Annotated in this window: 101 protein-coding genes, 1 rRNA gene and 1 pseudogene; 74 read left to right on the top strand and 29 right to left on the bottom strand. The window is 35.7% G+C overall.

The window, feature by feature from the left end; genetic code table 11:
- A 5S ribosomal RNA gene (rrf, locus tag ACFPVY_RS07810) occupies positions 1 to 110 on the top strand.
- A gap of 104 nt (positions 111 to 214) precedes the next feature.
- Positions 215 to 1,444 (top strand): glycosyltransferase, encoded by a 1,230-nt coding sequence (locus ACFPVY_RS07805; protein ID WP_379791408.1) that lies wholly within the window; start codon positions 215 to 217, stop codon positions 1,442 to 1,444.
- 57 nt (positions 1,445 to 1,501) lie between these two features.
- On the opposite strand, the gene ACFPVY_RS07800 is transcribed toward ACFPVY_RS07805, so the two are convergent.
- The 5 genes from ACFPVY_RS07800 to porU form a co-directional block, all read right to left on the bottom strand.
- A complete protein-coding gene (locus tag ACFPVY_RS07800; RefSeq protein WP_379791407.1) occupies positions 1,502 to 3,202 on the bottom strand; it encodes a pyruvate dehydrogenase complex dihydrolipoamide acetyltransferase in 1,701 nt (566 codons plus the stop codon).
- A 3-nt stretch (positions 3,203 to 3,205) separates the two neighbouring features.
- Complete coding sequence (pdhA, locus tag ACFPVY_RS07795; protein WP_379791406.1) at positions 3,206 to 4,204, bottom strand: pyruvate dehydrogenase (acetyl-transferring) E1 component subunit alpha; 999 nt, start codon at positions 4,202 to 4,204, stop codon at positions 3,206 to 3,208.
- 143 nt (positions 4,205 to 4,347) lie between these two features.
- Positions 4,348 to 4,830 carry a cytidine deaminase gene (gene cdd / locus ACFPVY_RS07790; protein WP_379791405.1) on the bottom strand — a complete coding sequence of 161 codons (483 nt, stop codon included), beginning with the start codon at positions 4,828 to 4,830 and terminating at the stop codon, positions 4,348 to 4,350.
- A 72-nt stretch (positions 4,831 to 4,902) separates the two neighbouring features.
- A complete protein-coding gene (gene porV, locus ACFPVY_RS07785) occupies positions 4,903 to 6,081 on the bottom strand; it encodes a type IX secretion system outer membrane channel protein PorV (protein ID WP_379791404.1) in 1,179 nt (392 codons plus the stop codon).
- Positions 6,082 to 6,120: 39 nt separating this feature from the next.
- Positions 6,121 to 9,960, bottom strand: coding sequence for a type IX secretion system sortase PorU (gene porU, locus ACFPVY_RS07780; RefSeq protein ID WP_379791403.1), 3,840 nt, complete (start codon positions 9,958 to 9,960; stop codon positions 6,121 to 6,123).
- 210 nt (positions 9,961 to 10,170) lie between these two features.
- On the opposite strand from porU, the gene gldJ reads away from it, so the two are divergent.
- From gldJ to ACFPVY_RS07725, 11 genes and pseudogenes are all read left to right on the top strand, one after another.
- A complete protein-coding gene (gene gldJ / locus ACFPVY_RS07775; RefSeq protein WP_379791402.1) occupies positions 10,171 to 11,835 on the top strand; it encodes a gliding motility lipoprotein GldJ in 1,665 nt (554 codons plus the stop codon).
- A 70-nt stretch (positions 11,836 to 11,905) separates the two neighbouring features.
- On the top strand, positions 11,906 to 13,189 hold the full coding sequence (locus ACFPVY_RS07770; RefSeq protein ID WP_379791401.1) for a UDP-N-acetylmuramoyl-tripeptide--D-alanyl-D-alanine ligase: 1,284 nt from the start codon (positions 11,906 to 11,908) through the stop codon (positions 13,187 to 13,189).
- A gap of 144 nt (positions 13,190 to 13,333) precedes the next feature.
- On the top strand, positions 13,334 to 14,050 hold the full coding sequence (locus tag ACFPVY_RS07765; RefSeq protein WP_379791409.1) for a MotA/TolQ/ExbB proton channel family protein: 717 nt from the start codon (positions 13,334 to 13,336) through the stop codon (positions 14,048 to 14,050).
- Positions 14,031 to 14,426 (top strand): ExbD/TolR family protein, encoded by a 396-nt coding sequence (locus ACFPVY_RS07760; RefSeq protein WP_379791399.1) that lies wholly within the window; start codon positions 14,031 to 14,033, stop codon positions 14,424 to 14,426. The genes ACFPVY_RS07765 and ACFPVY_RS07760 overlap by 20 nt, the downstream gene beginning before the upstream one ends.
- A gap of 172 nt (positions 14,427 to 14,598) precedes the next feature.
- Positions 14,599 to 15,933: a DUF2130 domain-containing protein gene (locus ACFPVY_RS07755; RefSeq protein ID WP_379791398.1), complete on the top strand. Its 1,335-nt coding sequence runs from the start codon at positions 14,599 to 14,601 to the stop codon at positions 15,931 to 15,933.
- A 535-nt stretch (positions 15,934 to 16,468) separates the two neighbouring features.
- Entirely contained in the window at positions 16,469 to 20,896 is a 4,428-nt protein-coding gene (locus ACFPVY_RS07750) for a hypothetical protein (protein WP_379791397.1), read from the top strand.
- 95 nt (positions 20,897 to 20,991) lie between these two features.
- A complete protein-coding gene (locus ACFPVY_RS07745) occupies positions 20,992 to 23,097 on the top strand; it encodes a DUF6923 family protein (RefSeq protein WP_379791395.1) in 2,106 nt (701 codons plus the stop codon).
- 18 nt (positions 23,098 to 23,115) lie between these two features.
- Positions 23,116 to 23,622: a hypothetical protein gene (locus tag ACFPVY_RS07740; protein ID WP_379791393.1), complete on the top strand. Its 507-nt coding sequence runs from the start codon at positions 23,116 to 23,118 to the stop codon at positions 23,620 to 23,622.
- Between the two features lie 54 nt (positions 23,623 to 23,676).
- On the top strand, positions 23,677 to 24,963 hold the full coding sequence (locus ACFPVY_RS07735; RefSeq protein ID WP_379791391.1) for a gliding motility-associated C-terminal domain-containing protein: 1,287 nt from the start codon (positions 23,677 to 23,679) through the stop codon (positions 24,961 to 24,963).
- A gap of 10 nt (positions 24,964 to 24,973) precedes the next feature.
- Positions 24,974 to 25,894 carry a PorP/SprF family type IX secretion system membrane protein gene (locus tag ACFPVY_RS07730; RefSeq protein WP_379791390.1) on the top strand — a complete coding sequence of 307 codons (921 nt, stop codon included), beginning with the start codon at positions 24,974 to 24,976 and terminating at the stop codon, positions 25,892 to 25,894.
- A gap of 11 nt (positions 25,895 to 25,905) precedes the next feature.
- Positions 25,906 to 27,835 (top strand): annotated as a pseudogene (locus ACFPVY_RS07725) (OmpA family protein).
- A gap of 126 nt (positions 27,836 to 27,961) precedes the next feature.
- Here the strand turns inward: ACFPVY_RS07725 and ACFPVY_RS07715 are convergent.
- The gene (locus ACFPVY_RS07715; protein WP_379791387.1) at positions 27,962 to 28,816 is read right to left on the bottom strand and encodes an EamA family transporter; all 855 of its coding nucleotides are present in this window, start codon (positions 28,814 to 28,816) and stop codon (positions 27,962 to 27,964) included.
- 83 nt (positions 28,817 to 28,899) lie between these two features.
- Positions 28,900 to 29,292 carry a hypothetical protein gene (locus ACFPVY_RS07710; protein ID WP_379791386.1) on the bottom strand — a complete coding sequence of 131 codons (393 nt, stop codon included), beginning with the start codon at positions 29,290 to 29,292 and terminating at the stop codon, positions 28,900 to 28,902.
- 166 nt (positions 29,293 to 29,458) lie between these two features.
- Here ACFPVY_RS07710 and ACFPVY_RS07705 point away from each other — a divergent pair, with 166 nt between their 5' ends.
- On the top strand, positions 29,459 to 29,863 hold the full coding sequence (locus ACFPVY_RS07705; protein WP_379791385.1) for a response regulator: 405 nt from the start codon (positions 29,459 to 29,461) through the stop codon (positions 29,861 to 29,863).
- A gap of 1 nt (position 29,864) precedes the next feature.
- On the opposite strand, the gene ACFPVY_RS07700 is transcribed toward ACFPVY_RS07705, so the two are convergent.
- Positions 29,865 to 30,248, bottom strand: coding sequence for an MFS transporter (locus tag ACFPVY_RS07700; protein ID WP_379791384.1), 384 nt, complete (start codon positions 30,246 to 30,248; stop codon positions 29,865 to 29,867).
- Positions 30,249 to 30,500: 252 nt separating this feature from the next.
- Here ACFPVY_RS07700 and ACFPVY_RS07695 point away from each other — a divergent pair, with 252 nt between their 5' ends.
- The 8 genes from ACFPVY_RS07695 (at position 30,501) to ACFPVY_RS07660 (ending at position 39,040) form a co-directional block, all read left to right on the top strand.
- Positions 30,501 to 31,403 carry an outer membrane beta-barrel protein gene (locus ACFPVY_RS07695; protein WP_379791383.1) on the top strand — a complete coding sequence of 301 codons (903 nt, stop codon included), beginning with the start codon at positions 30,501 to 30,503 and terminating at the stop codon, positions 31,401 to 31,403.
- Positions 31,403 to 31,834, top strand: a complete 432-nt coding sequence (locus ACFPVY_RS07690; RefSeq protein ID WP_379791382.1) for a DUF2147 domain-containing protein — start codon at positions 31,403 to 31,405, stop codon at positions 31,832 to 31,834. The genes ACFPVY_RS07695 and ACFPVY_RS07690 overlap by 1 nt, the downstream gene beginning before the upstream one ends.
- A 296-nt stretch (positions 31,835 to 32,130) precedes the next feature.
- Complete coding sequence (locus ACFPVY_RS07685; RefSeq protein ID WP_379791381.1) at positions 32,131 to 33,342, top strand: hybrid sensor histidine kinase/response regulator; 1,212 nt, start codon at positions 32,131 to 32,133, stop codon at positions 33,340 to 33,342.
- 15 nt (positions 33,343 to 33,357) lie between these two features.
- Positions 33,358 to 36,924 carry a response regulator gene (locus ACFPVY_RS07680; protein ID WP_379791380.1) on the top strand — a complete coding sequence of 1,189 codons (3,567 nt, stop codon included), beginning with the start codon at positions 33,358 to 33,360 and terminating at the stop codon, positions 36,922 to 36,924.
- A 21-nt stretch (positions 36,925 to 36,945) separates the two neighbouring features.
- Positions 36,946 to 37,314, top strand: a complete 369-nt coding sequence (locus tag ACFPVY_RS07675) for a response regulator (protein ID WP_379791379.1) — start codon at positions 36,946 to 36,948, stop codon at positions 37,312 to 37,314.
- 5 nt (positions 37,315 to 37,319) lie between these two features.
- A complete protein-coding gene (locus ACFPVY_RS07670) occupies positions 37,320 to 38,129 on the top strand; it encodes a CheR family methyltransferase (protein ID WP_379791378.1) in 810 nt (269 codons plus the stop codon).
- Positions 38,111 to 38,695 (top strand): chemotaxis protein CheB, encoded by a 585-nt coding sequence (locus ACFPVY_RS07665; RefSeq protein WP_379791377.1) that lies wholly within the window; start codon positions 38,111 to 38,113, stop codon positions 38,693 to 38,695. Before ACFPVY_RS07670 ends, ACFPVY_RS07665 begins: the two co-directional genes overlap by 19 nt.
- Positions 38,696 to 38,788: 93 nt before the next feature.
- Positions 38,789 to 39,040: a hypothetical protein gene (locus ACFPVY_RS07660; protein ID WP_379791376.1), complete on the top strand. Its 252-nt coding sequence runs from the start codon at positions 38,789 to 38,791 to the stop codon at positions 39,038 to 39,040.
- A 31-nt stretch (positions 39,041 to 39,071) separates the two neighbouring features.
- Here the strand turns inward: ACFPVY_RS07660 and ACFPVY_RS07655 are convergent, their stop codons facing one another.
- From ACFPVY_RS07655 to ACFPVY_RS07625, 7 genes are all read right to left on the bottom strand, one after another.
- Positions 39,072 to 40,604, bottom strand: coding sequence for a DEAD/DEAH box helicase (locus ACFPVY_RS07655; protein ID WP_379791375.1), 1,533 nt, complete (start codon positions 40,602 to 40,604; stop codon positions 39,072 to 39,074).
- Positions 40,605 to 40,723: 119 nt separating this feature from the next.
- The gene (locus ACFPVY_RS07650) at positions 40,724 to 41,518 is read right to left on the bottom strand and encodes an SPFH domain-containing protein (protein WP_379791374.1); all 795 of its coding nucleotides are present in this window, start codon (positions 41,516 to 41,518) and stop codon (positions 40,724 to 40,726) included.
- A 24-nt stretch (positions 41,519 to 41,542) separates the two neighbouring features.
- Positions 41,543 to 41,734 carry a hypothetical protein gene (locus tag ACFPVY_RS07645; protein WP_379791373.1) on the bottom strand — a complete coding sequence of 64 codons (192 nt, stop codon included), beginning with the start codon at positions 41,732 to 41,734 and terminating at the stop codon, positions 41,543 to 41,545.
- A 71-nt stretch (positions 41,735 to 41,805) separates the two neighbouring features.
- Positions 41,806 to 43,044, bottom strand: a complete 1,239-nt coding sequence (locus ACFPVY_RS07640) for a cation:dicarboxylate symporter family transporter (RefSeq protein ID WP_379791372.1) — start codon at positions 43,042 to 43,044, stop codon at positions 41,806 to 41,808.
- A gap of 197 nt (positions 43,045 to 43,241) precedes the next feature.
- Positions 43,242 to 43,799: a hypothetical protein gene (locus ACFPVY_RS07635; protein ID WP_379791371.1), complete on the bottom strand. Its 558-nt coding sequence runs from the start codon at positions 43,797 to 43,799 to the stop codon at positions 43,242 to 43,244.
- A 22-nt stretch (positions 43,800 to 43,821) separates the two neighbouring features.
- A complete protein-coding gene (locus ACFPVY_RS07630; RefSeq protein ID WP_379791370.1) occupies positions 43,822 to 45,888 on the bottom strand; it encodes a TonB-dependent receptor in 2,067 nt (688 codons plus the stop codon).
- Positions 45,889 to 46,089: 201 nt separating this feature from the next.
- Positions 46,090 to 47,364, bottom strand: coding sequence for a PQQ-dependent sugar dehydrogenase (locus ACFPVY_RS07625; protein WP_379791369.1), 1,275 nt, complete (start codon positions 47,362 to 47,364; stop codon positions 46,090 to 46,092).
- Between the two features lie 187 nt (positions 47,365 to 47,551).
- Here ACFPVY_RS07625 and hpt point away from each other — a divergent pair, with 187 nt between their 5' ends.
- The 4 genes from hpt to obgE all read left to right on the top strand — a co-directional run bounded on the left by hpt (position 47,552) and on the right by obgE (position 51,341).
- Positions 47,552 to 48,082: a hypoxanthine phosphoribosyltransferase gene (gene hpt / locus ACFPVY_RS07620; protein ID WP_379791368.1), complete on the top strand. Its 531-nt coding sequence runs from the start codon at positions 47,552 to 47,554 to the stop codon at positions 48,080 to 48,082.
- A gap of 30 nt (positions 48,083 to 48,112) precedes the next feature.
- Positions 48,113 to 48,685: an adenylate kinase gene (locus ACFPVY_RS07615; protein ID WP_379791367.1), complete on the top strand. Its 573-nt coding sequence runs from the start codon at positions 48,113 to 48,115 to the stop codon at positions 48,683 to 48,685.
- A gap of 15 nt (positions 48,686 to 48,700) precedes the next feature.
- Entirely contained in the window at positions 48,701 to 49,975 is a 1,275-nt protein-coding gene (locus tag ACFPVY_RS07610; RefSeq protein WP_379791366.1) for a hemolysin family protein, read from the top strand.
- Positions 49,976 to 50,324: 349 nt separating this feature from the next.
- A complete protein-coding gene (gene obgE, locus ACFPVY_RS07605) occupies positions 50,325 to 51,341 on the top strand; it encodes a GTPase ObgE (protein ID WP_379791365.1) in 1,017 nt (338 codons plus the stop codon).
- Between the two features lie 183 nt (positions 51,342 to 51,524).
- On the opposite strand, the gene ACFPVY_RS07600 is transcribed toward obgE, so the two are convergent.
- Complete coding sequence (locus tag ACFPVY_RS07600; protein WP_379791363.1) at positions 51,525 to 51,740, bottom strand: helix-turn-helix domain-containing protein; 216 nt, start codon at positions 51,738 to 51,740, stop codon at positions 51,525 to 51,527.
- Between the two features lie 225 nt (positions 51,741 to 51,965).
- Between ACFPVY_RS07600 and ACFPVY_RS07595 the strand changes: the two genes are divergently transcribed.
- Together ACFPVY_RS07595 and ACFPVY_RS07590 are read left to right on the top strand one after the other, a co-directional pair.
- Positions 51,966 to 52,472 carry a hypothetical protein gene (locus ACFPVY_RS07595; RefSeq protein ID WP_379791362.1) on the top strand — a complete coding sequence of 169 codons (507 nt, stop codon included), beginning with the start codon at positions 51,966 to 51,968 and terminating at the stop codon, positions 52,470 to 52,472.
- A 10-nt stretch (positions 52,473 to 52,482) separates the two neighbouring features.
- Positions 52,483 to 53,091, top strand: coding sequence for a TlpA family protein disulfide reductase (locus ACFPVY_RS07590; RefSeq protein ID WP_379791361.1), 609 nt, complete (start codon positions 52,483 to 52,485; stop codon positions 53,089 to 53,091).
- A gap of 274 nt (positions 53,092 to 53,365) precedes the next feature.
- Here the strand turns inward: ACFPVY_RS07590 and ACFPVY_RS07585 are convergent, their stop codons facing one another.
- Entirely contained in the window at positions 53,366 to 53,947 is a 582-nt protein-coding gene (locus tag ACFPVY_RS07585) for an outer membrane beta-barrel protein (RefSeq protein WP_379791360.1), read from the bottom strand.
- Positions 53,948 to 54,288: 341 nt separating this feature from the next.
- Here ACFPVY_RS07585 and ACFPVY_RS07580 point away from each other — a divergent pair, with 341 nt between their 5' ends.
- Both ACFPVY_RS07580 and ACFPVY_RS07575 read left to right on the top strand, forming a co-directional pair.
- Positions 54,289 to 56,436, top strand: a complete 2,148-nt coding sequence (locus tag ACFPVY_RS07580) for a S46 family peptidase (protein ID WP_379791359.1) — start codon at positions 54,289 to 54,291, stop codon at positions 56,434 to 56,436.
- A 117-nt stretch (positions 56,437 to 56,553) separates the two neighbouring features.
- Positions 56,554 to 57,045, top strand: coding sequence for a hypothetical protein (locus ACFPVY_RS07575; RefSeq protein WP_379791358.1), 492 nt, complete (start codon positions 56,554 to 56,556; stop codon positions 57,043 to 57,045).
- Between the two features lie 8 nt (positions 57,046 to 57,053).
- Here ACFPVY_RS07575 and ACFPVY_RS07570 read toward each other — a convergent pair whose 3' ends face one another.
- A complete protein-coding gene (locus ACFPVY_RS07570) occupies positions 57,054 to 61,028 on the bottom strand; it encodes an alpha-2-macroglobulin family protein (protein WP_379791357.1) in 3,975 nt (1,324 codons plus the stop codon).
- Positions 61,025 to 62,869 (bottom strand): MG2 domain-containing protein, encoded by a 1,845-nt coding sequence (locus tag ACFPVY_RS07565; protein WP_379791356.1) that lies wholly within the window; start codon positions 62,867 to 62,869, stop codon positions 61,025 to 61,027. Before ACFPVY_RS07565 ends, ACFPVY_RS07570 begins: the two co-directional genes overlap by 4 nt.
- 908 nt (positions 62,870 to 63,777) lie before the next feature.
- Here ACFPVY_RS07565 and ACFPVY_RS07560 point away from each other — a divergent pair.
- Entirely contained in the window at positions 63,778 to 64,476 is a 699-nt protein-coding gene (locus ACFPVY_RS07560; RefSeq protein ID WP_379791354.1) for a tetratricopeptide repeat protein, read from the top strand.
- Between the two features lie 63 nt (positions 64,477 to 64,539).
- Complete coding sequence (locus tag ACFPVY_RS07555) at positions 64,540 to 65,901, top strand: UDP-N-acetylmuramate--L-alanine ligase (protein ID WP_379791353.1); 1,362 nt, start codon at positions 64,540 to 64,542, stop codon at positions 65,899 to 65,901.
- A gap of 65 nt (positions 65,902 to 65,966) precedes the next feature.
- On the opposite strand, the gene ACFPVY_RS07550 is transcribed toward ACFPVY_RS07555, so the two are convergent.
- Positions 65,967 to 66,545, bottom strand: coding sequence for a DUF1287 domain-containing protein (locus ACFPVY_RS07550; RefSeq protein ID WP_379791352.1), 579 nt, complete (start codon positions 66,543 to 66,545; stop codon positions 65,967 to 65,969).
- Between the two features lie 72 nt (positions 66,546 to 66,617).
- On the opposite strand from ACFPVY_RS07550, the gene radC reads away from it, so the two are divergent.
- The 6 genes from radC to ACFPVY_RS07520 all read left to right on the top strand — a co-directional run bounded on the left by radC (position 66,618) and on the right by ACFPVY_RS07520 (position 71,270).
- Positions 66,618 to 67,310, top strand: a complete 693-nt coding sequence (gene radC / locus ACFPVY_RS07545; RefSeq protein ID WP_379791351.1) for a RadC family protein — start codon at positions 66,618 to 66,620, stop codon at positions 67,308 to 67,310.
- A gap of 67 nt (positions 67,311 to 67,377) precedes the next feature.
- Complete coding sequence (locus tag ACFPVY_RS07540; protein WP_379791350.1) at positions 67,378 to 68,004, top strand: ABC transporter ATP-binding protein; 627 nt, start codon at positions 67,378 to 67,380, stop codon at positions 68,002 to 68,004.
- Complete coding sequence (locus ACFPVY_RS07535; protein WP_379791349.1) at positions 68,004 to 69,299, top strand: ABC transporter permease; 1,296 nt, start codon at positions 68,004 to 68,006, stop codon at positions 69,297 to 69,299. The genes ACFPVY_RS07540 and ACFPVY_RS07535 overlap by 1 nt, the downstream gene beginning before the upstream one ends.
- Positions 69,292 to 69,831 carry a hypothetical protein gene (locus ACFPVY_RS07530; RefSeq protein ID WP_379791348.1) on the top strand — a complete coding sequence of 180 codons (540 nt, stop codon included), beginning with the start codon at positions 69,292 to 69,294 and terminating at the stop codon, positions 69,829 to 69,831. Before ACFPVY_RS07535 ends, ACFPVY_RS07530 begins: the two co-directional genes overlap by 8 nt.
- Positions 69,831 to 70,520 carry a YjjG family noncanonical pyrimidine nucleotidase gene (locus tag ACFPVY_RS07525; protein WP_379791347.1) on the top strand — a complete coding sequence of 230 codons (690 nt, stop codon included), beginning with the start codon at positions 69,831 to 69,833 and terminating at the stop codon, positions 70,518 to 70,520. Before ACFPVY_RS07530 ends, ACFPVY_RS07525 begins: the two co-directional genes overlap by 1 nt.
- Positions 70,521 to 70,523: 3 nt before the next feature.
- Entirely contained in the window at positions 70,524 to 71,270 is a 747-nt protein-coding gene (locus ACFPVY_RS07520) for a hypothetical protein (protein WP_379791346.1), read from the top strand.
- On the opposite strand, the gene ACFPVY_RS07515 is transcribed toward ACFPVY_RS07520, so the two are convergent.
- The gene (locus ACFPVY_RS07515; RefSeq protein WP_379791345.1) at positions 71,267 to 72,544 is read right to left on the bottom strand and encodes a replication-associated recombination protein A; all 1,278 of its coding nucleotides are present in this window, start codon (positions 72,542 to 72,544) and stop codon (positions 71,267 to 71,269) included. The two genes, ACFPVY_RS07520 and ACFPVY_RS07515, sit on opposite strands and share 4 nt — an antisense overlap.
- Positions 72,545 to 72,668: 124 nt before the next feature.
- Here ACFPVY_RS07515 and ACFPVY_RS07510 point away from each other — a divergent pair, with 124 nt between their 5' ends.
- Together ACFPVY_RS07510 and ACFPVY_RS07505 are read left to right on the top strand one after the other, a co-directional pair.
- Positions 72,669 to 72,869: a dodecin family protein gene (locus tag ACFPVY_RS07510; RefSeq protein ID WP_379791344.1), complete on the top strand. Its 201-nt coding sequence runs from the start codon at positions 72,669 to 72,671 to the stop codon at positions 72,867 to 72,869.
- A gap of 90 nt (positions 72,870 to 72,959) precedes the next feature.
- Positions 72,960 to 73,751: a rhomboid family intramembrane serine protease gene (locus ACFPVY_RS07505; RefSeq protein WP_379791343.1), complete on the top strand. Its 792-nt coding sequence runs from the start codon at positions 72,960 to 72,962 to the stop codon at positions 73,749 to 73,751.
- Between the two features lie 340 nt (positions 73,752 to 74,091).
- On the opposite strand, the gene rlmB is transcribed toward ACFPVY_RS07505, so the two are convergent.
- Together rlmB and ACFPVY_RS07495 are read right to left on the bottom strand one after the other, a co-directional pair.
- Positions 74,092 to 74,826: a 23S rRNA (guanosine(2251)-2'-O)-methyltransferase RlmB gene (gene rlmB, locus ACFPVY_RS07500; protein WP_379791342.1), complete on the bottom strand. Its 735-nt coding sequence runs from the start codon at positions 74,824 to 74,826 to the stop codon at positions 74,092 to 74,094.
- Between the two features lie 60 nt (positions 74,827 to 74,886).
- Positions 74,887 to 76,503 carry a BamA/TamA family outer membrane protein gene (locus ACFPVY_RS07495; protein ID WP_379791341.1) on the bottom strand — a complete coding sequence of 539 codons (1,617 nt, stop codon included), beginning with the start codon at positions 76,501 to 76,503 and terminating at the stop codon, positions 74,887 to 74,889.
- 327 nt (positions 76,504 to 76,830) lie between these two features.
- On the opposite strand from ACFPVY_RS07495, the gene rpsL reads away from it, so the two are divergent.
- The 33 genes from rpsL to carA all read left to right on the top strand — a co-directional run bounded on the left by rpsL (position 76,831) and on the right by carA (position 95,939).
- Positions 76,831 to 77,214, top strand: coding sequence for a 30S ribosomal protein S12 (gene rpsL / locus ACFPVY_RS07490; protein ID WP_007136570.1), 384 nt, complete (start codon positions 76,831 to 76,833; stop codon positions 77,212 to 77,214).
- A gap of 74 nt (positions 77,215 to 77,288) precedes the next feature.
- Complete coding sequence (gene rpsG, locus ACFPVY_RS07485) at positions 77,289 to 77,765, top strand: 30S ribosomal protein S7 (protein ID WP_121376831.1); 477 nt, start codon at positions 77,289 to 77,291, stop codon at positions 77,763 to 77,765.
- Between the two features lie 10 nt (positions 77,766 to 77,775).
- Positions 77,776 to 79,932, top strand: coding sequence for an elongation factor G (gene fusA, locus ACFPVY_RS07480; protein WP_379791340.1), 2,157 nt, complete (start codon positions 77,776 to 77,778; stop codon positions 79,930 to 79,932).
- Positions 79,933 to 79,943: 11 nt separating this feature from the next.
- On the top strand, positions 79,944 to 80,249 hold the full coding sequence (rpsJ, locus tag ACFPVY_RS07475) for a 30S ribosomal protein S10 (RefSeq protein ID WP_011963470.1): 306 nt from the start codon (positions 79,944 to 79,946) through the stop codon (positions 80,247 to 80,249).
- Positions 80,250 to 80,609: 360 nt separating this feature from the next.
- Positions 80,610 to 81,224 (top strand): 50S ribosomal protein L3, encoded by a 615-nt coding sequence (gene rplC, locus ACFPVY_RS07470; RefSeq protein ID WP_379791339.1) that lies wholly within the window; start codon positions 80,610 to 80,612, stop codon positions 81,222 to 81,224.
- Positions 81,224 to 81,853: a 50S ribosomal protein L4 gene (rplD, locus tag ACFPVY_RS07465; protein WP_379791338.1), complete on the top strand. Its 630-nt coding sequence runs from the start codon at positions 81,224 to 81,226 to the stop codon at positions 81,851 to 81,853. Before rplC ends, rplD begins: the two co-directional genes overlap by 1 nt.
- Positions 81,854 to 81,859: 6 nt before the next feature.
- Positions 81,860 to 82,150: a 50S ribosomal protein L23 gene (gene rplW / locus ACFPVY_RS07460; RefSeq protein ID WP_125011411.1), complete on the top strand. Its 291-nt coding sequence runs from the start codon at positions 81,860 to 81,862 to the stop codon at positions 82,148 to 82,150.
- A gap of 14 nt (positions 82,151 to 82,164) precedes the next feature.
- A complete protein-coding gene (rplB, locus tag ACFPVY_RS07455) occupies positions 82,165 to 82,989 on the top strand; it encodes a 50S ribosomal protein L2 (protein ID WP_379791337.1) in 825 nt (274 codons plus the stop codon).
- Between the two features lie 6 nt (positions 82,990 to 82,995).
- Positions 82,996 to 83,274: a 30S ribosomal protein S19 gene (gene rpsS, locus ACFPVY_RS07450; RefSeq protein ID WP_125011409.1), complete on the top strand. Its 279-nt coding sequence runs from the start codon at positions 82,996 to 82,998 to the stop codon at positions 83,272 to 83,274.
- Between the two features lie 6 nt (positions 83,275 to 83,280).
- Positions 83,281 to 83,694: a 50S ribosomal protein L22 gene (gene rplV / locus ACFPVY_RS07445; RefSeq protein WP_026706244.1), complete on the top strand. Its 414-nt coding sequence runs from the start codon at positions 83,281 to 83,283 to the stop codon at positions 83,692 to 83,694.
- 1 nt (position 83,695) lies between these two features.
- Complete coding sequence (gene rpsC, locus ACFPVY_RS07440) at positions 83,696 to 84,457, top strand: 30S ribosomal protein S3 (protein WP_379791336.1); 762 nt, start codon at positions 83,696 to 83,698, stop codon at positions 84,455 to 84,457.
- Between the two features lie 18 nt (positions 84,458 to 84,475).
- Positions 84,476 to 84,901: a 50S ribosomal protein L16 gene (rplP, locus tag ACFPVY_RS07435; protein WP_007803637.1), complete on the top strand. Its 426-nt coding sequence runs from the start codon at positions 84,476 to 84,478 to the stop codon at positions 84,899 to 84,901.
- A 12-nt stretch (positions 84,902 to 84,913) separates the two neighbouring features.
- Positions 84,914 to 85,105 (top strand): 50S ribosomal protein L29, encoded by a 192-nt coding sequence (gene rpmC, locus ACFPVY_RS07430; RefSeq protein ID WP_296151538.1) that lies wholly within the window; start codon positions 84,914 to 84,916, stop codon positions 85,103 to 85,105.
- A 17-nt stretch (positions 85,106 to 85,122) separates the two neighbouring features.
- Positions 85,123 to 85,383 carry a 30S ribosomal protein S17 gene (rpsQ, locus tag ACFPVY_RS07425; protein ID WP_125011405.1) on the top strand — a complete coding sequence of 87 codons (261 nt, stop codon included), beginning with the start codon at positions 85,123 to 85,125 and terminating at the stop codon, positions 85,381 to 85,383.
- A 2-nt stretch (positions 85,384 to 85,385) separates the two neighbouring features.
- Complete coding sequence (rplN, locus tag ACFPVY_RS07420) at positions 85,386 to 85,754, top strand: 50S ribosomal protein L14 (protein ID WP_379791335.1); 369 nt, start codon at positions 85,386 to 85,388, stop codon at positions 85,752 to 85,754.
- Between the two features lie 11 nt (positions 85,755 to 85,765).
- Complete coding sequence (rplX, locus tag ACFPVY_RS07415; protein WP_379791334.1) at positions 85,766 to 86,080, top strand: 50S ribosomal protein L24; 315 nt, start codon at positions 85,766 to 85,768, stop codon at positions 86,078 to 86,080.
- Between the two features lie 2 nt (positions 86,081 to 86,082).
- Positions 86,083 to 86,634 carry a 50S ribosomal protein L5 gene (gene rplE, locus ACFPVY_RS07410; RefSeq protein WP_296151525.1) on the top strand — a complete coding sequence of 184 codons (552 nt, stop codon included), beginning with the start codon at positions 86,083 to 86,085 and terminating at the stop codon, positions 86,632 to 86,634.
- 3 nt (positions 86,635 to 86,637) lie between these two features.
- Positions 86,638 to 86,907, top strand: a complete 270-nt coding sequence (gene rpsN, locus ACFPVY_RS07405) for a 30S ribosomal protein S14 (protein ID WP_026978402.1) — start codon at positions 86,638 to 86,640, stop codon at positions 86,905 to 86,907.
- A 163-nt stretch (positions 86,908 to 87,070) separates the two neighbouring features.
- A complete protein-coding gene (gene rpsH / locus ACFPVY_RS07400; protein ID WP_125011402.1) occupies positions 87,071 to 87,469 on the top strand; it encodes a 30S ribosomal protein S8 in 399 nt (132 codons plus the stop codon).
- 14 nt (positions 87,470 to 87,483) lie between these two features.
- A complete protein-coding gene (gene rplF / locus ACFPVY_RS07395; protein ID WP_379791333.1) occupies positions 87,484 to 88,026 on the top strand; it encodes a 50S ribosomal protein L6 in 543 nt (180 codons plus the stop codon).
- Between the two features lie 13 nt (positions 88,027 to 88,039).
- Complete coding sequence (gene rplR, locus ACFPVY_RS07390; RefSeq protein ID WP_379791332.1) at positions 88,040 to 88,390, top strand: 50S ribosomal protein L18; 351 nt, start codon at positions 88,040 to 88,042, stop codon at positions 88,388 to 88,390.
- A 6-nt stretch (positions 88,391 to 88,396) separates the two neighbouring features.
- Positions 88,397 to 88,924: a 30S ribosomal protein S5 gene (gene rpsE, locus ACFPVY_RS07385; protein WP_379791331.1), complete on the top strand. Its 528-nt coding sequence runs from the start codon at positions 88,397 to 88,399 to the stop codon at positions 88,922 to 88,924.
- Positions 88,925 to 88,936: 12 nt separating this feature from the next.
- Entirely contained in the window at positions 88,937 to 89,119 is a 183-nt protein-coding gene (rpmD, locus tag ACFPVY_RS07380; protein WP_017495010.1) for a 50S ribosomal protein L30, read from the top strand.
- Between the two features lie 12 nt (positions 89,120 to 89,131).
- The gene (gene rplO, locus ACFPVY_RS07375) at positions 89,132 to 89,587 is read left to right on the top strand and encodes a 50S ribosomal protein L15 (RefSeq protein WP_379791330.1); all 456 of its coding nucleotides are present in this window, start codon (positions 89,132 to 89,134) and stop codon (positions 89,585 to 89,587) included.
- Positions 89,588 to 89,601: 14 nt separating this feature from the next.
- Positions 89,602 to 90,954, top strand: a complete 1,353-nt coding sequence (gene secY, locus ACFPVY_RS07370; RefSeq protein WP_379791329.1) for a preprotein translocase subunit SecY — start codon at positions 89,602 to 89,604, stop codon at positions 90,952 to 90,954.
- A 3-nt stretch (positions 90,955 to 90,957) separates the two neighbouring features.
- Complete coding sequence (infA, locus tag ACFPVY_RS07365; protein ID WP_007136545.1) at positions 90,958 to 91,173, top strand: translation initiation factor IF-1; 216 nt, start codon at positions 90,958 to 90,960, stop codon at positions 91,171 to 91,173.
- Between the two features lie 4 nt (positions 91,174 to 91,177).
- Positions 91,178 to 91,294 carry a type B 50S ribosomal protein L36 gene (ykgO, locus tag ACFPVY_RS07360; RefSeq protein WP_002987490.1) on the top strand — a complete coding sequence of 39 codons (117 nt, stop codon included), beginning with the start codon at positions 91,178 to 91,180 and terminating at the stop codon, positions 91,292 to 91,294.
- A gap of 2 nt (positions 91,295 to 91,296) precedes the next feature.
- Positions 91,297 to 91,671, top strand: a complete 375-nt coding sequence (rpsM, locus tag ACFPVY_RS07355; protein ID WP_296150715.1) for a 30S ribosomal protein S13 — start codon at positions 91,297 to 91,299, stop codon at positions 91,669 to 91,671.
- Between the two features lie 8 nt (positions 91,672 to 91,679).
- A complete protein-coding gene (gene rpsK, locus ACFPVY_RS07350) occupies positions 91,680 to 92,063 on the top strand; it encodes a 30S ribosomal protein S11 (RefSeq protein WP_024981527.1) in 384 nt (127 codons plus the stop codon).
- Positions 92,064 to 92,149: 86 nt separating this feature from the next.
- On the top strand, positions 92,150 to 92,755 hold the full coding sequence (gene rpsD / locus ACFPVY_RS07345; RefSeq protein ID WP_379791328.1) for a 30S ribosomal protein S4: 606 nt from the start codon (positions 92,150 to 92,152) through the stop codon (positions 92,753 to 92,755).
- A gap of 18 nt (positions 92,756 to 92,773) precedes the next feature.
- Positions 92,774 to 93,766 (top strand): DNA-directed RNA polymerase subunit alpha, encoded by a 993-nt coding sequence (locus ACFPVY_RS07340; RefSeq protein WP_121376811.1) that lies wholly within the window; start codon positions 92,774 to 92,776, stop codon positions 93,764 to 93,766.
- Between the two features lie 62 nt (positions 93,767 to 93,828).
- A complete protein-coding gene (rplQ, locus tag ACFPVY_RS07335; protein WP_296150723.1) occupies positions 93,829 to 94,338 on the top strand; it encodes a 50S ribosomal protein L17 in 510 nt (169 codons plus the stop codon).
- A 488-nt stretch (positions 94,339 to 94,826) separates the two neighbouring features.
- Positions 94,827 to 95,939 carry a glutamine-hydrolyzing carbamoyl-phosphate synthase small subunit gene (gene carA / locus ACFPVY_RS07330; RefSeq protein ID WP_379791327.1) on the top strand — a complete coding sequence of 371 codons (1,113 nt, stop codon included), beginning with the start codon at positions 94,827 to 94,829 and terminating at the stop codon, positions 95,937 to 95,939.
- Positions 95,940 to 96,205: 266 nt separating this feature from the next.
- Here carA and ACFPVY_RS07325 read toward each other — a convergent pair whose 3' ends face one another.
- Positions 96,206 to 96,952, bottom strand: coding sequence for an SDR family NAD(P)-dependent oxidoreductase (locus ACFPVY_RS07325; RefSeq protein ID WP_379791326.1), 747 nt, complete (start codon positions 96,950 to 96,952; stop codon positions 96,206 to 96,208).
- Positions 96,953 to 97,059: 107 nt separating this feature from the next.
- Here ACFPVY_RS07325 and ACFPVY_RS07320 point away from each other — a divergent pair, with 107 nt between their 5' ends.
- Positions 97,060 to 97,413, top strand: a complete 354-nt coding sequence (locus ACFPVY_RS07320) for a winged helix-turn-helix transcriptional regulator (protein WP_379791325.1) — start codon at positions 97,060 to 97,062, stop codon at positions 97,411 to 97,413.
- A gap of 503 nt (positions 97,414 to 97,916) precedes the next feature.
- Here the strand turns inward: ACFPVY_RS07320 and ACFPVY_RS07315 are convergent.
- The 5 genes from ACFPVY_RS07315 to ACFPVY_RS07295 form a co-directional block, all read right to left on the bottom strand.
- Positions 97,917 to 98,630 carry a hypothetical protein gene (locus ACFPVY_RS07315; RefSeq protein WP_379791324.1) on the bottom strand — a complete coding sequence of 238 codons (714 nt, stop codon included), beginning with the start codon at positions 98,628 to 98,630 and terminating at the stop codon, positions 97,917 to 97,919.
- Positions 98,631 to 98,796: 166 nt separating this feature from the next.
- Entirely contained in the window at positions 98,797 to 99,030 is a 234-nt protein-coding gene (locus ACFPVY_RS07310) for a helix-turn-helix domain-containing protein (RefSeq protein ID WP_379791323.1), read from the bottom strand.
- 145 nt (positions 99,031 to 99,175) lie between these two features.
- The gene (locus ACFPVY_RS07305) at positions 99,176 to 99,589 is read right to left on the bottom strand and encodes a hypothetical protein (RefSeq protein WP_379791322.1); all 414 of its coding nucleotides are present in this window, start codon (positions 99,587 to 99,589) and stop codon (positions 99,176 to 99,178) included.
- A gap of 141 nt (positions 99,590 to 99,730) precedes the next feature.
- Entirely contained in the window at positions 99,731 to 100,075 is a 345-nt protein-coding gene (locus ACFPVY_RS07300) for a hypothetical protein (RefSeq protein ID WP_379791321.1), read from the bottom strand.
- A gap of 158 nt (positions 100,076 to 100,233) precedes the next feature.
- Complete coding sequence (locus tag ACFPVY_RS07295; protein WP_379791320.1) at positions 100,234 to 100,764, bottom strand: toxin-antitoxin system YwqK family antitoxin; 531 nt, start codon at positions 100,762 to 100,764, stop codon at positions 100,234 to 100,236.
- Positions 100,765 to 101,029 lie beyond the last annotated feature (265 nt).

The raw sequence follows: 101,029 nt of genomic DNA, 5'->3' as shown, positions 1-101,029 counted from the left end.
TAAGGTGGTTATTGCGGCGGGGCTCACCTCTTCCCATCCCGAACAGAGAAGTTAAGCCCGCCTGCGCAGATGGTACTGCAATCCTGTGGGAGAGTATGTCGCCGCCTTTCTTTAGAGAATCCTCATCGTTAGATGGGGATTTTTTTTTGTCCCAATGCAAAATAATTTGGATATTTTGCTTCTAATCAACACTTAAATCGCTTTTCTTTGTCTTATGAATAGCAATAAAACCCTTTTAATTATAGGAATCGTCTGGCCAGAGCCTAAATCTTCGGCAGCAGGCGGAAGAATGTTGCAGTTAATTGAGATTTTTAAAGAATTAGATTATAGAATTGTCTTTGCAAGTGCTTCGCAAGAGAGTGAATTTTCCTTTCCTTTAAAAGATATTGAAGTAGGTAAAGAGAATATTTTTTTAAACGATGATAGTTTTGATGACTTTGTAAGTCAATTGAACCCATATATTGTTTTGTTTGACAGGTTTATGATTGAAGAACAATTCGGTTGGAGAGTTTCTAAATCTTGTCCAAATGCTTTGAAAATACTTGATACAGAGGATTTGCATTCTCTTCGTTTGGGTAGGCAAAAGGCTTTCAAAGAAGAAAGAGAATTTGATGCTTCGGACTTGTTTTCAGATGTTGCTAAGAGAGAAATTGCAAGTATCTTAAGATGTGACGTTTCTTTAATGGTTTCGGAATTTGAGATTAATTTACTTAAAGAGCAATTTAAGATAGATGAATCTTTATTGCTTTATCTTCCTATTTTTATTAAAAAAAGTGAGAATCAGAATGATTTTCATAATAGAAAGAATTTTGCTTTCATCGGTAACTTTCTCCACGAACCAAATTGGAATTCGGTTTTGTACTTAAAAGAAACAATTTGGACATTAATTCATAAACAATTGCCAGAAGTAAATTTGAGAATTTACGGAGCCTATCCTTCGCAAAAAGTTTTACAATTACATAGCCCAAAAGCTAATTTTTTTATTGAAGGAAGAGCTGAGAATGCCTCTAAAGTAATTTCTGAAGCAAGGATTATGCTGGCTCCGTTAAGATTTGGAGCAGGAATTAAAGGAAAACTTTTAGAAGGTATGCAATATGGAACTCCAAGTATAACTACTTCCATTGGGGCGGAATCTATGCATGATGAATTGCCTTGGAATGGTTTTATAGAAGACAATCCTCAAGAATTTGCAAACAAAGCGGTGCAATTATATAATGATGAAAAACTTTGGAACAATTGCCAGGAAAATGGATTTGAAATTATAAAATACAAATTTTCTAAAGATTTGTATTTTTCAAAATTTAAAGAAAAGATAAATTACTTGCTAAACAATCTTTCAATACATCGAAATAACCACTTTATTGGTCAAATCCTGCAACATCATACATTAAGAAGTACAGAATATATGTCACGGTGGATTGAAGCTAAAAACAAAATTAGTTAAAGTAAAAAATCCCGTTTTGAATTTCAAAACGGGATTTTTATTTATAAAGAAATCAGCTTACGCTAACATCGTAACTGGATTTTCCAAATATTGTCTTAAAGTCTGTAAGAATTGTGCTCCCGTAGCTCCGTCAACCGTTCTGTGGTCGCACGCCAATGTTACTTTCATTGTGTTTCCAACAACAATTTGTCCGTTTCTTACAACTGGTTTTTCAACAATTGCACCAACAGAAAGAATTGCAGAGTTTGGTTGGTTAATGATAGAAGTAAATTCTGTGATACCAAACATACCTAAATTAGAAACTGTAAACGTACTTCCTTCCATTTCGGCAGGCTGTAATTTTTTGTTTTTAGCTCTTCCAGCAACGTCTCTTACATTACCACCGATTTGAGTCAAGCTCAATTGGTCAGCAAATTTAAGAACCGGAACAACCAAACCATCTTCAACAGCAACAGCAACTCCAATGTGAACGTGGTGGTGAATTACCGTCACATCCTCTTTCCATTGAGAATTTACTTTTGGATGCTTTTTCAATGCCATTGCGCACGCTTTGATAACCATGTCATTGAAAGAAACTTTTGTGTCTGGCAATGAATTGATAGTATTTCTTGAAGCCATCGCACTGTCCATTGCTACTTCAATTGTCAAGTAATAATGCGGCGCTGTGAATTTAGATTCAGAAAGACGTTTGGCGATAACCTTACGCATTTGCGAATTTTTAATTTCTTCAGAAGAAGCTTCTCCTGCGGCAACAAATGGTTTCACAGTAGAAGCACTTTCAGATTTGCCAGCTTCCTTTGGAGCTTGTGCTTCTGCAGGCTTGAAGTTTTCGATATCGCTTTTCACAATACGTCCGTTTTCACCTGTTCCTTTTACTTGTGAAATATTAATTTTTTTCTCTTCAGCGATTTTTTTAGCCAAAGGCGAAATGAAAATTCTTTTTCCGTCAGAAACTGTTTCAATAGTTTCTTCTTTAGCTTCCTCTTTTTTAGAATCGTCTTTTTTAGGCTCTTCCTTAGATTCAGATTTTTCTTCAGATTTAGTTTCTGCTTTTTCTTCTTTTGCAGAAGCGCCACCTTTTTTGAAGTTTTCAGCAATTCCAGAAACGTCAGTTCCTTCTGGTCCGATGATAGCCAAAACGCTGTCAACTGGAGCAGATTCGCCTTCTTGGATTCCGATTTCTAATAAAGTTCCAGAATTGAATGATTCAAATTCCATCGTCGCTTTATCCGTTTCGATTTCAGCAAGAATATCTCCTTCGGCAATTTTATCACCTACTTTTTTTAACCAAGTTGCAACTGTTCCGTCAGTCATCGTGTCGCTCAAACGTGGCATTGTAACAACAATTACACCTTTTGGCAATGCATTACTTTCTGCTTTTGGAGCTTCCTTAGCTTCTTCTTTTTTATCTTCCTTAGGATCTTCCTCTGATTTTTCTTCAGATTTAGTTTCTTCTTTCGGAGTGTCTTCTTTTTTATCAGAGGAGCTTCCGCCACCTAATAAATCAGAAATATCTTCGCCTTCCTTACCGATAATTGCCAAAAGTGAATCAATTGGAGCAGATTCTCCTTCTTGAATTCCGATGTGCAATAATGTTCCGGCGTCAAAAGCTTCAAATTCCATTGTTGCTTTGTCAGTCTCAATTTCTGCAAGGATGTCTCCTTCTTTAACTTCGTCCCCAACTTTTTTCAACCATGTAGCAACAGTTCCTTCTGTCATAGTATCGCTTAAGCGAGGCATTGTGATTTTGATTGCCATAGATTATAGTTTATGAGGGATGAAAGGATAATTTTCTTGTTCGTAAACAACATCATAAAGTTGCTGTACTTCTGGGAATGGAGATTCCTCAGCAAATTGCGCACATTCTTCAACTAAAGCTTTTACTTTTTCGTCAATTGCTTCAATTTCTGCTTCAGTAGCATAATTGTTTTCTTTGATTACGTCTAAAACTTGAGTGATTGGGTCAATTTTTTTGTATTCTTCAACCTCTTCTTTTGATCTGTATAATTGTGCATCAGACATTGAATGTCCTCTGTAACGGTACGTTTTCATTTCAAGGAAAGTTGGTCCATCACCACGACGCGCTCTGTCGATTGCTTCGTGCATAGCTTCTGCTACTTTCACAGGATTCATTCCGTCGACTGGTCCGCAAGGCATTTCATAACCTAAACCAAGTTTCCAGATATCTGTGTGATTTGCAGTTCTTTCAACAGAAGTTCCCATTGCATAACCGTTATTTTCAACGATGAAAACAACTGGAAGCTTCCACAACATCGCCATGTTAAAAGCTTCGTGTAAAGAACCTTGACGTGCAGCTCCATCACCAAAATAAGTCATGGTTACACCGCCAGTTTCGAAATATTTGTCTGCGAAAGCAATACCTGCACCAACTGGAATTTGTGCTCCAACGATACCGTGACCTCCGTAAAATCCTTTTTCTTTTGAAAATATGTGCATAGAACCACCCATTCCTTTTGATGTTCCTGTTACTTTTCCAAGTAACTCAGCCATAACAGCTTTTGGGTCAACACCCATACCAATTGGTTGAACGTGGTTTCTGTAAGCAGTAATCATTTTATCTTTTGATAAATCCATTGCATGCAATGCTCCAGCTAAAACAGCTTCTTGACCATTATATAAGTGAAGAAAACCTCTTACTTTTTGTTGGATATACAAAGCGGCTAATTTGTCTTCAAATTTTCTCCAAAGCAGCATGTCTTCATACCACTTTAAGTAAACTTCTTTTGTAACTTCTTTCATTGTTTGTTTTTTGCTAAACGTTATCGTGCCAGTAAATTGCTAGTTGTAGACGCAAAATAGTTTTCCTCACACAAATTTGCGAAAGGCAAAAATAAGACATTCCAACTTAGAACTAAAACTTAAACGGTAAATTTTAGGTTTTTTTATAAATAGTTTTTATCAAATAGAAACGGAAGCAGATTTTTTAAAGAATCTGATTTGTAAACTTCTCCCGATTCTCCCATGAAATAAATTTCTATCGGAGTTTCTTGCTTGAATTCATATTCTGCAATTGATTGTCTGCAAGCGCCACAAGGTGGAATGGGAGCAAGAACTGGTTTTTCATCTGAAGTTGCAGAAATGGCCATTTTTATAATTTTTGCTTCCGGATAAATGGCTCCGGCTTGAAAAATGGCAACTCTTTCGGCACATAATCCTGATGGATAGGCAGCGTTTTCTTGGTTGGAACCTAAGACAATTTTTCCGTTGTCTAATAAAATGGCGCAACCTACACGAAATTTTGAATAAGGCGCATAAGCTTTTTTTCTGATTTCAATGGCTTGATTCATTAAATCTAAAAGGTCTGCAGAAAGTTCTTCTTTAGAATCAAAAACAGAAAAAGTTGTTGTAATGTTGATTTGTTTCATAAATGTTTTGAGGAAAAAAAATCCAAATTACTAATGAAAGCAATTTGGATTTTTTTGTCTTTAAATTATATACTAATATTCGTCATATTGATCTCCGAAAGCAAAGCTTAGAGAAAAACGAAGTGTGTTTTCTAATGGATTTCTGACTTTTGAAGCAGAGAATAAGTAAGAAACGTCAAGCTTCACGATGTTATATTTGAATCCGGCTCCAAGAGAAAGGAATTTTCTAGCTCCTTTTTCTTCACTTTCATTAAAATAACCGGCTCTGATGGCGAATGAATCTTGGTACCAATATTCTGCCCCTAAAGCCCATGTAAATTCTTTTAATTCTTCTTTCATTCCGTCTGGTGCGTCACCAAAAGATTTGAAAATTCCTTCTGTCCAGCCAATGCTTCTGTAGTCACGGTTGTTTTGAGCTCTTTCCTCATCGGTAATATCTCCATCTCCGTTTAAATCTGGGTTTTGAGGCGTTGGAACTAACAATTTATTTACTTCTAAATTAAGTGATACTTTGTTGTATTCATCAAAAATAAAATCAAATCCACCACCTAATTTCAAATTAGAAGGAAGAAAGTTAGAACCTTGATCTGAATCATCTAAATCGTAATTAATTTTTGGTCCTAAGTTCTGGAAGTTAAATCCTCCGCGCCATCTTCCGTTGAAATCATCATACGCAACTTCTTCGGATTGGTAATAACCAGAAACGTCAACTGCAAAAGAAGAAGCTGCAGAAGCATCATTGCTTAACTGAGCTAATCTAAGATTTGAGCGAATATAACGACCAGCAACAGACATTGAAAATCTTTCATCTAACTTTAACGCATATGAAAAGTCAACCGCAAATTCACTTGGATTCACTTCAACCGCTGGATCGTCTGGATTTTCGGTTCTAAATTCGATAACGCCAAGACTGAAATAACGTAAACTCGCTGCAAAAGCACTTTTTTCACTAATTCTATTGAAATAAGTTATTTGACTTAAGGAAATATCATTTACCAATTCTGGAAGGTAAGGCGTGTAACTTAAAGAAAATCCTTGTTTGTCTAATGAGAACGCATATTTTGCAGGATTCCATTGTTGTGAATAAACGTCTGGAGAAGAAGCGACACCAATGTCACCCATACCAGCAGCTCTGGCATCACCCGCAATCAATAAGAACGGTACTCCGGTAGTAATCACTCGATTGGCTTCCTGAGCATTAGAATTGCTGAATCCTAAGATGCAAAGTATAAATAAGGCGGTTTTTTTCATTCTGGTTGAAATATTTAATTGAACAAATATAATATTTTATTAAAGGATAACAAGTTTCTCGTACTTTTCTGTCTTTTTATTTGTGAGGGTCGATTTGACGGTGAGTTTGTAAACATAAACTCCTTTTCCGATTCGGTCTCCAAAATCATCTCTTCCGTCCCAAGTAATTTCTCTTGAAAGAAAACCTTCGGTGTTGACCACCTGGTTTATTGTTTTTACAATTTTTCCGGTAATCGTTAAAATTTGAACTTGAACATCTAAAGGTTCGTATGGGCGGTTGTGCGTGAACCAAAACTGCGTATAATTTACAAACGGATTTGGGTAATTCAGAACATTTGTCAACGTTACCGTTTCGTCTCCCACAACAATAAATTGAATTTCTGCCGTAACCGGATTATTGTAAACATCCCAAGCCTTAAAAATAACGGTGTGTAATCCAACGGCTAAATCTCTGAACGGAAAACGAACTTTTCCTTTTGTGTAATCATCAAGTTCGGTTTCATAATAATCATTTAATATGTACGGATTATTTTCGTCTCCGTCTAAAATAGCAACAATGTCGTGGCCGATACCGCTGGCCGTATTGATTCCGTTTTCATCTTCCAAGAAAGCTAAAAATATCGGCGATTCATTTGTAATTCCGCCAGAAATAAATGTTTCGTCATTCATATAAAGACGAACTCTTGGGCCAATGTTATCTGCAACAGCGTTTGTGTTGATTCCGCCGACTTTGATAACAGTGTTGTAACCAGTTTGATCTTCGAGCGCCTGCGCTTTTTTGGCATAAAAACTGACTCTGCCTTCGCCAACAGGAATCGTGATGTCTCTTGGAACTACAAAACTAAATTCAAAATTTCCATTGGTGACAGAAGCATTTCCTCTAAAGATGGTTTCTCCTAACAAAGTGAAATCCATTGTGATTAAACCAGTTCCGTTTGTTGTGCCATCGTTTCCTAATGTGGTTTTCTGAATGTTTTTGTCAAAGATATTTACGGACAAATCGCCGTTATAGTTTGAAAGCAATGTATTTCCTTGAATATTTCTTACTTCACCAGTCATTTTCACCGGACTTAATGCGCTAAGTACAAATTGTGAAGTTTGAATTGGTTCGTCATTTACTTTGGTTAAAACAATCGTAGGATTTGGAATTGCTAGCTTTATCGCTGGATCTCCGATATAAGAAACCATTAATGTATTTCCTCCATAACTGTTTTTTGCATTTTTTAAAGCTTCAGCCATCGGAATATAGTTTGTAGTTCCAAAGCCATAAAGTTGACCAGAAAAGGATTCGTTAATGAGTTTGCCGGTTAAAACGTCAATTTGGCGAGTAGTTGTAACCATAGAAATCGCGCCTCCTTTTGGATTCCAATACGTATATTCTCCTGCAGTTGGTCTGTAAGGGTTATCAAATCTCGTAAATTCACAAGTTATGGTTACAAAAAGCGGGTATTTATATTGATTTGTAAGGTTTTGAGCGTCTGTTTTTTCGAAAATTCTTTCAGTTGCCAATCCGTCTTCGCCTCCGTGTCCAAAATAATTGAAAACCAATGCACCTTGATTTATGGCATCCACAAAATCTTTTCTAGCTTTTGGATAACGAAATCCGCCAGAAGAAGCTTCTTGAACATAAGAATCACTATGGATTTTTTTGACATTCACAAAAGGTTTTTGAGCAGTAATGTTATCTCCCAAAGAATCAATTCCGGTTTGAATTGCATTTTCCCATTCTGCATCAACGTCATCAGAAATTAATACAAAGTTATTTCTCCATTTTCCAAAGGACTGGATATCATGGTATTCAATTACTTTTGTGACCATTTCTTCTGCTTGTTTTTGACTTGCAACAAGCATTCTTCCAACGGATATTTCTAAATCGTCTGTGCCTGCGGTTGGATTCATTGTTCCCTCATTTGGGTCAAGCATTACAAAGTAATCGTCACTCATATAAGAACTTGCCAGGTTGAAACTGCCATAAGCGTGATAAATAGGAACTATGTTTGTGTTATTTGGAATTCTGTTTTTGTAATCATAAGAGGCGTCTCCAAAAAGATTCAAATATTTTAGCCTTCTTGCAGTATTGGAACTATTGTTATAAATATACTTTACAAAATTTCTAATGGCTCCGATATCTTGCTTTCCGGACGAAAATTCTTGGTAGATATTTTCAAGATTTACAACTTTTACATTTAATTGAGAATAGTTTCTGTGAAAACCGGCCAATCTTTCTGCTTGCGAATTTAAAGAAGCAGGCGTTACAATTAAATAGTCTAAGTCTTGAAAAGCTCCTTGGCTGTTTTTTAAAATTGTTCCTTTTAAATTTTGGTTTACGACTCTTGATTGTGATTCTTTTAAAGGAGATAAATAGTTTGAATTGTCAACGGCTATGTATTTTCTTAGTTCTCCCATATATGCTTTAAAGGAAAAATTTGCAGCGCCATTTTCAATTTTTGTGACATTATAAATATCGGTGATATCCCAAACTTGACTAATTCCGGAAGCATTTGAAAATTGATATTCAATAATTCCTGTGGTTAACGCGACATTATTGTATTGAAATTTAAATTGTTTTCCATAACCGCGAAGGTTTCTTTTGGCTTGCAGAATGATATAGTCTAAGTATCCGGCTGAATTTGGAATGCCACCATTATTATAGGTAACTTTTACGGTAACATTTTCTGATGCTGTAAAAGTTCCTGTCAGCAGTGCGTCTTTCGCCAAATCTCCAGAAGTTGCGACTGCTGCATAATTAAGTGTCAGCACGTTTTGATCGTTAGCTTCAAATGTCATGGTTGTGGGCGAGTATGCAATTGCTGCGCCAGATCCCGTTAGAGAAATTTGAGAACCGCTGACAATATTAGGAAATTCAAAATTAAAAGATTGTTCGTTTTGTGAACTAAATTGCTCTCCAAACCATCTTCTGCCAAGTCTTGCAATATTAAATCTGTCGATTTCATGAAACTGATAATCATCAAAAACAGTTGTGGTTAAAGTTGCTGTAGCGCTTATTGGAGCTATGTTCGTGATTCTTTTTCCTTGAGAACCTTGTGCCGTAATATAATAATAAGATTTGTCTGAAAAAAGATTTAAATGGGTTAGGCTTTCCTGATTCCAGTTGTCGAGGCCTTCGGCATAAAATAAAATGTAATCTGAATTGTCAAAAGAACCGTCAGCTTCGCCAATGATTTGAATCGCATTTTCGGTCAAATCTTCTGGATAATAAGTTGAATTTAATAATGGAAGCATTCGGCCTCCGTTTCCATAGATTTTAATATTTCTGGCATCAACTCCGTTTAAGTTCATTCCCAAGCTTTGAAGAAAATTCTTAGAAATTTTATAGACTCCAGATTTTTCAACATAAAATCGATACCATTCGCCAGAACTTAGAACAGAATTAGAAACCGCAGCAATGCTGTTTGCAGTAAATTGGTTAGATCGGTTTTGAGTGTTCGAAAAAGTATAAGAAAGTGACTTTACTCGTTGAAACCCCAGCCCCGATTTTATAATTGGTGAAAATTCAATCACCGCTTTTTGAGAAGCAGGATTGTTCATGTTGGTTATTTTTGCATTGATCGAAGAAGGAATTTTTGCTATATTTAATTCTCCAAGCTGTTCTTTAGAAACAGTTTCATAAATAACATCTGCAATTTGCAAACTTGATTCGTCGGCGAAACCATTTACGGCAACTTTTTTAACATATGTAATTGTTCTATTTTCATAATTATAGTTAAAAGAAGAATTATTGAAAACAGGGACTTTAATTTTTATTTGTTCAGAATTTATACCTGAATTATCAATCCATTCAATAGTAATATTTTCTTTCTGTTGAGCGAAAGAAGTGAGGGAAATAAGGAAAAGTAAAAGGATGAATGTCTTTTTCATTAAATTGAATAACGCTTTCTAAGCATAATTATTACGAAATTCAAAAATAATTTATTTAACGTAATATTGCATGCAATAAAGAGATTAAATTTACGTTTTGAGAATATACATTTAACAAAAAATTAGTTTTTTATTATTATTTCAAATTTGTGTTGCGGTTTAAAGGTTAATTATTATATTGCGGCTCGAAATTTATTACCTACTGAAAGTATGAAAGTAAACAAAATTATGGCTTTGAGGCTGATGCTATCTGCAGCATTAGTTGTGGGTGTTACTAGTTGTAGTAAGAACTCCAGCTCAAAAAACTCATCTTCTGCCACGGGTTGGAAAATCAATGACAAGAAGGGCGGGTTTCAATACAATTCAAAATTTAAGAAGCAAGAAACTGCTCCTGGACTTGTTTTGGTTGAAGGTGGAACATTTACGATGGGTAAAGTTCAGGACGATGTAATGCATGATTGGAATAATACACCAAACCAGCAACACGTTCAGTCTTTTTACATGGATGAGACAGAGGTAACCAATGTTATGTACATGGAATATCTTGACTGGGTAAAGCGTGTTTTTGATCCAGAAGATGAAAATTATACAAATATTTACCAAGGAGCTCTTCCGGATACATTAGTTTGGAGAGACAGATTAGGTTATAATGAAACAATGACTGAAAACTACCTTAGACATCCTGCTTATGCAGAATATCCTGTAGTTGGTGTGAATTGGATCCAAGCTGTGGAATTCAGCAAATGGAGAACAGACCGTGTGAACGAAAATGTTCTTGAAAGAGAAGGTTACTTAAAAAGAGATGCAAAAGTTACTGAAGCTAAAGGCGAAAATACTTTTAATACATCTACTTATTTAGCTGCTCCAACAAAAACTTATGGAGGAAACGAAGAAATCGTTCTTAAAGGCAAAAGAGGTAAATCTAAAGATAGTACTAACTTATACGCTCAAAGAACTTCTGGTATCATACTTCCAGAATACAGACTTCCAACAGAAGCTGAGTGGGAATATGCTGCAGCTGCTGATGTAGGTAACAGAGAGTACAACTTATACAGAGGTCAAAAGAAATATCCTTGGAAAGGAAACTATACTCGTTCTGGTAAAAGAAAAGTGAAAGGTGACCAATTGGCCAACTTTAAACAAGGAAAAGGAGATTACGGCGGTATTGCAGGATGGTCTGATGACGGTGCTGATATCACGCAAAAAGTTAAGTATTATCCACCAAATGATTTTGGATTGTATGATATGGCGGGTAACGTTGCAGAATGGGTTGCTGACGTTTACAGACCAATTGTTGATGATGAAGCAAATGACTTCAACTATTACAGAGGTAACGTTTACATGAAAAACAAAATTGGTGAAGACGGAAAAGCTGAAATTGTAACTGGTGAAACTATCGCTTATGACACTTTAGCAAACGGTAGAATCATGGCAAGAAATTTCCCTGGTCAAATCGCGCAAGTGCCAATTGATGAGAAAGAAACGTATTTGAGACAAAATTTCGACAAATCTGATAACAGAAATTACAGAGATGGAGACAAACAATCAACAAGATATTTTGACTTTGGAAGTTCTGAAGAAGGAGAAAAAGTTGATGACTCAAAAAGAATGTATGATTCTCCAAAACACAATGTGACTACAGACAGTTTAGGAAACATGGTGAGAAGATATGACAAGTCTTCAAAAAGAACAACTTTAGTTGATGACAACGTTAGAGTTTACAAAGGTGGTTCTTGGAGAGACAGAGCATATTGGTTAGACCCAGCTCAAAGAAGATACTTCCCACAAGATATGGCAACTGACTACATCGGATTTAGATGTGCAATGTCAAGAGTTGGTCCAAAATCTGACGGAAAGAAAAAAGCAAGAAATTAATTTTCAGTAAAATAAATTCCACAAAAGCCCTTTAATTAGGGCTTTTGTTTTATAAAACAGTTTCTAAAAAATGGAAATTAAAGACATTCACGGTTTATTTTTAAAATGCAATTCGGTTTCAATCGATACCCGAAAAATTGAAAACAATTCGATGTTTTTTGCAATCAAAGGCGAGCGTTTCGATGCCAACACTTTTGCAGAGGAAGCTTTGAAAAAAGGCGCTTCGTATGTCATAATTGATAACCAAGATTACTTCATTGACGAAAGAACAATTCTGGTTGAAGACACTTTGGAAGCGTTACAGAAACTTTCAAAATTCCACAGAGAATATTTAAAACTACCAATTATCGCTTTAACAGGAAGCAACGGAAAAACCACCACAAAAGAGTTAATCAACGTAGTTTTGTCTAAAAAATACATCACAAAAGCAACCGTAGGAAATTTAAACAATCACATCGGAGTTCCATTAACGTTGCTTTCTTTTGATTCTAAGACAGAAATCGGGATTGTGGAAATGGGAGCGAATCATCAAAAAGAAATTGAATTTTTGTGTAAAATCGCCCAGCCAGATTTTGGTTACATCACTAATTTTGGCAAAGCACATCTTGAAGGTTTTGGTGGTGTGGAAGGTGTAATCAAAGGAAAAAGCGAAATGTACCAATTTCTTTCAGAAAACAATAAATTCGTTTTTGTAAACCTGGATGATGCGATTCAAACGGAAAAAACCGAAAATAATCTAAGAATTACGTTTAGTCAAATTGACAAAAATGCTTCTGTTTTTATCAACTCAAGTACGGCAAATCCTTTCGTTGAAATTGATTATCACGGCGTAAAGGTGAAGTCAAATTTGATCGGATTGTACAATGCAAACAATATAAACGCTGCAATCACAATCGGGAAATATTTTAAAGTTTCTGATGAGGAAATCAAGGAAGCGATTGAAAGTTATGTTCCAGAAAATAACCGATCTCAAATGCTTGTTAAAAATTCAAATGAAATTATTTTGGATGCTTACAATGCAAATCCAAGCAGTATGGAAGTCGCGATTAAAAATTTCTTGCAATTAGACAAAGAAAATAAAGTAGCGATTTTAGGCGATATGTTTGAATTGGGAGAAGAAAGTCTTTCCGAACATAAAAATACAATTGCGTTGCTGGAAAAGGAAGCTGATGTGAAAACTTATTTTATTGGAAGCCATTTTTATGCCAATAAAACCGAAAGTGAATTTGTAAATTTCTTTGAAACTTTCGAAGCTTTTTCTGATTTTATAAAAGGAGAAAAACTAAAAAATAAAATGATTTTAATCAAAGGTTCTCGCGGAATGGCTTTAGAAAGAACATTAGAATTGCTTTAAAACAAAGTGATCTGATGATTTTTAAGAATACTATATTTTAAAAACTTCCGTTATACTTTTTATACTAAATAAATAACTTATTTTTGTCTGTGGCAAGAAAATTGCCTTAGATTTGAACAACTAAATTTCTTAACTATATTTATGATATTTTCAACCATTTTATTGCAAGCTGATACAATTGCAAAAGCTTCGACCGACACAATTATCGAAGGCGTAGCAACAACTGAAGAAATGAATCTCTTTAGTTTTTTGATGAAAGGTGGAGCGTTTTTGATTCCGATTATCATTCTTCTTTTTTATACCGTTTATTTGATTTTCGAAAGATATCTTACGATTAAAAAAGCAGTCAAAATGGATTCGCATTTAGTAAAAGATATTGCTGTTCAATTGAATTCTGGTAATATTAACGGAGCAGTTTCTTTGGCAGAAAGATCAAATACGGCTTACGGAAATATTTTGAGAGAAGGAATTTTGACTATCGGAAGACCAATTTCTGAAATTGAATCTAATATGGAAAGAGCGGCCAACATCGAAATTGGTGAAATGGAAAAAAGAATGGGGCATCTCGGTTTAATCGCTGGTATCGCGCCAACACTTGGTTTCGTTGGAACAATTGCCGGAGTTATCAAAATTTTCTACAGCATTTCACAAACCGAAGATATCAGTATCGGAAATATTTCTGGCGGTTTATATGAAAAAATGATCAGTAGTGGATCTGGGCTTGTGGTGGGAATTATCGCGTATGCAGCTTACCATTTATTCAACGGAATGATCGATAATTTCTCATTAAACGTTCAAAAACAGATTTTAGAATTCGTAACTATAATTCAAAGACCAAACGATGGGGCTAAAACGAAATAGAAAATTTCACGCGGAAGTTGCAACTTCTTCCTTAAGTGACATTATGTTCTTTTTGCTGTTGTTTTTCCTAATCATATCAACATTGGCAAACCCGAACGTAATCAAGATGACGTTGCCAAAAACGCAACAAAACGACAAAACGAATAAGCAACATATTACACTATCCGTTTCTGAAGACAAGAACTACTTTATTGACAAACAAAATGTTTCTTTTGAAGAATTAGAAGCGTCTTTATTAGCAAAAATGGGCGATGCTAAAGATCAAACTGTAATTGTAAGAATTCCTTATAATTTGCAAGTTCAAGACTTGGTAGATTTGCTTCAAATTGGTGTCAAGAACAATTTAAAGTTCGTGATTGCAACAGATAAAAAGTAAAAAAACTAATTAATAGTTGTAAAGAACACCTGTGATGAATTTCGCAGGTGTTTTTTTATTTTACGGACTGAGTAATTTTTACTGCAGTTTTATTTAAACGCATTTTTTGTTTAGAAACGATTTCAAAAGATTGACATTTCATATATTTATACCCAACGAAAATTATATCCCAATGGCACAACAATCTTCAATACAATGTCCGAGTTGCGGTACTTCAATTGATGTAAATGATATTTTAAAACATCAGATTGAAGATGCACTGCGCAAAGAATTTCAGCAAAAATTAAACGCACAAACAGCCGAATGGGAATCGAAAAATGATGCGCTTGAAAAAGCCAGAGAAGATTTTGAAGCCAAAAAGAAAAAGGAAAATGAGTTGTTCCAAGATCGATTGGAAAAGGCAAAGGAAGAATATGAAGCTAAAGCCAAAAAAGAAAAACAGCAGTTTCAGGAGCGTTTGGAATTAGAAAAAAAAGAGTCAGAAAAAAATTTCGTTTCCAGTTTGAAATTAAAATTGGAGGAAGAAAACAAAGACCGAATTTCTTTGATGGAAAAAGAACTTTCTGAAAAATCAGAGAAACTTCGAGAATTGAATAAGATGCAAGGCGAGATTTCGAAATTGCAACGCGAAAAGTTGGAAATGAAGGATTTGATCGAAGCTCAGGCGCAACAACAATTAAACGAAACTTTGGTTTTAGAAAAAGAAAAAATTCGCAAGCAAGAAGAAGAAAAAAACGAGCTGAAAATAAAAGAATACCAAAAGCAGGCCGAAGATCAAAGAAAACTAATCGAAGAAATGAAGCGCAAGCAGGAGCAAGGTTCTATGCAATTGCAGGGAGAAGTTTTAGAATTAGCGATGGAAGAGTGGCTTGCCAATAATTTTCCGCTAGATACAATCGATGAAGTTAAAAAAGGCGCAAACGGAGCAGATTGCTTGCAAACAATTAATACTTTTGAATTGCAGAATTGCGGTACAATTTATTATGAAAGTAAGCGTACCAAGACGTTTCAACCACTTTGGATTGAAAAATTCAAGAATGACATTCGCGACAAAAAAGCAAATATTGGAGTTTTGGTTACCGAAGTTTTGCCCAGCGATATGCAACGAATGGGGATGAAAGACGGAATTTGGATCTGTACTTATGAGGAGTTTAAAGGCTTAAGTGCCGTACTACGCCAATCGTTAATTCAAGTTAGTCAAGCAGTTCAATCTCAAGAAAATAAAGGGGATAAGATGACGATGCTTTATGATTTTTTAACAAGTACAGAATTTCGCCTGCAAATCGAAGGAATTGTCGAAGGTTTTTCACAAATGCAAATTGATCTACTCAAAGAAAAAAATGCAATGAAAAAAATCTGGACGCAACGCGAAAAGCAAATTGACAAAGTAATCAATAATACAATCGGAATGTATGGTTCGATTCGTGGAATTGCCGGGAACGCAGTTCAAACTGTAAAGGCATTAGAAATTGATTTCGACAAATCGGAAATTGAAGAGATAGAATGATTTTAATCAACCCCAAAACCGATCGTTGATTTCAAATATCCGAGCATTTTTTTGAACTATTTTTTAATATCGTGAAAAGCGGACTAAAATTGTAATATTTTAGTCCGCTTTTTCTTATAATTAGCTACTCATCTTTATTCCAAGTTATGATGTAATTGTCTTTTTTTATGTTTTTCTTTAAATATTTTAGATTAAACTTGGTTTTAAATTACTGGTTATTAGTATTTTAAATAAGTGAGTAGTTGTGAGTATGATTTTTTTTGGTAAATATTGAAATTCATCTTTAGTTTGTGCAGTATTAACAATATAGTTTTTGAACGTCTTTGATATTTAAAACAACCCCAAGTCATATTGTAATAGTTTAATACCAAAAATCATTAAAATTCATTTATCGGAGCTTAATCAGATTACAGATATTTAAACATTCAAAATACACCTACACACATCTCTAATTTTTTAGAGTTTCTGATTTTTATATTTTTAATTATCCATAAATTTTTACACTTTTTGACTTTAATTTTTAAAGACATCGCATATGAAAAATAAATTACTTCCTTTATTATTCGTTTTAGGGGCTTACGGAGCTTATGGGCAGGTTGGGATTGGAACTCCCACGCCAAATCTTTCTTCTCAGTTAGAGATAGTTGCTTCAAATAGAGGTATTCTTATTCCAAGAGTAGCGCTGACCAGCAGTATTGATGCTACCACAATTACAAATGGAAATATCAACAGTTTGTTGGTTTTTAATACAGCAAATGTTGCTGATATTAGAATCGGTTATCACTACTGGTATCAAGATAAATGGGTCAGAATTGCTTCATCATCAGATATCCCAACCAATATAATGGTTTGGAACCCAGTGACAAATCAATTTACTTATATTGACGTGGCTGGAAACACTCAAGTCATCAATATTGAGCAGATCATTGATGACAATGAGACATTAACGTCTATTAGTCACGACCCGGTCGCTAATACCATCACTTACATCGACGAAAACGGAGCTTCAACTGTGATAAACATCGGTAATTTAATAGGTCCAGCAGGTCCAGCAGGAGCCAATGGAACATCAGTAACTTCAGGAACAGCAATCCCAACCGGCGGAAATAATGGCGATACCTACGTAAATACTACGACGGGCGACGTATACACAAACATTAACGGAACCTGGACGGTAACCGGAAACATCCAGGGTCCAGCAGGAACCAATGGAACTAACGGAACCAATGGAACCAACGGAACTAACGGAACATCAGTAACTTCAGGAACAGCAATCCCAACCGGCGGAAATAATGGCGACACCTACGTAAATACTACGACAGGCGACGTATACACAAACATCAACGGAACCTGGACAGTAACCGGAAACATCCAGGGTCCAGCAGGAACCAATGGAACAAACGGAACCAATGGAACCAACGGAACTAACGGAACATCAGTAACTTCAGGAACAGGAATCCCAACCGGCGGAAATAATGGCGATACCTACGTAAATACAACGACGGGCGACGTATACACAAACATCAACGGAACTTGGACGGTAACAGGAAACATACAGGGTCCAGCGGGGATGGTTGGAGCAACAGGTCCAGCAGGAAATGACGGTGCTGTTGGAGCGACAGGTCCACAAGGCCCGATAGGATTAACAGGAGCGGATGGAGCAACGGGTCCACAAGGCGTTGCGGGTCCAGTAGGTCCACAAGGTCCGATAGGATTGACAGGAGCAGACGGAGCGACAGGTCCACAAGGCGTTGCGGGTCCAGTAGGTCCACAAGGTCCGATAGGATTAACAGGAGCCGATGGGGCAACAGGTCCGATAGGATTGACTGGTCCAGCAGGAGCAGACGGAGCGACAGGTCCACAAGGTGTTGCAGGTCCAGTAGGTCCACAGGGACCGATAGGATTAACAGGAGCAGATGGAGCAACAGGTCCACAAGGTGTTGCGGGTCCGCAAGGTCCAGCAGGAAATGACGGCGCTGTTGGAGCAACGGGTCCACAAGGCGTTGCGGGTCCAGTAGGTCCACAAGGTCCGATAGGATTAACAGGAGCAGACGGAGCAACAGGTCCACAAGGTGTTGCGGGTCCGCAAGGTTCAGCAGGAAATGACGGCGCTGTTGGAGCAACGGGTCCACAAGGCGTTGCGGGTCCAGTAGGTCCACAAGGTCCGATAGGATTGACAGGAGCAGACGGAGTGGCAGGTCCACAAGGGGTTGCGGGTCCAGTAGGTCCACAAGGTCCGATAGGATTAACAGGAGCCGACGGAGCGACAGGTCCACAAGGCGTTGCGGGTCCAGTAGGTCCGCAAGGTCCAGCAGGAAATGACGGCGCTGTTGGAGCAACGGGTCCACAAGGCGTTGCGGGTCCAGTAGGTCCACAAGGTCCGATAGGATTAACAGGAGCAGATGGAGCAACAGGTCCACAAGGTGTTGCGGGTCCGCAAGGTCCGATAGGATTAACAGGAGCCGACGGAGCGACAGGTCCACAAGGCGTTGCGGGTCCAGTAGGTCCACAAGGTCCGATAGGATTAACAGGAGCAGATGGAGCAACGGGTCCACAAGGCGTTGCGGGTCCAGTAGGTCCACAAGGTCCGATAGGATTGACAGGAGCAGACGGAGCGACAGGTCCACAAGGCGTTGCGGGTCCAGTAGGTCCACAAGGTCCGATAGGATTAACAGGAGCCGATGGAGCAACAGGTCCACAGGGCCCGATAGGATTAACAGGAGCAGATGGAGCGACAGGTCCACAAGGCGTTGCAGGTCCAGTAGGCCCTCAAGGTCCGATCGGATTGACTGGTCCAGCAGGTGATCCAGCAACAAATATAAATACTACATTGGAACTTGCGGCGGGTCAGCTAGTATATGACAACGAACAGGGAAATAATCCTAACGTACCATTAATCTCTACAGATGTGACAAATGCAATTGTAGCAGGAACTGATGGAGCATTATTTGTAGATGCAAATGCACTGAAAGTAGAACCTTGGAATGTGCAAACTACTACCAATAAAGCTACCTTAAACAACGAGAACATTTACCAAATGGGTACAGTAGCAATTGGTAAAGATGCAGTGCAAACGGGTGCTGCTCTGGATGTCAGAGGCGCTGCTCATATAGGAGATAATCATACTGGTGTTGTGGGCGCTTATTCTGCCATACTAGGTGGAACTGGTAATGAGGCTAGTGGAAGTAATTCGATATCTGGGGGGAACAATAACAGAAGCACCGGAACATCATCTGTCGCATTAGGTGGCAATAACGTGGCTTCAGGCAACAGTTCATTTGCATTAGGGCTTTCAAACCAAACGGCTGCTACAGGCAGTTTCGCAACTGGATTTGGTAATATTACCTCAGCTCAATATGAAGTAGCAATAGGAAGATGGAATGCAATAACAACCGGTGGAAATAATGGGAGTTTTGTAGCTACAGATCCAGCATTTCAAATAGGGGCATCCACCTTGCCGTCTGCTAAATCAAATGCAATGACAGTACTGAAAAATGGTCATACAGCTATTGGCGTTGTTGGTGCAGAAGCGGCAGCAAAACCAACTGAATTATTAGATTTGGGCGGTGCAGCAACAACTGGAAACGGTGGTCTGAGAATCAGAAACATCAACACGCCAGCTTACGCAGGAGCAGCTACAGATAATATCGTAGTGGCAGATGCAACAGGTATATTAAAAACAGTTGCAGCATCTAGTTTAGCGTCAACAGAACCTTTCAATGTACAAACAACCTCAGATAAAGCAACCGCAAATAGCCAAAATATATATCAAGCTGGAAAGGTCGCAGTTGGTTTTACAAATACTGACGCAGTTACTACTAAACAGTTAGAAGTTAAAGGTGATTTTAAATCGCAAGTTATCGCTGGTAACATTTCTTATGGAACAGAAGTTAATTCTCCCCTTAATCCTGCATCAGGAATGCATTATTGGATGAATACTGCCAACGGAAATTATAGAACGGTTTCTGCGAACGCAGCTGCCGCTAGCATGGAAACGAGAGAGGGTACCACAACGAACAGTGTAGCAACGAACGATGTACAAGCGGCGTTGACTTCAGTAAATGGGACCAACTCATATTCTACTGTAAGAGCGGTTAATAATGGTAATTTCTTTATGGAAACGTATAACGTTTCCAATCAGTATGGGGCAACAGTTTCTCTGCAAAATGATGGGCTTCGTTTGGTTCATTCAACAACGGGTGGAACTCCTGCTACTTTCTTGAGTAACAACAACAGGACAGAAATATTAGTTCAAAAAGAGAATGGAATAGGGTTCGATATGCGTAATGCGACTGGTGTAGTGAAAGCTAACTATTGGTTTCCAGTAACTACAGGCACAGATGGCCAGGTAATGACACAAACTGCCACTGGTAGAATGATTTGGACAAACCCAACAAGCATAGTACAAGAGCCTTGGAATGTACAAGGTGGAACTACGGCAGCAACTGGGAATACACAAAATATTTACCAACAAGGAACCGTTGCAATTGGTACGACGACTATTCCATCATTTACCGTTGGGACAGCGCCAAACCAGCAGACGATAACTCCAAGATTTCATGTTGCGGGTGACATTTCAACAACGGGTAAAATTTGGACAACAAACAGCGTTTATGCAGATTACGTATTTGAGAAATATTTTCAAGGAAACTCTGATATAAATCCAGCTTATGAATTTAAATCGTTGAATTACGTAAAAGATTTTATCAAAACAAATCACCACTTGCCAGGAGTTGAATCAATCAACGAATTAAGCAAGGCAAATGAAGGATATACTTTTGATATGACAAAATTGACCATTCAAAGCTTAGAGAAAATTGAAGAACTTTACCTACATACTATCGAGCAGAAAGAAACGATTGATCAGCAAAAATCAGAAATTAATCAATTGAAAAAAACAGCAGAAGCTACAGCAGAACGTTTGGATCGATTAGAAAAAATGTTGTTAAAAGATCAAAAATAGTAAGAAGTGTACTGTGCACCACTGGTGTACAGTACACAATCTTAATCGATTATTTAAACCTAGACACAATACTGTTGTGCCAAATATACAAGAAGATGATTAATCTATTCCTTGACAATATCATACATGCCTTTTCTAAAAAAGGTGTCTATACACGGCGATTTTGCCTATCATTATTTTGGAGCTTTACTTTCATGTCCTTTGTAACAGTTACAGAAGCTCAAACTAGAACAATTTCTGGTACGATTTATAATGACACTGATGGATCAGTCAATATAAATGGTGTTGCGAGTACCATTAGCACTGGCACTAATCCATTATATGTAAACCTCATTAACCCATCTGGTAATATTGTTTATACGGCAACTGTTAATGCTTCAGGAATTTTTAACATTCCGACAGGATTTGCCGCGCAAGGTATCACTTATCAATTGCAATTGAGTAAATTAAGTGGTGTTGCTGGAGCAATTGTACCTCAGAGGGTATTGCCACCAGGTTGGGGTTATGTTGGAGAAAGTAAAACGGGTGTTACCCCATACGCTAGTGATGGCTTGGTAGATGGTTACATTGAATATACAATCGGCGCTTCCAATATTACGGATTTGCGCTTTGGTATAGGCTTGGCGCCAGCGCTGTCGAATACAACAAATTATAATCGGGTAAGTGGGATTTATCAGGTTCCATGTGGCTCAGCCGTCGCAAACTTAAATACCTTAACTGCTAGCAATACTCCATCAGGTAGTGCAATTACGTGGCATACGGGTTTAGTGGCAACTGCAGCAAATAGAGTAACACCTGTAACGAATATTGCAGGTACGCGAAATTTATATGCTTCGTTTAATAATGGGACTAATTATTCGCCAACAACATTAGTAAGTATTTTTGCATCGGTGTGCGTAGCAGATGATGATTATTCTGGCACATTGGTAATTCAAGGTATAGGTGCTACACTACCTTCAATCTATACTAATGATAACTACAATGCTGCAAGTGTTGAACTTACACCTTCTTCTGTCGATTTTTTATATGAATTATGGAGCACAAATATTGCTACGGTTGCAGATGATGGTAAATTAATTGTTTCAGCAACAGCTCCTGCTGGAACTTATACTTTCTACTATAAATTAGTAGATAATGATCCAGACGCTTATGGAAGCAATGTTAGTGACCTTGCAACTGTAACGATCGTAATATCCAAACCATTTTCATGTGATTCAAAACTTTACGTCTCAGTTAACGGTTCATCAGCAGGCACTACCCAGTTATCAGAATTGACTACTGCATCAGCCATTACTTTTGCGCCTAATGTTGGAGCAGCCTCCACACCAGCATACAATGCTACAGCTTTTAATCCCGTAGATAATTTTATGTATGCCATTAGTTTAGCTACAAATCAATTGCTTAGAATAGATGCCGATGGCAATGTTACCAATATTGGTGCTGTAACTAGTTTGCCTGTTGGTAGTTACCTGGCTGGCGAAATAGATGTTAATGGTAATTATTATGTAAAGCAAAGCGCTAATGGCTCTATCTTATACAAAATTAATATTATAACGAAAACAGCCACTATCATCAACCTTGTGAATGCAAGTAATGTAGCCTTTAGTTTTATTTCTTTTGATCTAGCTTATTATATTACAAATAATAAACTGTATACAGTAAATCCAACAAATGGCGATTTATTCTCAATTGATTTAAATACAGCAACTTTAGGCCGGGTTACTAATGTAGGCGGTGGAAATGGTAGTGCAGTAAACTATGGTGCCATGTTCGGTTCACCAACAGGAATTTATGGTTTAGGTAACAGCGGTTTAGGCTTATCTAAATTTGATGTCACAACAGGGGCACGAGCTACAATTTATTCAACAGCAACTTTGCAAGGTTTAGATGGTGTGCACTGTAGTACCGCTCCAATTGTTACCCCATTCTGTTTACAATTTGGCGATTTTACTGCAGCAGGAATTCCTACCCAAACTGGTGTGTCTAATCTAGTGGGTTTTGCCAATGGCTGGCCTAACAATGTACCGAATGGCTTTGTAGCAGTAGAATCAAAAAACAAAGGCTTTGTAATTACAAGAGTAAGTTCTGCCAGCGCTATTGCTGTACCAGAAGAGGGGATGTTAATATACGATGAGGCAGCGAATTGTATTAAACTTTACAATAGTTCGGTGTGGAACTGTTTACAAAGAAGCTGTAACTAATCACTTTATATCAAGATTATGAAAAAATTAATTATACTATCATCTGTCTTATTCCTCTTTACGCTGGTGGCTCAGGGACAAACCGTGTTCGAAGCTAAGGCGCCAACAGGAACAAGTAGTATATTAGATTTTGCAACGGGTACAGCTAAGGGTATTATTCTGCCCGCAGTGGAATCACTACCTATATCGCCAGCAAATGGTACCTTTCTAGTGGATAAAACAGATCAAAAAGTAAAGATGTATCAAAACGGAATTTGGGTAGAATTATCCGCTGGAGGAAACACATCGACAATAGTTCCTTACAGTGGCACTGTAGATAACGGAAAACAAACGATAATTGGTAGCAGAACTACCAGTGTCGATGGTGTACTGGTATTGGAATCTGCTAATAAGGCACTTGTGTTGCCTAAGGTCGCTTCACCTCATCTAAATGTCAAAAGTCCATATCCAGGAATGATATGCTATGATACAACAGCGAAAGCTTTGGCTGTTTTTGATGGCAATGCCTGGAATTACTGGAAATAAATTTACGAAAATTTAAGTGATGCCTTGCATCTAATAAATATAAAAAATAGAATTATGAAAATAATTAATCATGCGTTTACTTTAACTTTCTTCCTGATTTTAGGGCAAGAGATGTTGGCACAAACAACAAACATGGGCGAGGTAACCATATTGCCAAACACTGTCGTGTCAACATTATTTCCGTTTGATAATACAGAAACGGGAACTTTTGTTAACGATGGCGAGTTCTATTTATACTCTCACTTTAACAATGACGGGCTAGTTTCATTTACGCCAGGGTTAACATCAGGCTACACGCGTTTTCAAGGAGCAATTCCGCAAAAAATAGAAGGAACGGTTCCCAGTAATTTTTATGATGTTATTTTTAATAATCCAAGTACGCAACCGGCCTTTCAATTATTTGGAGAAATTCGTGTGGCAGGAACTTCTGATTTTTTCAACGGAATTGTTGATAATGACGATTTCGGCGGATTAATGGTGTACCAAAATGATGCTTCTCACGCAAACACTGATAATGAAAGCCACGTTGACGGCTATGTGCAAAAAAATGGAAACACAGAATTTCAATACCCAATTGGCGATGGCGGTTTCTACAGATTTGCGAGAATTCAGCCAACTTCACCAAATGCTTTAGCCGATAAATTTACCGGAAAGTATTTCCTAAAAAATTCAAATTTACTCTATCCGCATCAAAGTAGAATAGGAAATATTTCTATAATTGACGATACAGAATATTGGACAATTGACAGAACCACTGGGGAAACAGAAGTTATGCTGACCTTGTCTTGGGATCAAACAACGACCCCCAATTTTATTTGGGGCGATCTAAATCCTGCAAATCTTGATAACGAAATGGTCACCATCGCGCGCTGGGACGAAACCCAAAATCTTTGGGTAGATGAAGGCGGAATCGTGGAAATTGGTGCCAACGGAATTGGAACAGGAACGGTAACTTCCTTTCTTACAACATCTGGTTTTGGAGTTTTTACTTTAGCTAGAGTAAAACAAAGAGTGGAACCTGCCGGAAATCTTGTCATTTACAACGGAATCACGCCAAACGGAGACGGTCTTAACGACTATTTCTTAATTGACGGAATCAGAAATTATCCAAATAACAAAGTGTCAATCTACAACAGATGGGGCGTAAAAGTTTTTGAAACCACAAGTTATGACTCTGATGGAAATGTTTTTAACGGATATTCTCACGGAAGAACCACAATAAGTCCAGACGAAATGCTTCCAACCGGAACTTACTATTATGTTCTGACTTATGAAATGACCAACGCAGGCTCATCAAGAAACATCGAAAAAGCAGGATTTTTATACATCAATGACAACTAAAATTAAATCAATGAAATCAAAAATTACATTTATCATTTTGGCATTGTCTCTAGGAATTGCTTCTTTTGCCCAGCAAGATTCGCAATACACACAATATATGTACAATACCGTCAATATCAATCCAGCTTATGCGGGACAACGCGGAATGTTAAGCGCATTTGGCCTTCACAGAACGCAATGGGTGGGGCTTGACGGCGCGCCAACAACAAATTCATTTGCCGTGCATTCACCAATAAACGACACCAATGTTGGTTTAGGATTGTCTTTTATCAACGATAGAATTGGTCCGGCTGATGAAAATAGTATTTCGGTAGATTTTGCATACACTGTGCAAGCTTCAGAAAATTACAAGCTTTCTTTTGGATTAAAAGCAACCGCAAATCTTCTTAATGTGGATTATACAAAACTTAATATTTACAATCCAAACGATCCTTTATTCCAAAATAATATTGATAATAAATTTTCACCAAACATTGGTGCTGGTGTTTATTTCCATTCAGAAAATACGTATGTAGGGCTCTCAGTCCCAAATTTCTTGGAAACAAAACATTATGAAGACGACGGAAATTATTCAACTGCAAAAGAAAGGATGCATTATTATTTAATCGCAGGCCACGTTTTTGAATTAAATCCAAATTTGAAATTCAAACCTTCTGCGCTGGCTAAAATGGTGCAAGGTGCGCCATTGCAAGTTGACGTTTCTGCTAATTTTTTAATCAACGAAAAATTTACAGTTGGTGCTGCATACCGATGGAGCGCCGCAGTGAGCGGAATGGTGGGTTTTCAAATCACTGATGGCTTGTTTGTGGGATACGCATATGACGCAGAAACCACAAAATTGGCTAACTACAATTCTGGCTCGCACGAAATTTTCCTTCGTTTTGAATTGTTCAAAAATTATGACAGAATTATTTCGCCTCGATTTTTCTAAAAAGATATATTATGAAGATAAAAATACTCTCAATTATAGCAATTTCATTTTTTCTAAATTTTGCTAGTCATGCGCAAGACCAAAAACTTTCTAAAGCCGACAAGCTTTATGATAGATATGCCTATATCGATGCCATTAAAACTTACGAAAATATTGCAGAAAAAGGACATAAATCAGTTGACCTTTTTCAGAAATTGGGGAACGCTTATTATTTTAATTCCGAATTTGAAAAGGCAAATAAGTGGTATTCAGAATTGTTTGCTTTAGGGCAAGAATTAGAGCCAGAATATTATTATAGATATTCTCAAACATTAAAATCTGCGGGAGATTATCCAAAAGCGGATCAGATGTTAGCGCAATTTACGTCTAAGAATGTTGCAGATAAAAGAGCAAGCCTATATAAGGAAAACAGAAATTATCTGCAAGAAATTAAAAATAATTCAGGAAGATATTCAATTGAAAATGCTGGAATCAATTCAGAAGAACAAGATTATGGTAGTGCTTTTCATGATGGAAAATTAATTTTTGCTTCGTCAAGACCAAGCGGAGTTTCCAAAAAAATTGATAGATGGAACAATCAATCATTTACAAAATTATACGCATCTCAAGTAAATAATGACGGAACGCTTTCTACTCCAGAAGAATTTTCTTCAGAAATTGAAAGCAAATTTCACGAAGCAACTCCAGCTTTTACAAAAGATGGCAAAACGGTTTATTTTACCAGAAATAATTTTATCAACGGAAAAAGACAAAAAGATGCTGACAGAACTACGTTGTTGAAAATTTACCGAGCAACACTTGAAAATAAAAAATGGAAAGATATAATTGAGCTTCCATTTAATAGTAACGAGTACAGCGTTGCACATCCAACATTGAGCACAGATGATAAAATGCTGTATTTTGCGTCGAATATGCCAGGAACAATTGGCCAATCTGACATTTATAAAGTTTCCATTAATAACGATGGAACTTTTGGAAAGCCAGAAAATCTTGGAAATAAAATCAATACGGAAGGAAAGGAAACTTTTCCGTTTATTTCTGATGAAAACGAATTGTATTTTTCTTCAGATGGTCATCCAGGTTTAGGCGGACTTGATATTTTTAAGTCAAAAATTGATGGAACGAACTTTGGTGAGGCAAAAAATGTAGGCGAGCCAGTTAACGGAAATCAAGATGATTTTGCATTTATGATTGATACAAAAACACAAGTTGGATTTTTCTCTTCAAACAGATCTGGCGGAAATGGTTTTGATGATATTTATAAGTTCAAAGAGAATAAAAAACTTGAATGTGAACAGCTTTTGGCAGGAATAATTAGAGATTCAGAAACAGATAAGCCACTTTCAAATGCAAAAGTTACAGTATTTTCTAATGACTTTAAATTGCTTAAAGAAATAATTGCAGATGCCTCTGGCGAATATTGAAGCAGAATGTGGAAAAAAATACAGAATCAGAGCAGAAAAAATGGAATACAATACTTTAGAAAAAGCAATAGAAATTCCTGAAAATTCAGGAGAAACCCAGCTTGATTTTGACTTAGAATCTAAAATTAAGACAATTGGAAAAGATGGAGATATTGCAAAAGCTTTTGACATCAAAGAAATTTTATTTGATTTAGATAAATACAATATCAGAGCAGATGCTGCAATTGATATCGAAAAAATAATTGACGTGATGAAACAATATCCAGCCATGAAAGTAGATATTCGATCTCATACAGACAGTCGTGCAAGTCACGCATACAATGCAAAACTATCCGAAAATCGTGCAAAATCTACTATGGAATATATGATTTCTCAAGGAATTGAACGAAACAGATTAACGGCAAAAGGTTATGGCGAAACAAAATTGCTTAACAAATGCGCTGACGGAGTGCAGTGTTCTGAAGAAGAGCATCAAAAAAACAGAAGAAGCGAATTTATTATTTTGAATGTAAAATAAGAAGTTGCCGACCAGACGCTTGTCTGGAATAGTTGGTGGTAGATTATGGCAACTTCGTAGGAGTTAGGTTAGGGAATAAATAACTCCAAGGATGGGATCAACAAAACGTTGATCCCATTTCTTATTTCAAGTAGTTTGTTTCTTGACGGTTAAAGTAGCTCCAACGGAAGCTGTGATTACCAAAACAATGGCTACGATTTCATTGAAGACGAGATATTCTTGCAGAAATAAAAAGGCGCAGACAGCTGCCATTGCTGGCTCAAGACTCATAAGAATGCTAAAAGTTTTTGCGGGAATCACTCGCAATGCGTTCATTTCTAAAGTAAAAGGAATGGCGCTGGAAAGTAAAGCGAGAGCAATTCCGAATCCGAATAAACTCGGTGTAAGATTTAAAATTCCTTCGCTGAATATTCCAAACGGTACTACTAAAATTGACGCAACAATCATCCCGACCGAAACCGCTTTGTTTCCATCCATTACTTTTGAGACTTTTCCTCCCAAAACAATATATGCTGCCCAAAAAGCTCCGGCAAGTAGCGCTAAAGATAATCCTAAAAAGTCAACGCTTTCGCCAGTCCAAGGTGCAATTAAGACTATTCCAAAAGTAGCGAGGGCAACCCACAAAAAGTCAAGAATTCGTTTTGATCCAATTACGGCCAGTAACAATGGACCGATGAATTCTAAAGTTACCGCTAAACCAATGGGAATTCTTTCGATTGAAAAATAAAAAACCAAATTCATAGCACCCAGACAAATTCCATAAGGAATTACCAACCGCCATTGAGAATTGGTGATTTTTTTAAAATTAGGTCGGTTTACAAGGAATAATATGATAGCGGAGATTCCGATTCTTAAAGATGCTGTTGCGGGTGCTCCAATTGTTGGGAAGAGACTTTTGGCAATTGCCGCGCCAGATTGAACACTAATGATCGCCAATAAAACTGCCGGAAGCGCGGGTATATTTGAAAGCTTAAATTTCATTTGGGAAAATAATTAACGACAAATTTAGTCAATAAAGCGATTAAGTGTTGAATACAAAAATGACCTCAAAATATTTAAATCGGCTAACGCTGAATTAAGTTGCTTCTTTGGTTAACTATGCAACCGCTTAAAACGATACATTTTTTAGGAAGGCATTTCCAGATTCGTGTAATCGAATATTGACTTTCAATATTAATGAAGTTGAGAAGGCCGACTCTTCGTTCAATAGAATTAACAACCGCAATATTTCCGTGAAATTGAACTTTTCTTTCGAGTTGCTCAATAGAAACGAGTTTTATAATTGCCGTGTAATTTTCATGAAGGTTAATTATTCCTTCAAAGGTTTCTGCAGATTCAGTAGTAAAAGTAGCATTTGGATGTGATAATGATTGGAGCGTATTAAAGTCAATAGCTATCAATGCGTTAGAAAACAAACGTTCTGACTCGTCAAGAATTTTAGCTTTTAGAAGATCCATATTAATTATTTCTTGGTTGAATTTTGGTCAGAAATCTAAATGCTAAGTAACAAAAATAATCGCTTAAAGTTTATAGAATAAAAAAATGTCGAAAAATGCTGGTAAAAACGAATGTTCTTTTTTTAAGAAATAATTACATATCTTTACTTTACCTTAAACACTACCGATGAATCAAAATAAAAAACTTTTTCTTGCACTTGTCGATGATGATCCAGACGAAGAAGATTTTTTTCGAATTGCGCTAGATTTCTTAGGAATTGAGTGTGACTTCAAGTTTTTCTCAAGCGCTCCAGATTTTGTTTCTTATATTGAAACTGCGGAAAATCTTCCGGATATTGTTTTCGTGGATATGAAAATGCCCAAAATTACTGGGCAAGAACTGGTGAGAATGGTGAGGGATAATCCAAAGTTTGATTCTATTCAAGCGGTAATTTACACCGCACACATCAGCGATCGCGAAAAAGAAATCATGATGACGATGGGTACTTTTGAATTTTTTATAAAACCTACAGAGTTCGCCGAATTGACACAAATGCTTCGTGAAATGATCGAAAGAAAAGCCTTGAAATAAATTATTTTTCTACTTTTTTTTCTAAAACTTCAATTTCAGTTTTCTCCTTTTTTATAGATTGTCTCAATAATGCAAAGAGACTCATGTATGCATTTGCCACAAAAACAAGTGCAAATCCTGCTATGAGATAACCTCGCCAATCTTCTAGAAGTAATTTGAATTCAGTTAAAAAGATAAAAAAAAGCGTCACATAATGACTAAAGCAATATTCGCAGGTAAATAAATAAAAAAACTTACGCTTTAAAATTGTTTTTCCATATTGGCTTCTTTTAATGCAAATTTCTCTTGGTTCTCGAAAAACTTCTTCGTGAGTAACCGTCCATGCAATGCAAGCGACTGGAATTGCTAATGTAAAAAGCCAAAAAATTTGAGTGGTACTATCCATTTCTTTGGGGATTTGACTACTAATTTAATCAAATATTTTGTCTTAAAATTCTATTTCATCAAAAAATAAATCCGATGTAAATATTGTATTCCGAAAAAATACATTCTGACTAATAGTTAAAATCGACTAGTGTTTGTTAAGGTTTCCTAAAAGCGAAAACGTTTTCTATTTGAAATTTCTTACCTTTAAGTAAGGCCTTAAATACCATTTCTAGAGGCAAAAACAAACAATATTAATTCAAACAAAATTACAATGAAAAAAGTAAGCCTAATTTTATGTACGGTAATGGCTTTGGCGGCCAGTACAAATTTGAGCGCCCAAGAATTTTATATTCGTGGTGGCGGAGGATATTCTTTAGAATCTGGCGGAACAGAATTCAACAATGCCGACCCAAATGGATTGACAATGATCCAGCAATCGACTGACATTACCGTAAATCCTGATGGAAGTGCAAGAGTAAAATCTTTAAACGGAACACTTGGAAGCGGTTTTAAAGGAAATGTGACTTTTGGTTACATGTTCAATCCTTATATTGGAGCAGAACTTGGTTTTAATTATTTCTCTGGTGACGAAAAAACCATAGGAAAATTAAATAGTCCGTTGATGCAGTCAGAAGCAAAAGCCTATTTGGAAGGTCTAGATATTATGCCGGCCATTTATTTAACACCTGCTTTTAGCAAATTAAATCCTTATGCCAGAATTGGGCTATTGATTCCAGCAGCAGGAAAATTGCATATCGATAGTCAAGCTTATGCGCCAAATGGCGGAGGCGAAGGCGTGGACGTTGGTGTTAGAGCGAGAACTGAAGTTGAGTCGAGATTCAGCGTTGGATTTGCGGGAGCATTGGGTGTAACATATCCAATCGGCCCAAAATTACACGTTTTTGGAGAAGTCGAATTTAAAAATTTGAGTATCAAAAGTAAATCGGCTGAAATCAAGGAATATGAAACAACAGCTTACACGCCAAGCGGAAATGTTCTTGTTCCTGGACAACAACTTGCTGATTTGCCTACAAATGAAACACATTTTCAATTTGAAGATGAATATACAGAAGGAGCTCCAAATGCAAATGAACCAAGAAAAATTCCGACGCAATATGTCAACGCAAGTGGTATTGGTTTCAACATAGGTGTTCGTTATAGCTTCGGGAAATAATGAAAAAGCAACTTTTATATAGTGTACTGTTTATGATTTTCGGATTAATTTCAAGTCATGCACAAACAGTAATTGGTAAATGGAAAACCATCGATGACGAAACCGGAAAACAGAAATCGGTGGTGGAAATTTATGAAAATGACGGCAAGATTTATGGCAAAGTTGTTGAAATTTTTGACAAATCAAAAGAAGGAAAACTTTGTGATGAGTGCGAAGGAGCCAAAAAAGGAAAGCCGATTAAAGGAATGGTAATTCTTGAAGGTTTGAAGAAAAAAGGTTCGAGCTGGGAAGGTGGCACAATTTTGGACCCAAATTCTGGAAAAGTTTATAAATGTATCGTCGCCCTGGAGAGCAAAGACAAGTTAAAAGTCCGAGGTTACGTCGGGTTTTCATTGCTTGGAAGAACTCAATATTGGGAACGTCTGAAGTAATTTCAAATAAAATATTAAAAAGCCTTGGAACACAAATTATTTGTTTCAAGGCTTTTTTTATTTGATATATCCTGATAATGAAGTTGTTATTGTAAATTAATTGTTTAATGTGGGAATTGTGCAACAAATGTGGGAATTGTATAAATCGGACGCGTTTATAATTCCTACTTTTGGAAATTGGCAATTGTAAGTTTTTATAACTACCAAAATTCCCCAGCTTTCCATTTATTATTACTGTTTTTAGACATAATAAATTATCACGGATTTGCATTCCATAAAGAAATATGCTTTAAAATATGATACTGATTGTTGACGATAAAAAGGAAAATATTCTTCCTTTGAAAAAAATATTGGAACTACACTCGCTATCTGTCGATTCTGCTGAATCTGGCGAAGAAGCATTAAAAAAAATCCTCAAGACAAATTATTCTTTGATAATTATGGATGTTCAAATGCCGGGAATGGACGGCTTTGAAGTAGTCGAAACCTTGGCAGGAAGCAATCGAACAAAAGATATTCCAGTAATATTTTTATCAGCGGTTAACAAACAGAAAAAATTTATTTCAAAAGGATATGAATCTGGAGGCGTTGATTACATCACAAAACCGGTTGATTCTGACCTTCTTATTTTAAAGGTAAAAACGTTCCTAAAATTATTTGAGCAAAAGCAAGAATTAAAAAACATTCGAGATATTCTTTCTAAGGAAATTGAAATTAGAAAAGAAGCAGAAGAAAATCTCGAAAGAAAAGTAGCCGAAAGAACGAGCGAACTTTTAGAAAAAAATAAAGAATTAGAATTCAGCAATCACGAGTTGCAGCAATTCACTTGGGTTGTTTCTCACGATTTAAAAGAACCGCTCAGAAAGATTGAAATCTTTACGAAAATAATCAAAGAAAAATACTTGATTGATGAAGAAAAAGCAACTGATTACGCAAACAGAACAATTGGTTCTGCTGGTCGAATGGCAAAATTAATCAATGATTTGATGGATTATTCAAGACTTTCGTCATCTGTTCTTCCAGAAAAAATTAACCTTTCAGACATTGTTCAAGAAGTGCTTTCTGATCTAGAATATTTGATTGACGAAAAGAAAGCAACGATAAAAACAAATAATTTCCCCGAAATCATTGGCGTTCCCACACAACTGCGCCAAGTCTTTCAAAACCTTATCGGAAATGCTTTGAAGTTTTCTAAAACCGATGAACTTCCGGTGATTGAAATTACTTCAGAAATTATTGAAACCAAAGATTTTGAAAGCAAAGCAAATTCAAATGGAAATTTCTGCAGAATCGAAGTAAAAGATAACGGAATTGGTTTTGACGAAAAATACCTTGACAAAATTTTTGTCATTTTCCAAAGTTTAAATGATCGCGCAGCTTACGAAGGAACCGGAATTGGCCTGGCGATCGCCAAAAAAATCATAGAAAAACACAACGGACTTATTACTGCAGAAAGCCAAATCGGAATTGGTTCTAGCTTTATAATCGTCTTACCCATAAAAAAATAAACCAACGAATACCTTATGAACGGTAACTTTAAAAGAAATCTCATTATTAGTTCTGGACTGTCAATGTTAATTTTGATCGTCAGTTCGACAGCGTCGTATTTGAGCATCAGCAGTTTGATCAGCAGTAATCGCTGGGTAAATCATACGCAAGAAATTATTTACAATTTAAACCAATCAAATAGCGTAATTATTGAGGCGCAAACCAGCATGCGTGGTTTTTTGATTACCGGAAAAAAAGATTTTTTAAACAGATATGACGATGCAGAAGATCGAGTTGACGCGCATTTTGAACAAATTGAGCTATTAAGTCGTGATAATCAAAAACAACAGCAAAATTTAAAGGAACTGCAAAAGTTCAATGCAGAATTTTTTCAATACCTAGACCAAGTTATTGCCGATAAGATGAACGGAAAAATCTTTTTGGCCGATGATCTTGAAGGTGGCAGAAAAATAATGGCCGAAATTCGTCAAGTTTTAAATAGGATGGAAGCGGAAGAACAAGCTTTGCTGAAAGAACGAATTTCAACTTCAGAAAGTTATGGACTTTATAGTTCCATTTTAATAATTATTGCCGCGTTATTGGCGCTTTCGATCAGTGGTATTTTCTTCGTAAGAATTCTTAGGGATTACAGCCAGCGATTGAAATTACAGCAAGATCTTGAAAGAAGCGAGCTTGAAACGAAGGAAAGAATCAATGTAATTAGCAATGTTGCGGGTCAGGTTTCACAAGGAAATTATGAAGTGAGAGTTGACGATAGCCAAAGCGATGCGCTTGGTAGCGTTGCTTTTTCGTTAAACAATATGGCACTTTCACTCGAAACGTCTTTCAAAACGCTTTCTGATAAAGAATGGCTTCAAACGGGAATCGCGGAACTCAATAACGTGATGCTTAGCGAAAAAACTTTGGAACAATTGAGCAAAGATGTAGTAGAATTTATTGCTACTTACACAAATTCAAATGCTGCCGCTTTGTATATTGTTGAAGGCGGAGAATTGCTTTTTTCTGCAGGTTTCAGTTACATTCCTTCGAACGAAAGGGCGGTTTTTAAATTTGGTGAAGGATTAGTTGGGCAAGCGGCTTCTTCCGAAAAAATGATGAAGATGAAGTCGTTGGAAAGTGATGATATAAAAATCACATATGCTTTGGGCGAAGTAAAACCGTCAAGCATTGTTGCGATTCCTTTAATTGACGGAAAAGTTTCAGGAGTTGCAGAATTGGCTTCGGTAAAAAAATATTCAGAACGCGATTTTGAGTTTTTAAAAGCGGCTTCAAAAAATATCGGAATTGCTATCAAAACAGCCCAAAATAAAAAACGAATCCAAGAATTATTAGAAGAAACGCAGTCGCAATCTGAAGAATTGAAAGCGCAACATAGTGAACTTGAAGGAATGAATGCGGAGCTTGAAACGCAAACCGAAAAACTTCAGGCTTCAGAAGAAGAATTGCGCGTGCAACAAGAAGAATTGCAACAAACCAATGAAGAATTAGCGGAAAGAAGTGTTTTATTGGAAGAAAAAAATACTGAAATCCAAAAGAAATCAGAAGATTTAGAACTTACAACTCGTTATAAATCAGAGTTCTTGGCAAATATGTCACATGAACTGCGTACACCGTTAAATTCAATTTTGCTTTTAAGCAGATTGCTTTCTGAAAATAACGATGAAAACATGACGCACGAGCAAATTGAGTTTGCAAAAGTGATTCAAAGTTCAGGAAATGGATTGCTCGGATTGATCGACGAAATTCTTGATTTGTCAAAAATCGAAGCTGGAAAAATGGAACTGGAGCTTATCGATGTTTCGACAAAAGAAATCACCGACGGACTTAAAGATTTATTTAGCGAAGTCGCAAAAGAAAAAAATATCGATTTTATAATTGAGGCTGAAAATGCTCCGTTTGTTATCAAAACCGATAAAATGCGTTTGGAACAAATTCTGAAAAACTTGATTTCAAATGCCATCAAATTTACTTCAAAAGGTTCTGTCACACTTCAGCTTGAAAAAGATCCGACGGATGAAAAACAGATTTTATTTGCCGTAAAAGACACTGGAATTGGGATTCCGAGAGAAAAACAATACAATATTTTTGAAGCTTTTCAACAAGCTGACGGTTCTACAAAGCGAAAATATGGAGGTACTGGCCTCGGACTTTCAATCAGTCGAGAATTGGCAAAATTGCTTAAAGGAGAAATCACGCTTCAAAGTGTGGCCGATGAAGGAAGTACATTTACGTTAAAAATTCCAATTATTGGCTCGTCAATCGGGTTAAATGCTGAATTTAATGAGCCTTTTTCTGAAAAGCCGGTTGAGGTTATCAAGGCAAAACCTCTTGAAGAAAAATACATCAGCAATTTGATTCCGGAAGATGTTCCAGATGATCGAGAAAATATTTCAAATGGCGATCGCACGATTTTGATTGTGGAAGACGATACCAATTTTGCCAAGTCACTTTTAGAATTTACGCGCCAGCGAGGTTACAAAGGAATCATTACGGTTCGTGGTGATCAGGCGTTAAATCTGGCTTTGGTGTACAAACCGGTCGGCGTTTTGTTAGATATTCAGCTTCCGATAAAAAGCGGTTGGGAAGTTATCGAAGAATTAAAAGCAAATTCTCAGACAAAACACATTCCGGTTCACATGATGTCTTCGCATAAAATGAAGCAGGAAAGTTTGCTGAAAGGTGCCATAAATTTCTTAGACAAACCGGTTGCTTTTGAACAGATGCCAGAAATTTTTAGAAGAATTGAGCATATTATCAACCGCGAATCTCAAAAAGTTTTGATCGTAGAAGATAATCCAAAACATGCAAAAGCGCTGGCTTATTTCTTAGAAACCTATAATATCAATTCTGAAATCAGAAGCCACGTTGACGATGGCGTCGATGCGCTGAAAAAATCTGAAGTGGATTGCGTGATTCTTGATATGGGAATTCCGGCGAAACAAGCGTATGAAATCTTAGAAAGCGTAAAGAAAAATCCAGGATTGGAAAATCTTCCGATAATTGTTTTTACAGGAAAAAGTCTTTCGATGCAAGAGGAATTGAAAATCAAAAAATATGCAGATTCTATCGTAATTAAAACGGCTCATTCGTATCAAAGAATGTTAGATGAGGTTTCGCTTTTCCTTCATTTGGTAGAAGAAAATAAAAAAGAAAACTCAGAAAAAAGCAGTTTTAAGAAGCAAAACTTAATGAGCAATGTTTTAAAAGATAAAACTGTTTTGATTGTTGATGACGATGTTAGAAATATTTTTTCATTGACTAAAGCTTTGGAAGTCTTAAAGATGAACGTTGTTACCGCTATTGACGGGCAAGAAGCGCTAAAAGTTTTAGAAACACATCCCGAAATTGACGTAGTTTTGCTCGATATGATGATGCCAAATATGGACGGATATGAAACAGCGACTCGAATTAGAGAAAACAAAAACTGGAAAAATCTTCCAGTAATTGCCGTGACAGCAAAAGCCATGACCGGCGATCGCGAAAAATGCATTAACGCCGGAGCTTCTGATTATATTACAAAACCTGTTGACGTTGACCAGCTTCTTTCGCTATTGCGAGTTTGGCTGTATGACAAAGTTTAATCATCAATATAAATTTGCACTATGAAAAAAAAGAAAATTCTCATTATTGATGATGATCCAAGAAATATTTTTGCTCTTTCGGCAACATTGCGCGCCAAGTCATTCGACTGTTTGTCATGCACGAGCGCTGAAGAAGCGATACAACTTTTAAAAACAGACGAGCCAATTGACGCTGTTTTAATCGATATGATGATGCCAGAAATGGACGGTTATGAAGCAATTCCTTTGATAAAAAAAATAGAATCAAGAGTTGAGGTTCCGGTAATTTCGGTTACTGCGCAAGCAATGGTTGGCGATCGCGAAAAATGTATTTCTGCAGGAGCAGACGATTATATTTCTAAGCCAATCGATGTTGATAAATTACTGCAAGTTTTAAGCAAAATTCAATAAGTTTTATGATAGATGATCGCCAACTTGAGATATTAATCAATGATGTTTTTGAATATCAAGGATTCGATTTCAGCGGTTACTCCCGAGCATCGCTCAAACGTCGCGTGGACAGAATTTACCAGCTCGACGGATTTAAAAATTTTTATGATTTTCTAAGTAAGGCAAAATCCGATACCAATTATTTTAAAAGAATGGTGGAAGAAATTACCGTAAATGTCACCGAAATGTTTCGGGATCCGCATTTTTACAAAATTCTTCGGGACGAAATTATACCACAATTAGCAACAAAACCGTTCATCAGAATCTGGCACGCCGGATGTTCTTCTGGAGAGGAAGTTTTTTCAATGGCAATTTTATTGAAGGAAGCCAATTTACTTCAAAAGTCGCTGATTTATGCCACAGACATCAACCCGATTGTGCTTGATACTGCAAAAAAGGGAATTTTTCCACTTCGAATGATGAAACAATATTCTGAAAATTATATTGAATCTGGCGGAAAACTGGACTTTTCAGAATATTATATTGCAAATTATGGCTACGCAAAATTTGGCGACGACCTGTTAGCAAAAATGGTTTATTCACAGCATAACTTGGTGTCAGACAGTTCTTTTAATGAATTTGATTTGATCCTTTGCAGAAACGTAATGATTTATTTTGACAAAGATTTGCAGGAACGCGCTTTGAATTTATTCGACGATAGTTTGGCAAAATTGGGATATTTGGCTTTGGGAACGAAAGAGACAATCAAATTTTCGACGATCCAAAAAAGATATGTTCAACTAAACAAAGACAAAATATGGAAGAAAATGCAATAGTTTCGAAATATAAAGTTGTTATTGTTGGAGGTTCTGCAGGAAGTTTGGAAGTTTTATTGCAGATCATTCCGAATCTGCAGGTTTTGAATGACTTTGCCTTGGTAATTGTTTTGCACAGAAAAAATGGCGATGATACAACTTTAGAGGAATTATTTTCGCTAAAAACCACGATTCCAGTAAGAGAAGTGGAAGATAAAACGCCTCTGGTTTCAGGAAATATTTACATCGCGCCAGCGGATTACCATCTGCTTTTTGAAAAATCTGGAGTGCTGTCTTTAGACATTTCCGAAAAAATAAATTACAGTCGTCCAAGTATCGACGTTTCTTTTGAATCTGTTGCAGAAGCTTATGAAAAAGAGGTTCTTGCAATCTTGTTAAGTGGCGCAAATGCTGACGGAACTGATGGTTTAAAAATAATCAAACAGTTTGGTGGAACGGTCATTATTCAAAATCCCAAGAGTGCCGCAATGCCGTTTATGCCACAAAATGCGATTTCAAATCTGGAACCTGACGCAGTTCTGAACGTTGAAGAAATTGCAACATTATTTTCAAAAATTAATTCTTGATCAAAATCAAATTACGCAACTTTTAATGCGAAATATATAATTGATTTTTAGGATTTTGGCTTTAAATTTAGACGTAACTTAAAACGTAAAGTCATGAAAAATCCAGACCAAATAAATCCAAAAGATATAAAAAAGACAGATAATCCAAAATCGATTCCTGGAGAAGATGTGGGATATGAAATGGCGAAATCTCAAAAAGACATTTCGCAACCCGGAAATCACGAAGGAAGCAAGGAATTAATCGAAAAATATAATGTGAATGATCAAGCGCATTCAAATAGTAGCAAAGAAGATTTCATAAAAACGACATCCAATTTTCATCACAAAGATGAAAGTGAAAAATAAACAGAAAACCATCCAATAACGGATGGTTTTTTTATGCAATTGCCACAGTTTTTACTTTAGAAAAAGTCTTTTGGATCAAAATATTCAATCGCGATTTATAATCTTCAGTAAGCCAATCGCGATAGCTTTTCGTGGATTTTTCAATAAATTTCACATATTCTTTCACGCGCCAGTCAATTTCGGAATCTAAGTTTTCTGCCAAATTTAAAGCCTCAGAAATTGTTTCTGCATTTTCAATACACATGAAAGCGTGCTGGCGAATGGATTGCTGAATGACTGTTTTTGGTTTCTCATCGTTTTCTAAAACTTCTTTAAATTTGGCTTCAATATCAAACGAAAGTTCTAAAGTGTTTGGGAATTTATTTCTTAAATCTAAAGAAATAGCGTGAGTTTGTGACGATTCACCATTCGAACCATAATTCAGTTGTTGGGCAAATTCTTCGGGTTTTTCAAAAACATATTTCCAGTCAATCGGATTTTCCCATTCGCCAAAACGTTCGGTATTATTTCCCAAATCGATAATTGAAAAAGTCTTTTTATTAGGCAGTTTTCGTGAACCTCGGCCAATCATTTGATGGTATAAAGTCAACGAAGTTGTCGCCCGATTTAAAATCACAGTTTGTACCGAAGGCTCGTCGAAACCAGTTGTCAAAATTGAAACTGACGTCAAAATCGCTCCTTTTGTTTTCTTAAACCATTGCAAAATTTCCTTTCTTTCAACCGAAGAATTTTTGTTGTCAAGATGTTTTACAGAATATCCGGATTCTTCAAAAAAATCCTTTACTTTTTTTGAAGTATCGATCCCGTTATTGAAAATCAGCGTCTTTTTTCCTTTGGAATTCGCTTCGTAAGTTTCCTTCAAAAGTTCCAACATTGCCGGTGAAGAGTACAAAGCATTAGAAGAACTTACGGTATAATCGCCGTGGATTCCGGTTTGTAAACTATTCAATTCGACTTTTTTCGTAATCGTTTTTGGCTTTGCCAGAAATCCTTGGTCAATCAAAGAAATAATATTGTCACTGACCAATAGTTCATCATAATTTTTATACATCGGAAGCGAAATATCTGAACTAAACGGCGTCGCTGTTACTCCGATTACAAAGGCATTTTTGAAATTTTCAAGAAGCTTTCGAAATGAATTGTGATGCGCTTCGTCAATAATTACCAGTCCTATATCTGACGTCGAAATTTTGTTTTCTTTGATTCGATTTTTTAGTGTTTCCACCATCGCGACGTAACAGGCGTACTGATTTTTTGCAGCCAAACGTTTTAAATCACTATCAATAATTTTATTCGGAACTCCCGCTTTTTTAAGTGTATTCGAAGTCTGTTTTGAAAGCTCAGAACGGTGTGTCAAAACGATAACTTTTGTGTTATATCGTTCAATAAATTGACGCGTAATTTCGGAGAAAACCACTGTTTTTCCGCCACCTGTCGGAAGCTGATATAGCAACCGATATCCTGGAGAATGTTTGGTAATAGAGTCCAAAATACGGTTTATATCTCTCTGTTGGTAAGGATATAATTTCTTGATTTCTTTCTCAATAGCGATTTCTTGAAGCATAATTTTGCCCGAAATAATGGTGTATTTCTAAAAGCTAAATTAAGTTCAAATCGACTAGTTCGTGTTATATAATTTGGTTAAAAAATTACAGTGAAAGTGTTTATCTCGTCAATTTATGTTTAATTCACGCTCTTAAAAAAAGCAGGCGCATTTCCATAAATTGGCGTTTTTCCGTCCCATTTTTCTATGAACTGTTGTTGGATTAAAAGCGCATTTAACGACATTTTTCTGAGTTCATTTGCCTTGGCTTCTGATTCTGCAAGAACAATTAATTTTCTGGCTTCCGCTTGAGCGATTTTCAACTCATTTTCCACGCGCATTGCTTGTTGAACTGCGGCGTTTTTTGCGTTGATTGCCTGCGTAATCGTTTCCGGATATTGAATTCCGCTTGTCATTTGTTCCAAATTAAAACCTTCTTTGTCAAGAAGCGTTCCCATGTTTGATTGAATTGCAAACTCAAATTTCTCCCGATTGCTGATAATGCTATCGGTCGTATATTTATTAAATTCAATTCGAAAGGCATCTTTTATATAATTAAAAAGCGTTGTTTCTGTAATTTCCGTAATATCTTTTCTATATTTCTTAAAAATAACTGGACTAAATCCGTCTTTTACCTTGAAAGAAAGCGTTGGGTCAACAGTAAAAACGGAGCCATCTTTAGCGTTAACAGTGAATGCTGTGTAATTTATCGTTTGAACATAAGTTGGAAATTCATACACATTTTCAGTAAACGGATTGTACCAAACGCGTCCCGTGACCAAACTCACGTCTTGAACTCCTTTTTCGCTTCCGTATAATTTGACCAAAATTCCTTCATAACCTGCGTCAATTCTCTCATTACAAGAGACAAAAGCGATTGAAGTGAAGATAAAAAATAAGACTGCGGTAACAATTAAAGTAATTCTGTTTTTCATTTATTTGGGTTTTAAGTGTTTAAATTAAAGTCGGTATTTTCGTTTTACCAAAGCAAAAAGAAAAGAAATTGTGGCAAAAGTAATTCCCATGATCAAGAATCCAAAGAAAACAGAAGTGTCTGATGGAGCGCTAATTAAGTCGAATGCAAAGGTCAAAATCCAAGCGGTGGCCAAGATAAAAATGGGAATGGAGGCAATTAATAAAAACTTTTTCATATCAATTCCGTTTTGGGCAAGATACTAAAATTTTTGAGTTTTTAAAAAGTTATTTTATAGCTAAAATCTTATTATTCTAATGCTCTCGGATTTTCCAAATCAATAGTTTCGCCTTCCGTTTTTGCGATGACAATTGTAGCAACTCCGTTTCCAATAAAATTGGTGATTGCTCTGGCTTCGCTCATAAATTTGTCAACGCCAAGCAAGAAAGCCAAACCTTCTAAAGGAATTTTGTGAATGGCTGTCAAAGTCGAAGCCAAGACGATAAATCCGCTTCCGGTAACGCCTGCAGCGCCTTTTGAAGTAATCATCAAAAGCCCGATAACCGTGACAATTTCCCCAAAAGTAAGATGAACATTATACAATTGTGCCAAGAAAATTATCGCCATGGAAAGATAAATCGAAGTGCCGTCGAGATTGAAAGAATATCCGGTTGGAACCACCAAACCAACGACTGATTTACTGCAACCAATTCGCTCTAATTTGTCCATCAAACTTGGCAACGCGGGTTCAGAAGAAGATGTTCCCAAGACAATCAAAAGTTCTGCTTTCATGTATTTGATAAAACTCCAAATCTTGATTTTATAATAGCGCAGAATGCTTCCGAGAATCGCAAAGACAAAAATAAACATCGTGATATATACCGTAATCATTAGCTTTCCGAGCGGAATTAAAGTTTCTAAGCCAAATTTCCCAACGGTGTAAGCCATTCCTCCAAAAGCGCCGAGTGGCGCCAAATACATCACGAATTTTAAAGCTTTGAAAACAATTTTAGAACATTTGTATAAAAATGAAACGACTATTTCTCGCTTAGAATAATAGTTCAAAAGGATCCCGAAGATGATTGCGGCGAGTAAAACCTGCAACGTCAAATTAGCCATAAAAAATTCCAACCAATTAAATTCGGTCTTCGGATCGTTTGTGAACTGGCTCGCATCTTGAATATTTAGTCCCGATTTATCAATTTTTCCGGGTTGGATCACGTAAGCAACGATAACGCCGATGGCCAAAGCAAAAGTGGTCACGACCTCAAAATACAATAATGATTTGATTCCGATTCTCCCGACTTTTTTTAAATCGCCCATTCCGGCAATTCCCAAAACGATGGTCAAAAAGATAATTGGGGCAATGAAAACTTTGACAATGTCAATAAAAGTATCGCCCACAATTTTCATTTTCACGCCAGTTTCTGGATTGTAATGTCCCAAAAGAACGCCAACAATAATGGCAATCAAAACCCAAAAAGTAAGATTGGTTACAACTTTTAAGAAAATACTATTGTTGAAGGAATTTGGGTTTTCGGTTTTCATATCAAATAATTTGTCCGCCAATGTAAAACCTTAAATTGAGTTTTAACTCACATATACAATTTTTTTACCGCAGATTCGCAGATTTTTTTTGTTTTATTGGCCAAAGATTAAAAAGATTAGAATGATTTTCCGTGAAAATTCAAGAAAAAATTCTTTTGAATTCTTTTAATCTGTGGCAAAAAAAAATCTGCGGTGAACTATTTTGCAATCTTTCCCAAAATTTCTTTACTAGCAAATTGAAATCCTGCCGAACCAGACGAATATTGCTGTTCTAAAATTACTTGAAGCTCTGGATAAATCCAATCTTGTAATTTTCCAAACTGAAACAAAGCCCGCATCGCATAAGCTTTTGTTGCGACCTTTTTATCTGTAATTAGCCAGTCAAAACAAGCTTCGATCATTAATTCTAAATGATTTTCAGCGAGAAAAATTTCTTTGGATTTCAATTTTTTCATATGATAATTGGCAGAAAAAAGACAAATTTTTGACAAGGAACGGAGCGCACTTTCATTAGAATAGGAGGAAAGTGTTTCGCAAAAAATATCCAAATAGGGCGAAAGCCAATCGATATGTTTTTCAAAAATAAGTTCTGAAATCCAGCAAGCTTTGTGATGGTTTTTATCTTTTGTTTCTAATAAAATTTTCATCAAATCAGAAAGCAATTCTGGATTTTTTATTACAAAATTTGCATTAAAATCTCGGCTCGGACGATGTGCCGTGCTGTTTTGGACGTTTTTATATAAGATTTCGTTCATAATAAAGAACGAAAATTACAAATTAAAACAAATAATTAAAAGATAGATTTCCATAATAATTTACCGGAAGCCCTGGATAATAAAATCTTGGTGTTGCATTTCCGAAAGCTGTTGCGTTGACCAAAACCATCGAAGCATAATTTTCATCAGTCACATTGTTAATTCCGGCGGAAATATGCGACGTGAAATTTTCAAAAATTTGAAAGCGATAACCGGTTTTTAAATTCAATAATCGATACGCATCCGAATAAACTGAATTCGCATCATTCAACGGAATTTCATCTACAAATTGATAATCTGCTGAAAAATAAAATCCGAAATCTGTGTTTAAAGAAATTCCGGCATTCACTTTATTGGCGGGAACTCCGGTTAATTTATTTCCTGAAAAATTATTTTCTCGGTCGATAAATTCCTTGAATTCATATTTCCCTATGGAGGCTGTCGCAAACGGATTTAAAGAGAAAGTTTTGTTTAAAACCAAATTGTAATTGGCAGAAAGTTCGATTCCTTGGTGTAAAGTTTTACCAGCGTTGATGCCCACATATTGGTCGTCGCCAACTCTTTGGGCCACCAACAAATCACTAATTTGCATTCGATAAGCGGAAATTTCCGTATAAAGATTTCGGTTGAAAAAATAAAATTTCCCTCCAATTTCAAAGTTATATCCGCTTTCAGGTTTGATGTTTGGATTAATTGTTCCGTTTTCTGTCAATGTTTCTTCAATACTCGGAAGCGAAAAACCTCGGCTTGCCGAAATATAAATGGTCTGAAAATTATTAGGCTTGAACAAAAAAGAAACTTGTGGCGACCAAATCGCGTCGTAACTGTAACTTTCTGAAGAAGCATTTTCGCTCGGAAAAATATTATCCAACTGAAATTTCGTTTTATTAAAATTCAATCCGGCTTGAAACTCAAATTTCTTTGAAAGTAAAATTCTCAGTTGCGCAAAAGCGTTGTAAAAATCACGGTCTTGGTTGGTTTCTGTGAGTTTGTTTCCTTCTAAACTTCCGTTGCCGTTATTTTTTTCGTATAAATTTTCGATAGTTCTTCCTACGAAATCATCTCTAAAATATTCCAATCCGGCATTCCATAACGTTTTCATTTTTCCGATAGAGAAATTTCCCGAAAACTGCGTTCTTGCGCCAGAAGCAAACGTGTATTGGCGCAAAATATCAAACGGACGCGGTTCATTATTGTCTTTGTAATTGACAAAAATTGAAGTGGAATTTGAGATGTTTTCCGAGATTTTAAAGTCATAAGCCAAGCCTGCCAAAACCGATTTATATTCCTTGAAACCTTTAGAAGCCACCCATGTCGGAGCGCCCGCCTTCGGATTATTTTCAAAAGTTTCCTTGTTTGTGGAGCTTGGAATATAGGCTTTCAAATAAGTGTAATTGCTGAAATAGGTCAGTTTGCTGTTTTTCTTTCGAAATAACTCTCCAGCCAAAGTAATTCCTTCTCGATTGTACGCAGAATTTTCACGCCAGCCGTCAGTTTCTAATTTGTGATAGCTCAAATTTAAGCTTCCATTTTTGGTGTCTAAGCCATACGAAATTGTATTTTTCATTAATCCGTAAGAGCCGTGAGTCGTGCTGATAGATGAGGAATTTCCAGCAGTTTTTGGAGATATCAAAATCGCTCCGCCAAGTCCAGCGCCGTAAATACTGGAAAGCGGACCTTTAATAATTTCAATCTGATTGATATTTTCTAAATCTATGTCTTCAATTGTGGTTTCGCTGTTGCCTGACGTCAGCGGAATGCTTCCATAAAAAGCACGGATTTTATTGGTTCCATAAGGCGTTCGCGCGCCAATTCCTCTTATGGAAATTCTATTTGTAGTAATATTTGCCGATTGCATATAAACACCAGCGATTCGGTTCATTGCAATGGAAATATCCGTGGAATTATTGGCTTGTAACTCTTTTTTGGATAAAATTCCGATGGAAGCCGGAGCGTTTTGCAAGCTGTCGTTGATGTGAAAAGAACTGATTAAAACTTCGTTTAGATTTCTTCTTTTTTGGATGGAATCGGTTTGTGCTGAAACTTTTAAGGCGAATAAAAGTATAAATAATAGGTAGATTTTTTTCATTTTGAAACTAATTGTACGCGAATTTAAAACACAGATTTCACGGATTTTCACAGATTCTTGTATGAACTTATATGCCTTACATGGTTGGGTAATTGACATATAAGGCATTTAAGAAATTAAGTTTAAACTAAGATTCAAAAAAATTCAATGATTCAGTCGAAATAAAATCTGTGCAAATCTGTGAAATCTGTGTTCTGAAATTTATTTATTAGCCGTTACTTGCCAAATCGTGTTTCCGCTATCATCATTTACCAAAAGCGAACCGTCATTCATCACGGTAACCGCAACCGGTCTTCCATATACGTTTGCTTTTTTCTCATCTCCAATAAATCCGGTTAAGAAATCTTGCGGTTTTCCAGAAGGTTTTCCGTTTTTAAAAGGGACGAAAAGCACTTTGTATCCGCTTAATTTCGAGCGATTCCAAGAGCCGTGTTGGCCCACAAACGCACCATTTTTATATTCAGCAGGAAATGCATCTTTGTCATAAAAAGCAAATCCGAGTGAAGCCGTGTGGGCATTTACAGAAACATCTGGAACAATCGCCTTTGCAACCAATTCTTTGCCTTGACCTTTCATTCTTGGGTCTTCAATTTGCCCAAAATAAGAATACGGCCAGCCATAAAATCCGCCTCTTTTTACACTTGTAATATAATCTGGAACCAGTTCGTCACCCAAATCATCACGTTCATTAACAGCAGTCCAAAGTTCATTATTTGCTGGATTCCAATCCATCCCAACAGGATTTCTCAAACCGCTAGCGTATATTTTTTCCCCAGTTCCATCCGGATTGATTTCTAAGATATTTGCTCTTCTGACTTCGTTTTCCATTCCGTTTTCGCCATTATTGCTTCCAGAACCCACAGAAATGTAGATTTTTGAACCGTCGGCATTCGCCAAAAGATTTCTTGTCCAGTGATTATTATAACCACCGGCAGGAAGTTCTAGAATTTTTTCACCGCTTCCGGTTAATTTTAAATCGCCTTCTTTATATGGAAAACGGTACAATCCGTCAGTATTTGCTACATAAAAATAATTTTTCAAAATCAGCATGCCGAAAGGCATATTCAGTCCTTCCTTAAAAATTTCTCTGGTTTCAAATTTTCCGTCTTTGTTTTTATCTCTGAAAACCGTGATTCGATTGGCGCTCATAAATGTGTTGCTTTCCACCACAAAAATGTCATTATTTGGCGCAATGTATGTCCAACGCGGATTTTTTAATTCTCCTGCAAATTTAGTCACAGTGAAACCTTCCGGCGCTTTTGGAGTCGCACCTTCCGGCCAATCTTTCATTGCAGTCCTTTTGGTTACCGATTTTGAAGAATATGGAGCAGGAAGTGTGATATCGCCAACAGCAGTTTTTACCGTTGTGCTTCCTTTTTCAGAAGCTACTTTTTTCTCTTCTTTTGAAACTTGACCGTTACAAGAAAAGAGCGAAAAACTTGAAATTAATAATAAGGATAGTACTTTTGAACTCATAATAAATAAAATTTTGGTGGTTTATTTCGAAGCTTGAATTTACTGATTTTAAAAATTTTATCGATTTAAACCGCTGAATATTAAATATTATTTAACATTAATAAAATTATAATAAAACTCAATTAATTTATAAAATAGCTGAAATCTTATTTACTATATTTGCAACTTATACTTTAACAAAATTATTGTGATACAGCTTCACGACAAAAAATTTGTTCCTTTCATCACAGCAAAGGAAATTGACTCTGCAATTGCCAAAATGGCGCAAGAAGTTGCAGAAGACCTTGACGAAGAGATACCCTTATTTGTGGGCGTTTTGAACGGCGCCTTTATGGTTGTTTCAGATTTTATGAAACATTACGAAAAAAACTGCGAGGTCAGCTTCGTGAAAATGGCTTCTTATGAAGGAATGTCAACTACGCACGAAGTCAAAAAACTTATTGGAATTAATCAAGATTTAACGGGAAGAACGGTTGTCATCATTGAAGATATTGTTGACACAGGAAACACTTTGGTCGAACTGAAAGCAATGTTCGAAGCCCAAAATGTAAAGGAATTGAAAATAGCAACGTTATTTTTAAAGCCCGAAGCCTACAAAAAAGACATAAAAATTGATTATATTGGTATTGAAATTCCAAACAAATTCATCGTTGGATTTGGATTGGATTACGACGGATTAGGACGAAATATTCCTGAAATTTACCAGTTAGCTGATTAAAATAAACACACAACTATATTACAACACAGAATGATTAACATCGTATTATTTGGAAAGCCAGGAGCTGGAAAAGGAACACAAGCCGAATTCTTGAAAGAAAAATATAATTTGACACACCTTTCAACAGGAGATATTTTTAGATTTAATATCAAAAATGAAACGGAATTAGGAAAATTAGCCAAAACCTATATGGACAAAGGCGACTTGGTTCCAGATGAAGTAACGATTCAAATGTTGCAAAGCGAAGTCGATAAAAATCCAGAATCTAAAGGTTTTCTTTTCGACGGATTTCCAAGAACGTTGTCTCAAGCCGAAGCTTTGGATGCTTTTTTAGAAAGCAAAGGCGATAAAATCACGGCAACAGTTGCATTGGAAGCTGATGACGAAATCTTAGTAAAAAGATTGTTGGAAAGAGGAAAAACTTCTGGAAGACCAGACGACCAAGATGAAGAAAAAATCAGAAATCGTTACCAAGAATATAATGAAAAAACCGCGCCTTTGATGCAATATTACAAAGCGCAAGATAAATTTTATGCAGTGGACGGAATCGGTTCTATTGCTGAGATTACACATCGATTAAGTTCAGTAATCGATAGCCTTTAACTTAATTAACAAACCTTGGAAATAGCTATAATTTTCTTTTTAATCCTTTTGAATGGTGTTTTTTCGATGTCGGAAATTGCATTAATTTCTGCGCGAAAAAATAGGTTGGAAACTTCAGCAAAAAAGGGGAATACCAGCGCTAAAACCGCTTTGGATTTGGCCAATTCACCAAACAAATTTTTGTCAACCGTTCAAATCGGAATCACATTAATCGGAATCTTAACGGGTATTTATTCAGGAGACAAAGTCACTGACGACGTTAAAATATTTTTAGACCAATACACAGCGTTACAGCCTTATTCAGCCAATTTATCGGTGGGAATTGTAGTGGTAATTTTGACTTTTTTCTCATTGGTTTTGGGAGAATTGCTTCCAAAAAGAATCGGTTTAAATTATCCAGAAGCCATCGCAAAAATGGTCGCCGTTCCAATGAAAGTAATTTCAATCGTAACCGCGCCGTTCATCTGGTTATTGACAATTTCAACAGAATCACTTTTGAAATTATTCAGAATCAGACCAACCGCTGACGGAAAAGTTACCGAAGAAGAAATCAAGGCGATCATCAAAGAAGGAACTGAAGTTGGTGAAGTTCAAGAAATTGAGCAAGACATCGTGGAACGCGTTTTCCATATTGGCGATAGAAAAGTAAATTCGCTGATGACACACAGAAAATCAGTAGATTACCTTTCTCTGCAAGATGATTTTGCGACTTTAAAACAAAAAGTTTTAGACGAAATTCACTCGGTTTATCCGGTTTGTGAAGAGAGTTTGGATGAAGTTGTCGGGGTGGTTTTGCTGAAAGATTTGTTCGCAAAATTTGAGACCGGAAATTTCAATTTAAAAGATATAATTAAGGAACCAGTTTACTTGATAGAACATACTTCGGCGTACAAAGCGTTGGATATTTTCAAGAAAACAAAGGTACATTACGCCATCGTTACTGATGAATATGGCATCACGCAAGGGATGATTACCTTGAATGATATCTTGGAAGCCTTGGTTGGAGACGCTTCTGATTTTTATCACGAAGAATTCCAATTAGTTGCCAGAGAAGACGGAACTTGGCTCGTTGACGGACATTATTCATTGCACGATTTCTTGACTTATTTCGATCTAGACGAGTTAATCAATGATTATGAAGTTACAACGGTAAGCGGTCTGATTATGACTGAATTATCATATATTCCGAAACAAGGCGAGAAGCTAATTTGGAACTTATTTGAACTAGAAGTTATCGATATGGACGGCGTCAAAATCGACAAAGTGATGGTGCGTTCTATAAAAGAATAAAACAGATTGCAGATTTCGGTCTGCAGTTTTTTTTGAAACGAATGGTCTAGGCTTTTTCAGCAATCCATTTTCCCGCTTTCCGCTACAATAAAAAAATTTCTAAAGAAGAAATTTTTTTGATTTCCGCTGCAATCGGGGTTATGAAGTAAACCATTTAATGCAGGTCGTGACTAGAGTGCGACAAAATTACAAAAAAGATATTTAGACATTTTTTAGACAAATTCGAGTCTGAAATCTGAAATCTAAAATCTGAAATCTAAAAAAATGACAGAAGATTTGAAATTAAAAGGAGGACAGCCAGTGGCTGTCAGGTATTTTTTTTCGAATTGATGTTTAAAACTAAAAGAGAATGACTGAAGGTAACTTCGTAGATTACGTTAAGATTTATGTTTCTTCCGGAAAAGGAGGGAAAGGCTCAACGCATTTACATAGAGAGAAATTTATTGAAAAAGGTGGTCCAGACGGTGGAGATGGCGGACGTGGCGGACACGTTTATTTAGTTGGAAACAAAGGGCTTTGGACATTGTTCCACTTAAAATTCGCAAAGCACGTTAAAGCCGGTCACGGGGGCGACGGAGGAAGCGCAAGAAGTACCGGTGCTGACGGAGAAGACAAATACATTGAGGTTCCATTGGGAACTGTGGTTCGAGATAAAGAAACGAACGAAATTTTGTTCGAAATTACTGAAGAGGGAGAAAAAAGAATCGTGGCAAAAGGCGGAAAAGGTGGTTTAGGAAACTGGCACTTTAGAAGTTCTACAAACCAAACGCCAAGATATTCGCAACCTGGAATGCCGGCCAATGAAATCGACGTAATCTTAGAACTTAAAGTTTTGGCAGACGTTGGTTTGGTAGGTTTTCCAAATGCTGGAAAATCAACTTTGCTTTCTGTTTTAACTTCGGCGAAGCCAAAAATTGCAGATTATCCGTTTACAACTTTAAAACCAAATCTTGGAATTGTAGCTTACAGAGATTTCCAGTCGTTTGTGATGGCTGATATTCCTGGAATTATTGAAGGTGCTGCAGAAGGAAAAGGTCTTGGGCATTATTTCTTGAGACACATTGAAAGAAATTCGGTTTTACTGTTCCTGATTCCTGCGGACGCTGACGATATCAAAAAAGAATATGAGATTTTATTAGATGAATTACGCCGTTACAATCCAGAAATTTTGGATAAAGAGCGTTTCATCGTAATTTCAAAATCAGATATGTTAGACGAAGAATTGCAAAAAGAAATGAAAGCGCAATTAGACTCAGAATTTAAAGGAATGAAATATCACTTTATTTCGTCTATTGCCAATCAGGGTTTGGTCGAATTGAAAGACAAACTTTGGGAAATGCTTAATTCTGAAGAAAATCAAATTTAATATAAAATTAGATTGTAATATCAGACCTAACAGGTTTTCAAAACCTGTTAGGTCTTTGTTTTTTTTGAAAAATCCTCGCTAAGCGCGAATCTTTTCGTGTGATAATATATGAACAGAAATTATAAATTTCATAATCCAGAAGAATTACGTAGTAATCTCGTAGTTTGATGAACGCTCGATGATCTAAAAACTTGTTTTTTGTGTTAAAAAGAAATCTGTAGGATCAATATTTAAGATTTTGCCAATTTCAATTAATTTATAAACACTGATGTCTATTACGCTTCTCTCAATTTTGCTGTAATGAGTCTGCGTCATTGAAAGCTGTGCAGCCATATATTCCTGGGTGTAGTTTTTTTGACTACGCTTTCCATAAATATTCTTATATACTGATTTATTCATTTTGCTTAAATAATTTTTAGTGTAAACTTTAGAGCGATGCAATTATGTAAAATGTTTTAATGGCATTATAAATTTTTTTTTATTTAGTTATGTGATGCATACGGTTGTTGTCATAAAGTGTGTAATATTGTTATGCTTTTATAATTAGATAATGCGCATGTTCTACTTCTATCAGCAACTGTTTTTAGTATTAAAAAATAATAATTATTAATCTAAGTTGACAAGATGAAATTAAAAAAGTTTAAATTAAGTTTGTTTTTAGTGATTGTAATCGCAATTGGGAGTTGTTCAGAAGAAACTTCAATTTCTGAGCCTAAAATTGAAAAAGTAACTTTTATTGATGTAACTGCTCCAACAGGCAGTTCTGTGTCATCAAAAAAAGGTTGGTGGGTAATTGCTGATTGGGATTTTGGTAGAGAAAGTAGACAATGTAAAAGTGGCTTTGGTATTTGCCATTGGGATTGGTTTCCAGGTTGGGATCGCGCCACAACTCCTCTTAAAGAAGGTAAAATTAGAACTCCTATATTGTTTGATGATGCCTTGGGAAAACATTATGTTGAATTTATTTTAGAAAAAGATTCTGCTAAAGAAGATTTTTTAACTATTGACAATGATTTATCGATGGACGTTACGATAGATAAAGAAACTGAAGTAATAACTTTCGGAGCTGGTGAATATGAATATGATGCTTCTTTGGGTGAAAATGGTGGGTATAGAGTAACTGCAAAATAAATCTATATAAATGGCAAAATTAATTTTGACTGCATTTCTATTAATTTGTTTAAATAGTTTTTCACAAACTAGTAAAACAAAAAAAGTATCTATTAAAAATGTTCATTATTTGAGCGAAGCAAGTAATTTTTCTGAGGATAATATTCTTTTAGCAAATGTTAAATTATATAAGATAGATAATGTTTCATTGTTGCAGATGATTGAAAAATCTACAAAAAAACTTAAAATTGTTTTATTTTATGGCTATTGGTGTACTCCTTGCAGAGAGATGTTGCCGAAACTAATTGAACTTGCAGAAAAGAATAAGGACAATATCGATTTATTTGTAATTACTGGCGAACAAGATGAGCGATTTGAAAAAGTTTTCAGTTATTTAAAACAATTAAATTTGAATAATCCAAGTTTTATTATAGATACCAAGAAATATGGTAATGAAAAAGAACCATTTATCAGAACTGAAAAATTAATTCAAGAAATATGTAAAGATTGTGATTATAAAAAAATGGGTTTTCCAAGTTTTATAATATATAACAAACAAAATAAAATGATTTTTGATGCTACTTATGAAAATACAAATGAGTATAATTATGATCAAATAGAATTAAATTTACGTAATTAATTGACTTGAATTATTAATTTGCGAGGCTGTCTATATTATAGACAGCCTTTTTTAGTGCTAAAGTCAACTTCTTTCATAAAAAAGATTTTTTTACTTATAAAGTAAATTCTCATTGAATACTGAATATCGCCACTGCTATTCTTAGAGTAATTGCCAATGCTCTGCTTTATGCATTTTTTAATGATTAAGTTCGCACTAGCGAACTTTTTTAAAGCAAAAAAAAACCGCCAGTTTTAAAGCTGACGGTTTTTGTTTTTACAGAAGAATCGTCTTCTTATAAGTTGAAGTTTTTCGAAATTCCGATATTTACCGTTTTTCCAAAATTAAAATCAAAATTATTTTGTTTTATGTCAGCATCGCTATCTTTCAATGAACTGTAACCAACTCCTCCGATAGAGAAATTTAAACCGAAGCTGTTTTTGAAATTAATGAAAAGAGCGGGCGTAAAACCAACATACATCCCCTTAGCATCGGATGTTGTAACACTTCCAGATTCTGATTTTAGTTTTTGATATCCTAAACCAAAATCTCCATACACTGCAAACGCTCCGCCTAGTGATTGCGCATAACGTACAAAGGGACCTACTTTAAATTCATTTGTCTTAGATTCTGGTGATCCCGTTGTCTCTGATTTTCCGTTCCCGATGGATGCGTTCAGACCTGCCGTCCAGTTGTCAGTAAATTGATATCCTACTGTCGGAGAAAATTCAAAACTATTAGACTTCGTTTCAGAACCTCCAGCAAATTCTGTTTTTTCTGAGCTCAGTCCAATGTTTCCACCGACTAAAAGCGTCCCTTTCTGAGCGTTCGCCATTCCAAAAAACGCCAATGTGGCAACTAAAAATGTTTTTTTCATCGTATAAAAATTAAAATTAACCACAAAAATATATTTTTATTTCAATAAATCTAATAAATGTTATTTATTTTTATTATAAATATTTTAGGTGTTAAATTTGATTATCTGTTCAATGTGTGTGTTTAATAAAAAAATATGTTTTATTTTCAAATACTTCAATTTATAAAATTCTTAAAATTCGTTAAAATCATCCGTCTTATTTGGTTTAAAACGATTTGAGAATAATCAAAAAATATAAAATGGCTATATTCGCAAGGCGAAATTTTATGTCCATAAATTTTAACCAATTGTATTGGGGCGTCCAATTAGCAATTCAAATAAACTATCTAAATTTTCACCACATGAAAAAAGTAATTTTATCTTTTATCGTGGCTATTATGCTTGTTCCGGCGAGCGTAAAAGCTGATGAAGGAATGTGGTTCTTGATGTTCATCGAACGTTTGAACCACCGCGATATGCAAAAAATGGGTCTTCAGTTGACTTCTGAAGAAATTTACAGCATCAACCACTCAAGTATTAAGGACGCGATTGTTCAATTTAATGGAGGTTGTACTGCAGAAATTGTTTCAAACCAAGGTCTTGTTTTAACAAATCACCACTGTGGTTATGACGCAATTGCTGAAGTTTCTACGCCAGAAGCAAATTATTTGAGAGATGGTTTTTGGGCAAAAGACAATAAAGCCGAGATTAAACCAAGCTCACTTTATGTTCGTTTTTTCGTAAGAATGGATGACGTTTCAAAAAGAATTTTGGCGAAATTAACGCCTTCAATGACTGAAGCAGAAAGAAATAAAGCGATTCAGCAAGAAAGCGCGTTGATTGAAAAAGAAAATAATGAAGGTGGAAAATATACTGTTTCTGTTCGTTCTTTCTTCCAAAACAATGAGTTTTACTATTTTGTTTACCAAGATTTTAAAGACGTTCGTTTGGTGGGAACTCCGCCAGAAAGCGTTGGAAAATTTGGTGGAGACACTGACAACTGGGAGTGGCCACGTCACACAGGAGATTTCTCAATGTTTAGAGTTTACGCTGACAAAGACGGAAATCCTGCTGAATATTCTGAAAACAACGTTCCATTGAAACCAAAACACCACTTGCCAATCAGCTTAAAAGGTGTTCAGGAAAATGATTTTGCAATGATTTTAGGTTACCCAGGAAGAACAAACCGTTGGATGCCAGCTGGTGGAATTGAGCAAAACGTGAAGTTTGCTTATCCTGCTTGGGTTGAAGGTTCAAAAACAGGGATGGACGCGATGAAAGTTCACATGGACAAAAGCGACCAAGTGCGTTTAAATTATGCTTCAAAATATGCTTCTGTTGCAAATTACTGGAAAAACCGTCAAGGAATGATTGATGCTTTGACCAAATTTAAAACAGCTGATACAAAAGCAAAAGCGGAAGCAGAGTTCAATAAATGGGCTAACAAAGCAGAAAATAAAGCAAAATATGGCGACGTTGTTGCAACGATTAACAAATTTTATGCTGCGACAAACGAAAAATCAAGACACGATAACTATTTGACTTCTGTGTTGAGAAATAGTACTTTTGGTGCTGGTCCGGCGACTATCGGTCAAGGAATCGAATATTATGTGGCTCAAAATGATGCTAAAAAAGCAGAAGTTTTGCCGAAATTACAAGAGCAAATCAATGCTGGTTTTGAAGGAATGTATCTTCCGTTAGAAAGAGATGTTTTGATTGCAGAATTGAATTTGTACAACAAAAAATCGGGATATCCAGTTGCACCTTACGTAGCAGAATTGGCTAAAACAAACAATGGTGATTTCACTAAATTTGTTGATGAAGCTTTGGCTACGAGTGTTTTTGCTTCAAAAGAAAAAGCAGAAGCTTTCCTTAAAAATCCAAATGCTGAGCAATTAAAAGAAGATAAATTGTACCAACTTTCTTCTAGCTTGTTGACAACTTACAGAGCGAAATCTGAGGAATTGACGAAATTGGATAACGATTATCAAAAGTCTTTCCGTCTTTTAGTAGAAGGTTTGAGAGAATCAAAATTGAACAAAATCCAGTATCCAGATGCAAATTCAACGTTGCGTTTGACTTACGGAAAAGTTCGTTCTTTGCCTTCTGACAAAAGAAACGATGCGAAAATCAATAACTACACGACACTTCAAGGTGCTGTAAAAAAATACAAGCCAAACGACCAAGAATTTGACATGCCAAAAAGGTTGATTGAATTGAACGAGAAAAAAGATTTTGGTCAATACGCTGATAAAGCAGGATACATGCCAGTAAACTTTTTGACTGACAATGATATCACAGGTGGAAACTCAGGTTCGCCAGTTTTGAATGGTAAAGGAGAATTAATCGGGGTTGCATTTGACGGAAACATCGAGGCAATGGCTGGTGACGTTATCTTTGACCCAAAATTACAAAGAACCATCAACGTTGACATTCGTTATGTTTTGTTTATCATCGACAAATACGCTGGTGCAAAACACATCGTTGACGAAATGACAATCGTAAAATAATTTAGTATAAATTATTAGTTCAAATTTATATTTTGAAAATCCGTTTCGGGAAACTGAAACGGATTTTTTTTGTGAAGTTATTTTGTATAGAAAACAGTTATATTTGTAAAAAAAATTATGAAGAAAAATCTTCTTTTATTCGCCTTGTTTTATTCTTCCTTTTGTTTTTCTCAAAATGAAACCACGCAAACTTTTAAGTCAAACAATGAAACTTTTAATTATAAAGAGCTAGATTATTCTAAGTATGGAGTCGTACAATTTTTTGTGTATTTTTATGAAAATAATGAACAAAATACTAATATTTATAAGAATGCAATTAGTTGCTTAAATAAGGAATACAATATTTATCATACTTTTTATTACTTTGTGGAAATTCCTAAAGGACATACAGAGTTAGAAAAAGAAATTATCTTTGCGGATTTTATGAAGCAAATAACAATGAAACGTAATTTTGATTCAGATAATATTTACATTAATTTCGATATTAATTACTCTAGAAAATATCTCGAAGATTTGCAAAATAGTAATAGTAAGAATAAAATTAAGCGTATTGTCATCGAGTTAACGCCGAAAACTGTATGCAGAACGTTGCACATCGATAGAAATTAGTAAAAATTTTATTCCTTAATTTTTATTCTAATTCCCTTCGTGTGACTAGAAAATTCAGGTGCATACATGCTTTGAATTGTAGTAATTCCGTTTGAGAAATCGCCTAAATTATTTACTCGGATGTCATATTCTAAAACGAATTTTCCTTTTTTAATTCTGTCGAAAAAAAAGTGTGTTGCCACATCTTTTGTGCTTTGGTAATAACCCAATCCGTCTTGCCATTTGTATTTTGAAAGCACATCAATTGGTTCAAAGCAAGAAGCTCTCATATCTTTTAAATGCACGAATTCCATATCTTCTTTCGTAGAAATTACCAATCTCACGGTTACTAAATCGCCAATTTTCAATGACTTTTCTGAAGTGATTCTTTGCAATTGATTTCCTTCTGAAGTTGTTGCTTTTAAATACAATTCCTTCTCAATCGTCATCGGACCTTCTTGACTTGATTTTATTTTGTCAAGTTCTTCAAAATATTGCCAGTAAAAACCTCCAAATCCGGGAACTTCAGATTTATTATTGATTGAAACTGTTGCCATTTCTTTGGTAATTTCATCTGATTTCCAATTCATCTTGATATAACCAGTTCCGGCTTCTTTTTCATTTTCTGAAAGCTTTTTGGTTACTATTTTTTCATCTCCTAATTTGATAACGGTTTTGTCTTTGACAGAAATCCAATCATTTCCTTGCATCAATAAAGCGTAAACAGCTTCGGTAGTTGCTTTTGTTGTAGGCCAATTTTTGTTCTGTTTATTTTTCAATAACCAAACTTTCATAGCATCAACTGATTTTTTGTCGTTCTCAATTTCGGCGAAAGCCTCGATTAACAAAGCTTGCGTTTCAATTGGCGCTTGGTACCAATGCCATCCCGCTTTGTTTTCAATCCAGTACATTCCCCAATTTTCATTATTTGAAGAAGTTTGACGAAGACTTTCGAGAATTGTTTTAGCCGTTTCTTTTTCTCCAAAACGGCTCAAGATCAAACTCGCCAATCCTTTTTCATACAAAGAATAGTTCAGCCAATTTTCCTTGATATTGGCTGTGTATTTTTGCGTAATCGACGATGCAATTTCCGTTAAAGGATATTTTTCTAGATAAAGACTTCTTGCATACAAATAATGAAGATTGTTGTAAGGATACATCCAAATTAATTTCTGAGACTTATTATTTACCTCTGTTTTTTTATGATTCTCTAAAAATTTTTGGTCTAAAAAAGAAATGCCATTTTTGGTAATTTGGTCAAAATCGCCTGTTGCATTTTTAGATAATTTCTGCAAATGTCCCAAGCCCGAAATAATATGTCTTGTGATATATTCGCTTTCTTCGCCGTCATCAAACCAAGCAAATCCGCCGGAAGGTTTTTGCTTTTTTGTAAGTTTTTCCAAAATTGCTTTCTGCGAATCTTTCATCTTTTGCAAGTCAAAAAGCGTCGCTAGATTTTTCTTCTTTTCTTCTTCGCTCAAAGCATCAGTAATCCAAGGTGTTTCGGACAACAAAATTGATTTTAATTCTTCATTCTGTTCTAATTTTGAAATTGGCTTTTCTGATTTGTTCCAAGATTCAAAAATTGCTGCGATTTTTGGATTACTATTTAAAATTTCAGAAGCCAGCGCATTGGCATAATATCTTGCAAAGGTCTGCTCGGCACATTCGTGTTCGTATTCCATCAAATAAGGCAATGCTTGAATCGCAAGCCATGTTGGGTTTGAAGTGTATTCAAAAGTCAATTGCTGGTTTCGTAAAGTGGTTGACGTATTGTTTTTCAAGTTTTCAAACGTATATTCTTTGCTTGAATTCTCGCGAACCCAAACCGGGATACTTTCCGTAACCAGCATATTATTGGTCAAAACCGGAAGTATGTTTTCTTCACCGTCAGAAAAGTTTCCGGCTTTTGCCACAATTTTATACTGAACACCTTGCAAACCTTCGGGAACATAGATTTTCCAAGAAACAGATGTGTTTCCCTTTGCGTTCAATTGAAATGATTTGGTATTGATTGAATTCAGCATTTTTGCATCAATCGGTTCCATGGAAATGGCATCAAAAAGCTGTAACATCGCCATTCCAGATTTTGCTTCAGAAGTCATATTTGCAATTTTTGTAGTAATGGTAATCGTGTCTTTTTCACGGAGGAATCTTGGCAAATTTGGTATCACCATTATATCTTTTTGGGTAACAATTAAACTTTCAAAATATCCTGAAACTGCCTTTTTATTGTGCGCGAAGATTTGAAGTTTCCATTTTGTAAGAGCTTCTGGAGAAGTGAAGTTGAATGATAAATTTCCTTTCGAGTCGGTTTTTAGTTGTGGTAAGAAAAATGCACTTTCTGCAAGGTTTTTTCTAGTTTCAACTTTATTCAGATTTTCTAAAGAAGCAAAAGTCGTAACTATGAGTACGCCATTTTTTCCCTGTGAGCCATAAAGTTCAACTCCTTGTGATTCTTTTAAAGTAGTGATGCTAAATATGGTTGAAGGATTGATTTTAGAAAAGACCTCCAGGTTTTCGACTTTTCCGTCGATTACAATTAATGCTTTGTCTTTTTCAGTTAAACTGCCTGAACCTTTGATTACTATATAATCTTCATTTGGATTTGTATTAATTTGAACCCCAGAAACTCTTCCCGTAAGCATTTGTAAGGCGCTAGAAGGCGTGGTGATTTCATTTTCTTCAAAAAAGTAAGAGGAACCAACAGCATTCAGTTTCTTCTTAATTCCTAAGGCGCCCGTAACCACAACTTCCCCAGTGGTAACACCTTCGATTAAAGTTGCATCTATTGTGTTATCATTGATGGTGATTGAAGAGTCGTCATATCCCAAATAACTAAATATTAAAGTTTCGCCAAATAATGCTTTTATTTTATATTCGCCGTCGATATCGGTTTGTGCTCCTCTGGTTGTGCCAGCAATGTTAACTGTGGCTCCCGGTAAAGGCCCTGTAAGATCAGAAACAACGCCTGTTATATATTTTCCATTGTGTTGTGCAACTTTGTCTGTCAAGTATTTTTTATAAATCAAGACATTTTTCTCAGGGTTTACAAAATCAAAACCAAACCAATTCAAATCATTTTTTATCGGGGAGGCGTAAAAATAGGGCACGTCTTCATTCAGATTTTTAAAATAACTGTCTGTATTTCCGAAATTTAAAAAAGTTTTACTATCTGGATCATTGTCGTCGTAATTATTGAAGCTTAAATTTGTGGGCCAGGTCTGATTCGCAAATTGGTCTAAAGAAGAATCATACATATTTGCCAAAGCTTCCGATTCAATTCCTTTTTTATCGTTGTTTTGAATAGAAAATGACCAAGTTTCAATACTTCCTGGCTCAATTTTATTTCGAATGCTTTTTGTTTCAATATTTAAAGTCTCTTTAATCTCAGACAAATCAACCTCTGTGGTCATATCGAAAGTCCGATTTTCTAAAACAAAATCTGTTTCGATTTTTAAGTTATTTGGCCAATTTTTATTTATTGGAATGCGAACGATTTTTGGTTCCTTGTTTAGCTTTATTACCTTATTAAAAATCGAACCGCTATCGTAAAAAATTTCAACGTTTATATACAATAACGGAAAAGAAGAAGATAATTTTAAGTCTAAAAAACCATCCTTTTTTGGATTTTTATTAAGTATGTCAAGATTAAACAACTGTTTGTCTGGTGCGATATTTTCTTTTTTGTTGTAAATTTTAAAATAATTTGTCGTTTCAATCTCTTTACCTGCGCTATCTTTTGCTTTAAAAAATAGTTTATAGTTTCCAGATTCGAATTTTTTAAGATCATCTAATATAATTTTTTTGTCTTTTTCAGTATTGATAGTTTTAGAAAAAACCAATTTCTGATTCGTCCATTTTGTGATTTCATTTTCATTAAAGTAAGGCTCATACGGAAACAATTTTATAAAATCTTCTTCAGAAATTGTTTGGATATCTGGAGCATTCCAAGCACGCGAACCCAAAATTCGATCGGGAGCTTTAAGTTTATAAATTTTCACCTCGCCAATAACAGGTGTAAAATAGCCGTTAAATTTGTACTCGTTAATGAAATTGTTTGGTTATCTGATACTTCAACAATTTCTTTGGTCTTAGTGGCCAACACCAAATTATAATTTCCAACCTTAACTTTGATGTTATTTTTTCTAGTTTCTCCATCGATATCCGTTATCTGAACATTGATGAAATATTCAAAAACAGTGGTTTCATCCTCATCGATTACTCGTGCGGTGCTTGCGGTAAAATCAATTTCAAAATTTCCGTCTTTATCTGTAACTAAATTTTTGTTAGAAATAGTGTAGTCGTCATTTTCATCATAATATTTGTTAGAATTCTTATTACTTTGAATTATGTTTCTGCTGATACTGTAAGTCATTTTAGCATCTGAAATTGCTGAGCCAGCAAATGCCATGGCTTTGCCTTTGACTTTTATTTTCTGGCCAATTACAAAATTCTCTTTCACAGGTTCAAAAACGATTTCGAATTTTGGTCTTTTGTATTCTTCTACTAAAAAATAATTGGTACCAGTCTGGAAATGATCTAATTTATCCCAAAACGGATGTGATTCTGTTTCTTTTTCATAACGGTCATCACTTTTATAATCATCATCTTCCGCAGCAAAAATTGTAAAATTACCGGTCAAGCTATTTTTTGGAATTGTAAATTCACCTGTTATGGAGCCAAATTCATTAGTTTTTAATCGTGCGCTATATATTTCATCACCATTTGTATTTTCTGCTATAATCCTCACATACACATTTGGTACAACGGCTGTCTTATTTTCAATATTTTGTATTAAAATTCCTTTGAAGAAAACGTTTTGGCCGGGTCTATAAATGGCTCGATCAGTAAATAGATTTACTCTTGCTATCATTTTTTCTTCTTTGGCCGATTTTATTTCATATCTATAATTGTAAAAATTTTCGGTGATAGTGTCATTTTTATGAATGAGTTGTAACTTTATATTTTTCTTGTTACTTATTAGATCCGTCATTGCATAGCCGTTGAAATCAGTCTTTAAAACTTTATTTTCGATAGTTATGTTAGCGTCTTCAACCGGTTTTCCTGTTTTTCTATTTAAAACTTGAAAACGCAACGTGTTTTGTAAATTTGAATATGAAACCATCAAATCAGAAGCGTTTAAAACCGTATAAGCGACAGCAGATTCTTGATTTATGCTATCTTTTGAAAGAGATGTCAGCATCAAATATTTTCCTTTTTCTAATGCGGGAAGAATAATTTCTGTAGTGTGTTGTAGATAATCTTTTTTGTTTGGCAGCACCCGTTCAAAAGTTAAGTACGGCTTTTGTCTCCTTGCCAAATCCATAGAAAGGCTATCAGTATATTTTTTTTGTTCACTATAGTTATTTTCGTATTTATCAAAAATAATAGTACTCGGAATTTTGTATAATGAACCATAAATGGTATCAATATTTTTATAATTAACTAAAGCTCTACTGGGTTGGTTTGGAATAATATTTTCTTCAGTTTTTATGTAAATTTGTTTTTGCAATATAGAGAGTTTTAGTTGCTTCGCCTGGCGACTTGAACGTTCGTGATTTGAAGCTATGATTGTATCTGCAAGTGCAAGTGCCTTTACTTTATAATCATTAAAAGGGTCAGCTTCGTTAGAAGAATTACTATAAGCTTTCGCTATTTCTATTTGAAAATCTGATTTATAGCTTTGAAATTTCGTTGCAAAATTTTTAAGAGAAGACAAGTATTTCTCTTCATATAAAGACAAATAATGAATTGTTTTAATCCTTTTTAAAATTGTTTGAGCCAACGCGTAATCATTATTTTTTGAACTATAATCTTTTTCAAGTGTTTGGTAAATTGACAATTTTTTAAAAAGAATAGTGCCGCGAATGCTGTCTAAATTTAGCCTCTGAAATTTATCGGTGTCTGAATAGATTTCTTTGAAATTTCGTTGAACAAAATTATATTCTTTAAAATATTCACCCTCGTTGTTAAAATTATTTATATGACTTGACGCCAAGAAATCGTATAACGAAATATTTAAATCATTTCCATTTATTCCAAAATTTAAAAGAACTTCGAAATTTTTTAAAGGAGTGTTTAGTAAAAGCTGAGTGTCTTTGATGCTTTCCTCAGAAGCTTTATTGATCTCTCTGGCAAAGTCAGATTCAGACCATGTTCTGAAATCAGGATTGTAAATTGTATCGGTGCTTATTGTTTTTAATAAAGTATAACGATTTTTTGAGTAATAATCATAGAGAATTTTTCTATAGATATAATTGAAAATCGATTTGCTGATGCCATTTTGTTCCTTAATTTCGGTTTGAAGATTAGTGATTATTTTAAATTGAGCGTCTTCTTCAAGAATTTGTAAGTACTTTGACTGATAAATAAAAGTTCGTATCATTTCAAGTTCGCTCTTGTTTCTTCTGGCTTTACGATAAATCTTGTTTACTTCTTTAGAAGCATTTTTTGTTTTACCATCATACTCATAGTTATAAACTTTCTTCCAATTCCTCTCGAAATTTTGAGAAAAACCAGCAACAGAAATCAATAAAATAATAAATAGTAAAACTTTTTTCATAAGAACATATTTAATTATAAGGAGTATAATTTTCAACAAAAGGTTGGGAAGAAATTTGAATTTCTTACAAATTTTTTCCCCTTACAATATAAAGCAATTTTTTTCACAACGAATGATTTTAAATACAGGCATTATTTTTGACTGAATTTAGTACTTTTGACAAAACCAAAAGCAGAAAAAATCCTTACATGAAATTATTCACAATTTTGATTTTCTTCTTTACGATTTCTATTTCGGCGCAAAACCAGTTTGATAAGGCAGAAAAGCTTTTTGAACAAGGAAATTACGCCAAAGCAAAGCCTATTTTTGAATCAGTTCTAATTCAGAATCCAAAAGATTTGAAAGCATTGGAATTTTTGGGAGATATTGAATGTTATCAATTAAACTGGGATACTGCTTTAACGTATTATGAGCGACTGAAAACCGTAAAACCGACCGAAGCCAATTATTTTTATAAATATGGTGGCGCACTTGGAATGAAGGCAAAAGAAAGCAATAAATTCAAGGCTTTGGGAATGATTGATGAAGTGGAAGAATCTTTTGTAAAAGCCATAAAATTAGATTCAAAACACATTGGCGCACGTTGGGCGTTAGTAGAATTATATCTTCAATTGCCAGCAATCGTTGGCGGAAGCGAAAACAAAGCACAAAAATACGCATCAGAATTATTGAAAATTTCTGCTGTTGATGGTTATCTTTCAAAAGGCCATATCGCAGAATATTTTAAAAGATATACTGAAGCTGAAAAAAATTATAAAAAGGCAGTGGAAATTGGAGGTTCAAAAACAACTTACCAAAAACTAGCTGATTTGTATAAAAATAAAATGAAACAACCAGAAAAAGCAAAAGCCACACTGGAAGAATTTACAGAAAAAAGCAAAACATAAAAATAATAATTCGGCAGTTTAAACGCTTTTGACTTTTAGACTTTCGACTTTTGACTAAAAAAAATGAGAACACATTTCATTGCCATTGGCGGCAGCGCGATGCATAATTTGGCGCTGGCATTACACAATAAAGGATATAAAGTTACCGGAAGCGACGACGCAATTTTTGAACCTTCAAAAACACGTTTAGAGAAAAAAGGATTGTTGCCTGAAGAATTAGGCTGGTTTCCTGAGAAAATCACTTCAGATATCGAATCGGTAATCCTTGGAATGCACGCCAAAGCGGATAATCCAGAATTGTTAAAAGCACAAGAATTAGGCTTGAAAATTTATTCGTATCCAGAGTTCTTATACGAGCAATCGAAAAATAAAACGCGTGTTGTCATTGGTGGTTCCCACGGTAAAACTACTATTACTTCGATGATTTTGCATGTGATGCATTACCATAATATCAATGTGGATTACATGGTTGGCGCGCAATTGGAAGGTTTTGACACGATGGTTCATTTGACTGAAGAAAATGATTTTATCGTTTTGGAAGGAGATGAATATTTGTCTTCTCCGATGGACAGACGGCCGAAATTTCATTTGTATCAGCCAAATATCGCCTTAATTTCTGGAATTGCTTGGGATCATATCAATGTATTTCCAACGTATGAAAATTATGTAGAGCAATTTGAGATTTTCATCCAAAAGATTACAAACGGAGGAATTTTGGTTTACAACGAAGATGATTCTGAAGTGAAAAGAGTGGCTGAAGCTTCCACAAATCCAATCAGAAGAATTCCATATTCCACTCCAAAATATTCTGTTGAAAACGGAACAACATTGTTAGAAACTCCAGAAGGAGCAATGCCAATCGAAGTTTTTGGAGCGCACAATTTAAATAATTTGGCTGGAGCCAAATGGATTTGCCAAAATATGGGCGTTGATGAAGCTGATTTTTATGAAGCAATTGCAAGTTTCAAAGGTGCTTCAAAACGACTAGAAAAAATTGCTGAAAATAAAAATAATGTAGCTTATAAAGATTTTGCGCATTCGCCAAGCAAAGTTGCCGCAACAACAAAAGCTGTGAAAGAACAATATCCAGACCGTCAATTAATTGCTTGTTTGGAATTGCATACTTACAGCAGTTTGAACGCAGAATTTTTAAAAGAATACGAAGGAGCACTTGACTCGGCAGATGTTGCCGTAGTTTTTTATTCTCCGGATGCGGTTAAAATCAAGCAATTGGAAGAAGTAAGTTACGAACAAATTGCAAAAGCTTTCAACCGCGGAGATCTGGTGATTTATACAAATCCGGCTGCGTTCAAAGAATATTTATACCATTTAAAATTTGATACCGAGAAAATTGCCTTGCTGTTAATGAGCTCTGGGAATTATGGCGGATTGAATTTTGATGAAGTAAAAACGCTATTCAATTAGCGGATTATTTAATTAGCGAATTAGAGACATTCAAAGATCGCTAATTCGCTAATTTTAAAATTTGCTTATTTTTTAAACCGGTAATGTCCGGTCAAGTCATATTTAAAAAGGCAATCTTCTAAAACTTGTCCGGCGCCAACATTGTGAACGATTAAATTTCGTTTGCCGTCAGCTGTTTTTTTATTGGTCACGATTCCGATGTGAGGTAATTTTCCGTTGATTTTCCACGTAACCAAATCACCTGTTTTATAATCAGAAGCTTTTTCTGAAGCGCCTAAACTTTGTCCGAATCTTGTGAAATACACTTGCAAATTCGGAACTCTTCTGTGGTCAATGTTAGTATCTGGCTTTTTCAATCCCCAGGTTTTTGGATATTTTGAAAAGTTAGCTTTCATGTCTTCGTGAACTTCTTTTTGCAAATCAATCCCGAGTTTTCGGTAAGCTCGAATCACAACATCCGTGCAAACGCCTTTATCTTTTGGCACGTCACCATTTGGATATTTTATAGAAAAATATTTCGGGTCATATTCCACTTTGTCTTTGGTTAATGAAATTGCTGCGTCAGAAAGTTTATCATAAAAAGTTTTTTCAACTTTTACGGATGAAATTCCGAGAAAAAATAACAAAATGTAAATTGATTTCATATCTTAGATTTGATATTCAAACGAATAATACTGTAAGAAAATTATAAACCAATCAAAAAAAATAGTTGCCAAATGGAAGAAAATACTCCTTTTTCGATAAAATATTGGGCGGAAGACGACAAACCTCGTGAGAAATTAATGCTCAAAGGAAAGTCCGTTTTAAGCGATGCCGAATTGATTGCCATCTTAATTGGTTCAGGAAATCGGGACGAAAGCGCTGTTGATTTAAGCAAAAGAATCCTTGCAAGCGTGGAGAATTTAAACGCTTTGGGAAAAATGTCACTCCAGCAATTAACAACTTTCAAAGGAATTGGCGAAGCCAAAGCCATTTCCATCATCGCCGCAATGGAATTAGGACGAAGACGTCGTTCTGAAGAAACCGTTGAACTTACAAAAATCACTTCCAGCAGAATCGCTTTCGAAATTATGCAACCAATAATCGGAGAATTGGCTCACGAAGAATTTTGGATTTTATACCTAAATAATTCGAATAAAGTAATCTACAAATCGCAATTAAGCAAAGGTGGCATTACGGGAACGGTCGTTGATATTCGACTGGTTTTTAAAGTGGCTTTGGAACAAAACGCCACCGGAATTATTTTAAGTCATAATCATCCTTCGGGAGTTTTAGTCGCTAGTGATCCGGACAAACAGATTACTAAAAAACTAAAAATGGCAGGAGATAACCTTGATATTAAAGTTTTAGATCATATTATTGTAACTGAAAATGGCTATTATAGTTTTGCGGATGAAGGGATTTTATAAGCTTTGATTAACACATTTTTACAGAGTAATTGCTATCTTGCAAGCTCTTGTAAAAAAGAAATTAGATATGATTTATACTCAAAATGTCACTTTTTCATATGCTGGAAAAGTGAATTTTGCTTTTCCAGATATTCGAACTGAAAGTGGGGAAACGCTTTTAATCACGGGTGGTTCTGGAAAAGGAAAAACAACGTTACTGCATTTGCTTGGTGGTTTGCTTCGCCCAAAATCTGGAACAATTTCCATCGGAGAAACTGAAATTTCGAAACTTTCTGAAAAGCAATTAGACCAGTTCAGAGGGAAAAATATCGGGCTCGTTTTACAACAGTCTCACTTCGTGGAAGCGTTTTCTGTTTTAGAAAACATTTCAATGGCTTCTTGGCTGGCAACCGGAAAAAAATCTGAAGAAAAGGCAAAATCACTTTTAAAACAATTGGATTTAGAAGACCAAATGCACAAATTGACTTCACAATTAAGTATTGGTCAACAGCAAAGAGTTTCAATTGCAAGAGCTTTAATTAATGAACCAAAACTACTTTTAGCAGACGAACCAACATCAAGTTTGGACGACGAAAATGCGTTTAAAGTGGCAGATTTGTTGAGTAATTTATCCAAAGAATATAAAGCTTCATTGATAGTTGTAACGCACGACCAAAGATTAAAAGACCGATTTTCTAACCAAATTTCTTTATAATGATAGCAAAATTAGCTTGGAAAAACATTTGGTTTAAACCTTTGAATACCGTTTTAAGCGTTATTTTATTGACTGCAAGTGTGGCAATTATTTCGCTTTTAATTTTATTGCAAGAACAATTTGAAAAACAATTTTCGAGCAATATCGATGGCGTTGACGTTGTTTTAGGAGCGCAAGGAAGCCCGTTGCAATTGATACTTTCTTCGGTTTATCAAGTCGATGCGCCAACCGGAAATATCAGTTATGACGATGCAAAAGTGTGGATGAAACATCCGTTTGTGAAGTCAGCGATTCCTTTGGCTTTTGGCGATAATTACCGCGGTTTTAAAATTGTGGGAACGACTCCAGAATATTTGGAGAAATTTGGAGCAAAAGTAACTTCCGGAAAAATCTTCAATAAAAATTTAGAAGTTGTCGTTGGAAGTGAAATTGCAAAAAAGCTTAATATAAAAGTAGGCGACAAATTTTTCGGTTCCCACGGCGATGCTGCTGAAGGTGAAGTTCATGAGGAATTTGAATACACCGTGTCTGGAATTGCCAGCCAAACCGGAAAAGTCGTTGATAATTTGATTCTGTCAAACGTTCAAAGTGTTTGGCAAATGCATGATCACGAACAAGAACATTCTGAAGCGGAAGAAAATCCGGACCACGGCGAAGAAGGACATATTCACTTTGAAGGTGACGAACACGAACATCACGAACACGATTCGCACAATCACGAAGAGCAAGCAATAGTTTCTGAAAACGGAAAAGAAATTACGGCAGTTTTGATCAAATTCAAGAATAAAATGGGTTTTGTGACTTGGCCAAGATTAGTGGCGCAAAACACAAAAATGCAAGCAGCTTCGCCAGCGGTTGAAATCAATCGACTTTTTTCTTTATTTGGAATTGGTCTTGAAGCCTTGCAATATCTGGCTTACGGAATTATGCTGATTTCCGGAATCAGTATTTTTATTGCTTTGTATAATACTTTAAAGGAACGAAAATACGAATTTGCTTTGTTGCGAGTTTCCGGAGCAAGCCGTTCGCAATTGCTTAGTTTGGTGCTTTTTGAAAGTATTTTGCTTTGCGTTACCGGATTTATTTTTGGCACCATTGTTGGGAGAATTGCACTGTTTTTCATTTCGTCCACAACTGATGAACAATATAAAATGACCTTTGATCCGTTTGCTTTTGTAATTGAGAAAGAGGGAATTTTATTTATAGTTACTATCTTTGTTGGAATCGTAGCAGCATTGATTCCTGCTATAAAAGCATACCGATTAAATATTTCAAAAACTTTAGCAAATGCGTAAAATATATTATTTATTAGGAGGGATTTTTGTTCTTTTCCTAACTTTAAAAATCAATAATTCTTCGGATGAGACAACTCCAACGGAAATTCAAACTGCAGGATTTGCTCCAGATTTTAGCAAAAGTACATTGCTTGAAAAAAGATCTTTTGTAGCTGTTGATACTTTAAATTGGAAGCTTTTGGGAATGATCAAATTCGTAAAAAAGCAACATAAAGATTATCCGGAAGGCGTGATGTTTCCCATCATAAATTCTACGTTAAAAGCGAAGAATAAAAAGCGAATTGCGATGTCTGGGTTTATTGTTCCGATAGATAACACGACTTATGCGCTGAGCAAAAATGTTTTTGCATCTTGTTTTTTCTGCGGTCAAGCGGGTCCCGAAACCATTATGGGAATTAAATTTAAAGGCGCAACGCCAAAGTTAAAAACAGATCAATATGTAACTTTAGAAGGAAATTTCAGAGTCAATGAAAATGACATCGAAGACTGGATTTACCATGTGGATGATGCCGTAATCGTAAAAGGAAAGTAATGTTAAAAACAAAAATTTCAGACGTATTTTTTGATTTAGATCACACACTTTGGGACTTTGAAAAAAATTCGGCATTGGCATTTGAAACCATTTTAAAAAAACACGGAATTCGAGTAGATGTTGCAGAATTTGTGGCAAAATATGTTCCGGTTAATTCAAGATATTGGAAGCTGTATCAAGATGATCAAGTCACGCAAGAACAGCTTCGTTATGGAAGATTAAAAGATGTTTTTGATACGATTAATTATGAAATTAGTGACGAAACAATTCATCTTTTAGCAGAAGAATACATTCATTACTTGCCTCAATACAACCATCTTTTTGAAGGAACGATTGAGCTTTTGAATTATTTAAAACCAAAATATAAGTTGCACATTATCACGAATGGTTTTAACCAAATTCAATTTAATAAATTGAAAAATTCCAACATTGCACATTATTTTGAAACGGTTACCAATTCTGAAAATGCAGGTTTTAAAAAACCGAATCCGCAGATTTTTCATTATGCTCTAGAAATTTCGAAATCAAATAAAGAAACCAGCGTAATGATTGGTGACAATTTTGAAGCAGATATTGAAGGAGCTTTAAACGTGGGAATTGACGCAATTATGTTTAACGAACACAATATTGAAGTTGCAGAAGACATAAAGCAAGTGAATAATTTACTAGCTTTGAAAAATTATTTATAGAAAATGAAAAAAATTATAGCGCTCTTTTTATTACTTTCAAGCGGATTGGTTTCTGCTCAAGATAACTTAAACGATTATCAATATGTAATCGTTCCTGTGAAATTTGATTTTTTATCATCAGAAAACCTTTATAGATTAAGTACAATTGCCAAACTTAATCTTACCAAATTAGGATTTAAAGTTTTTTACTCAAATGAGCAACTTCCAACTGAAGCATCGAGCGATCGTTGTGATAAACTCTATCTTAACATCGAAAAAAAACCTGCTTTGTTGCAAACAAAACTGGTTCTGGTTTTAAAAGACTGTCAAAATAAAGTGATTTTTGAAGGAGAAGAAGGAAAAAGTAGAGAAAAAGAACTTGCGGTCGCTTTTCCGGAAGCACTAGATAAAGCTTTTGTTTCGTTAAGACAAAAGGGTTATGCTTACAACGGAAAAGTTTTAACATCTGTGGTTGTTAGCAATAATTCAACATCATCGGTAAAAGAAGTCGTAAAGACGCAACCTGTTTCTTCACCAAAAATTGAAGAATCTGCTGATTATCTTTTTGCGCAACCAATCGCAAACGGATATCAATTAGTTGACAAAACGCCGAAAATAGTTTTAAAAATCTACAAAACATCACAGCCAGATTATTTCACAGCTCAAGGCGACGGAATCAATGGCGCATTGCTTAAAAAGAATGGCGAATGGGTTCTGGAATACTATAAAAATGACCAGCCAGTTTCAGAAAAACTCTTGATTAAATTTTAATAACCATATTTATCTTTCCAGCGATTTTTCAAGAATTCTCTTGTAGAAGCCTCTCTCGAATTATTTCCAGGAACATAAAAAGCAGTACTTTTAATTTCGTCGGGTAAAAACTCTTGCTCGGCGAAATTATTCTGATAATCGTGCGAATATTTATAATCTTCACCGTATCCCAATTCCTTCATTAATTTTGTCGGCGCATTTCTCAAATGTATCGGAACCGGCAAATCTCCGGTTTGTTTTACCACTTGTTGTGCCTTTCCAATGGCCAAATAACTCGCGTTGCTTTTTGGCGAAGTGGCCAAATAAACAGCACATTGGCTCAAAATAATTCTACTCTCCGGATAACCAATTGTCGAAACCGCCTGAAAAGTATTGTTTGCCATAATAAAAGCTGTAGGATTAGCATTCCCGATATCTTCACTTGACAAAATCAACATTCTTCGCGCAATAAATTTTACATCTTCGCCACCTTCAATCATTCTTGCCAGCCAGTAAACGGCGCCGTTCGGGTCGCTTCCGCGGATAGATTTGATGAAAGCCGAAACAATATCATAATGCTGTTCACCAGTTTTGTCATACAAAACCGTATTTTGTTGCACCAATTTTAAAACCGAATCATTCGTAATTACAATATTTTCTTCGTTGGAAGCATTCACCACCAAATCAAAAATATTCAACAATTTTCTTCCATCACCACCCGAAAGCCTCAATAAAGCCTCAGTTTCTTTAAGCTCGATGTTTTTCTGTTTCAAATAAATATCAGTTCGCATCGCTCTTTCAAGCAACGCTTCAAGGTCTGATTTTGAAAAAGCATTCAAAATATAAACCTGACAACGCGACAGTAAAGCGGGAATTACCTCAAAACTCGGGTTCTCGGTAGTTGCGCCAATCAGTGTTACCCAACCTTTTTCCACCGCAGCCAACAACGAATCCTGTTGTGATTTACTGAAACGGTGAATCTCGTCGATGAACAAAATTGGGTTTTTAGCCGTGAAAAGTCCGCCACTTTGCTTGGCTTTTTCAATCACATCACGAACATCTTTTACGCCAGAATTAATCGCGCTTAAGATATAAAACGGTCGTTTTGATTCCTGTGCGATGATTTGTGCCAACGTCGTTTTTCCCGTTCCCGGAGGTCCCCACAAAATCAATGACGGAATTAATCCTTTCGAAATTTGCTGTGTCAATGATCCCGATGGACCTACTAATTGTGGCTGTCCCAAATAATCTTCCAGTGACTGTGGTCTGATTCGTTCTGCTAAAGGTGCTTCCATATTACAAAATTACTGAATCAAGAAGACTTTATAAATAGTAACTACAAATAAAAATTTACGATATCCTCTCTAATTTTAAATAAATAGTCTACATTTATAAAAATATAACATTAAATTATAAATTATGGCAGTTTTAAAGGTTATTGAAGTTTTATCTAGTTCTACAGTTAGTTGGGAGGATGCAACAAAGAAAGCGGTATCTCAAGCAACAAAGACATTAAAAAATATTAGATCTGTTTATGTACAGGAGCAAAGCGCCTCAGTAAAGAATGGTCAAGTAGATGAGTTTAGAGTAAATCTAAAACTTACGTTCGAGATTGAATAATTTAAAAAGCGCTTCACGGCGCTTTTTTTTATGACAAAATAGCATAATTTTTTTTTGGTTGAGTTTTTGACTGTATGTTTAAAAACAGGAATGCAAGATACCGATATTAAATTTTCAACCTCAGTTGTAGCTTGGCCTATCTTTAGCGTCGTATTGCTTTGGATTGTTTTCTGGGCAGAAATCAGATTCAAATTAAATCTCACCGAACTCGGAATTTACCCCAGAACTTTTAAAGGCTTGCGTGGAATTATCTTCAGTCCATTTTTGCACGGCGATATTGAGCATCTTTACAATAATTCCATTCCGTTATTTCTTTTGGTAATGGCATTGCGTTTTTTTTATAGAAATCAAGCGCTAAAAGTCATCGGTTACGGAATTTTACTTTCCGGATTTTTGACTTGGGTAATTGGTCGAGAATCCTATCACATCGGTGCCAGCGGATTACTTTATGTGTTAGTCAGTTTCATATTTTTCAAAGGAATTCAAACGAAATATTACCGATTGGTTGCGGTTTCACTTACCATTATTTTATTGTACGGCGGGATGATTTGGTACATTTTCCCAGACGTGGAACAAGGAATTTCTTGGGAAGGTCATTTGGCAGGATTAATCACAGGATACGTTTTTTCATTGGCAATCAAAACTCCAGAATATCAAAAACCAATTGTTTATGATTGGGAAAAACCAGATTACAATTCAGAAGACGATATGTTTATGAGGCATTTTGATGAAAATGGAAATTTTAAAAATCTACCAAAACCAGAAGAATTGCAGGTTGTGGATGCGGAATATTTTTATGCGAATCAAAATGTGTTTTATACTGTTGTGCCAAATATTTCTTCAGAAATTCACGAAGAAAACACGGATGTTCAAAAAGAATAAAACCGCAGATTTACAGATTCATTTTAAAAATCTGCGAATCTGCGGTTATTTTTATTTTAGAAAATTTTCGGCTCCAGCCAAATCTTTTTAGACAAAGTATTTCGACACAGATTGGAACCTGCGTTTACAAAAAGGCGAAAAGTTTCTCAAATAGCCCTGATGCTGGAATTGTTTGAGCTCTTGTGCCAGCCTAAAAAGCTGGCACAAAGCGAGTTCTTGCAGCAGGAAATGCAATTGCCGATATAGCACTCGTGATTCGCTACAAACAAAAAAGAAACCGCAGATTTAAAGAATATTAAAATCTTCAAATCTGCGGTTATTTATCTTGAAATTTAAGTTCTTAGCTTCTTTGGCGAACGGCTTCATAAAGAAAAGCGCCACAAGCCACGGATACGTTCAATGAAGAAATCGTACCAAACATTGGCAGTTTTGCTTTTTCGTCCACGATTTTCAGAACCGATGGATTAACACCGCGGTCTTCAGAACCCATGATGATGGCAACGGGCTCGTTCAATGCGATGTCGTAAATGTTTTGGTCTGTTTTTTCAGTCGCGGCAACGGTTTTGATTCCAGAACCTTGAAGTTGGAAAATCGCGTCTTTAATGTGTTCCACTTTGCAGATTGGCACGTTGAAAACAGCTCCTGCAGAGGTTTTTACCGTATCACCATTTACTGGCGCAGAACCCGCTTTTTGAACAATAATTCCGTTAACACCGGTGCATTCTGCAGTTCTGATGATGGCGCCAAAGTTTCTGGCGTCAGAGATTTGGTCCAAAATTAAAAATAGGGGAGTCTTGCCACTTTCAAGGACAGATTCGATTAAAGTTTCTAAATCTTGGAACGAAATTGGAGCAATTGTCGCCACGGCACCTTGATGGTTGTTTGGCGTCAAACGGTTCAGTTTTTCGACAGGAACATATGTGAAATTCACGCTGGCGCGCTTCATGACTTTCATCAAGTCTTTCATTAATTCGCCTGAAATGTCTTTTTGAATGAAGACTTTGTCAACTTCTTTTCCTGCCTGAATAGCTTCAATTATTGCTCTGATTCCGAAGATTTGGTGTTCTTTTTCCATGGCGCAAAGATATAAAAACAAATTTGGCTATTTTAATTTATTTTTTCTAGCTTTTTTCGATTAAAATCTAGCCTTAAAACTGATATGAACAATCGAGTTTGAGAGTTTAATTTGCTGGTCGTCCGTGCTTCCGTTGGCGTAAATTAAATTGAATAAACCGTTTTTTGTAAGCAATCCGAAACCAAAACCCAGTCCGAGTAAATTTCCTTCGTTGTCGGTTGTTTTGTCTTGGAAATAGCCGAAATCAATAATCGAATGCACATAAATTGTGGGAGCGACAACATATCGATATTCCGTTAAAATCGAATAAAAAGCATTGGCTTGCAGACTATTTTCGTTAAAACCGCGAATCGAATTGATACCGCCAAATCGATACAATTCATTGGTGATATAGTCTTCGCTTTGCAAATAAAAACTCTGGCTTCGCAGATAAACTATGTTTTTTTCGTTCAAATATAAATTCTTCCGAAGGTCGATGTTGGCAAAAAACTGATTGTTATTTGAATTTTCAGAAGTTCGTTTTCCGGTTCCGCCTTTAATATTAACCAAAGTTTTCTCTGGAAAAAAATAATCATCATTTTTAAATTGGGTGAATTCAAAATTTCCGGTTACAAAAGAATTTTCGAAATCGGCAATTGTGGAGCCTTCCAGATTTTGGATATCATTGGAAGTAGCAGATTGATACCCGACGTAAAGCCTCGTATTGTAATTGAAATAATAGCCCAAATCGATCGCTGTCTGCGTGTTCTGAAACGTGCTGTCTTGCTTGAAAATATTCAGCGAAGCCTTCATTCCCACTGGTGTTCTGAACATATACGGCAATTCGAGCGCGGCGTTAAAAGTCGTCTGTTTGTTTCCGTCACTTTTCCAATACAAATTAAAACGCTCGCCAACATTCAAGGAATTGACCAAAAGCAAATCTAAATAACCGTTGATTTTCAAATCGCCATTGTCGTCGTTTCCAAAGCCGATAAATCCGTCGAAGCGGTTTGGCTTTGCTTTTTCGACATAAACATAAACTTTTGTGGTATCGGTTTTGAATAAAATCTCCGGATATTTGGTCTGATTTACAAATTGAAATTTTTCAAAATCAGCGTGGATACTTTTTAAGGTTTCCTGATTGAATACTTTATTTTTATAACGACGCCTGATTTCTTTTTTATGGCCTTCCGGAAATTTATCATATCCGTTAATCACGATGTCGTTCACTTCCCGAAGCTTTTCGGTTTTAAAATCTAAATCGGCATACAAAATATTCTTTTCGTTTTTCAAATTAACCAATCGCAATTTTGCCAGCGAATAACCTTTTCGTTCTAATTTGTTTAATGTGGCGTTTAAAAAAGTTTCTGTTTCAGAAAAAGGCATCGTCAGCGTATCCTTGTTTTGGTCCAAAATCTCCAAATTTTGCAACTCAGAATTCCTACCTATATATATATGTATAAAATTCGTGCGGTTTCCCACTTGAAATCGGAACAAAAATGTACTGTCATTGTCTTTTTTGTTCTCCAAGATTTGGTTTTCGAGATAACCAAGGCGTTTTAATTTCTCAGAAAAGGAATTGGCTTCGTCCACAACACTTTTTGCATTAGCGTGATTTTTTAAATATCCAATCGAATCAATTTTCTTATTTTCCCGTTCTGAATCGGCCGTGATTTTCAAATACAGATTTTGTCCCAAAGCATTGAGATTTAAAAAAATAAAAAAGAAGAATATCAAAAATCTTTTCAAGTAGTATAAAATTTTGGAGCGAATGGCTCGGGCTTTATTGGTAATCTATTTTCCATCAGTCCCGATGCTTCGGGATATTAGAAAAACTATCTGTAACTTTTTAAACGTCAGTAAAAGTAACGCAAAAAACCACGGAATAATATATAAAAAATAAATGTTTGGTCAATGTGTTTGAAAATTAATCGATTAACGTTTGTTTAAAAAAAAAATATTCATACATTTGCAACCCCGTAAAAAGCGGGAAATTTAAATCATAAGAAATTTTTAGTATTAATTATGCCAACAATTCAACAATTAGTAAGAACTGGAAGAACTCAGATAACTAAGAAGAGTAAATCGGTTGCTTTAGATTCTTGTCCTCAAAGAAGAGGGGTTTGTACGCGTGTTTACACTACTACACCAAAAAAACCAAACTCTGCAATGCGTAAAGTTGCGCGTGTACGTTTGACAAATGGTAATGAAGTGAATGCTTACATCCCTGGAGAAGGACACAATTTACAAGAGCACTCGATAGTATTAGTTAGGGGTGGAAGGGTAAAAGATTTACCAGGAGTTAGATACCACATCGTTCGTGGAGCGCTTGATACATCAGGTGTTGCAGGAAGAACGCAAAGAAGATCTAAGTATGGTGCTAAACGCCCAAAAGAAGCAAAAAAGTAATCTTAAACACGTTATAAGTTAAAAGGGCACGTTTTTATACGATGAACATTAGCGAGTAACAAAAAAACGAAGAAATGAGAAAAAGACAGGCCAAAAAAAGACCTCTTTTGCCAGATCCAAAATTTAACGATCAGTTAGTAACACGTTTCGTGAACAACTTGATGTGGGATGGTAAAAAATCAACTGCTTTCAAAGTGTTCTATGATGCATTAGAAATCGTAGAAAACAAGAAACAAGACGCAGAAAAATCTTCATTGGAAATCTGGAAAGATGCCTTGACAAACGTTATGCCTCACGTAGAAGTACGTAGCCGTAGAGTTGGTGGAGCTACATTCCAAATCCCAATGCAAATCAGACCAGACAGAAAAATCTCTATGGCAATGAAGTGGATGATACTTTATGCACGTAGAAGAAATGAGAAATCTATGGCTCAAAAACTAGCTTCTGAAGTTTTAGCTGCTGCTAAAGAAGAAGGTGCTGCTGTTAAAAAGAGAATGGATACTCACAAAATGGCTGAAGCAAATAAAGCATTCTCTCACTTTAGATTTTAATCATTAAGAAATGGCTAGAGATTTAAAATACACAAGAAATATCGGGATTGCTGCTCACATTGATGCTGGTAAAACAACAACAACAGAGCGTATCCTTTTTTATACTGGAAAATCACACAAAATTGGTGAGGTGCACGATGGTGCTGCAACAATGGACTGGATGGCACAAGAGCAAGAAAGAGGTATTACAATTACTTCTGCTGCTACAACTTGCGAATGGAACTTTCCAACTGAGCAAGGAAAAGTGCTTCCTGAATCATTACCTTATCACTTTAACATCATTGATACTCCTGGACACGTGGATTTTACCGTAGAGGTAAACCGTTCTTTGAGAGTATTAGATGGATTGGTTTTCTTGTTTAGTGCAGTTGATGGTGTTGAGCCTCAATCTGAGACTAACTGGAGACTTGCTGATCAATACAGAGTTCCACGTATGGGATTCGTTAACAAAATGGATCGTCAAGGTTCTAACTTTTTGGCAGTTTGTCAACAAGTTAGAGATATGCTAAAATCAAACGCAGTTGCGATCACTTTGCCAATTGGTGAAGAAAATGATTTCAAAGGTGTTGTGGATTTAGTAAAAAACCAAGCTATTGTTTGGCATGATGCAACTCAGGGAGCTACTTTCGATATTATCGATATTCCAGCTGACATGGTTGCTGAAGTTAAAGAATACAGAGACATTCTTATTGAAGCAGTTGCTGATTATGATGAGAACCTTCTTGATAAATACATGGAAAATCCAGATTCTATTACTGAAGAGGAAATCAATAACGCTTTAAGAGCGGCTACTATGGATATGGCTATCATTCCGATGATTGCTGGTTCTTCTTTCAAAAACAAAGGAGTTCAGTTCATGTTAGATGCTGTATGTAAGTATTTGCCATCTCCAATGGACAAAGAAGGTATCGAAGGAATTCATCCTGATGATGCTGAATTGTTAGAGGAGGATCAAACTAAAATCTTGCGTAAGCCAGATGTAAAAGAGCCTTTCGCTGCTTTGGCATTTAAGATTGCTACTGACCCATTCGTAGGTCGTTTGGCTTTCTTCCGTGCTTATTCAGGAAGACTTGATGCTGGATCTTATGTATTGAATACACGTTCTGGAAACAAAGAAAGAATTTCTCGTATCTACCAAATGCACGCTAACAAACAAAATCCAATCGAGTATATCGAAGCTGGAGATATTGGAGCGGCAGTTGGATTTAAAGATATCAAAACTGGAGATACATTGTGTGATGAAAAACACCCAATCATTCTTGAGTCAATGAAATTCCCTGCACCGGTAATTGGTATTGCTATTGAGCCTAAAACAAAAGCTGACGTAGATAAAATGGGTATGGCTTTAGCTAAATTAGCTGAAGAAGATCCAACATTTACAGTTAGAACTGATGAGGCTTCTGGTCAAACAATTATCTCAGGTATGGGTGAGCTTCACTTGGATATCCTTGTAGATCGTATGAAACGTGAATTTAAAGTTGAAGTGAACCAAGGTGAGCCTCAAGTTGAATACAAAGAAGCGTTTACAAGAGATGCTCAACATAGAGAAACTTACAAAAAACAATCAGGTGGTCGTGGTAAATTCGGTGATATCGTATTTAAACTTGAGCCAGCTGAAGAAGTTGACGGTAAAGTTCCTGTAGGATTGCAGTTTATCAATGCAGTTAAAGGTGGTAACGTTCCTAAAGAATATATTCCATCTGTAGAAAAAGGTTTCAGAGAAGCTATGAAAACTGGTCCTTTAGCAGGATACCAAGTTGATAGCTTGAAAGTAACGTTGTTAGACGGATCTTTCCACCCGGTGGATTCTGATGCACTTTCTTTTGAATTAGCGGCAAGAATGGGTTATAGAGAAGTGGCTAAAGCTGCTGGAGCTGTAATTCTTGAGCCAATCATGAAAATGGAAGTAATCACGCCAGAAGAAAACATGGGAGATATCGTTGGTGATATTAACCGTCGTAGAGGTCAGGTGAATGATATGGGTGACAGAAATGGTGCTAAAACAATCAAAGCTGATGTGCCTTTGTCTGAAATGTTTGGATATGTAACAACATTAAGAACATTATCATCAGGTAGAGCTACTTCAACAATGGAGTTTTCTCACTATGCTGAAACACCTTCTAATATATCTGAAGCGGTAATCAAAAAAGCAAAAGGTAACGCTTAATTCTAAAGAAAATGAGTCAAAAAATCAGAATAAAATTAAAATCTTACGATCACATGTTGGTAGACAAGTCTGCTGAAAAGATTGTAAAAACCGTAAAAAGTACGGGTGCTGTTGTAACGGGTCCAATTCCATTGCCAACTCACAAAAAACTTTTCACTGTATTGCGTTCTCCGCACGTTAACAAAAAAGCGAGAGAGCAGTTTGAAGTAATGTCATACAAAAGATTGATTGACATTTATTCTTCTTCATCTAAAACTATTGACGCTCTAATGAAATTAGAGTTGCCAAGTGGAGTAGAAGTAGAGATCAAAGTATAATTTTCTATTATATTTTATAAAAAAAAGCGAGACAGAAATGTTTCGCTTTTTTGTGTTTTAATAGTTTAAGAATTAAATTTTTTTAAAAAGTAAATTTTACTGTAATCTCTTTTGTGGTGCGGATTCACATAATTTTTGGTTTGTAGAAAACAAGAATGTTTTTGAAAGTGCTAATTATGTTTTGTATGTAATTTGAGTTTGCTGATATTTTAAATTTTTCTTAGAATTTAATAATCAGCTATTTAATTTTTGTAACTGTTTGGTATATTCGATTTTAATAGCTACTTTTGCACTCCCTGTTTGGAAACTTATGTGGATTTCAAATTGAAGGGAATTTTTAATAATCAATAATTAATTTTTATGTCTGGGTTAATTGGTAGAAAAATCGGCATGACTAGCATTTTCGACGAAAACGGGAAAAACATTCCTTGTACAGTAATCGAAGCTGGGCCATGCGTTGTTACCCAAGTCAGAACCAAAGGTGTTGACGGGTATGAAGCGTTACAACTTGGTTTCGATGACAAAAACGAGAAACACTCCACTAAAGCGGCTACTGGTCACTTTAAAAAAGCTGGAACTGTTGCGAAGAAAAAAGTCGTTGAATTCAAGTTTGAAAACGAGTACAATTTAGGTGATGTATTAACAGTAGATGTTTTTACAGAAGGTGAATTCGTAGATGTTCAAGGTACATCAAAAGGTAAAGGTTTTCAAGGGGTTGTTAAACGTCACGGTTTTGGTGGTGTTGGACAAGCAACTCACGGTCAACACAACCGTTTGAGAGCACCAGGATCTGTAGGAGCTTCTTCTTATCCTTCTAGAGTATTCAAAGGAATGCGTATGGCAGGAAGAATGGGAACTGATAAGGTAACTGTTCAAAACTTAAAGGTTTTGAAAGTTGTTGCTGACAAGAACCTACTTTTAGTTAAAGGATGTGTTCCAGGACACACTAACTCTTATGTAATCATTCAGAAGTAATGGAAGTAAAAGTTTTAAATTTCAACGGAAAAGAAACTGGCAGAACGATCACTCTTTCTGATTCAGTATTCGCAATTGAGCCAAATAATCACGCAGTATACCTTGATGTGAAGCAATATCTTGCTAATCAAAGACAAGGAACGCACAAAGCTAAAGAAAGAGCTGAAGTTGCAGGATCTACTCGTAAGATTAAAAAGCAAAAAGGAACTGGTACAGCTCGTGCTGGTAGTGCAAAAAACCCTTTGTTTAAAGGTGGAGGTACAGTTTTCGGTCCAAGACCAAGAAGTTATTCATTCAAATTGAATAAAAACTTGAAAAGATTGGCTAGAAAATCTGCTTTCTCAATCAAGGCAAAAGAATCAAATATTACAGTTCTTGAAGACTTCACATTTGATACTCCAAACACTAAAAATTTCATTAACGTTTTGAAAGCTTTAGGGTTAGAGAATAAAAAATCTTTATTCGTGTTGGGAGAGTCAAATAAAAATGTATATTTGTCATCACGTAATTTGAAGACATCTAGCGTTGTAAGTAGTTCAGAATTAAGTACTTATGCTATTTTAAATGCAAATAATTTGGTGCTTTTAGAAGGATCTTTAGAAGGAATTGAAGAAAATTTAAGCAAATAATAAGCTATGAGTATTATAATTAAACCAATTATCACAGAAAAAATCACCAAAGAAGGTGAGCTTTTCAATCGTTTTGGATTTATTGTAGATAAAAAAGCAAACAAAATTCAAATTAAGAATGCTGTAGAGGCTGCTTATGGAATTTCAGTTGTTGAAGTAAATACAATGAACTACAGAGCTGATAGATCAACGAAGTACACTAAGAGTGGTATCATCAATGGAAAGACAAATGCTTACAAAAAAGCGATTGTTCAAGTACAAGAAGGAGAAACCATCGATTTTTATAATAATATCTAAAATAAGGCAGAAACATGTCAGTTAGAAAATTAAAACCTATTACCCCGGGTCAGCGTTTTAGAGTTGTTAATGGTTTTGACGCCATTACAACTGATAAGCCGGAGCGTTCATTGATCGCACCGATAAAAAACTCAGGCGGTAGAAATAGTCAAGGAAAGATGACCATGCGTTATACGGGTGGTGGTCACAAGCAGAGATATCGTATCATCGATTTCAAAAGAACTAAAGCAGGAATTCCAGCTTCAGTAAAATCTATTGAATATGATCCAAATCGTACTGCGTTTATCGCTTTGTTAGCTTATGCTGATGGAGAGAAAACTTATATTATCGCACAAAACGGATTGCAAGTTGGTCAGAAAGTAGTTTCTGGTGAAGATGCGTCTCCTGAAATCGGTAATACATTGCCTTTGAGTAAAATTCCTTTGGGAACTGTTATTTCTTGTATTGAATTGCGTCCAGGTCAAGGAGCTGTAATTGCTCGTTCTGCTGGAACTTTCGCTCAATTAATGGCAAGAGATGGAAAATATGCTACAATTAAAATGCCATCAGGTGAAACAAGATTAATCTTGCTTACTTGTTCAGCTACAATTGGAGCAGTATCTAATTCTGATCATCAATTAGTTGTATCTGGAAAAGCAGGTAGATCTAGATGGTTAGGTAGAAGACCAAGAACAAGACCAGTTGCAATGAACCCTGTGGATCACCCAATGGGTGGTGGTGAAGGACGTTCTTCTGGAGGACACCCGCGTTCTAGAAACGGAATACCTGCTAAAGGTTATAGAACCCGTTCTAAGAAAAACCCGAGTAACAAGTATATCGTAGAACGTAGAAAGAAATAATAAGATATGGCACGTTCATTAAAAAAAGGACCTTTTGTTCACTACAAGTTAGATAAAAAAGTTCAAGCAAACGTAGAAAGTGGTAAAAATAGTGTAGTAAAGACTTGGTCTAGAGCTTCTATGATTACTCCAGATTTTGTTGGACAAACTATCGCAGTTCACAACGGTCGTCAGTTTGTACCAGTTTACGTAACAGAAAACATGGTAGGTCACAAATTAGGAGAATTTTCACCAACAAGATCTTTTAGAGGTCACGCTGGAGCAAAAAACAAAGGTAAAAAATAAGAAGCAATGGGAGTTCGTAAAAGAGAAAGAGCTGAAGGCATCAAAGAAGCTAACAAGCAGATTGCCTTCGCAAAATTGAATAACTGCCCTACTTCACCTAGAAAAATGCGTTTAGTAGCAGATCTAGTAAGAGGTCAGAAAGTGGAAAGAGCTTTGAATATATTAAGATTCAGTTCTAAAGAAGCTTCAAGAAAGTTAGAAAAACTTTTGTTATCTGCAATCAACAATTGGGAGCAGAAAAATGCAGAAGGTAACGTAGCTGAAGCAGGCTTAATCGTTAAAGAGATCAGAGTAGATGGTGGAATGATGTTGAAAAGACTTCGTCCAGCTCCACAAGGTCGCGCACACAGAATTAGAAAACGTTCTAACCACGTAACAATCGTATTAGGACAATTAGATAACACACAAGCAAATAATTAAGATGGGACAAAAGACAAATCCAATTGGAAATAGACTTGGTATCATCAGAGGATGGGACTCTAACTGGTATGGTGGAAATGACTACGGTGATAAACTTGCCGAAGACTACAAAATCAGAAAGTATATCCATGCTCGTTTATCAAAAGCTAGTGTATCAAAAGTAATCATCGAGAGAACTTTGAAACTTGTAACCGTTACTATCACTACTGCTAGACCTGGTATTATTATCGGAAAAGGTGGACAAGAGGTAGACAAGTTAAAAGAAGAACTTAAGAAAGTTACTGACAAAGAGGTTCAAATCAACATCTTTGAAATTAAAAGACCTGAATTGGATGCTTACTTAGTAGGTACTTCTATCGCGCGTCAAATTGAAAGCAGAATCTCTTACAGAAGAGCTATCAAAATGGCAATTGCGGCTGCAATGCGTATGAATGCTGAAGGTATTAAAGTATTAATTTCTGGTCGTTTGAATGGAGCTGAAATGGCTCGTTCGGAAGGTTTTAAAGAAGGACGTATTCCTCTATCAACTTTCAGAGCTGACATCGATTACGCTTTGGCTGAAGCACATACTACTTATGGTAGAATGGGAATCAAAGTGTGGATCATGAAAGGTGAAGTTTACGGTAAAAGAGATCTATCTCCACTAGTTGGAATGGATAAAAAACAAGCCGGTGCTGGTGGAAAAGGTGGAGATTCTTCAAGAGGAGATCGTAAACCTTTCAACAAAGACAGAAAATCAGGTGGAGATCGTAAAAGAAAGTAATTTTTAAATTAAAGAAAAATGTTACAGCCTAAAAGAACAAAATACCGCAAGGTACAGAAGGGTAAAATGAAAGGAAACTCTCAAAGAGGGCATGAACTTTCTAATGGAATGTTTGGTATTAAATCTGTACATGAAGATGGAATGTTCTTAACTTCTCGTCAAATAGAGGCAGCTCGTATTGCTGCAACTCGTTTCATGAAAAGAGAAGGACAATTATGGATTAAAATATTTCCAGACAAACCAATCACAAAGAAACCTCTAGAGGTACGTATGGGTAAAGGTAAAGGTGCCGTAGAATATTGGGCAGCTGTTGTTAAACCAGGAAGAATTATGTTTGAAGTTGGTGGAGTTCCTTTGTCAGTTGCAAAAGAGGCGTTACGTCTTGCAGCTCAAAAGCTTCCAGTAAAAACTAAATTCGTCGTTGCTAGAGATTTCGAAGCATAATTAATATTTATTATGAAACAATCAGAAATTAAAGATCTGTCTATTGCTGAATTACAAGAGAAATTATCTCAGCTTAAGAAGACATATGCCGACTTAAAAACCGCTCATACTATCTCTCCAATCGAAAACCCACTTCAATTAAGAAGCGTTAGAAGATCGGTTGCTAGAGTAGCTACTGAGATAAGCAAAAGAGATTTACAATAATTGTATTCTGCTCAAAGATGGAAGATAAAAGAAATTTAAGAAAAGAAAGAGTTGGGGTTGTTACTAGCAACAGAATGGAGAAATCTATTGTTGTTTCTGAAACAAGAAAAGTAAAACACCCACTATACGGTAAGTTCGTGTTGAAAACAAAGAAATACGTTGCACACGACGAAACAAACGACTGTAACATTGGAGATACTGTAAGAATTAGCGAAACGCGTCCTTTAAGTAAATCAAAATGTTGGAGATTAGTTGAAATCATTGAAAGAGCTAAATAATTATGGTACAACAAGAATCAAGACTAAAAGTAGCAGATAACACAGGAGCTAAAGAAGTTTTAACTATCCGTGTTTTAGGAGGTACCAAAAGAAGGTATGCCTCTGTTGGTGACAAAATTGTAGTTTCTATCAAAGATACATCTCCAAACGGAAACGTGAAAAAAGGAGCTGTTTCAACTGCAGTAGTTGTACGTACCAAAAAAGAAGTGAGAAGAGCTGATGGTTCTTACATCCGTTTCGATGACAATGCATGTGTTCTTTTGAACGCTGCAGGAGAAATGAGAGGAACTCGTGTTTTTGGTCCAGTAGCAAGAGAACTTCGTGAAAAACAATTCATGAAAATTGTATCATTAGCACCAGAAGTGCTTTAATTATTTACGAGATGATAAAGCTAAAAATCAAATCAGGAGATATCGTAAGAGTAATTGCTGGAGACCATAAAGGTACTGAAGGTAAAGTTTTGCGTGTAGACCGTGAGAAAAATAAAGCGATCGTTGAAGGTGCTAACTTAGTTTCAAAACACACGAAACCAAGCGCGAAAAACCCTCAAGGTGGAATCGTTAAGAAAGAAGCTCCTATCCATATTTCTAACCTTTCTCTTATAGATCCTAAAACTAAGGAAGCTACTAAGACAGGTTCAAAAATTGAAGGAGATAAGAAAGTAAGATTTGCAAAAAAATCTAATCAAGTACTATAGTAATGGAGTATACACCTAGACTAAAACAGGAATATAAAGACAGAGTTATCTCTGCTCTTAAAGAAGAATTCGGTTACAAAAACGTAATGCAAGTTCCAAAACTTGAGAAAATCGTTTTGAGTAAAGGAGTTGGTGCTGCTGTATCTGATAAAAAACTTATCGACTATGCGGTTGATGAGTTGACAAAAATTACAGGTCAAAAAGCAGTATCTACTATCTCTAAGAAAGACGTTGCGTCATTCAAATTGAGAAAAGGAATGCCAATTGGTGCAAAAGTAACTTTGCGTGGAGAAAGAATGTATGAGTTTTTAGATAGACTTATCACTTCTTCTTTACCACGTGTAAGAGATTTTAGCGGAATTAAGGCTACTGGTTTTGACGGAAGAGGAAATTACAACCTTGGAGTTTTGGAACAAATCATTTTCCCAGAAATTGATATTGATAAAGTTAACAAAATCTCAGGAATGGATATTACCTTCGTTACATCTGCAAAAACAGATAAAGAAGCAAAATCATTATTAGCAGAATTAGGTTTACCTTTTAAAAAGAATTAAGACATGGCTAAAGAATCAATGAAAGCCCGTGAGGTGAAAAGAGAAAAAACGGTAGCTAAATATGCTGAGAAAAGAAAAGCTTTGAAAGAAGCTGGAGATTTCGAAGGTTTGCAGAAATTACCGAAAAACGCTTCACCAGTTCGTTTGCACAACCGTTGCAAATTAACAGGAAGACCAAGAGGTTATATGCGTCAATTCGGAATTTCACGTGTAACTTTCCGTGAAATGGCTAATAATGGATTGATTCCAGGTGTTAAAAAAGCAAGCTGGTAAAAAATATTATTTGCGATTTTGATATTTCAACAGATAGTTGTAAGTTTGCACGTTTTTAACGGTAAGCTGACAGCTATCTGTTAATTATATTAATTAGAATTTTAATGGTTTCAGGTTCTACCGGATGGTCCGGGACGAATACCAAAACCGCAATTTTATACATATGTATACAGATCCTATTGCGGATTATTTGACAAGAGTAAGAAACGCTGTGGCTGCAAACCACAAAGTCGTTGAGATTCCTGCATCTAATCTAAAAAAAGAAATAACAAAGATCTTATTTGATCAAGGTTATATCTTAAGTTACAAATTTGAAGACAACGCTGTACAGGGTTCGATCAAAATTGCTTTGAAGTATGATAAAGATACTAAAGAGTCAGTGATTAAAGACCTACAGAGAATTAGTAAACCAGGTTTACGTAAGTATGCAGGTTCTAGCGAAATTCCACGTATCCTTAACGGATTGGGAATCGCAATTGTTTCTACATCAAAAGGTTTGATGACTGGAAAACAAGCCAAACAACTTAATGTTGGTGGTGAGGTAATTTGTTACGTATACTAATAAAAAGCTAAACGATGTCAAGAATAGGAAAAAATCCCGTTGTAATTCCTGCTGGAGTAACTGTTGAAGTTGCTGAAGGTGTGATTACAGTAAAAGGAAAATTAGGTCAACTTACTCAGGAATTTTCTGATGTAACTGTAAAAGTTGAAGATGGTCAAGTTCTAGTTGAAAGATCATCTGATCATAAAGACCAAAGAGCAAAGCACGGATTATACAGATCACTTGTAAACAATATGATTATTGGTGTATCTGAAGGTTTTACTAAATCATTAGAATTGGTAGGAGTTGGTTATAGAGCTTCAAACCAAGGAAATAAATTAGATTTAGCTCTAGGATTCTCACACAATATCGTTTTAGATATTGCTCCAGAGGTAACTTTGGAAACAATTTCTGAAAAAGGTAAGAACCCAATTGTGAAATTAACATCTTTTGATAAACAACTTGTTGGGCAGGTAGCGGCTAAGATTAGAGCTTTCCGTAAACCAGAACCTTACAAAGGAAAAGGAGTTAAGTTTGTTGGTGAAGTATTAAGAAGAAAAGCAGGTAAATCAGCTTAAAAATAGAAAGATTATGTCATTAACAAAATCTGAAAGAAGACAGAGAATTAAATTCAGAATCAGAAAAATCGTTAGCGGTACTGCTGCTAAACCAAGATTATCTGTATTCAGAAGTAATAAAGAAATCTACGCACAACTAATTGATGATGTGAATGGAGTAACTTTATTAGCTGCATCTTCAAGAGAAAAAGAAGTAAGTAAAGGTACAAACGTTGAAGTAGCTGCTGCAGTTGGAAAACTAATCGGTGAAAAAGCTAAAAATGCTGGTATTGAAACAGTAACTTTCGATAGAGGAGGTTATTTATACCACGGACGTATCCAATCATTAGCAGAAGGTGCGAGAGCAGCTGGACTTAAATTCTAATATAGTATGTCTAATAGTAAATACAAAAATGTAGAGTTAGTAAAACCTAGTGGTCTTGAATTGAAAGACCGTTTGGTAAGTGTTAATCGTGTTACTAAAGTTACAAAAGGTGGTAGAGCTTTCGGTTTTTCTGCTATTGTAGTTGTAGGTGATGAAAATGGAGTAGTTGGTCACGGATTAGGAAAATCTAAAGACGTTTCTGAAGCAATTGCGAAAGCAGTAGAAGATGCTAAGAAAAATCTAGTAAGAATTCCTTTGAATGGTCAGTCAGTTCCTCACGAACAAAAAGGTAAATTTGGTGGTGCACGTGTATTCTTAATTCCTGCGTCTCATGGTACAGGGGTTATTGCTGGTGGAGCTGTTCGTTCAGTTCTTGAATCAGTAGGTATTCACGATGTATTGTCAAAATCTCAAGGTTCTTCTAATCCTCATAACGTAGTTAAAGCAACTTTTGATGCTTTGTTACAAATGAGAAGCGCTCACACTGTTGCAAAACAAAGAGGTGTTTCTTTAGAGAAAGTTTTTAAAGGTTAATTCAAGGAAATTATGGCAAAATTATTAGTAAAACAAGTTAGAAGCAAAATCAATTGTCCTCTATCTCAAAAAAGAGGTCTTGAAGCTTTAGGTCTTCGTAAAATGGGACAAGTTGTGGAGCATGATTCAAACCCTGCTATCCTTGGGATGATAAACAAAGTAAAACACTTAGTTTCTGTAGAGGAAGCTAAATAACAAAAAATAGTTATGAATTTAAGTAACTTACAACCTGCTGAAGGTTCAACACACAATCAAAATAAAAGATTGGGTAGAGGAGAAGGTTCTGGAAAAGGTGGTACTTCTGCAAGAGGTCACAAAGGAGCAAAATCTCGTTCTGGTTATTCTAAAAAGATTGGTTTTGAAGGTGGACAAATGCCGCTTCAAAGACGTGTGCCTAAGTTTGGTTTTACAAACATCAATCGTAAAGAATACGAAGGTGTGAACCTTGATACACTTCAAGCTTTAGTTGATAACGGAATTATTACTGACGGTACTGTTGATATGACAGTATTTGTAGCAAACCGTTTGGCTACTAAAAATGAAATCGTTAAGATTTTAGGTAGAGGTGAATTAACAACTAAATTAAAGGTAACCGCTCATAAATTTACTGCTACTGCAAAAGCCGCTATTGAAGCTGCTGGTGGAGAAGCTGTAACTTTATAATTCTTATAGTTAAGATGAAGAAATTTATAGAATCGCTAAGTAATGCTTGGAAAATTGAAGAACTAAAAAATAGAATTTTAGTGACTCTTGGTTTGTTATTAGTGTACCGTTTTGGTGCCCAAGTAACACTTCCGGGTATTGACGCGACTAAGTTAAATGGACTTACTGATCAAACTAAAGAAGGGATTGGATGGCTAATCGATGTATTTACAGGTGGTGCGTTTTCGCAAGCATCTGTATTTGCATTGGGTATTATGCCATATATTTCTGCATCTATCGTTGTTCAATTGATGGGTATCGCTGTGCCTTACCTTCAAAAACTTCAAAAAGATGGAGAAAGTGGCAGAAAGAAAATGAATCAAATTACTCGTTGGTTAACTATTGTTATTACTTTAGTTCAAGCTCCGGGTTATATTTTCAATCTATACAGAACTTTGCCAGGAGAAGCTTTCCTTTCTAATGTTAATCCAGGATTGATCTCACCTTTTGCGTTCCAGTTTTTATCTGTGGTAATACTTGTTTCAGGTACTATCTTCGCAATGTGGTTGGGTGAAAAAATTACTGATAAAGGAATTGGAAACGGAATCTCATTATTAATCATGGTTGGAATCATCTCAAGAATGCCACAAGCATTCATCCAAGAGTTTTCAACTAGGGTAACGAACAATAATGGTGGACCAATGTTATTAGTTTTCGAAGTAATAATTTGGCTTTTGGTAATCGTAGCTTGTATCTTATTAGTGATGGCCGTTAGAAAAATCCCGGTACAATACGCTCGCCGTACTGCATCTGGAGAATTTGAAGAAGCTGGAAATAGACAATGGATTCCTTTAAAGCTTAATGCTTCTGGAGTTATGCCTATCATTTTTGCGCAAGCGATTATGTTTATTCCTGCAGCTTTGGCTGGGTTATCTACTTCTGAGACAGCGACTTCTGTTAGTACAGCATTCCAAAATATCTTTGGATGGCAGTATAATTTGGTTTTTGCCTTGTTAATCGTAGTTTTTACTTACTTTTACACCGCAATTACGGTACCAACAAATAAGATGGCTGATGACTTGAAAAGAAGCGGTGGTTTTATCCCGGGAATTAGACCTGGAGCTGAAACTTCTGAATTCTTAGACAGAATCATGTCTTATATTACGTTTCCAGGCTCATTGTTTCTTGCTTTAATAGCTGTGTTCCCAGCAATTGTTGTAAGTATTTTAGATGTTCAACCATCTTGGGCTTTGTTTTACGGTGGTACATCGTTATTGATTATGGTGGGAGTTGCAAGTGATACGATCCAACAAATTAATTCATATTTGTTGAACAAGCATTACGACGGTCTGATGAAGAGCGGTAAAAACAGAAAAGCAGTAGCTTAATTTATGGCAAAACAATCAGCAATAGAACAAGACGGATCAATCATTGAAGCATTATCAAATGCGATGTTCCGTGTAGAGTTAGAAAATGGACATATTGTGATCGCACACATTTCTGGTAAAATGCGTATGCACTACATCAAATTATTGCCTGGCGATAAAGTGAAACTAGAAATGAGCCCTTACGATTTGTCAAAAGCAAGAATTACTTATAGATATTAAGGATATGAAAGTTAGAGCTTCAGTAAAAAAGAGAAGTGCCGAGTGCATCATTGTGCGTAGAAAAGGCAGATTATATGTGATTAACAAAAAGAATCCTAGATTTAAACAAAGACAAGGATAGTTATGGCAAGAATAGCAGGGGTAGATATCCCGAAAAACAAAAGAGGAGTTATCGCTTTGACTTATATCTTCGGAATAGGAAGAAGTAGAGCTATCGAGATTTTAGAGAAAGCTCAGGTAAGCCAAGATAAAAAAGTTCAAGATTGGAATGACGACGAAATCGGAGGAATTCGTGAAGCCGTTTCATTTTTCAAAATTGAAGGAGAGTTACGTTCAGAAATCTCATTAAACATCAAACGTTTAATGGATATCGGATGCTACAGAGGAATTCGTCACAGATCTGGTCTTCCATTAAGAGGACAAAGAACTAAGAATAACTCAAGAACAAGAAAAGGTAAGAGAAAAACTGTTGCTAACAAGAAAAAAGCAACTAAATAATAAGTAATATGGCTAAAGCAACTGCAAAAAAACGTAAAGTTATCGTTGAATCAACGGGAGAAGCTCATATTTCTGCTACCTTCAATAACATCATCATTTCTTTGACTAACAAAAAAGGTGAAGTTATTTCTTGGTCTTCAGCTGGTAAAATGGGCTTTAGAGGTTCTAAAAAGAACACTCCATACGCAGCTCAAATGGCAGCAGAAGATTGTAGTAAAGTAGCGTTAGAGGCTGGACTTAAAAAAGTGAAAGTATATGTAAAAGGACCAGGAAACGGACGTGAGTCTGCAATCCGTTCTTTACATAACGGTGGAATCGAAGTGACTGAAATCATTGACGTTACTCCAATGCCTCACAATGGATGTCGTCCTCCAAAAAGACGTAGAGTTTAATATATTTAAGTATAACTAGGTAGATTAAAGATTATCGGAGGATATGACCTGAATTCATAATCTCTACCTTAATTTAATTTTTAGAAATGGCAAGATATACTGGTCCAAGTACAAGAATCGCTCGTAAATTTGGCGAGGCAATTTTCGGAGAAGACAAATCTTTCGAAAGAAGAAATTATCCACCCGGACAACACGGGCAGGCTAAAAAAAGAGGTAAGAAATCTGAATACGCTGTCCAGTTGATGGAAAAGCAAAAAGCTAAATACTCTTACGGTATCTTAGAAAAACAATTCAGAAACTTATTCGAAAAAGCATCTGCAACTAAAGGTGTAACTGGTGAAGTTCTTTTACAATTATGTGAGGCAAGATTAGACAATGTAGTATTCAGAATGGGTATCGCTCCTTCAAGAAGAGCTGCACGTCAAATCGTTTCTCACAGACACATCACTGTTAACGGTGAACTTGTAAACATTCCATCTTACCACTTAAAACCTGGAGATAAAGTAGCAGTTCGTGAAAAATCTAAATCATTAGAGGCTATCGACCGTTCATTATCTAACTCAAGTCACGTTTACGAATGGATTACTTGGAACAATGACCTTAAAGAAGGTGTTTTCGTTTCAGTTCCAGCAAGACTTCAGATCCCAGAAAACATTAAAGAGCAGCTAATCGTAGAGTTGTATAACAAATAATAGACACTAGTCGAACATATGGCAATATTTAATTTTCAGAAGCCCGATAAAGTTATCATGATCGATTCAACCGATTTTGAAGGTAAGTTTGAATTCAGACCTTTAGAACCTGGCTATGGATTGACTGTTGGTAATGCACTTAGAAGAGTCTTGCTTTCCGCTTTAGAAGGATATGCAATCACATCTGTTCGTATCGAAGGTGTAGATCACGAGTTTTCTACAATTTCAGGAGTAGTTGAAGACGTTACAGAAATTATCCTTAATCTTAAACAAGTACGTTTCAAACGTCAGATTGAAGATATTGATAACGAATCTGTTTCCATCTCAATTTCTGGTAAAGACCAGATTACTGCTGGAGATTTTCAAAAATTCATTTCTGGATTCCAAGTTTTGAACCCAGAATTGGTTATCTGTAATTTAGATAGCAAAGTTAACTTGAACATGGAGTTGACTATTGAAAAAGGTAGAGGATACGTTCCTGCAGAAGAGAACAAAAAACAAAATGCTGCAATCGGTACTATTTTTACAGATTCAATCTTTACTCCGGTAAAGAATGTAAAATATGCAATCGAAAACTTCCGTGTGGAGCAAAAAACAGATTACGAGAAATTAGTTTTTGAAATCAAAACTGACGGATCAATCAATCCAAAAGATGCCCTTACAGAAGCTGCAAAAGTTTTGATTCACCATTTCATGCTGTTCTCTGATGAAAGAATAACACTAGAAGCTGATGAAATCGCTCAGACAGAATCTTATGACGAAGAGTCATTGCACATGAGACAATTGCTTAAAACTAAGCTTGTTGATATGGATCTGTCAGTGAGAGCATTAAATTGCTTGAAAGCGGCTGAAGTGGATACACTCGGAGATCTAGTATCTTTCAACAAAAACGACTTAATGAAATTCCGTAATTTCGGTAAAAAATCATTGACTGAGCTTGATGAGCTTGTGGCTGTGAAAAACCTACATTTCGGTATGGACTTAGCAAAATACAAATTAGATAAAGAATAAATTACTTCATATTTTGCTCTCCAAAGAGGATTGAAGCAAGATGAAGTTTAAAAACAAATGTCATGAGACACGGAAAAAAATTCAATCACTTAAGCAGACAAACATCGCACAGAAAGGCAATGTTAGCTAATATGGCTTGTTCTCTTATCGAGCACAAACGTATTAACACAACTGTCGCTAAAGCAAAAGCGCTTAAACAATTCGTTGAGCCATTGATCACAAAATCAAAGGATGATACAACTCACAACAGACGTATTGTTTTCGCTTACTTGAGAAGCAAATATGCGGTAACTGACTTGTTCAGAGACGTAGCTGCAAAAGTAGGAGATCGTCCAGGTGGATACACACGTATCATCAAACTTGGAAATCGTCTAGGAGATAACGCTGATATGGCGATGATCGAACTAGTAGATTTCAACGAACTTTACAACGGTGGTAAAAAAGAAGTTAAAAAAGCTAAAAGCCGTCGTGGTGGAAAAGCTAAAAAAGAGGAAACAGTTGTTGAAGAAGCTCCAAAAGCAGAAGCACCAGCAAAATCTACTGAAGAAACTTCTACAGACGCTGCAGAATAATGAAGAAATTCATTTCATAAAAAAATCAAGGATAAGCTATTATAGTTTATCCTTTTTTTTTGCCCAACCGTCATTGCGAGGAACGAAGCAATCACATAATATTGGTTTTTGAAGCGAAACTTCAAGCATTTTTAGCAAAGGTAATTCCCGCTGCAGGAACTCGCTTTCCACGTCCTGATCGGCCGTGAAAGAGCTCAAACAATTCCAGCATCGGGGCTATAAGAGAAACTACTCGCATTTTTGTAAACGCCGGTACCAATCTTTGTCGATAAACTTTGTCCACAATCAATTGGCATAATTTTTGAAAAATCGGTGGCAATCTGGGTAATCTGCCAAAATCAGCGCTCTAAAATTTATAAGCCAAACAAATAAATTTTCAAATACCCATAAATTGAATTAAATTTGCACCCGCAACTACACACAACAACCACAAATGAAACGAAGCTTAGCGAGTTTCATGAGTCAAATAAAAAAAATAACTACGACGAATGAAATACACAACACGACAAAAAGCAATCCTGCTCTTAAGTGACGGCACCATTTTCCACGGAAAATCAATGGGAATTGAAGGAACCACTTTTGGAGAAGTATGTTTTAATACAGGAATGACTGGCTACCAAGAAATCTTCACAGATCCGTCTTACTTCGGCCAGATCATGGTGGCAACAAACGCCCACATCGGGAATTATGGCGTAAATGAAGAAGACATCGAAGCAGACAAGATCATGATTTCCGGATTAGTTTGCAAAAACTTTTCTTTCAATCATTCGCGCGCCAATTCTTATGAAAACTTAGAAGACTATTTTAAAAAGCAAAACCTGATCTGCATTTCTGATGTAGATACTAGAGCTTTGGTTAGCTATATCCGTGATAATGGAGCAATGAATGCAGTGATTTCTACAGACGGAAAATCAGTAGAAGAACTAAAAGCGTTGCTTGCAGAAGTTCCAGATATGAAAGGTTTGGAATTGGCTTCAAAAGTTTCTACAAAAGAACCTTACTTCATCGGAGAAGAAACGGCCAACTATAAAATAGCAGCATTAGATTTAGGTATCAAGAAAAACATTTTGAGAAACCTAGCGAAAAGAGATTGTTATATTAAAGTTTTCCCTTTTGATACAACTTACGAAGAAATGAAAGCTTTTAATCCTGATGGATTTTTTCTTTCGAATGGACCTGGTGATCCAGATCCACTTTTCGGAGCGATTGAAATTGCAAAGAAAATCTTGGAGAATGACGAGCCTGTTTTCGGAATCTGTCTTGGACATCAAGTCTTGGCTTTAGCAAACGGAATCTCGACTTACAAAATGTTCAACGGACACAGAGGTATCAACCATCCGGTGAAAAATGAAGTGACTGGAAAAGGTGAAATCACTTCTCAAAATCACGGTTTTGCTGTGAATCGTGAAGAATTAGAAAACCACCCAGACTTTGAGATCACGCACTTGCACATTAATGATGGCACGGTTGCGGGAATGCGAATGAAAAACAAAAATTGTTTCTCTGTGCAATACCATCCAGAAGCGAGCCCTGGTCCGCATGACTCTTCTTATCTGTTTGATATTTTTATTGAGAACATAAATAAAGCTGTTAAGGCTTAAATATAAAAGACGCTTTAGGGCGTCTTTTTTTTGTTTTATAGTTTAAACTTTTAAGTTTGGGTTCAAGGAGATTGGGTTTGCTTAGCGATTTTGAACGCAGATGACTCGGAACTTTGCTTGCAGATTTACTTTGATTATATTACTTGTTTGGCTTTTTATTTTGAATATCAATACGTCTTGGACCGTAATCAGCATTACTTATAAATTAAAAAACCATTTAGGACTTCTAAATGGTTTTATTGTTTTAAAAAAAAAATCTCTACAATTTATTTTCTGGCATATGTGGTATAACCGCCATCAACTAATAATTCTGTTCCGGTGATGAAACTGGCATCATCAGAAGCTAAGAATAATACTGTCTTTGCAATTTCATCTGGATGGCCTAATCGTTGCAAGGCTGTTGCAGAAGCTAGATAGTCTTTTCCTTCATCAGTTGTGACCACTTTCTCAAGACCTTCGGTTCTTATTGGGCCTGGACTTACAATATTTACTCTTATCTTTCTTGCCGCTAATTCGTTTGCTGCAATTTGGGCAATTTTATTGACAGCTCCTTTTGTTGCTGAATAAATGCTTGTTCCTGAGTTCGCAGCGGTGGCTACAGTTGACGAAGTGAACACTACCGATGCGCCATCGTTTAAATGAGGCATTAATTTTTGCAATGTGAAGAACATTCCTTTTACATTGGTATTGAATTGCGCGTCAAAGTCTTCTTCTGTTACCTCTTCGATTGACGTAAACACTGCTATTCCTGCATTTAAAAATAACACGTCGATTTTGTCGCCACTTTCTGCTACTGCTTTTTCTAATAGTGCAATACCTTCAAGGTTTGCGGTGTCTGAAACTACTGTTTTTAAGTTGGCACTGTTGATTTTGTCTGATGCTTTCTGCAAATTTTCTTGGCTTCTGCTTGTTATCAATACATTTGCTTCTTTTTCGATAAAGGCTTTTGCGGTTGCGAACCCTATTCCGGTGCTTGCGCCAGTGATGACCACATTTTTATTTTTGAAATCCATTTTTATAAATGTTTTAATGATTATGATGCAAAGCTACTTCAAGGAAATTTATTTTAGTAACTTTGTAACTAAAAGTAACTGTAACCTTTGAGTAACCAGATAACCTTATGGAAACAAATATATGTGAACCGTTTAAGCACAAAACAGAAATGATGGCGATTCAAGATTCATTAGATGTGCTGAATGGCAAATGGAAAATTGCGATTGTGTCTTCGATTTGCTATTATAACAAAAGGCGTTTTTCTGATATCTTAAACGACGTGGTGGGTATATCGAACAAGATGCTAAGCAAGGAATTAAAGGATCTTGAGATGAATATGCTGATCAAACGTACTGTTTTAGACACGCAACCCATTAGCGTGCAATATGAACTTACCGAACACGGATTGTCTTTGCGAACTATTATCAATCATTTGACGGAATGGGGGATGATGCATCGTCAAAAAGTGGTGGGGAAGTAGGGATTAGGTGCAGGGTTTGAGGTTTTGAGTTTTGGAACGCGGATGATGGGAAGCTTCGCTTGCAGATTTTAATTTTTTGGTTTTTTGTTTGTGTGTGATTGTTTTGTTTTTTGCTGTAAACGTTTTGTTTTTCGGATACATCTACTAAAGTTGGCAGTTGCAGAAAATAGATTTGTCATTCAATAAAATAGATTTGTTGTGCAATACAATAAATTTGTCATACGATAAAATAGATTTGTCATTCAATAAAATAGATTCGTTGTGCAATAAAATAAATTTGTCATTCAATAAAATAGATTTGTCATACGATAAAATAAATTTGGCATTCAATAAAATAATTTTGTTGTCAGATAAAATAGATTTGCGGTAGGATAATTCTTTTTTTGGTTTGATATAATCTAATTATTTAACCAAATGAACGCAAATGACACGGAGCTTTTTTTGCTGATTTTATTTTTGATTTAAAAAAAACCTGCTGTCTATAACGTCAGCAGGTTTTTTTATTATCGTTTAGTTGTGAATTTTAATCGCACAGCACTTTTGTAATAGGGCTTTGCAGAATCTCCTAATGATTTTAAATAATTTTTGATTGTAGGTGCTAAGTTTACAGCGCCGGTTGTTTCATTATATAACGCTCCGTTTCTAGCTGTTCTCGCGGTCAGCAACTCATTTGTTGCATAGTTGACGTTTGTGTTTTGTTGTTTCTGCAAAAGATTAAACTGTTTTAATGCCAGAATTTGGAGATCCGTTTCGTTAGGCGCATATAACGCATGTGTTTCTAAAAAGCTTATCATCGCATCAAAATTAGCGGTTCTGCTGTCATAACTCATTCGCGATGTGGATATGCCTTCTGTGGATTGTGTTTCAGGATCAATTTTCTTCGCTGTTTTCATGCCTCTTATTACTCTTGCCATGCTTTCTGCGTTTTCGATATCGGACGCTGATGCACCGCTGGCGCGAAATGAATTGACAATTTTGGTGGTGAGCTTGCTGAGCGGTGCCATATTGGTTTCGCGCTGGGATACCGCATTTTTGTACAGTGGATTTTTTGTGTTGAATGTTTCAATCACGTCATCGAGTACCGTTTTAATGGGTTCGAGCGCGGTGAGCGCAATTGACGGATTTGAAGGGTTGTACATTGGTCCCATTTCTTCCAAGATCTGGTAAAGGGATTTGAAATTTGCTACGTTCTTGTTGTGTCCTACTTCTGATGCCATGGTTTTTAATTTAAAGATTGCTGAATTTGATCATTAGATGATTTGATTTTTCGATTGTTGGATTTTTGTTTGATGGATTTAGAGATTAAAGATATCTTTTGTTTGCGTTGAGAAATTTGCGTTGTAAAGTGAGTTTAGTACAGTTTAATATAGCAAATATTCTGTGTCAGTCTTCAATGTTGCTCAATGGCACGAACAGGGCGTGGCCAAAAACCAAGTCTGGTTTGGTATTTAGAGCCTTGATGATTTCGAGGAGTTTGCTGACTTTAATGTCCGTTTTGCCATTCTCTATCCTGCGGTAATGACCGAAAGAAAAGTTCACTTTTGTGGCGACTGTTTCAATTGAAATACCTTTTAAGAGGCGGATGGTCTGAAGGTTGGAGTAGATGTGTGTTCCCATACTAATTTGTTTTAATACTATTATTATTAACTACTTTAGTGGGGAAATCAATACAATATTATTAAAAAAATGTTTTGGTTGTATGCGTTGGTGTTAATTTTTTTTGGTTTAATCAAATAAGGGCTTAATCTATGGTGGTGTTTCTTTATAATTGTGATATTAATTTATTTAAAAACATTTTGTGGCGTATCAATGTGATTGCTAAGATCGTTCCGAAAAGAAATAGAAAGAAAAAGATTGTTGCTAAATAACTTTGAGAGATAAGACCTAAAAAAATACTCATTGACAAGGTAATGTAAAACATTCTTGTGACAGAGAAAGAGTATTGAAGCTCTTTTAATTCTGAATCAATATTGAAATAACCTTTGTCAACTGTTGCCATTAAATGATTTGATCCTTGACCGTTAAAGAATGAATTTTTAAAATGAATTTTTGAAGGGGAAAGGTCTATTTTATCGACCTTCAGTCGAATTAATTTTTTTTCAATTAAGTCAAGGTACTGTTTGGTTTCAGAGCTAAATGTTTTACTTCTTTTGTATTTAATATTGATAGCAAACATTGGATTAGCTTTTGGTTAGATTGCAATTTTTTTTAATGCTGGCGGAAGGTTTTAGCTTGTGTGTTTTTGTTTTGTTTTGTTTGTCGGCACGAGCGGGACGCTCGCGCTAGCGGGGGTAGACCGCTGTTATATGCAGTAGTTTCATTTAAATTTTTTTGAAGAAACTTTCTTTCCTTTGAAATAATATCTGATTTTACCTTTTTTAATATTTATTGAAATTGAATCAGCAGGTTGATCAAATAATAATTTTATCGAAGAGTTGTGTATATGTACTTCTGAATCTGAATTACTTAGAATTAATAATTCTGCCTCACCTTTAAGGTCTGTTTGTGTTCCTACTCTGAGGTAATTTTTCTGTGTTGTTATATTAATAGCGATTGCGGGCACTTTAGTATGCTCAAGAATTTTGAATTTAATTTTAAAATCTTGGGTTTGAGAAAAACCATAAAAACAGTTTAGAAATAATAATAAACAAAATAATTTCATACGAAGAATTTTACTATTGCATATAACGTTCCGCGGCTTGGCGCAGTGGCGGCTGCGTGAACGATTATTTCTTGCTAAGATATATTTTCTTCGTTAAAACGAAACTTCAATTTACCGAAAACTCCGCGATTGTAGTTATAGGCTGTTATAGGCTGTTTCTATTTTTTCCTCATATCCCATTCTGAGATATAACTTGATTCTTGAATTTTATCAATATCACTTTGTGTAGGGTTGATTTTATTTCCATTCGAATCATAAAATTCCCAACTGTTATCAACTAGTCCATAATTTATATTGTCGCCACCTTCACAACTGGTTTTTATATTCTTTGTTCCAATTTTATAAATGCCTTTTGCTTTTAAATTTCCATTTTCATGAAAGTATATCCACTCTCCAAATTTATAGCTATAATAACCGTTAACATGTCCACCTACAGAGCATTCCACATAAGTTGCTAGTTTATAATTACCAGATTCTTTTAGTTTTCCATTTTCATAAAATGTACTCCATAATCCAGTTCTAAAGTCGTAATTTTCTTTCGGAAAGTCATATACATTTCCAACACTTTTAATGTTGCCGTTTTTATAATATTCAACAACCGTGTTTGTTTTATTTATCTCAATGCTTTTGGTTTTGCATCCAACAAGAAAGAGAAATGGAATAATGAAAAGGATAAGAGTTGTTTTCATATCGAGTTTCCTGAAATTGCCTATAACGTTCCGCTACTTCTCGTCAGTTACAAAGTTCGGAACTTTATATTTTCTGTTAAAGATAAAAATTCTTGCGAAACGTAAACGTGAACTTACTACAAAATTCGCGGTTTTGAGAAGCATCTATGTAAAAGCATAACTTTGAGTTACATATAAACAAAGACTATGCAATTACACGACACTTCGGCTAATCCAAAGATATTCATTGGATTAGACATTCACAAAAAAAGCTGGACAGTTTCTA

Source organism: Flavobacterium qiangtangense, from assembly GCF_042658345.1.
Classification (GTDB): domain Bacteria; phylum Bacteroidota; class Bacteroidia; order Flavobacteriales; family Flavobacteriaceae; genus Flavobacterium; species Flavobacterium qiangtangense.
Note: the sequence above shows the minus strand (reverse complement) of the source record. Positions and strands in the feature narration are given on the sequence as shown.

Bases quoted from the DNA above. Each gene is read 5' to 3' on its own strand.
- ACFPVY_RS07805 (WP_379791408.1), top strand. From the start codon at position 215: ATGAATAGCAATAAAACCCTTTTAATTATAGGAATCGTCTGGCCAGAG.
- ACFPVY_RS07800 (WP_379791407.1), bottom strand. From the start codon at position 3,202: ATGGCAATCAAAATCACAATGCCTCGCTTAAGCGATACTATGACAGAA.
- pdhA (WP_379791406.1), bottom strand. From the start codon at position 4,204: ATGAAAGAAGTTACAAAAGAAGTTTACTTAAAGTGGTATGAAGACATG.
- cdd (WP_379791405.1), bottom strand. From the start codon at position 4,830: ATGAAACAAATCAACATTACAACAACTTTTTCTGTTTTTGATTCTAAA.
- porV (WP_379791404.1), bottom strand. From the start codon at position 6,081: ATGAAAAAAACCGCCTTATTTATACTTTGCATCTTAGGATTCAGCAAT.
- porU (WP_379791403.1), bottom strand. From the start codon at position 9,960: ATGAAAAAGACATTCATCCTTTTACTTTTCCTTATTTCCCTCACTTCT.
- gldJ (WP_379791402.1), top strand. From the start codon at position 10,171: ATGAAAGTAAACAAAATTATGGCTTTGAGGCTGATGCTATCTGCAGCA.
- ACFPVY_RS07770 (WP_379791401.1), top strand. From the start codon at position 11,906: ATGGAAATTAAAGACATTCACGGTTTATTTTTAAAATGCAATTCGGTT.
- ACFPVY_RS07760 (WP_379791399.1), top strand. From the start codon at position 14,031: ATGGGGCTAAAACGAAATAGAAAATTTCACGCGGAAGTTGCAACTTCT.
- ACFPVY_RS07755 (WP_379791398.1), top strand. From the start codon at position 14,599: ATGGCACAACAATCTTCAATACAATGTCCGAGTTGCGGTACTTCAATT.
- ACFPVY_RS07750 (WP_379791397.1), top strand. From the start codon at position 16,469: ATGAAAAATAAATTACTTCCTTTATTATTCGTTTTAGGGGCTTACGGA.
- ACFPVY_RS07745 (WP_379791395.1), top strand. From the start codon at position 20,992: ATGATTAATCTATTCCTTGACAATATCATACATGCCTTTTCTAAAAAA.
- ACFPVY_RS07740 (WP_379791393.1), top strand. From the start codon at position 23,116: ATGAAAAAATTAATTATACTATCATCTGTCTTATTCCTCTTTACGCTG.
- ACFPVY_RS07735 (WP_379791391.1), top strand. From the start codon at position 23,677: ATGAAAATAATTAATCATGCGTTTACTTTAACTTTCTTCCTGATTTTA.
- ACFPVY_RS07730 (WP_379791390.1), top strand. From the start codon at position 24,974: ATGAAATCAAAAATTACATTTATCATTTTGGCATTGTCTCTAGGAATT.
- ACFPVY_RS07715 (WP_379791387.1), bottom strand. From the start codon at position 28,816: ATGAAATTTAAGCTTTCAAATATACCCGCGCTTCCGGCAGTTTTATTG.
- ACFPVY_RS07710 (WP_379791386.1), bottom strand. From the start codon at position 29,292: ATGGATCTTCTAAAAGCTAAAATTCTTGACGAGTCAGAACGTTTGTTT.
- ACFPVY_RS07705 (WP_379791385.1), top strand. From the start codon at position 29,459: ATGAATCAAAATAAAAAACTTTTTCTTGCACTTGTCGATGATGATCCA.
- ACFPVY_RS07700 (WP_379791384.1), bottom strand. From the start codon at position 30,248: ATGGATAGTACCACTCAAATTTTTTGGCTTTTTACATTAGCAATTCCA.
- ACFPVY_RS07695 (WP_379791383.1), top strand. From the start codon at position 30,501: ATGAAAAAAGTAAGCCTAATTTTATGTACGGTAATGGCTTTGGCGGCC.
- ACFPVY_RS07690 (WP_379791382.1), top strand. From the start codon at position 31,403: ATGAAAAAGCAACTTTTATATAGTGTACTGTTTATGATTTTCGGATTA.
- ACFPVY_RS07685 (WP_379791381.1), top strand. From the start codon at position 32,131: ATGATACTGATTGTTGACGATAAAAAGGAAAATATTCTTCCTTTGAAA.
- ACFPVY_RS07680 (WP_379791380.1), top strand. From the start codon at position 33,358: ATGAACGGTAACTTTAAAAGAAATCTCATTATTAGTTCTGGACTGTCA.
- ACFPVY_RS07675 (WP_379791379.1), top strand. From the start codon at position 36,946: ATGAAAAAAAAGAAAATTCTCATTATTGATGATGATCCAAGAAATATT.
- ACFPVY_RS07670 (WP_379791378.1), top strand. From the start codon at position 37,320: ATGATAGATGATCGCCAACTTGAGATATTAATCAATGATGTTTTTGAA.
- ACFPVY_RS07665 (WP_379791377.1), top strand. From the start codon at position 38,111: ATGGAAGAAAATGCAATAGTTTCGAAATATAAAGTTGTTATTGTTGGA.
- ACFPVY_RS07660 (WP_379791376.1), top strand. From the start codon at position 38,789: ATGAAAAATCCAGACCAAATAAATCCAAAAGATATAAAAAAGACAGAT.
- ACFPVY_RS07655 (WP_379791375.1), bottom strand. From the start codon at position 40,604: ATGCTTCAAGAAATCGCTATTGAGAAAGAAATCAAGAAATTATATCCT.
- ACFPVY_RS07650 (WP_379791374.1), bottom strand. From the start codon at position 41,518: ATGAAAAACAGAATTACTTTAATTGTTACCGCAGTCTTATTTTTTATC.
- ACFPVY_RS07645 (WP_379791373.1), bottom strand. From the start codon at position 41,734: ATGAAAAAGTTTTTATTAATTGCCTCCATTCCCATTTTTATCTTGGCC.
- ACFPVY_RS07640 (WP_379791372.1), bottom strand. From the start codon at position 43,044: ATGAAAACCGAAAACCCAAATTCCTTCAACAATAGTATTTTCTTAAAA.
- ACFPVY_RS07635 (WP_379791371.1), bottom strand. From the start codon at position 43,799: ATGAACGAAATCTTATATAAAAACGTCCAAAACAGCACGGCACATCGT.
- ACFPVY_RS07630 (WP_379791370.1), bottom strand. From the start codon at position 45,888: ATGAAAAAAATCTACCTATTATTTATACTTTTATTCGCCTTAAAAGTT.
- ACFPVY_RS07625 (WP_379791369.1), bottom strand. From the start codon at position 47,364: ATGAGTTCAAAAGTACTATCCTTATTATTAATTTCAAGTTTTTCGCTC.
- ACFPVY_RS07615 (WP_379791367.1), top strand. From the start codon at position 48,113: ATGATTAACATCGTATTATTTGGAAAGCCAGGAGCTGGAAAAGGAACA.
- obgE (WP_379791365.1), top strand. From the start codon at position 50,325: ATGACTGAAGGTAACTTCGTAGATTACGTTAAGATTTATGTTTCTTCC.
- ACFPVY_RS07600 (WP_379791363.1), bottom strand. From the start codon at position 51,740: ATGAATAAATCAGTATATAAGAATATTTATGGAAAGCGTAGTCAAAAA.
- ACFPVY_RS07595 (WP_379791362.1), top strand. From the start codon at position 51,966: ATGAAATTAAAAAAGTTTAAATTAAGTTTGTTTTTAGTGATTGTAATC.
- ACFPVY_RS07590 (WP_379791361.1), top strand. From the start codon at position 52,483: ATGGCAAAATTAATTTTGACTGCATTTCTATTAATTTGTTTAAATAGT.
- ACFPVY_RS07585 (WP_379791360.1), bottom strand. From the start codon at position 53,947: ATGAAAAAAACATTTTTAGTTGCCACATTGGCGTTTTTTGGAATGGCG.
- ACFPVY_RS07580 (WP_379791359.1), top strand. From the start codon at position 54,289: ATGAAAAAAGTAATTTTATCTTTTATCGTGGCTATTATGCTTGTTCCG.
- ACFPVY_RS07575 (WP_379791358.1), top strand. From the start codon at position 56,554: ATGAAGAAAAATCTTCTTTTATTCGCCTTGTTTTATTCTTCCTTTTGT.
- ACFPVY_RS07560 (WP_379791354.1), top strand. From the start codon at position 63,778: ATGAAATTATTCACAATTTTGATTTTCTTCTTTACGATTTCTATTTCG.
- ACFPVY_RS07555 (WP_379791353.1), top strand. From the start codon at position 64,540: ATGAGAACACATTTCATTGCCATTGGCGGCAGCGCGATGCATAATTTG.
- ACFPVY_RS07550 (WP_379791352.1), bottom strand. From the start codon at position 66,545: ATGAAATCAATTTACATTTTGTTATTTTTTCTCGGAATTTCATCCGTA.
- radC (WP_379791351.1), top strand. From the start codon at position 66,618: ATGGAAGAAAATACTCCTTTTTCGATAAAATATTGGGCGGAAGACGAC.
- ACFPVY_RS07540 (WP_379791350.1), top strand. From the start codon at position 67,378: ATGATTTATACTCAAAATGTCACTTTTTCATATGCTGGAAAAGTGAAT.
- ACFPVY_RS07535 (WP_379791349.1), top strand. From the start codon at position 68,004: ATGATAGCAAAATTAGCTTGGAAAAACATTTGGTTTAAACCTTTGAAT.
- ACFPVY_RS07530 (WP_379791348.1), top strand. From the start codon at position 69,292: ATGCGTAAAATATATTATTTATTAGGAGGGATTTTTGTTCTTTTCCTA.
- ACFPVY_RS07525 (WP_379791347.1), top strand. From the start codon at position 69,831: ATGTTAAAAACAAAAATTTCAGACGTATTTTTTGATTTAGATCACACA.
- ACFPVY_RS07520 (WP_379791346.1), top strand. From the start codon at position 70,524: ATGAAAAAAATTATAGCGCTCTTTTTATTACTTTCAAGCGGATTGGTT.
- ACFPVY_RS07515 (WP_379791345.1), bottom strand. From the start codon at position 72,544: ATGGAAGCACCTTTAGCAGAACGAATCAGACCACAGTCACTGGAAGAT.
- ACFPVY_RS07510 (WP_379791344.1), top strand. From the start codon at position 72,669: ATGGCAGTTTTAAAGGTTATTGAAGTTTTATCTAGTTCTACAGTTAGT.
- ACFPVY_RS07505 (WP_379791343.1), top strand. From the start codon at position 72,960: ATGCAAGATACCGATATTAAATTTTCAACCTCAGTTGTAGCTTGGCCT.
- rlmB (WP_379791342.1), bottom strand. From the start codon at position 74,826: ATGGAAAAAGAACACCAAATCTTCGGAATCAGAGCAATAATTGAAGCT.
- rpsL (WP_007136570.1), top strand. From the start codon at position 76,831: ATGCCAACAATTCAACAATTAGTAAGAACTGGAAGAACTCAGATAACT.
- rpsG (WP_121376831.1), top strand. From the start codon at position 77,289: ATGAGAAAAAGACAGGCCAAAAAAAGACCTCTTTTGCCAGATCCAAAA.
- fusA (WP_379791340.1), top strand. From the start codon at position 77,776: ATGGCTAGAGATTTAAAATACACAAGAAATATCGGGATTGCTGCTCAC.
- rpsJ (WP_011963470.1), top strand. From the start codon at position 79,944: ATGAGTCAAAAAATCAGAATAAAATTAAAATCTTACGATCACATGTTG.
- rplC (WP_379791339.1), top strand. From the start codon at position 80,610: ATGTCTGGGTTAATTGGTAGAAAAATCGGCATGACTAGCATTTTCGAC.
- rplD (WP_379791338.1), top strand. From the start codon at position 81,224: ATGGAAGTAAAAGTTTTAAATTTCAACGGAAAAGAAACTGGCAGAACG.
- rplW (WP_125011411.1), top strand. From the start codon at position 81,860: ATGAGTATTATAATTAAACCAATTATCACAGAAAAAATCACCAAAGAA.
- rplB (WP_379791337.1), top strand. From the start codon at position 82,165: ATGTCAGTTAGAAAATTAAAACCTATTACCCCGGGTCAGCGTTTTAGA.
- rpsS (WP_125011409.1), top strand. From the start codon at position 82,996: ATGGCACGTTCATTAAAAAAAGGACCTTTTGTTCACTACAAGTTAGAT.
- rplV (WP_026706244.1), top strand. From the start codon at position 83,281: ATGGGAGTTCGTAAAAGAGAAAGAGCTGAAGGCATCAAAGAAGCTAAC.
- rpsC (WP_379791336.1), top strand. From the start codon at position 83,696: ATGGGACAAAAGACAAATCCAATTGGAAATAGACTTGGTATCATCAGA.
- rplP (WP_007803637.1), top strand. From the start codon at position 84,476: ATGTTACAGCCTAAAAGAACAAAATACCGCAAGGTACAGAAGGGTAAA.
- rpmC (WP_296151538.1), top strand. From the start codon at position 84,914: ATGAAACAATCAGAAATTAAAGATCTGTCTATTGCTGAATTACAAGAG.
- rpsQ (WP_125011405.1), top strand. From the start codon at position 85,123: ATGGAAGATAAAAGAAATTTAAGAAAAGAAAGAGTTGGGGTTGTTACT.
- rplN (WP_379791335.1), top strand. From the start codon at position 85,386: ATGGTACAACAAGAATCAAGACTAAAAGTAGCAGATAACACAGGAGCT.
- rplX (WP_379791334.1), top strand. From the start codon at position 85,766: ATGATAAAGCTAAAAATCAAATCAGGAGATATCGTAAGAGTAATTGCT.
- rplE (WP_296151525.1), top strand. From the start codon at position 86,083: ATGGAGTATACACCTAGACTAAAACAGGAATATAAAGACAGAGTTATC.
- rpsN (WP_026978402.1), top strand. From the start codon at position 86,638: ATGGCTAAAGAATCAATGAAAGCCCGTGAGGTGAAAAGAGAAAAAACG.
- rpsH (WP_125011402.1), top strand. From the start codon at position 87,071: ATGTATACAGATCCTATTGCGGATTATTTGACAAGAGTAAGAAACGCT.
- rplF (WP_379791333.1), top strand. From the start codon at position 87,484: ATGTCAAGAATAGGAAAAAATCCCGTTGTAATTCCTGCTGGAGTAACT.
- rplR (WP_379791332.1), top strand. From the start codon at position 88,040: ATGTCATTAACAAAATCTGAAAGAAGACAGAGAATTAAATTCAGAATC.
- rpsE (WP_379791331.1), top strand. From the start codon at position 88,397: ATGTCTAATAGTAAATACAAAAATGTAGAGTTAGTAAAACCTAGTGGT.
- rpmD (WP_017495010.1), top strand. From the start codon at position 88,937: ATGGCAAAATTATTAGTAAAACAAGTTAGAAGCAAAATCAATTGTCCT.
- rplO (WP_379791330.1), top strand. From the start codon at position 89,132: ATGAATTTAAGTAACTTACAACCTGCTGAAGGTTCAACACACAATCAA.
- secY (WP_379791329.1), top strand. From the start codon at position 89,602: ATGAAGAAATTTATAGAATCGCTAAGTAATGCTTGGAAAATTGAAGAA.
- infA (WP_007136545.1), top strand. From the start codon at position 90,958: ATGGCAAAACAATCAGCAATAGAACAAGACGGATCAATCATTGAAGCA.
- ykgO (WP_002987490.1), top strand. From the start codon at position 91,178: ATGAAAGTTAGAGCTTCAGTAAAAAAGAGAAGTGCCGAGTGCATCATT.
- rpsM (WP_296150715.1), top strand. From the start codon at position 91,297: ATGGCAAGAATAGCAGGGGTAGATATCCCGAAAAACAAAAGAGGAGTT.
- rpsK (WP_024981527.1), top strand. From the start codon at position 91,680: ATGGCTAAAGCAACTGCAAAAAAACGTAAAGTTATCGTTGAATCAACG.
- rpsD (WP_379791328.1), top strand. From the start codon at position 92,150: ATGGCAAGATATACTGGTCCAAGTACAAGAATCGCTCGTAAATTTGGC.
- ACFPVY_RS07340 (WP_121376811.1), top strand. From the start codon at position 92,774: ATGGCAATATTTAATTTTCAGAAGCCCGATAAAGTTATCATGATCGAT.
- rplQ (WP_296150723.1), top strand. From the start codon at position 93,829: ATGAGACACGGAAAAAAATTCAATCACTTAAGCAGACAAACATCGCAC.
- carA (WP_379791327.1), top strand. From the start codon at position 94,827: ATGAAATACACAACACGACAAAAAGCAATCCTGCTCTTAAGTGACGGC.
- ACFPVY_RS07325 (WP_379791326.1), bottom strand. From the start codon at position 96,952: ATGGATTTCAAAAATAAAAATGTGGTCATCACTGGCGCAAGCACCGGA.
- ACFPVY_RS07320 (WP_379791325.1), top strand. From the start codon at position 97,060: ATGGAAACAAATATATGTGAACCGTTTAAGCACAAAACAGAAATGATG.
- ACFPVY_RS07315 (WP_379791324.1), bottom strand. From the start codon at position 98,630: ATGGCATCAGAAGTAGGACACAACAAGAACGTAGCAAATTTCAAATCC.
- ACFPVY_RS07310 (WP_379791323.1), bottom strand. From the start codon at position 99,030: ATGGGAACACACATCTACTCCAACCTTCAGACCATCCGCCTCTTAAAA.
- ACFPVY_RS07305 (WP_379791322.1), bottom strand. From the start codon at position 99,589: ATGTTTGCTATCAATATTAAATACAAAAGAAGTAAAACATTTAGCTCT.
- ACFPVY_RS07300 (WP_379791321.1), bottom strand. From the start codon at position 100,075: ATGAAATTATTTTGTTTATTATTATTTCTAAACTGTTTTTATGGTTTT.
- ACFPVY_RS07295 (WP_379791320.1), bottom strand. From the start codon at position 100,764: ATGAAAACAACTCTTATCCTTTTCATTATTCCATTTCTCTTTCTTGTT.